Raw genomic sequence first — 112060 nt, forward strand, 5'->3', positions numbered from 1 at the left:
ACGAGGGCCCCGGCGGACTGGTCTCGGCGGTACGCGCGCCGCGCTGAGCACGACGACGGCAACGACGACCGACCCCCGCGTGCGGCGGGGGCCGGCCTCCGGCACAGCGCGCCGACCGGCGGTGACAGGGTGTTGACATTGCGTCAGAAACGAGGTTCGGTGTCCCGTTGACACGGGCGGCGGCTGCCATCATGTACGCGGTCGGGTACACGAATTCGGCGGCGGCGCCGGAATCGATCGCGAGGAGCGGGCGTGGGCGCAGCCGGGACGGGCACTGTTCAGCCGGAACGGCAACCGGTGGCGATGGCGGACGAACAGGTCGGCGTGAACGGCGCGTTCGCCGCCGCGCTGACCAGGGCGGTGGGCTCGATGCCCGCCCTGTACGTGACGCTGGCGGTGGTCGGCGGCTGGATGGCGCTCGCGGCCTGGGGGCCGCTGCGGTCGGTGGACCCGTACCCGTTCGGGTTCCTGCTGTTCCTGGACAACGTGGCCCAACTGGCGCTCTGCCTGGTGATCCTGGTCGGGCAGCGGGTGCTGGGCATGGCCGCGGACCGCCGGGCGGTGCAGACCTACGAGAACGCCGAGGCGATCTTCGCCCGGGTCGCGGACCTGCAGGCGCACCTGGACCGGCACGACCGGGCGCTCGGCCGCGGGGTGAGCCTGCTGGAGACGAGTCGGCATCCGTGGATCGCGCAGCACCGGGTGCAGCCGCCGCCGCAGGCGGTCGATCAGGTCACCGGGGTGAACGGCCGGATCGCCGCCTGGCTGACCCGGCGGCTGGGCAGCATGTGGGCGTTCTACGTCGCGGTGGGCACGCAGGTGGTGTGGATCGGCACGGCCCAGCTCGGTGTGCAGAGCTTCGACCCGTACCCGTTCGCCTTCATGAGCTTCCTGTCCACGCTGGCCCAGCTGATCTTCATGATCGTGATCATGGTGGGCCAGGACGTGCTGGGCCGGGCCGGCGACCGCCGGGCCGAGCAGACGCTGCTCGACGCCGAGGCCGTGCTGCACGAGTGCGGCCGGATGAAGGCGCGGCTGGAGGCGCAGAGCATCGTGATCGAGAGCCTGGCCGACTACACCAGCGCACAGGTCACCAAGCACCTGGCGCGGGCCATCCACCAGAGCTGGCTGGCGGCGGCGGTCGAGGACGGCGAGCGGCCGGGCAGCCGGCCGGGCCTGCTGCCCTGGGAGGAACTGCCCGAGGAACTGCGGGAGGCCAACCGGCGCCAGGCCCGCCAGCTCGGCGAGCGGCTGGCCGCGGTCGGCTGCCTGATGGTGCCGACCTCGGAGCGGACCGCCACCCCCGCGCACAGCGGCTTCGAGGAGTTCAGCGCGGAGGAGGCGGAGGTGCTGGCCCGGCTGGAGCACGAGCACTGGCAGCACGAGCAGCGCCTGACGGCCTACGGGCCGGGCGCGCCGGGCGCCTCGGTGCTGCTGCCCGTCCAGCGCGACGGCCGCGAGACCGACCGCCCCTGGGAGGAGCTGTCCGCTCCGGTGCGGGCCCGGACGGTGGCGTCGGTGCGCCGGATCCCCGTGGTGCTGGCCGACGTCGGCTTCCAGGTGCTGCGGATCGGGCAGGGCGCGGACGGCGCCGGGGAGTTGGACTTCACCCCCGAGGACTGGGCGGTCCTGGGCCGGGCGCTGCTGGCCTCGGGCGTGCTGGTCGCGCTCGCCGAGGGCACCGCCGACGCCGAGGAGATCATCGCGATGGTCAAGCTGCTGCGCGAGGCGAGCATCAACCACCCCCGGCGGTTCATCCGGGAGCTCGCGGCGGCCTCGACCTTCGACACCGGGCTGCACGCGCACACCCGCTACGCCGACTACCGGGGGCCCGCGCTGGACACGATCCGCGCGGCGGGCGCGATCCTCGCCGAGCACGCACCCGACGAACTCGCCGAATTCCGCGCCTTCCTGGCGGAGATCGCCACGGTCGTCGCCGACGCCAACGAGGAGGGCGGCTTCCTCGGCCTGGGCGCCCGGGCCCGGGTGCCCAACGAACTCGCGGCGATCGCGGCCGTCCGCGTCGCGATCGGCCTCGACGCTCCCGAGCCGCCCAAGCCGCCCAAGCCGGGCAGGAGCGGCAAGTCCGCCAAACCGGACAAGCCTGCCTAGCCCGCCGAGCCGTGGGCGCCGCGACGGACGGCCTGACCGTACGGGCGGTTGGGCCGGGCGTTCAGCGCCGGCGCCACCGTCCGCCCAGGCGCGGTGGGCGGGTGAGCAGGAGCCCGGCGAGGGCCGCGGCGGCACCGACCGCTTCGGCGACGGCGCTGGCGGTCTTCTTCGGGTACCAGACCGGGTCGTACATGTTCGGCAGCGGGCCGAGCGTGCCGACGTCAACGTGGCTGTAGAGGAGTACGGCGCCGAGGGCGGAGGCCGACACCAGGAAGGCGAACGCCCACACCGCGAACCGGCGGCCGGCGAGCAGGACCAGGAGTGCCGCCAGGCAGGCCGCGGCGGCCTCGACCCGGAACAGGGTGCCCTGGGTGAGGCCCGGGCCGAAGTCGTAGTCGGGCGCGAGGTCCGCATGGACGGCGGCGTCGATGGCGAGCGCGGCGGCGGTCACCGTCCGCAGGAGCCAGCGGGTGAGCAGCCTCGGGCCGAAGGCCGTGCCGCGGTGGAGGAGGTCGAGGGCCATGGTCGGCTCCGGTGGGGGGTGGTGCCCCGCCCGCGCGGCGGGGCCCTCAGTCACCGTTACGGACGGCGGCGACGGATCGCTCAACCCACCTGGCGGGAGGCCGGCGCGCGGACCGCGGTCCAGGAGCGCTTCGGGCCGGGCGCACGGCCGAGGCCGAGGCCCGGCCGGCCCGTGGGGGTGCGGAGCGACCCGGTGTGACCCCGCACGATCCGTCGCCAACGCTCAGCTCACGACTACTCACCGTATGTCGGGGGTGGCCGCGGCCAGCGCCGGGTAGTCGGTGCAGCCCTCCTCCCCGCCCGCGTACCGCGCCGCTCACTCCGCGGCGGGGACCCGGACGCCCTCCCAGACCAGCCGGCGTTCCCGCTGCGGGTCCACCTCGGTCCGCGCGGGGTGGTCGATGATCCGGGTGTTCCGCTGCTCCACCGTGTACGCCGGCCAGGAGTCCAGCGGCCGGCCGGTGCGGGCGAAGGCCAGCCAGTGCTCCTGGACCTCGTCCTGCACGGCCCGGAAGCCCTGCCGCCCCCCGGCCAGCGTCAGCAGCCGCACCGGCGCGCTGTCGACGCCGCCGAACACCGGCAGCAGTTCGATCCCGTGGATGGCCCCCAGCCCGGCCAGGTGCAGTGCGCGCGGTGCGAAGTCGAAGCGGTAGCAGTAGGTGGCGGCCCGGCCGCTGTGGCCTTCGAGTACGGCCTGCATCGGCCGCCAGAGGACGAAGTCGGTGCTGAGCCGGAGCGCGGCCGACCGCTTCGGGTAGCCGGGGTAGACGGCGGCGATCCGGTCCGGGTCGGCGCCGCAGCGTTCCAGCGCGGCGCGCAGGACGGGCTCGGTGGTCGGCACGGTCGGGTCGAACTGGCCGAGGGTGTTCTCGTCGCGGTTGGTGCCGACGATCAGCGGCAGCGGCTGCGCGCTGCCGTCGGTGAGGGCGTCCAGCGGGGCCCGCGGCAGCAGGTCTCCGTCGATCACCGGTCCGATCGGGTAGCCGCCGGGATTGGCCCGCACGGTGTCCCGCACGGCCCGCTCGGTGGCCTGGCAGAGGTCCTTGGCGGCCGCCGCGGTCAGGGCCTGCGCCGCGGCGTCCGGGGCGGCGCCGAGGTGGCCGAGGAGCCGGCGGGCGAAGCGCCGGGCCTCCTCGGCCGTCACCGCCGCCCAGTCCGCGGCCGGGCTCTGCGCGATCGCGCGGTGGAACAGCCCGGCCGCGGCCGGGGTGGACAGCAGGGTCAGTGCCGCGTCCGCGCCGGAGGACTCGCCGAAGAGGGTGACGTTGTCCGGGTCGCCGCCGAACGCGGCGATGTTGCGGCGCACCCAGCGCAGCGCCGCCAGCTGGTCACGCAGTCCGAGGTTCGACTCCAACGGCCGTTCATCGGTGGAGAATTCACTGAAGTCGACGTAACCGAGGCCACCCAGACGATAGTTGAGCGCGACGACCACCACATCGCCGCGGGCCGCCAGCGAGTCGCCGGGGTAGCGGTTCGCGGTGTCGAAGACGTAACTGCCGCCGTGGAGGAAGACCATGACGGGCCGTGGCCGCGTCGAGTCCTCCAGCGGCGCGGTCACGTTCAGGGTCAGGCAGTCCTCGCCGGTCGGGCGCAGGCCCACCATCGGATTGCGGCGCTGGACGGCCGCGTTCCCGAACCGGGTGGCGTCGCGCACGCCCGTCCACGGCCGCACCGGCTGGGGTGCCCGGAACCTCAACTCCCCGACCGGTGCGGCCGCGTAGGGGATCGATCGCCACTGCAGCGCGCGCGGGGCCCGTCGGCCGCGGACGACGCCGTCCGCGGTCTCCACGTCAGTCGTGAACATCGTGCCTCTCTCTTCCTCCGGGGATCCTACCGAGGGCCCCGCGCTCGACGGCAACGCGTCGTCGGATCAGGCCAGTTCGGCCGGCCCGGCGCGCAGGACGCGCTGGAGCGCGTCGGCGATCTCCTCCGCGAACTCCACGGGGTACCGGTCCGTCCACACCCACACCTTGAGCCGCACGCCGCCGTCGGCGGCGTACCAGACCTCGGTCTCCAGCTCGCTCATCGTGGTCGGGGCGTCCAGGCGGACGAACTCGGAGCGGCAGTGCGGCAGCGGCAGCTCCGGATCACTCAGGTTCTCCACCAGGAGCACCGGCAGCCGGCCCAGGGCCTCCTGGCCCATCCCGGCGAGCACCGGCATGGCCGCCTCCGCGAAGGAGACGTCCTGGGCGGCGAGCGCGGCGCCGACCGCCCGGCCGGCGCCCTCCCACACGTCGCTCCCGGCGGACGCGGGGCGCAGCCGCAGGCAGAACATGTCCATCCGGGTGGACATCGACCGGCCGGGGTCGCCGGCCCAGCTGGAGAACGGCACCAGCAGGCCGAGTTCGTCCTGACCGGAGAGCCGGCGCAGGATCGAGGCGTACGCGACGGCCAGCGCCGCGAGCCTGGTCGACCCGAGCCGGCGGACGGCGGCGTCCCAGGGCTCCATCTCCCGGGCGGAGACCTGCCGGGACACCGACACCCGGGGGCCGTCGGTGGCCGTCGAGGGCCGCCGCCCCGGCAGGGCGAGCTGCGGGAGGCCGTCGAGCTCCTGCGTCCAGTAGCCGATCTGGCCGTCCAGGTCGGCGGCCGCGCGCCGCCGCCGGTAGATGTCGGCGATCTCGGCCAGCGTGTGGGCCGGCTGGGCGAACTCCGGTGCGCGGCCGAGCAGTCGGGCCCGGTAGGCGGTGGCCAGGTCGGCGGCCATCGGCTCCTGGGACGCGCCGTCGAAGGCCACGTGGTGGACGATGAGGCCGAACAGCAGCCGTCCGCTGTCGGTGCTCCGGACCGTCGCGCAGCGCCAGATCCGCCCCTCGGCGAGCGACAGCGGCCGGTAGAGCGCGGCGTGCAGCGCGGCCACCGCGTCCTGCTCGGTCCGCTCGTCCGGCAGCTGCCGGAGCTCCGGTCCGGGCAGGTCGGCGGACGGCACGGCGGTGGGGCCGGGGTCCATCAGGTACCGCGAGTGCAGCGCCTGGTGCCGGCCGTGGACGTCGAGGATCGCCCGGGACAGCGCCCCGAGGTCCGGGGTGCCGTCGAGCCACCACGCCATCGAGCACAGGTAGGCGAGGTCCGAGGCCTCCGAGCGGCCCTCCCACAGGGCCAGCGCGTAGTGCACGGGCAGCGCGACCGGACCGGCGGCCTCCTCGGTCCCGGTGCCGGTCCCGGTCCCGGTCCCGGTCCCGGTCGCGGTGCCGGGCGCCGCGGTCGACGCTCCGGGCTCGGCGCGCTCGGCGTCCAGCAGCGGCTTCAGCGCGACCGCGAGGTCGCGCACGGTCGGGGTCACGAACACCTGCGAGGCCGGGATCGCCACCCCGAACTCCGCGGCCACCTTGGCGCAGAGCCGGGCCGCGTCGAGCGAGTTGGCGCCCAGCTCGAAGATCGAGCGGTCCGGCGGGACGGCGCCGCGGTCGAGGATCCGGCCGAACACGGCCGCCAGCCGTGTCTCGACGGCGTCCAGCGCGTGCTGCGGCTCCGGCGCGGCGTCGTCCGGCCGGTCGTCCTCGGCGGCGATCCGCCGGACCGCCTGCTGGTCGACCTTGCCGCTGGCCAGCAGCGGCATCGCCGCCAGCCGGCGGATCCGGTCGGGCACGAGGTAGCCGGGCAGCCGGGCGGCCAGTTCGGCGCGCACGGCCGACTCGTCGGGCACGTCCGCACCGCGGCCGGCGTAGCACAGGCACAGGCTCCGGCCGCGTCCCTCCGGGCCCTCGACCACCGCCACCGCGGCCGCCGTGACCCCGGGGAGGCGTGCGGCGGCCCGCTCGATCTCGGCCGGCTCGATCCGGTGTCCGCGGATCTTGACCTGCCGGTCGAGGCGGCCGTCGAAGTACAGCACGTGCTCGGCCGAGTAGTGCCCGAGGTCGCCGGTGCGGTACACCCGCCGGCACCGCCCGTCGACGGTGACCTCGGGGAACTTCGTCGCCGTCAGCTCCGGGTCGCCGAGGTAGCCCGCCGCGAGCCCGGCCCCGGCGATGCACAGTTCACCGGTCTCGCCCGGGCCGCAGGGCCGGTCGCCGTCCAGCACGAGGATCCGCGTCCCGTCGAGCACCCGGCCCAGCGGGACGCCGCCGGGATCGGCGCAGTCCTCGGCCGTGACCCGGCGTGCGGTCACCACCGCGGTGGTCTCGACGGGGCCGTACATGTTGTTCAGGACGACGTCCGGGAAGCGCGCGACGAAGCGCCCCATGTGGGCGGCGGACGCGCGCTCCCCGCCGGTGATCAGCCAGCGCAGGCCCTCGAACGCGTCGAGGTCCTCGTCGACGATCATGTTGAACAGCGTGGCCGTCAGGGACGCGCCGTCGACCCCGTGTTCGGCCACCAGCCGGCGGAGCGTGGCCGGCACCAGCACCGCGTCGTCGACGAACACCGAGGTGCCGCCGTTCATCAGGACGCCCCAGCCGTCGAGGCAGAACCCGTCCCAGGTCGCCGGCGCGAGCTGCGGGACGACGCTGCCGGGGCCGTAGTCGGCGAACTCGCAGTCCGCGAAGAGGCCGACCATGCCGCGGTGGGGAACGACGGTGGCCTTGGGCGTGCCGCTCGATCCCGAGGTGAAGAACACGGCGAACGGCTCGTCGCCGCGCACCTCGGTCCGCTGCGGCGCGCGGCCCGCGGTGGCGGCGCCGTGGGTGTCCCTGGCGTCCTGCGCGTCCCGGAGGCCGGGCGGCGCCACGACCGGGACGGGCCACTCGCCCGCCTCGGCGGTCACCAGCAGCTTCGCGTCCAGGGTCGCGATCAGCGTGGCGAGCCGCTCGCGCGGCCACCGGGCGTCGAGGGCGGAGTAGGCGGCGCCGCGTTCGAGCACCGCCAGCAGCGCGGCGACGAGCTCCGGACCGCGGTCCACGAGCACCGGCACCAGATCGCCCCGCCCGATGCCGTGCCCGGCGAGCTCGGCGGCGTAGTCGTCGGCGAGCGCCTGCAGTTCGCGGTACGTCACCCGCCGCTCGCCGGACACGATCGCCACGGCGGAGGGCCATTCCTCCGCGCACCACCGGACCAGCCCGTGCACGGTCTCGATGCCGTGCCGCTCCCCGGTGGTCTTCCCCGTGCGACTGCCATGTTCCATCGGAACCACGATGTCCCCCCGTGATTGTGGAATGTCGGTCTGCTGTTTTTCCGCGTGTTTTCCGTGCGGAGATCACCGCGCGGCCGTCCCGGCTCCGCCGTGCCCGAGCGGTCAGGAGGGCTCCCCCCACAGCCCTCCTGACCCGCCGTCATGCGCGAACCGGTCGTCATCTCCCCACGACGACGGCCCCGGCCTTCCGGCGCATGCCCCCCACGGCTGGACGCTACCCTTACGGTGTAAGTGTCGTCAACGCGAAGGAATCTCGTCCCGTGACACGCATGCGGTTGACCCGCGACCGGGTGCTGACGGCCGCGATCGGGCTTGCCGACCGGTCGGGCCTCGACGCGCTGACGATGCGCAAGCTCGCCGCCGAGCTCGACGTGGAGGCGATGTCGCTCTACCACCACGTCAGGAACAAGGAGGACCTGTTCGACGGCGTCGCCGATCTGGTGATGGCCGAGATGGTCGCGCCCGCCGCCGGGGGCGAGTGGCGCGCCGAGATGCACCGCCGGGCCGCCTCCGTGCACGACGTGCTGCGGCGCCACCGGTGGGCGGTCGGCCTGATCGCCTCCCGGCAGACCCCGGGCCCGGCGCACCTGGCGCACTACGACGCCACCATCGGCTGCCTGCACGCCGCCGGATTCCCCTACCCGCTGGCCGGCCACGCCTGCTCCGTGATCGACAGCCACATCTTCGGATTCACCATCCGCAGAAGGGACCTGGCGTTCGACCCGGACAAGCTGGCCGAGTGGGCGCAGCACAACCTGCCGCAGATCCCCGCCGACCGGTACCCGCACGTCCACGCCATCACCGAGCGGATCGTCGCGGACGAGTACCGGGACGTCAGCTTCGAGTTCGGCCTGGAGCTGATCCTCGACGGCCTGGAGAAGCTCCTCGCCCCCATGGACCGCGGGTGACCACGCCCCCGCCGGCCCGCTGAACACCCGGACCCGCCCCCGGTCGGGCGCTGCCGCCCGGCCGGCGGCGGCGTCAGGGCGCCGGGGGCCGCGGGGCCTTGAGCATCACGGGCGCCGTGGCTCGGGACGCTGCTGAGCGCGACCGCACAGGATCCGCCACAACCAGACAGAATCGAACAGCCCCAGAGTGTCGGAGATTCTCCCGAATCCACGTCAAGTACCCTGACGGACACTCCGAAGGATGCGTGCGATTCTGTTCAGAATTGTTGACTCACGCTCAACTCACCCCCATATTGGCCATGTTCACGCACAGGCTCGTTCCCCGCCCTCGGCCCCTCGGAGGCCGGCCCCCCTCTCAACCGGAGCTCCCCGTGCGCCTCTCCCCCGCCCGCCCGCTGTCCGCCGCCGCCCTCGGCCTCGCCACCGCGCTCGCCCTGACCGCCTGTTCCACCGGCCAGGAGTCCACCTCCGGGGCCGCCCCGGTCGCCCCGGTGAGCGGGAAGATCTCGATCACCTACCTGCAGAAGCAGGGCGACCAGGAGTACTTCGTCGGCGAGGCGGCCGGCGCCAGGGCCAGGGCCGCCGAACTCGGCGTCGACCTCAGGGTGGTGAACCTCGGCAACGACGCCAACCGGACGGTGAGCGAGGTCCAGTCCGCCATCGCCCAGAAGAGCAACGGCCTGATCGTCGTCGTCCCGGATCCCGCCGTCGGCCCGCAGGTCGTCCGGATGGCCAGGGACGCCAAAACCGCCCTGCTCACCTCGGACGACCAGGTCTGTGCCACCGGGCCCGACCCGGCGAAGTGCGCCGCGTCCGACCTGGTGCCGCGCGTCGGCTTCTCCGGCACCCAGATGGGCGGCGAGGTCGGCAAACGCGCCGCCGAGGAGTTCACGAAGGCCGGCTGGAGCCCGGCCGACACCCGGACCGTCTCGGCCTGGAAGCAGGACGTCACCGTCTGCGGGGACCGGGTCAAGGCCGCCAAGGAGGCGTTCGGCGCGGCGGTGAGCGGCGTGCAGAACATCGACGTGGCCACCGACAACACCCCGACCGGTGCGCAGGACAAGGTCGCGGCGACCGTCACCGCCAACCCGGGCGTCAAGCACTGGGTGGTGTGGGGCTGCAACGACGAGAACGTCCAGGGCGGCGTCACCGCACTGCAGAACGCCGGGGTCGCGCCCGCCGACATCGACGGCGTCGGCCTCGGCGCCTACCTGGCCTGCAAGGACTGGGGCAGCGGCAAGCCCTCCGGTATGAGGGCCGCGCTCTTCATCAACGGCAAGGACGTGGGCGCGCTCGCCGTCCAGACCGTCTACGACCGCCTGAAGAACGGCAAGGAGATGCCCGCCGAGGCGTTCGCCCCCACCAGGATGGTGGACGCCGCGAGCTGGCAGTCCGCCGGCGGGGCCTGCAGCTGACCGACCGTCCCCCGTTCCGTCAGTGAGGCCACCGCGATGACCGCCCCCGACCGCTCCCCCGACCCCAGCCGCGACCCCAGCCGCGACCCCGACCCCGACCTCACTCTCGCCCTCGCCCCCACCCCGCCGGCCGGCCTGGCCGCCGAGGGAGTCAGCAAACGCTTCGGCGGTGTCCGGGCGCTGGACGACGTAACCCTGCACTTCCCGCCCGGGCAGGTCACCGCGCTGATGGGCGAGAACGGCGCCGGAAAGTCCACCCTGCTGCGGATCCTGACGGGCGATCACACCCCGACCGCCGGTGTCGTCACGCTCGACGGCGCCCCGCTCGCGCTATCCTCCCCGATCGACGCCCGCCGGGCCGGCATCCGGATCATCCCGCAGGAACCGGAGATCATCCCGCACGTCTCCGTCGCCGAGAACGTGTACGCCGGCTCGCTGCCGCGCCGGGCCGGCCGGCGCCTCGACCGCGCCGAACTGCGGCGCCGCACGGCCGCCGACCTGGCCCGCACCGGCTTCGCCGACGTCCTCGACCCCGACCGGCTCGGCTCGGAACTCACCGCCGCGCAGCGCCAGTTGGTGGAAATCCTGCGCGCGCTCACCGGCCGGGTGCCGCCGCGCGCGATCGCCTTCGACGAGCCCACCTCCTCCCTGTCCGACCACGAAGCGGAGGCGCTGTTCGCACTGATCGGCCGGCTGCGGGCGGAGGGCGTCGCCGTCGTCTACGTCTCGCACCGGATGAGGGAGGTCTTCCGGCTCGCCGACCGGATCGCCGTCCTGCGCGACGGCGCGGTGGCGGGCGTCGTCGAGGCGGCCGAGGCCGACGAGGCCGGGATCGTCCGGCTGATGGTCGGCCGCGACCTGTCCGCCCTGTTCACCCGGGAGCGGGTCGCCACCGACCGCCCGGTCCTCGACGTACGGGACCTCACCACCGACGCCGTCCACGGCGTCAGCCTGCGCGTCCACGCCGGCGAGGTGGTCGCCCTCGCCGGGCTGATCGGCGCCGGACGCTCCGAGCTCGCCCTCGCCCTGGCCGGCGACGCGCCCGTCCGCTCCGGCACGGTCACCCTGAACGGCGAACCGCTGCGCCTGCGCGGCCCGCGCGACGCGATCGACGCCGGCATCGGTCTCGCCCCCGAGGAGCGCAAGGCGCAGGCCCTGCTCCTGCACCGGACCGTCCGCGACAACATCGCCCTGGTCAGCTACCCGTCGCTGCGCCGGCGGCGCTTCGTCCGGCGGACGCAGGAGCGCCGGCTCGCCGAGGACTACGCCGAGCGTCTGCGGGTCCGGGCGCCCTCCGTCGAGGCCGAGGTCCGCACCCTGTCCGGCGGCAACCAGCAGAAGGTGGTGCTCGCCCGCTGGCTGGCCCGCCGCCCGCGGCTGCTCATCCTCGACGAGCCCACCCGCGGCGTCGACATCGGCGCCAAGGCCGAGATCTACCGGATCATCGCCGACCTGGCCCGCGAGGGCGTCGCCGTCCTGGTGATCTCCTCCGAACTGCCCGAGGTGCTCGGTCTCGCCGACCGGATCGTCGTCATGCAGGACGGCCGGATCACCGGCGAACTCGACCGCGCCGAGGCCTCCGAGGAGGCCATCCTCGCCCTCGCGATGGCCGACGACCTCGCCGCCGCCCCCGGCTCGGACCCCAACTCCCCCACCGGAGCCGCCCGATGACCACCAGCGCCACCCCTGACACCCGGCCCGGGCGAGCCCGGCCGACGCGCCGCGCCCTCACCCTGCTCGCCTCCTTCGGCGGGCAGAACCTCAGCCTGCTGGGCGCGCTGACCGCCGTCCTCGTCCTCTTCGGCTGGCTCAACGACAACTTCCTGAGCTGGGGCAACGTCCAGGTCATCGCCGAGGCCGTCACCATCGCCGGGCTGCTCGCCGTCGTCCAGACCGTGGTCATCGTCTGCGGCGGCCTGGACATCTCGGTCGGCTCCCAGGCCGGCCTCGCCTCCGTGGTCAGCGCGATGGTCTTCACCTCCGCCGGATCGAGCGCCCCGCTCGCCATCGGCGCGGCCCTGCTCCTCGGCGCGGGCGTCGGCCTGCTCAACGGGGTCGTCATCGTCCACGGCCGGGTCAACCCGACGATCGCCACGCTGGCCGGGCTCGCCGCGTACAAGGGCGTGGCCCAGCTCGTCTCGGGCGGCCGCGCGCAGGGCTACGTCCTCGGCGACCCCGTGTTCGTCTTCCTCAGCCGCGGGAAGGTCGCCGGGCTGCCCACCATGGTGTGGCTGCTGATCCTGGTCGCCGCGGCCGTCCACGTCCTGCTCACCTACACCGACATCGGCCGGAACGTCTACGCGATCGGCGGCAATCCGACCGCCGCCCGGCTGGCCGGCATCGACCTCAACAAGTACCTCGTCTCGGCCTACGTGCTGACCGGTACCGTCGCCGCCCTCGCCGGCGTCCTGCTCACCGCCCGCACCGGGTCCGGCCAGCCGGTCTCCGGCAGCGAGGGCCTGGAGCTGCAGTCGATCACCGCCGCCGCGCTCGGCGGCTGCGCCCTCAAGGGCGGCAAGGGCGGGGTCGGCGGCACCCTGCTGGCCGTGGCGCTGCTCGGCGCGCTGCAGAACGGGCTCACCGTCGAGGGCATCAACTCCTTCTGGCAGAACGTCGCCCAGGGCTCGCTGCTGGTCGCCGCGGTCGTCGCCCAGCAGCGCCGCAACCGCGACCGCGCCGTCGGCCTGCCCGCCTGAGGCCGGCGGGCAGGAGCCCCGCGGGTCGGCCGGTCACGCCGCCGGGGTGCCGTCCGCGCGCTGCGCCCCGGCGGGTTCGACGGCGGTCCTCGGCACCGGGGCGCGGTGGAACAGGCTCATCGCGCCGCCCACCACGAGGGTGAGGACCACGCCGATCGGCACCAGCCACTGGGCCGCGATCGCGGACGGCACGGTGTGGCCGGCCACCACGGCGTCGATCTTCACGCCGCGGACGAGGTAGGTCATCACCGCGATCGTCACCACGAAGGCCACGATCGAGTCGGCCTCGTTGGCCCGCCCGACCAGGCGGCCGAGGAGGAAGGCGCCGAGCAGCGCGCCGTAGGTGTAGCCGGCGATGGTGAGGCCGGTGAGGTAGACGTTGCCGGTGCTGCTGCTGAAGGCGCAGGCGAAGACCGCCATCAGCACGGCCCACACCAGCGTCATCACCCGGGCCAGTTCGAGCTGCGCCGCGTCGGAGGGCTTGCGGCGGAGGCAGCCGGTGAGGACGTCGGCGACGGTGGAGTTGGACATCGAGTTCAGCGCCGAGGACAGCGAGCCCATGGCCGCGCCCAGAATGCCGGCCACCAGCAGGCCGGAGACGCCGACCGGCAGGCCGTGCAGGATGAACTGCGGGTACAGGTTGTCCGAGCTCTTCAGGCCCAGGTCGGTGAAGCTCCGGTGGCCGTTGCGGACCCACAGCAGCGCGCCGACCAGGGAGAAGGCGGCGAACTGGACGGCGACGAAGACGCCGGAGCCGATCATGGCCCGGCGGCTGTCGCTCAGCGTCCTGGTGGCCAGGATGCGCTGGACGATCAGCTGGTCGGAGCCGTGGCTGGCCATCGCGAAGATCGCACCGCCGATGATCGCGGTCGGCAGGGCGAACGGGCTGGTGAGGATGTGGGCGGGGCCGAAGTCGGTGTCGAACAGCGTGAAGCGGCCGCCGTCGAGGGCCTCGCCGAAGCCGTGGCCGCCGACGTGGCCGGAGAGCACCGCGATGGCGAGCAGCGCACCGCCGAGGTACAGGAGCATCTGGACGGCGTCCGTCCAGATGACCGCCTTGATGCCGCCCACGTAGGTGTAGGCCACGGTGGCCACGGTCAGCACGACGATGACGACCTTGAAGTCGGTGTGCACGCCGAGCTCGTCCAGCAGCAGCTTGATCGGGATCGCGGAGGCGAAGAGGCGCACGCCCTCCGCGAGCAGCCGGGTGAGGACGAAGGCCGCCGAGGCGAGGCCCTGCAGCTTGGGGCCGAAGCGGTCGCCGAGGTACTGGTAGGCGCTGACGAAGCCGCCGCGCTTGTAGAGCGGGATGAGGACGGTCGCGACGGCGACGCGGCCGACGATGTAGCCGAGCGCCAGCTCGACGTTGCCGAAACCGGCTCCGGCGTAGGCGCCACCGGGGACGCTGATCACCGTCAGCACGCTGGTCTCGGTCGCCACGACGGAGAAGCAGACGGTCCACCAGGGCAGCCGTCCCTCGCCGACGAAGTACTCCTCGGCCGTCCGCTGCCGTCCGGACAGGCGCAGTCCGAGCCAGGCGATCGCGACCAGATAGCCGATGATCACCGCGAGGTCCAGATGACGCACGGGCTCACTCCTTCCTGGGCCGCCGGTGGGCGGCACCGCGGGACGGGCGCGGCCGGGCCGAACCGCGGGGCGCCGCTCGGACTCCTGCCCGCCCCGCGTCGGACGTACCCCCGAGCCCCCGGAGCGAGGGCGCGGCCGGCTCCCCTGGCGCCCGTAGGATCCCTGCGGAGTAGGCTGACCAGGTCAAATGATCTTCAGGAGAGCCCATGCCCGCCGCCCGGCCCCGCGTCCTGCTCGTCACCGACCTCGCCTACCAGGCCCGAGGCCGCCGCTACTGCGACGAGGACATCCGGCTCTCCGCCCGGCTGCGCGAGGACTTCGACGTCGCCCTGTGCCACCCGCTCGACGCCGCCGCGCTGATGGACGGCTTCGACGTGGTCCTGGTCCGCAACAGCGGCCCGGTGCTCGACTACCGCGCCGGGTACGAGGACTTCCGCCGCCGCGCGCTCGAACGCGGCACCCGGGTGTACACCCAGCTGACCGGGCGCGCCGACATGGCCGGCAAGCAGTACCTGCTGGACCTGAGCGCCGCCGGGTACCCCGTCATCCCGACCGTCGACCGGGCCGAGGACCTCGCGCGCCTGCCCGTCGTCCCCGCGTACGTCGTCAAGCCGAAGCTCGGCGCCGACTCGATCGGCCTGCGGATCGTCCCGCGCGACGAGCTCGGCGCCGTGGCCCACGACGGCGTGCTGGTCCAGCCGCTGATCCCCTTCGCTTACGAGGTCTCGTTCTACTTCGTCGACGACGCCTTCCAGTACGCCCTGTACGCCCCCGACCCCGAGCAGCGCTGGCGCCTCGAACCGTACGAACCGACCGCCGCCGACCTCGACTTCGCCCGGCGCTTCATCGCGTGGAACACCGTCGAGCACGGCATCCAGCGCGTCGACGCCTGCCGCACCCCCGAGGGCGAACTCCTCCTCGTCGAGCTGGAGGACCTCAACCCGTACCTCTCCCTCGACCTCGTCGACGAGGCCACGCAGGAACGGTTCCTCGCCGCCCTCAAGGCCTCCCTGCACGCCCTCGCTACCGGCTCCTGACCCCCCGGGCGGCCTCGGTCAGCACCGCGCCCAGCGGCAGGCCGACCCGGGCCTCGGCCAGCTCGTCCGCGCGGGTCGCGCCCTGGTTGACGATCACCACGGGCGTGCCCGCGCGGGCGGCGCGGCGCACGAAGCGCAGGCCCGACATGACCGTGAGCGAGGAGCCGAGGACCACCAACGCCTGGGCGGCGTCGACGAGTTCGAAGCAGCGCTGGACCCTGGGCCGGGGCACGCTCTCGCCGAAGAAGACCACGTCCGGCTTCAGGACGCCCCCGCAGGCCGCACAGGCCGCGACCCGGAAGCCGTCCACCAGCTCCGGCGGCAGCTCGGCGTCGCCGTCCGGGTTGAGCCGGGCCGACCCCGCCCGGAACCCGGCGTTCAGCGCGTCCAGCCGGCCGTCCAGCTCGGCGCGCGAGGTGGTGCGCCGGCAGGCCAGGCACACCACCCGGCGCAGCGCGCCGTGCAGCTCGACGGCCGTACGGGTGCCGGCCGCGCGGTGCAGGCCGTCCACGTTCTGGGTGATCACCGCCGCCACGTGGCCCGAGCGGCGCAGCTGCTCCACGGCGTGGTGCCCGGCGTTCGGCTCGGCCCGCGCGATGGTGCGCCAGCCGGCGTGGCTGCGCGCCCAGTACCGGCGGCGGGCCGCCTCGCTGCCGGTGAACTCCTGGTAGGTCATCGGCGTGCCGCGCCGGCGGCTGCCGGTCTCGCCCCGGTAGTCGGGGATGCCCGACTCGGTCGACAGCCCCGCGCCGCTGAGCACCACGACGCCCCGCCCGGCCAGCAGCCGCACCAGCGCCTCCAGGCCGGCCGCGTCGTCCGCCGAAGCGCGGGGGTTCGTCGCGGGCACGCCCATGCCGTTCAGCCTAGGACGCGGCGTGGGGTGAGCGCGAGCGCTCGTCAGCCCGTGACCTCGACCGTCACGTCGTAGGTCCGCTGCTCCGGCCCGCAGGCCAGGGCCTCGCCGCAGGTGGTGCGGGTGGCGGTGAGGTGGGCGGTGCCGGGCGTGCGGGCGGTGAAGGTGGTGGCGACGGTGCCGCAGCCGCCGCCGGGGCGGCAGGAGGGGGACGGCGAGGTGGCCGGGCCGGCGGCCGGGGCGAGGACGTCGGTGGCGGAGCTGGTGGCGCCGGACCAGTAGGTGCTGTGCAGCTCGACGGTGACCGTCGCGCCCGCGGCGACCTTCAGGGTGGTGCGGTCGGCGTGCTCGTCGGCGGTGACGGCGGCCGGCGTGGTCGCGGGGGCCGGCGCGGAGCCGGGGGCGGCCGTCGACGTACCGGTCGAGCCGCAGCCGGTCAGGGCCAGCGCCAGGCCCAGCAGGACGGAGGCGCAGGTCAGGGCGGGGGCGACGGGTCTTCTCAGGTTCACAGTGGTTCCCTAGTGCCGAGGTGTGAGCGGTGTCGATTCGACGCACCGGAGTCCGGTTCGGATCCCCCCCCCCCGGATGAGAAAACCGGATGAGAAAAAGGTGCACCGGGGCGGGCACGAGGCCCACCCCGGTGACTCAGGCGATGACGGTCGTCAGGAGACGGTCACGTCGTCGTAGTAGGTGTAGGTCGGGTCACCCGGGTAGTTGTCGTCGTGGTTGCTCAGGGTGAGCGTGTACGAGTGGCCCGGGGTGACGGTCGCGCTCTGGTTGGTCCAGGTCGCGCTGGCGGCGCAGGTCTTGGCGAGGACCGTGGTGGTCGTGCCGGTGGTGTTGTCCTTCAGCGTGGCGGTGGCCCAGTCGTAGGTGACGGTGTCCGGGCAGGTGTTGCTGTACCAGAAGGACACCTTGCTGGAGCCGGCCGGCGCGGTGAAGGTCTGGGCGAGCGAGGAGTCACCGGTCGGGTTGGTGGAACCGACCATGGCGCCGTAGCTGCCGCTGTGCGCGGCGGCGGAGGTGGCGGAGGTGGAGCCCGCGGCCGTCCAGCCGGTGGTGTTGCCGTTCTCGAAGCCGCCGTTGGTGACGGCGTTGCCGCCGCCCGAGGTGGAGGACTCGGTCCAGGTGAAGCTGGTGCTGCCGGCGGCGCCGGTGGTGTCGGTCGCGGTGACCGTCACGCTGGAGGTGGCGGCGGCGGTCGGCGTGCCGGAGATCAGGCCGGTCGAGGAGTTGATCGACAGGCCGGCGGGCAGGCCGGTGGCCGAGTAGGTCAGGGTCTGGCCGGAGGCCGAGTCGCTGGCGCTGATCTGCAGGCTCGCCGCGGTGCCGACCGTGCCGGTCTGGTTGCCCGGGTTGGTGACGGTCACGGTGTTGCCGTGGGTCAGGATGGTGTGCGAGATCGCGCAGGAGTTGGTGTCGTTCGACCAGCTGGCCTGCTCGGCGTAGGAGCCGAAGGAGCCGAACGAGATGTTCGCGGCGCCGCCGGTGCTGCCGGGCTTGATCCAGGCGCACTCGTCGGAGTTCTCCTGGCCGTTGTACGAGCTGCCGGTGACGTGGTTGGTCCAGCCGCCGGCCGGGTTCTGGTCGGACATCATCTCGTGCCACTCGTGGCCGAGGGTCATCGTCCAACCGTCCAGGGTGCCGGGCGAGTTGACGAAGCCGACGCCGCAGTTGGAGCCCTGGTCGATGTTGTACGGCTGGTTCGAGAACGCGATGTCGCCGTACGGCGAGCTGGCCGCGCCACCGGTGAGGGTGGTGTCGCCGTTCCAGTCGTGCCAGGCGCAGTACCCGGTGGTGGGGTTCTGGTAGTCGTCCGGGTTGGTGCCGTGCGGCGACAGGATGATGTAGTACGCGTCGCGGTTGGCGGCGGCCGTGGTGTTGCCGAAGTGGCCGGCGGCCTTGACGGCCTCCTGCGCCAGCTGGTTGCCGGAGGCCTGGGAGGGCGAGGCGGCCGCGTTGTCGTACCAGACGCCGGACAGCACGCCGCCGCTCTGGTACGGGATGAAGTTGGCGTTGGACGGGCAGCTGACGGCGCCGGAGGCGACGTTCGGGCCGTCGCACCACTGGGTCAGGTCGGCCGACCAGGTCTCGCCGTTGGTGCCGATGCCCTTGAACATCTGCTGGGTGGCACCGGCGGCGCCGGCCGAGTCGCCGGAGAACTTGGCGTTGCCGTTGGCGTCGGTGGTCTGGGTACCCCACTGGGTGCCGTAGAAGACCAGGTAGACCTTGGAGTGGCCGCTCTGCACGCCGATGCCGTCGACGCCGCCGCCGTAGGACAGCGTCTGCTGGCCGGTGGCCGCCGCCTGGTTGTGGGCGGCGAGCCACTGCTTGTAGTTCTCGTGCTGCTGCTTGCCCGGCACCGCGCCGTGGCGGTACGGGTGCCCGGCCTGCGGGTTCCAGGGGTTGAACTCGTTGGCCGTGCTGGCACTCGGGGTGCCGGGGATGTCCTGCGCGGCGGCAGGCCCGGCCGCGCCGGCGAGGCCGGCGGCGGCGAGCGCCAGGGACGCCATTCCGGTGAGCGTCGCGTACTTCGCACGCCGCAGTCTGCGGGAGTGACCCATGGTGAGGGTGCCTCTCTCGTATCCGATCGCCCGGGCGGCTGGGGGCCGGCGGACGATCCCTTTGTGGGGAAGGGCAGGCGGCGAATTCCGCCGGGCCGTCAATCCGGTCGTCGAGCCCGCACACCCGGAATTGACCACCCGTCGGTGGGGGCCGCCTGCTGGGCATGAAGGAAAGCAGAGCTGATGAACACCGGTCAACGGAAAAGGGTAAGGACTCATTAAGAACGGCATCCGGGCAGGTGAGGCACCGTGAAGTTCGCCTTGGACGTCCAAGTTGACGCGCGTAACCATTCACTGAATGCCAATGGATGATTGTCTTCGCATTCCTCCGGCCGGCGTTTCCGCAAACGCCCGATGAAACACCTGACAACGAACCGCAGCCGTCCGCGTCGGACCGTGATGGGCTATCTCACCGAGTTCGTCGGGCAGTTGCTCGCCGGCACCGGGAACCTCACGGTGGCCGTGAAGCTCTCCGCGGGGCGACGACGGAGTCGGGGTCCCGATCAGCCGCGGCCGAGGACGCGGTCGACGCTGATCTCGATGACCACCCGGTCCGGGTTCTCCCGGGGCGTGCGGTAGCGCTGCTCGTAGCGGCGCTCGGCGTCGGCGACCTGCTCGGGCTCGGCGCGGACCACCGCGACGCCCTCCAGGGTGGCCCAGCGCGCCCGGTCCACCTGGCAGACCGCCACCCGCAGGCCCTGCGCCCCGGCCAGGGCCACGTTGCGCGCCTTGCGGCTGGTGCGGCTGGTGATGACCCGGGCCGTGGCGGTCTCCGGGTCGAAGGTGACACCGACCGGCACCACGTGCGGCGAGCCGTCCGGGCGGGTGGTGGTCAGGGTGGAGATGTGCCGCTCGCGCCAGAAGGCGAGCATGGCGTCGTCGAGGTCGTGCGGGTCATGGGCCATGATCGGGATGCTACGGCCCCCGGGAGGTCACCGGACTCCCGGGGGCCGTGGTCGCGCCGATGCGGCGTCAGTGCCCGCGGGCGATCCACTCCGGCAGGGCCGGGGCCTCGGCGCCGATGGTGGTCGGGTCGCCGTGGCCGGTGCGCACCACCGTGTCGGCCGGGAGCGACAGCAGCCGCTCGCGGATCGACTCGATGATGGTCGGGAAGTGCGAGAAGGAGCGGCCGGTCGCGCCGGGCCCGCCGTGGAACAGGGTGTCGCCGGTGAAGACGGTGCCCAGGTCGGGCGCGTGGAGGCAGACCGCGCCGGGGGCGTGGCCCGGGGTGTGCAGCACGGTCAGCTCCGTGCCGGCGACCTCGATCCGCTGCCCGTCCGCGAGTTCGCCGTCCGGGAGCCGCTCGGGGTGGGTGAGCTTCCACAGCGGCAGGTCGTCCGGGTGCAGCAGGATCGGCGCGCCGGTGCGGGCGGCGAGGGCCGGGGCGGCGTCGATGTGGTCGTTGTGGGCGTGGGTGGAGACGATCGCGAGCAGCCGGCGGCCGCCGAGCGCGGCCTCGATGGCGTCGGCGTCGTGCGCGGCGTCGATCACCACCGCCTCGGTGTCGTCGCCGACGATCCAGACGTTGTTCTCCACCTCCCAGCTGCCGCCGTCGAGTTCGAAGGTCCCGGCGGTCACCAGCCGGTCGATCCGCGCGGCCATCAGAGGACCACCACCGAGCGGAGCACGTCGCCGTGGTGCATGCGCTCGAACGCCTGCTCCACGCCGTCGAGTTCGATGGTCTCGGTGACGAACGCGGCGAGGTCCAGGCGGCCCTGGAGGTGGAGGTCGATGAGCATCGGGAAGTCCCGCGAGGGCAGGCAGTCGCCGTACCAGGAGGACTTGAGCGCGCCGCCGCGGCCGAACACGTCGAGCAGCGGGAGCTCCAGGGTCATCTCCGGGGTCGGCACGCCGACCAGGACGACGGTGCCGGCCAGGTCGCGGGCGTAGAAGGCCTGCTGGTAGGTCTCGGGCCGGCCGACCGCCTCGACCACCACGTCCGCGCCGTTGCCGTCGGTCAGCGCGCGGATCGCCTCGACCGGGTCGGTGGTACGGGAGTTGACGGTGTGGGTGGCGCCGAGCCGGACCGCCGTCTCCAGCTTGCGGTCGTCGATGTCCACCGCGATGATCTTCGACGCGCCGGCCAGCCGGGAGCCCATCACGGCCGCGCCGCCGACGCCGCCGCAGCCGATCACGGCGACGGTGTCGCCGCGGCCGACGTTGCCGGTGTTGATCGCGGCGCCGAGGCCCGCCATCACGCCGCAGCCCAGCAGGCCGGCCACGGCCGGCTCGGCGGCCCCGTCGACCTTGGTGCACTGCCCGGCCGCGACCAGGGTCTTCTCGGCGAACGCGCCGATGCCCAGCGCCGGGGACAGCTCGGTGCCGTCCAGCAGCGTCATCTTCTGCTCGGCGTTGTGGGTGGCGAAGCAGTACTGCGGGCGACCGCGCTTGCAGGCGCGGCACTGGCCGCACACCGCGCGCCAGTTGAGGATCACGAAGTCGCCGGGCTCGACCTCGGTCACGCCCTCGCCGACCGCCTCCACGATGCCCGCGGCCTCGTGGCCGAGCAGGAAGGGGAACTCGTCGTTGATGCCGCCCTCGCGGTAGTGGAGGTCGGTGTGGCAGACGCCGCAAGCCTGAATCCGGACCACCGCCTCCCCCGGGCCGGGGTCCGGCACGACGATCGTGGTCACCTCCACGGGCGCGCCCTTGGCACGCGCGATGACTGCCTTGACCTGCTGGGGCATCCGATCCCACCTCCGTCCGCCGGTGCGGCTCCGCACCGGCCCGTCCTGCCGCGTTCGGGGGCGGCGCCGCGGCGCGTGCCGCGGAACCACCGACCACGAAGCGTAGCGCCCGGCTCCGCGCACGCCGCCGGGGCGACGGCGGTGATCCGGCCCACCGCACATGCCAGTGGCATGCGCCGCCGGTCACGGGGCGTCCGGTCCACGCCCGACCGGCCGCCCGCCGGCGCACCCCGGCGACGGCGGCGCACGGGCGGAGCCGAGCGCCCGTCACCGCTCCCGGACCACCCCGGACCACCCGCCGCCCTAGCCGGAACCGCCGCGTAAACCACCGCCGTTGGCTGGAACTGCCGCAGACGGGCGGCCCGCCGCCCACGTACGGTCGTCGTAGCGGAAGCGGTTCACCCGACCACGCTCAGCGCACCCGCCCCACCTGACGGCGCGCCATCGCGCGCCACCCGCGTCGGGGGACCACCGGGGACGCTCCGGGCACGTACCGACCGTACCCGCCCGCACGTTTCGCGCCACCACCCCGACGAACCACCCCTGCCCCGGCACTCACGCACCGACGCCCTGACGCACCCGCACCCCGACGCGCGCCACGCACCGCGCGCCCCGGCCCGCAGCGCCGCCCGTCCCCCGCACCATCCCGGTTCCCCCCGAGGGCCGCCCCCGCGGCCCACCGCCCTGGAGTCTGGAGTACGGATGTCCGCCGAGAACAGTGCGACCGGTGCCGGCCCCGGCACCGCCCCGCTCACCCCGCTGCACTGCCTGCGCGGCCTGGAGCCCGGCCCGCCCCGGCTCGCCGCGCTGATGACCGGTACCCCCGTCTGGCTGGTCAGCCGGCACGCCGACGTCCGGCAGGTGCTGACCGACCCCCGCCTCAACCGCGCCGCGCTGCACGCCCCGGGCGCGCCGCCGCTCAAGCTGACCCCGAACATCCTGGACGACCCGGAGAGCCTGCTGAACATCGACGGCGCCGAGCACCAGCGGCTGCGCCGCACCGTGCAGCGGGCGTTCACCCCCCGGGCCATCGCCCGCTGGCGGCCCTGGGTGGCCTCGGTGGTCGAGTCCCTGATCGACGAGCTGATCGACCGCGGCTCCCCGGCCGACATCGTCGCCGGCTACACCCGCCCGCTGCCGGTCGCCGTGATCAGCCGGCTGATGGGCCTGGACCACCTGGACGGCAAGAAGCTCGCGCACTGGAGCGACCACGCGTTCTCCACCACGGCCTTCACCGCCGAGGAGATCCGCACCGCGCTGCGGGACTTCACCGCGTTCGGCACCGAGGTGATCGCCGAACGCCGGGCCGCCCCCGGCGAGGACCTGGTCAGCAGCCTGCTCGCGGCCGCCGCCGAGGACGGCACGATCACCGAGCCGCAGCTGGTCGCGCTGGTCATCGGCCTGGTCGTGGCCGGCCACGAGACCACCATGACCAGCCTCGGCAACGCCCTGGTCTACCTGCTGGAGGACGGCCGGGACGCCTGGCGCCGGCTCGCCTCCGACGAGGCCAGCGCGGCCGCCGCGACCGAGCAGCTGCTGCGCGCCGTCCCGCTCGGCGACGCCGCGGACCACAACCCCGGGCTGCTGCGCCGCGCCGTCGAGGACGTGGAGATCGGCGGGGTGGCGATCCCGTCCGGCAGCGTGGTGGCCGCCGTCACCAACGCCGCCAACCACGACCCGGAGGTCTTCACCGGCGACCTCGTCACCGAGCTGTTCTCCCCGCCGACCGCCCCGCTGCTGACCTTCGGCGCCGGGCCGCACCACTGCCTGGGCGCCTGGCTGGCCCGGATGGAGCTGGAGCTCGCCCTGCACCGGCTGGCCCGCCGGCTGCCCGCGCTGCGACTGGACGAACCGGTCGCGGGCATCGACTGGCGGCGCGGCCTGGTGACGCGCAGCCCCAACTCCCTCCGGGTCGCCTGGTGACGGCCGTGCCGCGCCGCGCCGGCGCCCGGGCGGAGGAGCGGACGGCGACGGACCCCGGGACGGACCCCGGCGAGGCCGTGGTCGTCCGGGTCGACCGGGACCGCTGCATCGGCTCCGGGATGTGTGCGATCGGCGCGCCCGCCGCGCTGGCCCTCGGGCCGGACGGGCTGGCCCGGCCGCTGGCCGGATACGCGGCCGGCGGGGGCGAGTTGACGGCGGAGCTGGCCGAGGCGGTGGAGTTCTGCCCGGTCGAGGCGCTGGTCCTGCACTCGGCGCGCGGCGGCCACCGGATCGCCCCGGCGGAGTGACGCCGCGTCACGCGGGGGGCCGGGCGGACCGCCCGGCCCCCCGCCCGCATCCCTCGGGATCCATGAGCCGGGCTAATCGGTCCATGAGCGGATCGATCTTGTTCGCCCCTCCGGCCGGCTGATGGGCTGGGCGTATGCCGAACCAGGAAACCCTCGCGCCGCCGGCCCCCGCCCCCGCCACCCACCGCTGGGCCCCGGTGCTCGCCGTCGCCCTCGCCACCTTCACCGTGGTCTCCTCCGAGATGATGCCGGTGGGCCTGCTCACCCCGATGTCCGACACCCTCGGCGTCAGCGACGGCACCGCCGGACTCTCCCTCACCATCACCGGCCTGATCGCCGCCGTCCTCTCGCCCTTCACCCCGGCCCTGATCGGGCTGCGCGACCGCCGCACCGTCCTGGTCGCCTTCATGGCCGTCCTCGCCCTCGCCGACGCGCTCACCGCCCTCGCCCCGAGCTTCCCCGCCCTGGCGGCCGCCCGCGTCCTGCTCGGCGTGGCCATGGGCGTCGTCTGGGGCCTGGCCGCCGGGCTCGGCCCACGCCTCGCCGGGGGCCCGCGGATCGCGCTCGCCATGACGCTGATCTTCTCCGGCGTCTCGATCGCCTCCGTCGTCGGCGTCCCGCTCGGCACCTACCTGGCCGCCCTGGCCGGCTGGCGCGCCGCGTTCTGGGCGCTCGCCCTGCTCGGGGCCGTCTCCGCCGCCGTCCTGGCCGCCACCCTGCCCGCGCTGCCGGTGGGCGAGCGCGCCCGGGCCGGCGGGATGACGGGCGTGCTCGCCCACCGGGGTGTCGCCGCCGGGCTCGCGATCACCGCCCTCGTCGTGCTCGGCCACTTCACCGGCTACACCTACGTCCGCCCGGTGCTGGAGGACGACGCGGGCCTGGGCAGCACCGTCATCGCGAGCTGCCTGCTCGCGTACGGACTCGCCGGCGTCGCCGGGAACTTCACCCTCGGCCCGCTGGCCGGCCGCCGCCCGAAGACCGCCGTGCTCACCGCGCTCGCCGGCGTCACCCTGGCCGCCGGGCTGCTGCCCTCCGCCACCGGGAGCCCGGCCGCCGTAATGCTGGTCCTGGTCGTCTGGGGCGCCGCGTACGGCGGGGTGTCGGTCTCCACCCAGACCTGGGTCCGGACGGCCGACCCGGCCCGGATCGAGGCGTCGGCGGCGCTGTGGGCGGGCGTGTTCAACGCCAGCATCGGGCTGGGCTCGCTGGCCGGCGGGCTGGTCGTCGACCAGGCCGGCCACCGGGCCGTGCTGCTCACCGCGGCGCTCTGCACGGCCGGCGGGCTGCTGCTCGCCGCGCTCTCCCGGCCCCGGGCCCGCATCTCCTGACGGCCCACGCCTCCTGACGGCGCGCACCTCCTGACGGCCCGCACCTCCTGACGGCCCGGCCGTCCGCTCAGCCCGCGTACCGGACCAGCTGCTCGACGAAGCCGGCGGCCAGCCGGTGCGGCCGGCCCTCCCGCTGCACCACCAGCAGCGAGGAGGGCGGCAGGTCCGGCACCGGCAGGTAGCGGATGTCCGGCCGCTGCACGTACCGGGTGCTCCCCTCGCACAGCAGCAGCCCGCGGCGGGTGCTGGCCACCATCGTCAGGCCCTCCTGCACGGTGGCCGCACCCACCGGGTAGCTGAGCTCCCGGCCGGCCGCGGTGCGCCTCGGGGCGTTGGCCAGCCGCCAGTACGCGGGCGCCGGGCCGCGCGGCTCGATCAGCTCCGGCTCGACGTCGCCGTCACCGCGCCCCGCCGCGACCGCCAGGTAGACCGGCTGCCGGGAGAACTCCAGCAGCACCTCGAACCCCGGCTCCCGGCACGGCCCCAGCACGATCGCCAGGTCCAGCTCACCCCGGGCGAGGTGCGAGAACGGGTCCGCCCAGGGCAGCTCGACCAGCCGCACCGCCCCCTCCGGCAGCGCGGCGATGGCCCGCGCCACCGGCTCGTAGACGGCGCACTGGAACCCGATCCGCAGCGGGCTCTCCGCCGCCGCCACCCGGGCCCGGGTCGCGGCGTAGCCCGCCCGCAGCCGCTCGAAGGCCGGCACCACCTGCTCGGCGAGCCCGCGCCCCAGCTCCGTCAACTCGACCCGGCGGCTGGTTCGTTCGAACACCGGGGCGCCGATCCGCCGCTCCAGCCGCTTGATCAGCTGGGAGACCCGGCCCTGGGAGAGGCCCAGCAGCTCGGCCGTCCGCCCGAAGTGCAGCTGGTGGACGAGCACCGAGAAGGCCTCCAGCTCCTGCAGGGGCAGCTCCGGCAGCAGGGGGCTCGGCGTCGTCGGTTCCACCTCGGCAGTCTACGGCCGCGCCCAGCGCAGGGCGGCGCGCAGCTCGGAGGCCGGATCGCCCTCGTGGTACGGGCGCTCGCTGCCCTCGATGTGGTCCAGGAACTCCTGGTACCGCAGCGCGTACGCCAGGTGGTACAGCGGTCGCGCCAGCGCCAGGGCCCGCTCCGGCTCGGCCCCGGGCACGTGCGCGCGCCAGGCCGCCGCCCACACCCCGGCGCAGTGGTGCCGGGCCTCCGGGCCGAGGAAGGCACCGGCCCGCAGCCCGTCCAGCGCCGGGTGGCCGAGGCAGGCGTCGGCGAAGTCGACCAGGACGGCCGGGCGGCCCGGCCCGGCCCGCCAGTTGCCGGGGTGGAAGTCGCCGTGCAGCAGCGTCTCCGGCAGCCCGCAGTCCGCCAACCGGCCGATCAGCCCGGGCAGTTCACCGACCAGCTCGGCCACCCCGGCGCGCTCCTCGCCGGTCAGGTCGGTCTCGTCGGGCAGCCGGTCGAGCAGCGCCTCCAGCTGTGCGAGCAGCGCCCGGGGCCTCCGGTCGCGCAGCCCGGCGGCGGCCGCCCGTCCGTCCGCCGCCAGCGCCGCCTGCGCGGCCACCAGCCGCGGCACGGTCCGCTCCACGGTCGCGGCGGACGGGCCCCAGCAGTCCTCGCCCGGCACGTGCTCCAGCAGCAGCCGCCCGGCCGCCGGATCGGCCCCGACCACCCGCGGCACGAGCGTGGGGTCGACGCCGCCGAGCAGCGCGATCACCTCGCCCTCCGCCGCGTTGAAGGCCGGCGTGATGGTCTTCAGCCAGGCGTCCGCGCCCTCGGCGGCGGGCAGCCGGAACAGCCCGGAGAGGTTCCAGGTGCGCACCTGCCGTATCCGCCGGACCGGCCCGGCGGGCGCCCCCAGCCGCTCCCCCGCCCACTCCAGCGCCGCCCGCAGCCCGTCCGCGTCCGCCCAGGCGGCCCGCCGCGCGGCCGGGCCGAGCAGCGCGGCCGTCGCGCCGTCCGCCGCCCGGGGGGCCGTGCGCGGCGGCTCCATCAGCTCGGCGTGGTAGCGCACCCGACCGCCGAACGCCCCGCCGTCCGCGCCCTCGCCGTCCAGCAGTCGCAGCACCAGCAGCGGCGCCCCGAGCGCCGCGGCGGCCGCGGCCGTCACCCCGCCGACCTCCTGCCACCACCCGCCGGCCACCTCGAAGGGCCCGGCCTGCCCGAAGTAGTCACCCCGGTACGTCAGCTCGACGGTCACGCTCCGGCTGTCGCTTCGCTCCATCCCGGCAGCTTCGCGTACCGACTCTCCGGCCGCGACCGCTTTTCCGCGCCGCGGGCTACTCCGCGGCGTAGTCCGCCCACGAGCGGCGGCCGGCGGCGTACTCGAAGACCCCCCGGAAGGTCGGGAAGAACGCCAGGTCGCCGTTGCCGAACCAGAGGAACCGCCCCGGGCCGGCCCCGGCCGGGATCATCAGGACGGCCACGGCGCCGTCCGGCTCCACCGAGACCGGCACGAGCGGCACGTCCGGTGCGAGCCCGAAGTCGACGCAGAGCTCGCCCTGCATCATCGCGACGAACCGGCGGCCGGCCTGCGGCGGGCGGCCGCCGGCCCAGTCCTGCCAGCCGTACACCGGCATCGAGCGGTCGAAGTTGGCCATGCCGTCGCCCTGGCGCAGGAATTCGGCGTACGTCGGCTCCAGCGCCTGCCCCGCCCAGCCTTCGAGCTCGGCGACCTGCTCCGGTGTCGCGGGCGGGCGCAGGCCCGGCGCGGGCGACATCCAGTCGGGGTCGGGATCGGCGAGGTGCTCGCGCGTCCGCTGCTCCACGACCTCGCGCACCCAGTCGCTCAGCACCGTTGTCCCGCCCCTCTGCTCGTCGCCCTGACCGTGATCATTGTCCGGCAGGCGCCGGCACCGGTCCGGCCTGGGCGAGCAGCCCGTCGAGGAGGGCGCGCAGGCCGGTGGGGTAGGTGTCCTCGGCGGTCAGCTCGGCCCATCGGGCGCCGAGCCGGGCGAGGCGGGGCAGGTCGGCCGGGTCGAGCGCGGCGAAGACCTGCTCGCGGTAGGTGGCCCGGTCGGAGTCGGCGCGGCGGCGGGCGGCGGTGGCCCGGACGACGATCTCGCCGGCGGTGTAGTACCAGAGCGAGCGGTAGCCGTGGACGGCCTGTTCGGGGGTCAGGCCGCAGGCGATCAGGCCGTCGACGACCTGTTCGACGTACCAGAGCGCCGAAGTGGCCATCAGGTCGTCGGCGGTCAGCACCTCGACGATCCAGGGGCAGTCGGCGAGCGCCCGGTGGATGGCCCCGGTGGCGGCGAGCACGCGCTCGCGGGGGTCGGCGGGCAGCTCGCGCCGCTGGAGGGTGCGCCCGGCGTAGTCGTCGAGCAGCAGGACGAGCAGTTCCTCCTTGTTGCGGACGTGGTGGTAGAGCGCCATCGGCGTGCTGCCGATCTCGGCGGCCAGCCGGCGCATGGTGAGCCGGTCGACGCCCTCCGCGTCGACGAGCCGGCGGGCGGTGTCGACGACCTCCTGGCGGGAGAAGCGGGGCGGGCGGCCGACGGTCTTGCGCGGGGCGGGCGGTTGCGACATGCCCCCATCCTCCCCCAGGCCCGCGGGGCCCGCGGCCGCCGGGTGTCGACAGCCGCGGCCCGCTGCGCTAGTTTCTTTACGCGTACAGAAACTGCTTTCTCCGAGAGGTTGCACACCATGACGACGACCGCCCCCATCGACCTGTTCGCCTCCGCCCTGCAGTTCCGCGCGGACGGCGCCGTCCGCGCCGCCGAGCGGCGGATGGCCGCCGGCGACCCCGGCACCTGGCAGATCGCCACCTTCCACGTGGAGAACGACGCCGACGTCCACGGCGACCACTGGGAGCAGCACCCCGGCGCGGACGAGGCGGTCTGCTGCCTCTCCGGCGCGCTGCGCCTCTACCTGCGCCCCACCGAGCCGGGCGGGGTGGAGGAGGAGTTCCCGCTGGGGCCGGGCAGCGCCGTGGTGGTGCCGCGCGGCCGCTGGCACCGGCTGGAGGTCGACGCCCCCGGCGACCTGATGTCCGTCACCCTGCGCGAGGGCACCCGGCTGGAGCGGCGCACGGACGCGTCCTGAACACCCCGGCCCGAAACGCACGGTGGCCCGGCGGCACCCACGCCGCCGGGCCACCGGCCGTCCTTCCCCGCCCGTCTACGGGATCGCCACCGCCGTGCCCGAGACCCGCACCCGCGCGTCGTCCACGCGCAGTTCCACCCGCAGCACGCCCGGGCGGCCCAGGTCCGCGCCCTGGTGGAGGGTCAGCACGGCCGGGGCCGTCACCGCGCCGCGCTCGCGCAGGTACGCGCCGAAGGCGGCCGCGGCGGCGCCGGTGGCCGGGTCCTCGACCACGCCGCCGACCGGGAACGGGTCGCGGACGTGGAACACCTCCGGCCCCTCCCGCCAGGCGAGTTGCAGGGTGGTCAGGTCGCGGGCCCGCATGTAGGCGGCGAGGCCGTCGAAGTCGTAGTCGAGCCGGGCCAGCCGCTCCCGGGTGCCCACCGCGAGCACCAGGTGCCGGGCACCCGCGTAGGCGATCCGCGGCGGCAGGGCCGGGTCCAGGTCCTCGGCCGACCAGCCGAGCAGCCCGAGCGCCCGCGCGACGTCCGGCGCCGACACCTCCTCGACGTGCGGCTCGACGCTGGTGAGCGTGGCGCGCAGCAGCCCGTCCGCGCCCCGGTCGACCTCGACCGGCACCGCCCCGGCCGCCGTGCCGAACACGTACCGCCCGGGGCCCACCCGCTCGGCCAGCGCGACGGCGGACGCCACCGTCGCGTGCCCGCAGAACGGCACCTCGGCGAGCGGGCTGAAGTACCGTACGCGGTAGGCGCCTTCGCCCTCCCCGGCGGTCAGGAAGGCGGTCTCGGAGTAGCCGAGTCCGGCGGCGACGGCGAGCATCCGCTCGGCGGTCAGGCCGCGCGCGTCGAGCACCACCCCGGCCGGGTTGCCGCCCTCCGGGCGGTCGGCGAAGGCGGTGTAGCGCAGGATCTCGGGGGCGTGGTCATCGCTCATGCCCGGGCCAACACCCCTGCGGCTCCCGCTGTTCCCGCCGGGCGGAGGACGCGGGACGGGCCCTACCCGGAGCGCGTAGACAATCCGTCAACGCGCTCGTCCACCGGATGTCCACGCCCCTGCGCGACAGTCCTCGTCGTGAGCCGGCGACAGGTCGGCGAAGCAGCTCCGAGAGAAGAGGACGGACCACTCATGAGGAATCCCGTGCGCAAGCGCCACGTGTGGGGCGCGCTGGCGGCCGCCGCGATCGCCGTCGCGGCCATGCCGGGGACGGCGAACGCCGACACCAGCAGCACCGTCAGCGTCAGCAACGGCGTGGTCAACAAGTGCCTGGACATCCCCGGCAGCAACAACGCCAACGGCACCCCGGTGCAGATCTACTCCTGCAACGGCTCGGGCGCCCAGTGGTGGACCTCGACCGCCGAGCCGAACGGGGTCGGCGTCTCCCTGTCCGCGCTGAACAAGTGTCTGGACGTCTCCGGGGGCGGCACGGCGGACGGCACCAAGGTCCAGGTGTGGGACTGCAACGGCAGCGAGGCCCAGCGCTGGGTCCGCTACGAGGGCAACGTCCTGATCAACCCGCAGTCCAACAAGTGCCTGGACGTCACCAACGGCAACTTCGTGGACGGCCAGCAGCTGCAGCTCTGGACCTGCAACTACACGGTGTCCCAGCAGTGGACGTTCTCCCCGCCGCGCATCCCGCTCGGCGGCTGACGCCCACCGAACGCCGAACGCGAGCGGCCCGCCACCCCTGTGCGGGCCGCTCCTCGCGTTCCCGGCCCGGAACCGCACGCCGGGTCAGCGCAGCACCGCCTCCAGGAAGTCCGAGCCGAGCCGGGCGCTGCCCGCGAGGTCGAGCTGGTAGAGCATGTACCGCCCGCGCCGCTCCGTGGTCAGCAGCCCGGCCTTCCGCAGCACCGCCAGGTGCCGGGACACCTCGGGGGAGCTGAGCTGCCAGGCGGCGGCGAGTTCGCCGGTGGTGTGCGGGCCGCGGGCGATCGTCCGGGCGAGGCGCAGCCGGACCGGGTGCGCGAGGGCCTCCAGCCGCTGCTGGACCACGGCGAGCGAGACGGGCTCGGCAGTGCCGGCCTCGGCGACGGGGTACTGCAGGACGGGCCGCCAGCCGTGGGCGTTCACGGAGAGCAGGTGCGGGCGGCCGAAGACGGTGGGGATGAAGGTGACGCCTCCGGCGGCGGTGCCGCTGGTGGTGCTGTCCTGGAGCTTGTCGATGACGATCCGCCGCCGCTCGCCGTCCTGGTCGAGGCTGACGGACGGCGAGAGGTCGTCGATCGCCCCGGCGAGGCCCCGGTGGGCGAGCAGGTCGATCTTGCGGCGGGCGTCGGCGGCGAGGTCGGGCAGGACGCGCCGCCAGGCGTCGGCGAAGAACGCGGACTCGCAGTCCTCCAGCATCCTGCGCACCAGGGCCCGGACGGTGGGCGGGTCGGCGAGCAGCCGGTCCGCGAAGGCGGCCTGCCGGGGGCCGCGCGCCAGCGCGAGGTCCCGGGCCCGCTCGTTGGCGGCCCGGTCGGCGAGCGGGGAGACCAGCGGGGCCCCGAACCGGGAGGAGCCGCAGGTGGTGACGAGGGCGCCGGCGACGTACGGCTCGTCGTCGATCCGGTCGATGGCGTCGAGCTCCTCGGCCAGGGTGGCGCCGGGATGGCCGGGGACGAGGAAGTCGGCGCGGGAGGAGCGCCAGAGGAAGTCGGCCTCCAGCAGCCGCTCGGACAGCTCGGGCGATATCGCGGCGGTGGTGCTGCTCGCCCAGCCCTGCAGGGCCGGGTGGTGCGCGGGCTCGGCGAGCACGTGCAGCATGGCGTTCAGCTCGGCCAGCGGCGACGGGGCGAAGAGCAGCCGGTCCTCGGGCAGACCGGTGATGTCGATGATCACACTCACGTTCCCGATCCTGCCATCCCCCGATCGCGCCCCCGCCGTCGATTGACGCGAACCGTCAATCGACGTGCCAGGCGCCCCCGTCAGGGCGGACCGTACCGGCCATGAGCCTGATCCAGGAGAAGTCCGTCCACGACCACGCCGCCGTCCGCACCGGCCAGCCGCCCGCCCCGCCGATCGGCACCGGCCGCGGCGGCCCGTCCGCCCTGCTGAGCCTGATCACCGCCGCCGGCGGCCCCCGGTACGCGGTGGCGCTCGCCGTGGACGCGATCGGCGGCGGCCTGCTGCGCCCGTTCCTGCTGCTGTACGGCGTCCAGGTGCTGCACCTGCACGCCGGGTCGGTCGGGCTGGCGCTGTCGGCCGGGATGGCCACCGGTCTGCTGACCCTGCCGCTGACCGGCCGCTGGATCGACCGCGGCGCCCGCACCCTCCCCGCCGCCGTCACCCTGCTGCTGCGCGCGGCCGGCGCGCTCACCCTGCTGACGGCTCACGGGCCGGCGCTGTTCACCGCCGCGGCCGTGCTGTTCGGCGTCGGCAGCCAGTCCTGGCCGACCACCCACGCCGCCGTGGTGAGCACCCTCACCGAGGGACGGCTGCGGGACGCGGCGCTCGCCGCCGGACGGGCGCTGCGCAACGCGGGCCTCGGCGCGGGCGCCCTGCTGGCGACCGTCGCGGCGGTCGGCGGCCCGGGCGCTTTCCGGTGGCTGGCCGGAGTGACGGGCACCGCCTGCCTGGTGGCCGCCGCGCTGGTCGGTTCGCTGCGGGTCCGAGCGCCGCAGCAGGTGATCGAGCGGGCGCGCGAAGCCGGGGCGGCGGGCGAGCCGCTGCGCCGGATCAGTCTGCTGAGCCTGGCGAACCTGCCGTACGCCTTCTGCTTCGACGTGCTGGAGGTGGCGCTGCCCGCGCTGCTGGTGCTGCACCTGCACGTCTCGGCGGCCTGGTCCTCGGGGGTGTTCGTGGGCAACACGGTGCTGGTGATCGCGCTGCAGCTGGCGCTGGTGCTCCGGCTGGCGAAGCGGCCCCGGCGGGCGGTGCTGGCGGCCGCGGGGGCGGCGCTGAGCGTCTCGTACCTGGGCTTCTGGGCGGCGGGCTCGCTGGGCGGCACGGCGGGTGCGGCGGGCGTCGCGGCGGTGGCCGTGCTGTACACGCTGGGCGAGATCCTCTACACCGGTTCGGGGACGGCCCTGGTCAGCGCCTCCGCCCCGCCGCACCTGCTCGGGCGGGCGCTGGCCCGCTGGGAGCTGTCCAGCGGGGTGGGCCGGGCGGCGGCTCCGGCGGTGCTGACGGCGCTGCTGGCCGCCGGCCCCGGGCTGCTGTGGGGCGCGCTGGCGGTGACCACGGCGGTCGGGGCGCTGGCGGTGCTGCGGCTGGGACCGGCGGAGTAGCGGGTGTCCCGGGCGGTGCGATGATCATCCGCATGGCCCTGACCCCGTACCAGCAGCAGATCCACGACCGTGTCGTCGCCGCCACCGAGGTGACGGGCCCGCCGACCCCCTGGCGCCCGGTCGGCCGGGGCCTGATCCCGGTCGGCGGGCTGCTCGGCATCGGCTTCGCCGTCCACCCCGACACCGGGCACGACCTGGTGCTGACCGTCTCCAGCAGCGGGCACGGCCTGTTCGACGCGGTCACGGGCGAGAAGCTGGAGCGCGAGTACGACCCCGAGGAGGACCCGGACGGCCCGGACCTCTCCTGCCCGGGCATCGGGCCGGTCGCGGACGTCCGGATCCCGGTGGCCGGGCTGTGGGGCGGCGGCCTGCACAGCGGCGCGGACGGCTGGCACGTCGAGGTGATCTCCCCGGAGTGGCCGCACCACCGCGTCCTGCTGACCTCCGGCGCCTGGACCGGCGCGCCGGGCACCGACCTGTACCACGTCTTCCACTCCTCCTGGTCGACCTTCCGCGCGGCCGGCTTCTCCCCCACCGGCCGGACCCTCGCCGTCGCCACCAGCAGCGACCTCACGCTCTGGACCCGCGCGTAGCCCTTCCGGATGCGGCCCCCGCCGCCAGCACCGATGCTGGCGGCGAGGCGTGCCGAACCCAGGAAGGACCGAAGATCCGATGAGTGCCCTCGACTTCGAGATCGTCGACAGCCCGGACAGCTCGCTCAACAAGACCTCCGTCCTGGTCACCGGCCCGAACGACGCGCTGCTGGTGGACGCCGGTTTCACCCGCTCCGACGGCCGGCGGCTGGTCGAGCGGGTGCGCGCCACCGGCCGCCGGCTGACCACCGTCTTCGTCAGCCACGGCGACCCGGACTTCTACTTCGGCGCCCAGGAGGTCCAGGACGCCTTCCCGCAGGCCCGGTTCCTGGCCACGGCCGCGACCGTGGAGCACATCCAGGAGACGTACGAGGCGAAGCTGCGCGCCTGGTCGCACCTCGGCCCGGAGCTGCCCACCCGCCTGGTACGGCCGGAGGTGCTGCACGGCGACGAGATCGTCTTCGAGGGCCACCGGTTCGAGCTGCGCGGCGCCGACTTCCACCTGCCCGACCGGCACTACCTGTGGCAGCACCACCACGCGGCGGTGCTCGGCGGGGTGCTGCTCTTCCAGGGCCTGCACGTGTGGACCGCCGACACCCCGACCGAGGCCCAACGGGCCGCCTGGATCGACCTGTTGGACGGCATCGAGGCCCTGCAGCCACTGTGGGTGGCGGCCGGCCACCGCACCGCCGACGCGCCCACCGACCTGACCGCCGTCCACCAGACCCGGGACTACCTGCGCGCCTTCGAGACCGAGATCGGCCGGGCCCCGGACGCGGCCGCCGCCAAGGAGGCGCTGGAGCGGCGCTACCCCGACCACGGCCTGCGGATCGCCGTCGACCTCGGCACCAAGGTCGCCAAGGGCGAGCTGGCCTGGGGGTGAGCGCGCGATGATCGAGATCCCCCGGGACGTCGCCGCCTTCGCCGAGTCCCCCGCCCCCGCCGACGTGGTGCGCCGCCAGTACCTGGCCTCGGCCCGGGGCGACCTGGCCGCCCTGCGCGCCACCCTCGCCGACGACGTCGAGTGGACGGAGATGGCGGGCTTCCCGCTGGCCGGCACCTACCGCACCCCGAAGGGCGTCACCGCGAACGTGATGGAACGGCTGGCCGCCGAGTGGGAGAACTGGACGGCGCACGACGACACCTACGTGACGGACGGCGAGCAGGTGGTGGTCCTGGCCCGCTACACGGCCGTGCACAGGGCCACCCGCAAACCGCTCGCCGTCCGGGTCGCCCACCACTTCACGGTGCGCGGCGGCCGGATCGTCCGCTTCGAGCAGTTCACCGACACCGCGCTGGTCCGGGACGCGATGACGCCCTGACCGCGCCGATCCCCTCGTTCACCCGATGGGGCGAGCCTCGTGCGGCGCGCCCGACGCGGTCTCGACACACCCCTCGGACAGCGGCAGGCTGACCCCTGAATCTTCAACGGAGAGCAAGGAGTTGGGCATGGCGGGCAGCGAGCGTCCGATCGTCGTCGTCGGAGCCTCCCTGGGCGGTGCGAAGGCCGCACAGGCCCTGCGCGAGGCCGGGTACGAGGGCGGCATCGTGCTGATCGGCGAGGAGCACGAACGCCCCTACGAGCGGCCGCCGCTGTCCAAGGGCTACCTGATGGGCAAGGAGCCACGGGAGAAGATCTACGTCCACCCGCCGCAGTGGTACGCCGAGCACGACGTCACGCTGCGCCTGGGCACGCCCGTCGTCTCGATCGACCCGGCCGCGCACACCGTCACCCTCGCCGACGACGGCGAAGTGGCGTACAGCAAGCTGCTGTTGACCACCGGCTCGGTGCCGCGCCGGCTGCCGGTGCCGGGCGCGGAGCAGGACGGCGTGCTGTACCTGCGCCGGGTGGAGGACAGCGAGCGGATCACGACCGTGCTGCGCCCCGGCGCCCGGATCGCGGTGGTCGGCGCCGGCTGGATCGGCCTGGAGGTGGCCGCCGCCGCCCGGGCCGCCGGGGCCGAGGTGACGGTGCTGGAGGCCGCCGAGCTGCCCCTGCTGCGGGTGCTCGGCCGGGAGGTCGCCCAGGTCTTCGCCGACCTGCACCGCGACCACGGCGTGGACCTGCGCTTCGGCGTGCAGGTGGCCGAACTGACTGGCACCGGCGGCACGGTGAGCGGCGTACGACTCGGCGACGGGACGGTCGTCGAGGCGGACGCGGTGGTGGTCGGCATCGGCATCTCCCCCGCCACCGCCCTGGCCGAGGCCGCCGGGCTGACCGTCGACAACGGCATCAAGACCGACCAGCACCTGCGCACCTCGGACCCGGACATCTACGCGGCCGGCGACGTCGCCAACGCCTTCCACCCGCTCTTCGGCACCCACCTACGGGTCGAGCACTGGGCCAACGCCCTCAACCAGCCGCAGACCGCCGCCCGCGCCATGCTCGGCCGGCCGGACGCCGTCTACGACCGCGTCCCGTACTTCTTCTCGGACCAGTACGACCTCGGCCTGGAGTACCTCGGCCACGTCGCCCCGGGCGACTACGACCAGGTGGTGTTCCGCGGCGACCGGGCCGGCCGGGAGTTCATCGCCTTCTGGCTCTCCGGCGGCCGGGTACTCGCCGGGATGAACGTCAACGTCTGGGACGTCACCGACCCGATCCGCGACCTGATCCGGTCGAAGCGGGTGGTGGACCCGGCCCACCTGGCCGACCCGGCCGTCCCGCTCGACAAGGTCTGAGAATGCCCGGCCCCGGTCGGCGGATCCCGCCGACCGGGACCGACCCCGCACCCCCGCCGAGGGTGCGGGACGATGGGCCCTCAGGGGTTTCGCAGGCTGGGAGGCGCGGTGGGCGGGACGGCCGGGTTCGCCGTGGTGGTGTTCGGGGTGCTGGGCGGCGTGGTCGCCTACCTCGCCGGGGTGGTGGGGCTGCGCGAGCTGCGGCGGCTGCGCCGGGTCGGGGTGCCGGTGCGCGCGCTGGTGCGGGCCCGGGCGGCCGGGCCGGAGGACCGGGCGCTGCCGCCGCGGCCGCTGCTGCAGTTCGAGACCGAGGACGGCCGGGTGGTCGAGGTGTTCTCCCCCGTCCCGTCGACCCCGCGCCACCCGCTGCCGGACGGCGGCCACGTCCCCGTCCGCTACGACCCGGCGGACCCCCGGCAGGTGCTGGTGGACGGGCGGGAGCGGCGGCCGCTGGAGTACGGCTTCGTGGCGCTGGGGCTGCTGATGGTGCTGGTCTCGATCACCCTCGGCGTCGTCGTGCTGTGAGCTACCGCCCCGCGCGGAGGGCGGCCGGGGTGAGGCCGGTGTGCAGGCGCATGGTGCGGGTGAGGTGGCTCTGGTCGGCGAAGCCGCTCAGCTGGGCGACGACGGCGATCGGGGTGTCGGTGGTGAGCAGCGCGCGGCGGGCCCGCTCCAGCCGCAGCCGGACCAGGTACTGGTGCGGGGACTGGCCGGTGGAGGCGCGGAAGGCCCGGGTGAAGTGCGACGGGCTGACGCCCGCCACGGCGGCGAGTTCGGCGAGCGGGAGCCGGCCGTCCAGGGCACCGTTCATGTGGTCGATGACCTGGTCGAGCCGCTTCGGCGCGAGCCCGCCCTCGCGGCCGACCGCGGGCCCGGCCGGGCGGCGGGTGGCGGCGATCCGGATCAGGTGCGCGGCGAGCGCCTGCAGCATGGACTGGGCGTACAGCGGGTCGGCCGGCCGCAGGCCCTCGTACTCGGTGACCAGGCGCTCGACCAGCATGCCGAGGAACGGGTCGGTCAGGTGGAAGCGCGGGGCGAGTTCCAGCGGGCCGGGCAGGTCGCTCTCGGTGGCGAGCTTCTCCAGCCAGGCCGGTTCGAGGGCGACCAGCAGCAGTTCGGCGTCCTGCTCCCAGCGTGGCCGGGACGCCCAGCCGGCCGGGTTGACCAGCGCCTGGCCGCGGTGGAAGCGCTCCCGGCGGGGGCGGCCGTCCACCGACCACCTGAGGTCGGCGGAGCGGCCGGTGTGGACCACCACGACGTGCCGGGACGGCCCGTCCGCCGCCTCGCCGATGCCGCCCGCGCGCTCCAGGCCGCGCTCGACCACGCCCTCGTCGAGGTCGGCGCCGCTGCCGGAGAGCCGGACCAGGTGCGACTTGATCGCGGAGACGCCGGTGGGGGTCGTGGGAGTCGCCATACCGTCGATTCTGGCCCGCCCGGGCGAAGAACGACGAACGGGCGGGGCGGCCGGGCGGCCGGGCCCGTGAGGTCGTGAGCGGTTCGTTCCAGGCTCCGCAGGATCGTTCAAGCCCCCAAGGGCCGGTGCGCCGGACAGTGGTCGGGCAACGATCCCTTCGGCGGCGAGGAGCCGTACACCATGAGCAAGAACCACTCCCTGGCGGGCAAGGTCGTCCTGGTCGGCGCGGGCGCGAAGAACCTGGGCGGGCTGATCAGCCGCACGGCGGGCGCGGACGGCGCCAAGGTCGTCGTGCACTACCACTCCGACGCCACCGCACCGGACGCCGAGGCGACGGTCGCGGCGGTGAAGGAGGCCGGCGGCGAGGCGGTGGCCGTCCAGGGCGACCTGACGAAGGTCGCCGACGTGGAGCGCGTCTTCGCGGTCGCGAAGGAGACCTTCGGCGGCGTCGACGTCGCGGTGAACACGGCCGGCACGGTGCTGCGCAAGCCGATCGTGGAGACCACCGAGGAGGAGTACGACGTCATGCACGCGGTGAACGCCAAGGCCGCGTACTTCTTCATCCGCGAGGCGGGCCGGCAGCTGAACGACGGCGGCAGGGTGATCACCGTCCTCACCTCGCTGCTGGCCGCGTTCACCGACGGCTACGCCACCTACGCCGGGGCCAAGGCGCCGGTCGAGCACTACACCCGGGCGGCGGCCAAGGAGTTCGCCGCGCGCGGGATCTCGGTGAACAACGTGGCCCCGGGCCCGATGGACACCCCGTTCTTCTACGGCCAGGAGACCCCGGAGCGGGTGGCCTTCCACCGGTCGCAGGCGATGGGGAACCGGCTGACCCGGATCGAGGACATCGCCCCGATCGTGACCTTCCTGGCCACCGAGGGCGGGTGGATCACCGGCCAGACCCTGTTCGCCAACGGCGGCTACACCACCCGCTGACGCCCGCTCCCCGGGGCCCTGCCCCGGCCCGGGCAGGGCCCCGGGGACGGGTTCCGCTCACGCCAGCGCGTCCACCAGACGCCTGGCCCGGGTGTCCTCCTGCAGCAGGGCTTCCAGCAGCTGCTCGGCGCCGCCGATGGACAGGTACTCCTCCACGGAGCGCGGGTCGGAGGGCAGGGCGACCTCGCCCGCGTCCAGCGCCGCGCGGGCCCGGGCGTAGTCGACGCCGAGCCGGTCGAACAGCTCCCCCTCGGCCGCCTCGGGCGCCAACTTCGGCTCCCGTACGGCCACTTCGTGGACGGCCAGGACGGCGAGCAGGACGTGCTCGGTGCCGGGCGTCCGCCGGCCCAGGCGCTCGGCCTGGGCGTCCGTCTCCGGCCGCAGCCACGCCGCGCGCCCGGCCGCGCCCGGCTGCAGCAGCCGCTTCCAGCGCGGCAGACGGTAGCCGCCGCGGCCGAGCAGCGCGTCCCGGGTGGGGCGCAGCTGCGGGTCCAGGTCGTCCCGCCGGTCGTGGCCCTGCGCGTCCGGTTCGAGCGCGGTCTCCATCGTGCCCCTCCCACCGATGCCGATTTGCTTGAACCATACGCCAGCTTTGCTCCCCCTTTGCTGTTTCCCGCTCGTCAAGGCCTCGTCAAGACCACATCAGGACAGCGCGGAAGCAACGGTTCCCCGCCGTTGTTCCTACCGGGAGACCGCCGGGGGTACCCGAGAGGGGTGAACACCATGGCCGACACGCTCCCCGGGCCGGGCCGCCCCGAGGCGGAGGCGCCGCTGGACTCCTACTCGCGCATCGTGACCACCGTGGCCGCCGCCGTGACGCCCCGCGTCGCGGCGCTGCAGGTCGCCCGGCGCGGCCGGGGCGGCTGGTTCAGCACCGCGCTCGGCTCGGCGGTGGTGTTCACCGAGGACGGCTTCCTGCTGACCAACGCGCACGTCGTCGGCCACGCCGACGCCGGGACGCTGGCCTTCGCGGACGGCACCACCTCCCCGTTCCACACCATCGGCGCCGACCCGCTCTCCGACCTGGCCGTCCTGCGCGCGGACGGCCCGACCCCGGCGCCGGTGACGCTCGGCGAGGCGACGGCGCTGCGGGTCGGGCAGCTGGTGGTCGCGGTCGGCAACCCGCTGGGGCTGGCCGGCACCGTCACGGCGGGGGTGGTGAGCGCGCTCGGCCGCTCCCTGCCGACCCGCGCGGGCAGCGCGGTGCGCGTCATCGACGACGTGATCCAGACCGACGCCGCTCTCAACCCCGGCAACTCGGGCGGCGCCCTGGCCACGGCGGACGGCGCGATGGTCGGCATCACCACGGCGGTGGCCGGAAACGGGCTGGGGCTGGCCGTCCCGATCAACCCGACCAGCCGGCAGATCATCGCCGCCCTGCTCACCGAGGGCCGGATCCGGCGGGCCTACCTGGGCCTGGCCGGGGTGCCGGCGCCGCTGCCGCCGCCCCTGCGCCACCGCACCGGGCAGCTCGCCGGCCTGCGGATCGTGGAGGTGGTGGCCGACTCCCCGGCCGCCCGGGCCGGCCTGCACGAGGGCGACCTGCTGCTGACGGCCGGCGGCGAGCCGATGGGCAGCGCGCGGGCGCTGCAGGGGCTGATGCTCGCCGACGCGATCGGCCGCCCGCTGCCGCTGACCGTGCTGCGTGGCGAGGCGCTGGTGGACGTCATCGCCGTCCCGGACGAACTCCCCGCCGAGGACTGACCGTTCGGGCCCGATCGCCGCTGACCGGGGCGGCCGGGTCCCGGGTGGCGACCTGCTGACGGGGCGCGCGGGGCGGTCGCGGCGGGCCCTCGGACGGGCCCGCCGTCCGAAGCTGCGACCGGCGTCCCGCGCGCCCCCGGTGTGCCACCGGCGGCCGGGGCTCCGGAGTACCGGCCGGGGCCCTGCGCGCCGGTGCGGCCCGCCCCGGGGAGGCGGGCCGTCCGTGGGTGCCGCGTCAGACCGTGCCGTCCGGGCGCAGCAGCGCCACCCGTACCGTCCGGCGCGGCAGGGCCGCGGGCAGGGCGGCCAGCAGGGCGGCGGCGGTGAACATCGCGAAGTGCGCGAGCTCCCGGCCGGGCCCCGACCAGCCGAGCGCGGCGTGCCGGTGCTCGGCGAAGGCGTTGCAGCACAGCCAGGCGGCCAGCCCGATCAGCGGGGCGGCGCGCGGCCGGGCGCAGCCGCCGAGCAGCCCGCACAGGACGAGGTAGGCGAGGTACGGGGCCCGGCCCGCGTGCAGTTCGCCGAGGGCGCCGAGGCCGAGCGCGAGGGCGCCGCCGGCGAGCAGGGCGGCGGTGCCGGAGGTGCCGGTGGCCGGCCGCGTGCGCACCGGGTGGAAGCACCGCGCGCCGGGCCGGGCCCGGTACATCGGCGGCCGCCCGACGGCCGGAGCGCGGAACGTCCGCACCGCGGACTACCGCTTCGCCACGGCGAGTTCGCCTGCGGCGGCGAGCGGCAGGTGCAGGCGGGCGCGGCGGTGCAGCGCCGTCAGGTCGTGCAGCAGCTCGGGCGCCGGGACGGTCAGCACCGGGCAGCCGGCCCGCCGGGCGCAGTACCCGGGCACCGAGCGTCGCAGCCGGCGGCGCAGCGGGCCGCCGGCGTGGCCGAGGACGAGCAGGTCGTCGGGCCGGTCGGCGAGGTGCACCAGCGCGGGCCCGGCCTCGCCGCGGATCACCACCGGGCGCAGCCGCGGGCCCGGGTCGGTGCCGCCGAACGCGGCGTCCAGCGCCTCGTGCAGCCGGTGCTCGGCGGCCTCCCGGACGGCGGCGAGCAGCGGCGGGCAGGGCGAGCGGCGGTAGCCGAGCTCGCCGCCGGGCGGCTCCCAGGCGAGCACCGGCCACAGCTCGGCGTCGCACCGGCGCGCCTCGGCGAGGCCGCGGTGCAGGGCGGCCAGGCTGCCCAGTGAGCCGCTGACCCCGACCACCACCCGGGGTGTCGCGCCGTCCTGGTGCCGCCCGCTGCCGTGCATGGTCCGTCCTCGTCGTGTGGTTCGGTGCCCTTCCGTCTCCACCCAAGCGCCCCGGGGACGGTCGACCGCCGCTTCTTGACGGCTTCCTGACGCCTCGAACGGCGTTCCGAACGCACTCCTTACGCGGCTGCGCCCCGGGCCGGCGCAGCCCGCCGGCCCCCGCGTCCGGCCGGGCCGCTACGCCTGCTCGAAGTGGAAGGAGCGGATGAAGCAGTCGCGCGGCTGGCCGATGGCGAACAGGACGCAGTCGAGGACGGACTGGGCGGTCAGCGGGTCGCCCGCGGTCCGGGAGGCCTGCTCCCAGGACGGGTCGAGCGGGTCGCCATCCGTGAAGTCCGGCGGGTAGAGCGAGATGACCCGGATGCCCTCGGGGCGCAGCCGGTGGGCGAGCACGTCCGCGAAGCCGGCCTGGGCGGCCTTGGCGGCGTAGAACGCGGGGTGAGCCTCGGACCGGTGGTTCCTGGTCTCCGCGGCGGCGGAGACCAGGTTGACCACGTCCGCGCCGGCCGAGGCGCGCAGCAGCGGCAGGAAGTGCTTGGTGGTCAGCAGCGTGCCGGTGGCTCCGGAGGCGACGGTGTCGGCGATCGCGTCGTCGTCGGCGTCCCACAGGTCGGGGCCCGGCAGGTAGCGGGCACCGTTGTTGACCAGGACGTCCACCCGCTCGGCGCGGGCGGCGACCCCGGCCGCGAAGTCCTTGACGGTGGCCGGGTCGGCCAGATCGCAGGCGAACGCGTCCACCTGCGCGCCGCTGTCGGCCGCCACCTCCTCGGCCACGTGCCGGGCCCCGGCCGGCGAACGCGCGGACAGGAACAGCCGCGCCCCCGACCGGCCCGCCCGCAGCGCCAGGGCCCGCCCGAATCCGCGCCCGGCCCCGGTGACCACCATCGTGCGCCCGGTGAGGTCCATGCGCACACCCCCTTCTCCGTGGTGTCGATCTTCGTTCCCGGAGACCCTAGCGCCGCTCCCCGGTCCGTGCCCGACCGCGATCGCCGGGAGGCATCAGATGTGGATGGTGCTATCGTCACTAGCACCATGTTGCTGAAGCTGGACCTTGGCGACGCCCGCCCCCTGCACGAGCAGGTCGCGGGCGCGATCCGGCGGGCCGTCGCCGAGGGCGAGTGCGCGCCCGGGGACAAGCTGCCGCCCGCCCGGGAGCTGGCGCGGGCGCTCGGGGTGAACACCAACACCGTGCTGCGCGGGCTGCGCACCCTGCGCGACGAGGGAGTGCTGGAGTTCCGCCGGGGCCGGGGCATCACGATCGCCACGGCCGCCGACGAGCGCGCGGAACTCATCGCCCGGGTAAGGCAGTTGGTCGCAGACGCGGCCAGGGCCGGCTACAGCACGGACGAACTCGTGGAACTGATCAGGGGGATGGCGTGACGGACGACAAGCCGGAGCGCGGCGGATTCGGGGCCCCGTTCTGGGGCGCGGCGGTGTGGTCGGCGGGGGTGACGGCGCTGCTGGTCGCGCTGCCGCTGGCCGCCCGGCACCGGCTGCCGGAGCGGGTGGCCACCCACTGGGACGGGCGGGACCCGGACGACTCGATGCCCCTGCTCGGCGCCGCGCTGTTCCCGGCGGCGGTCTGGCTGGTCGTCGCGCTCGCCGTCGGCCTCACCCGGCGGTTCCGGCCCCGCCAGTCGCGCGGCTGGGCCGGGCCGGTGCTGGCCGGCACCGGGGTACTGCTCACCGGCGCGCAGACCTCGATCGTGCACGCCAACCTCGACCGCGCCCGCTGGCAGGACGCCGCCCCGATGGGCGTCGAGGTGGTCGCGATCGGCGCGGCGGCGGGCCTCGCCGTGCTGCTCACCGTGCTGGCCACCCGCCGGCACCCCGGGGAGCGGGCCGAGCCGCCGGCCGGGGCGCCGGTGCTGCCGCTGCGGCCCGGCGAGCGGGTCGCCTGGCTCTCCCGCGCCGCCAACCCCTGGCTGAACCTGGCCGCCGTCCTCTGCGGCCTGGGCGCGCTGGGGTCGGCGCTCGCGGCACTGAGCGGACTGACCGGAATCCGTTGGCAGTTGGTCACGCCGTTCGCGACCGTCGCGGTGGCGCTGTGGCTGTTCGCCTCGGTCCGGGTCCGGGTGAGCGCCGAGGGCCTGCACGTCGGCTTCGGCCCGTTCGGCCGGCCGGGCCGGCACTGGAAGCTCGCCGAGCTCGTCTCGGCACGGGCCGAGCGGCGCACCGCGCTCCAGGCCGGTGGCTGGGGGTACCGGGTCAACGGACTGGGCACCACGGTGATGGTGCGCGGCGGCGTGTGCCTGGTGGTGCGCACCCGGCGCGGCGCGGACTTCGCGGTGAGCGTGGACGACGCCGAGCGCGGCGCCGCGCTGCTCAACTCGCTGCTCGCCCAGGCGAAGGCCGCGGGGGCCGCGGGGGCCGGTACCCACCGCTGACGGCCGGCGGACCCTGCGTCAAGACGGAAAACCGCCCGATCCGGTGGTGACGCTACGGCGTCAAGCGGGTACACCAGGTGGCAGAAGTCCGGTGCAGGGAGGCCGCCATGACCCGTCGTCCCCAGGAATCAAGAGCCCTTCGAGACAATGCCGTCGACACCGCCGTCGACACCGCCGACGGCACACCCGCCGCTGCCGCCGAGAGCGCGCAGGACGAACGGACCATCACCCTCCTGCGCGTGGGCGTCGGCCTGATCGGCATCCTGCTGCCGCTCGTCCTGCCGGTGGGGAACTGGCTGTTCGCCGAGCTGCGCGGGCAGAGCACGGCCGGCTGGTGGCCGCCGTCCATGAGCGGCTCGTACTACACCAGCACCCGGAACCTCTTCGTCGGCGGGCTGTGCGCGCTCGGGGTGTTCCTGATCTGCTACCGCTTCGACCGGCGGGACGACCGCTGGAGCAGCGCCGCCGGCCTGTCCGCCCTCGGCGTCGCGCTCTGCCCGACCATGCCCGACCACCCGTCCGCCTTCCAGGCCACGATCGGCGTGCTGCACGTGGTCTTCGCGACGCTGCTGCTGTCCCTGCTGGCGCTGTTCTGCCTGTACTCCTTCCGCAACCCGCGCTCCGTGCAGCCCCGCTGGGTCGACCGGGCGTACCTGGCGGCCGGGGTGGTGATCCTGGCGCTGCTGGTGTTCGCCGTGCTCGCCGGGCTGACGGGCGTCGGCAGGGGCTGGCCGGTCCGCCCGCTGTACCTGTGCGAGTGGTTCTGCACCTGGGCGTTCGGCGCCGCCTGGATCGGCGCGGCGATCGAACTCGCGGGCGCCTCCGGGCGGTTCACCCGCCGCGCCGCCCTCCCCCGCCAGTCGGCGGCTCCGACGTCCTGAGGAGCCGCCGCATCAGTCCTGCCAATAGAACAGCAGGGTGTCGACCTTCAGCGGCACCCGCTCGCCGAAGTAGTAGACGCACAGCCCGGTGACCACCGTCCCCGTGACGGCGTCGTCGATCCAGCGCAGGCCCGCCCGCTCCAGCGGGCCGCGCAGGAACTCCTCGCCCTCGTCGCCGTGCACGAAGGGGCCGAGGGTACTGACGAAGAGGCTGACGTCCTCGTGGTGGTAGATGACGTGATAGCAGCCCTGGCCCGTCCCGTTGTCCTCGTCGGCCGACAGCGGCGCCTTCGGCTCGGCCTCGACGGCGGTCAGCACCTCGACGGCGCGGCGCAGCTGGCCGTCCACGTCGACGGGCGCGGGCGGCTCGGTGCACAGCGCCTCGACGCGCCAGCGCGGGTCGGTGTCGCGCTCGCACTTCGGGGCGTACTCGTGCAGCACCGCGCGGCGGACGTCCTCGGGCAGCCCGGGGACCTCCACCCGGGGGCTGCCGAGCCGCCGGTAGCCGGCCCGGGCCTCGGCGGCGTCGCCGGTCAGGCGGTGCAGAGCCCACAGTGCCCACAGCGCGGTGTCCACGGCCGGCTCCCCGGCCAGCAGGGCGCGCAACGCGGCAGGGTCGTCGGCCAGTTCGGCGGCCCGGTGGGCGACGGCGTGGTCCGGGTCGGCGAGCGAGTCGGTGACGTCCTGGCCGGCCGCGTGCCGCAGCCGCACCCGGGCCAGCCGGTCCTCGAAGCGGCTCCCGCCGCCTTCGCCCAACTCCGCAAGGACGTCGGCGAGCCCGTACCGGGCGACCAGCGCGTCCAGGCCCGCCTCCCCCGCCTCGGAGCGGTACGGCCAGGTGCTGGCGGCGATGGCCGACAGCCCGGGCAGGGCCTCACGGTCACCGAGCGTCCCCCGGGCCTTCAGGAAGGCCTCGCGCATCCCGAACCCGCCCTCCCGTTCGCGGTCCTCGTGCCGCAGCCAGGGCAGCAGTTCGGCCCGGTCGCCGAGCAGGTCGAGCAGCGCGATCCGGACCTCGCTCGTCTCGCCCGGGTCCTGCGCCCGGGCGATCAACTCGGCCGTCCACGGCTGCGGTAGCCGCCCGGTCAGCGCCTGCGCACAGGCCCGGCGCTGCCACCACGGGCGGGCGGGATCGGCGGCGCAGCGCGCCAGTTCGTCGGCGTCCAGGCGGCGCAGGGCGGCCAGTTCGTCCGGTCCGCAGAGCGGGGTCAGGTCGGCTATCGCGGTCACCCGTCGGATGCTACGCGCCCGGCCCATTCGGCGGGCGGGCTTTTTCGGCCCCGGCCGTCCGCACGTCGGTCAGGGCCACCAGCAGCGCCGCGAGGACCAGGCCCGCCGCGACGGAGGCGCCCAGCTGGAAGGCGTGCGCCCAGTCCGGGTGCGGACCGGCGGCGTGGGCGAAGAACACCGAGCCGACCACCGCGATGCCGACCGCCGAGCCGACCCGCTGGGCGGTCTGCAGCACCCCGCCCGCGCTGCCCGCCCTGGTCAGCGGCACGTGCTGGAGCGTCAACGTCTGGTTCGGCGAGATCACCAGCCCGCTGCCCGCCCCCGCGACCAGCAGCGGCAGCGCCGTCGTCCAGCCCACCGAGGGCCCCGACCACAGCTGCACCGCCAGCGCCGAGGCCAGCAGCCCGAGCAGCACCATCAGCAGCCCGAACACCACCAGCCGCCGGCCCAGCCGGCTCACCAGCCGCCCGCCCACCGCCGCCGCGACGCCCGAGCCGACCGCGAACGGGGTGATCGCCAGGCCCGCCTTCAGCGCCGAGTAGTGCAGGCCCGCCTGGAGGTACAGCGTGAAGATGAAGAAGATCGCGGTGAACCCGGCGAAGTACACCAGCGACAGCAGCACCCCCGCCGCGTACGGGCGCACCGCGAACAGCGCGAGGCTGACCAGCGGCTCCCGGCGCCGCCCGTACCAGCGCTCCCAGCCGACGAAGGCGGCCAGCAGCGCCGCGGCCAGCGGCAGCAGCAGCCAGCGCTCCGGGCCGTGCCACTGCCGCTCCTGGACGAACGGCAGCAGCAGCGCGACCGTCCCGGCGCCGAGCAGCAGCACCCCGACCGGGTCGAAGTCGCGGTGCCCGGCCCGCTCGGCGGCCGGCGGGGGCGGCGGCAGCAGCCGGTGGGCGAGCGGCAGCGCGGCCACGCCGATCGGCAGGTTGACCAGGAACACCCAGCGCCAGCCGTCCTGCGGCCCGGCCAGGTGGATCAGCAGCCCGCCGAGCAGCGGCCCGACCGCCGTGGACAGCCCGATGGTCGCGCCGAGCGCGCCGAACGCCCGGCCGCGCTCGGCCCCCTGGAACAGCGTCTGGATGAAGCCGGACACCTGCGGCACCAGCACCCCGCCGGCCGCGCCCTGGAACAGCCGGGCCAGCACCAGCCACTCCTGGTTCCGGGCCGCCCCGGCCAGCGCGCTGGCGGCGGTGAACAGGGCGAGCCCGGTGAGGAAGACGGCCCGCCGGCTGCGCGCGTCACCGAGGCGCCCGGCCGGGACGAGCACCAGGCCGAAGGCGAGCGCGTAGCCGCTGAGCACCCACTGCAGGCCGCTCTCCGACATGTGCAGCCCGACCCGGACGGTGGGCAGGGCGACGTTCACGATGCTGACGTCCAGCAGGGTCATGAACCCGGCGACCAGGCAGACCGCGAGCGCCTCCCAGCGCCGCCGACCGGCCCGGCCGCCACCCACTGCGGTGGCGCCGGGCGGCGGCCTGCGGGTCGGATGGGCGGGCACGACAGCCTCCTCCCGTCCGGTTCCGGGCGGTGTCGGTGCTGGTCGGCCCATCCTCGCCCGGCCCGTCCCGGGCCGCCAGGCAGGCCCCGGGGCGCTCACCCGGACGGCCGAACCCGGTCGCGACCGGATCGCGACCGGCCCGTGCGCCGCAGAGGCTGAGCCCATGACAGTCGCCACCGAGCCCCAGCCGTCCGCGCCGCCGGTGCTGGACGTCCGGCAGCGCAACGTCGTCTTCGGCACCATCGTGCTCGGCATGCTGCTGGCCGCCCTCGACCAGACCATCGTCGGCACCGCGCTGCCCACCATCGTCTCGGACCTCGGCGGGGCCGCCCACATGTCCTGGGTGGTGACGGCCTACCTGCTGGCCGAGACCGTCGCCACCGTGCTGGCCGGCAAGTTCGGCGACCTGTACGGGCGCAAGCTGCTGTTCCAGGTGTCGGCGATCGTCTTCATCTCCGGCTCCTTCCTGTGCGGCCTGGCCACCGACATGACGCTGCTGATCGCCTGGCGGGCCGTCCAGGGCATCGGCGCGGGCGGCCTGATGGTCACCGCGATGGCGCTGATCGCCGACGTCATCCCGCTGCGCGAGCGCGGCAAGTACCAGGGCGCGATCGGCGCGGTGTTCGGCGTCGCCACGGTGATCGGGCCGCTGCTGGGCGGGCTGTTCACCGACCACCTGTCCTGGCGCTGGGCGTTCTACGTCAACGTGCCGATCGCGGTCGTGGTGGTCGCGGCCGCCGCCCGGACCATCCCCTCGGTCCGCTCGGCGATGCGGCCGGTGATCGACTACCTGGGCATCGCGCTCGTCTCGGTCGGCGCCAGCGCCCTGATCCTGGCGACCAGTTGGGGCGGCAACCAGTACGCCTGGGGCTCCGGCATGATCGTCGGCCTGTTCGTCGGCGGCGCGGTGGCGCTCGCGCTGTTCTGCTGGGCGGAGACCCGGGCGGCCGAACCCATGCTGCCGATGCGGCTGTTCCGCAACCCGGTGTTCGCGGTCTGCTCGGTGCTCAGCTTCATCGTCGGCTTCGCGATGCTCGGCGCGCTGACCTTCCTGCCGACCTTCCTGCAGTACGTGGACGGCGACTCGGCGACCGTCTCCGGCGTGCGGATGCTGCCGATGGTGATCGGCCTGCTGATCGCCTCGATCGCCAGCGGCAACGTGGTCAGCAAGACGGGCAAGTACCGGCTGTTCCCGATCGCCGGCACGCTCGTGATGGGCCTCGGCCTCTACCTGCTCTCCCGGCTGGAGCCCGGCACCGGTACGGCGCTCGCCTCGCTGTACATGTTCGTGCTCGGCGTCGGCATCGGGCTGAGCATGCAGGTGCTCACCATCGCCGTGCAGAACACCGTCGACTACGCCGACCTGGGCACCGCCACCTCCGGCGTGACCTTCTTCCGCACCATCGGAAGCTCCTTCGGCACCGCCGTGTTCGGCACCATCTACGCCAACAGCCTCAAGACCGAGCTCGGCAAGGGCGTCGGCACCGCCGCCCGCCTCACCGGCGCCGACCCGGCCGTCCTCGCCAAGGCCGCCGAGAGCCCGCAGGGGCTGCACAGGCTGCCCGCCGAGCAGGCCGCGCCGATCGTCCAGGCGTACTCCGACGCCCTGCACACCGTGTACCTGTGGACGATCCCGGTGGCGGCGGTCGGCCTGGTGGTCGCGCTGTTCCTCAAGCAGGTGCCGCTGCGCGACACCGCCCGGGCCGGCTCCACCGACATGGGCGAGGGCTTCGGGCAGCCGACCACCAGCGACTCCGACCCGCACCTGGAGTACGCCGTCTGCAAGATCGTGCGCGGCGTCGACCTGAGCACCGTCCGCTCGATCGTCGGCACCGCCGACACCGGCCTCGACCTCGCCGGCGCCTGGGCGCTGATGGAGGTCGCCGGGCACACCAAGGCGGTCGGCCACGCCTCCCTGGACCTCATCGCCGCCCGCAAACGCGTCCCGCCCGAGGTGCTGGAACCGGTCTTCGACCGGATGGCCATCGAGGGCTACCTCACCCGCGACGGCGACCGCCTCGCCCCCACCGAGGCCGGCAGCCGCGAGGTCCGCACCCTCGCCGGCGCCTGGTCGGACTGGCTCAACGCCCGTCTCGACGCCGACGCCGGCCGCCCCCGCAGCCCCCAGCTGCGCACCGCCGCCACCGCCATCGCCTGGCGCCTCCTCGTCGAGGACCTCACCAACGGCCTCCCGGGCCACGCCCGCCCCAAGGACGGCGCCCGGGTGTAGGGCCGCGTCAACTGTGCTCTGACGCAAGGTTGTTGCCGTTCGCGTACGCTACCGGACCGCCCCTGCGGGAACGCTCCGGGAGAGCGGAACCGGACGGGGAGGCACGGTGGGACGGACGGCGCGGGTGGCGGGGCGTGCGGCGGTGGAGGGGGTGATGGTGCTGGTGCTGGCGCTGGGGGTCTCGACCTGTACGGGGCGGGGTGGCGGTGGCGGAAGCGTCTGGAGTGACGGCGGGGCGTCCCTGCCGACGATCGTCGCACGGCCGGCGTCCACGGGGAGCGGGGTGGTGCTCTCGGAGCCGGCCACCAGGTCGGCGCAGTGGATCGTGGACGCGCTGGCCCAGCCCGACGCGAGCCCGGAGTCCTGCCCGGCACTCTCCCGGCAGGACATGATCGTGTTCGACGACGGAGCCGAGAGCCACCGCGCGGTCGTGGCGTGGCTGGGGGACGGCACGGTGGCGTGGCTGGGCGTGGTCGTGAGGGGTGACCATCCTGACAGCACGGTCATCGCCGTCGACTCGATCGACGCCGAGGCGGCCCGAGAATCCTCGGTGGGGGTCGGAAACGGAAGGCTCGTCACCTTCTTCGCCTTCCTCCCCGGCGCCCCGGGGAGGGTCGTGCTCCAGGACGACGACCACCGCTTCGGGCCGCCGCACCAGCGGACGGTGGACTTCGGCGGCGGCCGGGAGTTCACGATCGCCGCGTACGACCAGGTCCGCTAGGCGCGGGCCCGGCTACAGGCGGGTGGTGTCGAGGTCCAGGTCGAAGGGCGCCGGGAGGTGGACGGGCGTGCCGAAGGGGTGCGGGCCGCTCTCGGTCGCGTAGCCGAGGCGGCTCGGCTCGCTGTACAGCGTGCAGCTGCGGTTCTGCCGGTCGACGAGGAGGTAGAGCGGAGCGCCGTACTGGCCGTAACGGCGGCGCTTGACGACACGGTCGGTCTCCGCGTTGGACGGGGAGCTGACCTCGACGACCAAGAGGGTCTGGTCGGGCAGCAGCGCGCCCTCGGTCTTCGCGGCGAGGTCTGCGGGAACGACGGCCAGGTCGGGGACGTACCAGTTCTCGCTGCCGGGCAGGTCGAGATTGCCCGAGCCGGACACCAGGTCGAGCTGTTCGAGCCGGACGCTGAGCTGGCGACGGACGACCTCGGCGGCCGACTCGTGCGCCCACGACGGCGACATAGGGGTGATGACTCCCTCGACGATCTCGGTGCGGTTGCCCGCGACGTGCTGGATCGCATACTTCAAGGCCCGCTCAGGGTTGCTGACGGTGCTGTAGTCGTCAGGGATATGGGGTGCTGTACTCACGACGTCTCCTTCCCATCCGCGATTCTCCACCAGGCCGTGCGATCTCGCGGCCAGTCGGCAGGTTCAACGACCGGGGCCGATGAAGGTCACGCACCGGGTGCCCCCCGTGTCGTCCGGCGGGAGACTGGCCATAGGGGGCGTTGCACGGTTGGAGCGCAGCGATGGGCGGTGGGCGGACCCTCGCCGAGGTGATCGCCGCGGACGGGCCGCTGCCGCCGCGGGAGGCGGCGCGGGTCGGCGGTGAGGTGCTGGCCGCGCTGGTGCGGGGGCACGGGGCGGGGCTGGTGCACGGGGCCGTCGAGCCGTCGCGGGTGGTGCTGGAGGGGGGACGGGCGGTGCTCGGCGCGTTCGGCGCCGGGCCGTTCGAGGGCTCCCCCGGGTACGTGGCGCCGGAGCGGGCCGCGGGCCGGCCGCCCGGGCCCGAGGCGGACCTGTGGTCGCTGGGCGCGACGCTGTACGCGGCGGTGGAGGGCCACCCGCCGGGGGCCGGGCTGCCGCCCGCGCCGCACCGTGCCGGTCCGCTCGCGCCGGTCATCGCCTCGCTGCTGCGCGCCGATCCGGCGCAGCGGCCGGGCGCCGAGTGGACGGGGCACATGCTGGACCGGGTGGCCGCGGGCTTCACGGTCGGCGAGGCGACGGCCGAGGCATTGCCGAGCCGGGAGCCGGGCGGCGGGCCGACCGGGCCGGGGGTTGCCCCGCCTCCGGGTGGGCGTCCGGCGGCGGCGCGGCGGCCGGGGGCGGTGGTCACGGTGGTGGTGCTCGCGTTGGCGCTGATCGGCGGGGTGGTCTTCGCCCTGGTCGGCCGCGGTTCGCATCACCCGGCGGCCACCACGGCCCCGCCCACGCCGCCCGCGGCCACCGCACCGTCGACGCCCACGCCGCCCGCGGCCACCGCGCCGTCGACGCCCACGACGCCCGCGACCCCCACGACCCCCACGACCCCCGAAACGCCCTCCCTCGGGACGCCCTCCACCCCGGAGCCCACGACTCCGACGCCCGCCCCCGAGACGCCGTCGCCCCAAGCCCCGTCGACCGCCCCGCCGCAGACCCCCGGGCCCGCGGTGCCGCCCGGCTACGTCGAGACCAAGGACCCGGCGGGCTTCAGCTTCGCCGCCCCCACCGGCTGGACGCGCACCGACAACGGCATGGGCGCGGGTGACTACTCGCCGGACAGCGGCGGCCACGTGCTGCGCTTCGTCGTCGCCGCCAACCCGTCCGGCCAAACCCCCCTCGACGGCTTCCGCCAGACCGAGCGCTCGCTCGCCCAGCAGGGCGGCTACACCCCGATCGACCTGCGCGCCAACACCTTCCAGGGCAACCCGGGCGCCTACTGGGAGTTCACCTTCGGCCAGGCCCACCTGGGCGCGCAGTCCTTCCTCGCGCCGAACGGCACCGAGTACACCGTCTACCTGTCCGTCCCGGACTCCGACTGGGCCTCCTACCAGCCGGTCCTCGCCACCGCGCTGAGCACCTTCACGATCCCGTAGCGGCCCGGTTCAGGGCCCGATCTCCTCGATCCGGCGGCCGTCGACCCAGGCCGACCAGCCGTTGGAACAGACGATGTGCGCCCAGTCCCCGGCGCGCTCCAGCACCTGCAGCTCCACCCGGCCGTCGATCCGGGTGACGGCCGTGAGCGACGGGTCGGGGGCCGTCCAGGCGGACATCCCGCCGGACGGGACGCGGTGCGTGGGGCGGAAGGCGGGGGCGCCGGGCGGGCCGGACGGCGGGAGCCCGGGCGCGCGACTGAACGCCCCCGACGCCGCCCCCGACGCCGCCACCGCCACCGCCACCGGCTCCGCCTTCGGCCGGTAGACCTCCTCGGGCAGCCTCAGGTCCGGGATCGGGCGCAGGAACGCGTCGGCCAGGTTGCAGGCCTCCACCACGCCGAGCGCCCGCAGCCCGAAGCGGACGGTCGACCAGTCCTCGCGGGCCCGGGTGAGGCCCTGGCTGACCAGCGCCCAGACGGTCGGTTCGGTCACCACGAAGAGGACCACGTCCTCCTGGGCGACGGGCCGGCCCGCCTCGTGGCCGACCACCTGGACGTCGTGCAGCGAGAGCAGGCTGATCCAGGTGAACAGGGTGCCCGCGAAGGTCGCCAGGGTGAGGCCGAGCTCGTACGCCGCCGGCTCGCCCGTCCCGGCCCGTTCGAGGTACCCGGCCTCCTGGTACCGGCGCAGTTCCCGTTCGGCGAGGGCCGCGGTGACCGGCGGCAGGGTCGCGCCGGTCCGTCCGCCGGGGTGCAGCTGGGAGGCGAAGAGCTCCGCGACGGCGTGGCTGATCCACCGCCGGTCGGCGACGCGCTGGGCGTCCTGCTGGGCCTCCAGGAGGTCCGACAGGGAGAGGGTGACCGGCGCGGGATCCGGCCGCCGCCCGGCGAAGGAGCGGAAGAAGGCGGTCTTGTAGGCGTCCACGAGCACCAGCAGGAAGGCCAGTTGCTCGGCGGTCAGCTCCTCCTCCGGCAGCGGCATCGGCTGCCCGCCGGAGAACTGGACCTGGAGCTGCACCCACCAGGCGAGGTCCTGCGGCGCGAACGGGGCGAGCAGCTCGTACCCGCCGTCGAGCCCGGGCCGCAGGCCGGCGAAGGTGCCCTCGCAGCGGCGGGACGCGTACAGCCGGCACTGGGTGGGCGCGCTGTCGAACAGGGCGCTGCGGGCGTCCACCACCCGGTCGGGGACGGCGAGCGGGAGCAGTGCCATCCGGACGACGGCGGCGGGCAGCTCGGTGAACTCCCTGAGCAGTTCGGCGACTTCGCGCACCGGTCCGGGGTCACCGGGTTCCGGGGCGGTCAGGTCGGCCAGCGGCGACAGCGGGCCGGGCGCGGGCAGGTCCAAGTGACGGGCCAGCGGCCCGAATTCGGCCCGCCGCAGCCGGATGGTGCGGGCCAGGCCGCCCGGTGAGGAGAGGTCGCCGGGTGCCGCGCCACCGGCGACTGCGGTACCAACGGCTTCGGTGTCCATGGCTCAACTTCCTTCCGCCGGTTCGCCTCCGCGCGCCGGTCCGTCCCCGCGCGCCGGCCCGGAGGCGATGCCCTTGGCCACGTTCCCGGCCTGTCCGCCGGCCGCCTGCGCGAGGTGTCCGCCGAGGTCGCCCAGGCCGGGGCCGGGCAGGGCGTGGAAGGCGGGGGCCATCGGGCCGGTCTGCTGGACGATGGCCGTCAGGTTGGAATCGACCTGCTCGGCCAGGCCGGTGATCGAGGTGCCGAACTTCTGCGCCGACAGGGCCTCCATCTGGGTCGGGGTGTAGACGCCCTTGCCGCAGTCGCTCAGGAACGCCTTCATGTCGAGGACCCGCTGGTAGGCGGCGGGGTCGGCGCCCTTGTAGTACATGAGCGGTTCCAGCTTGGTGGTGATGTCCTTGGCCACGCCCCGGGCGGTCTCCTGCAGCGCGCTGCCCGGGCTGAGTTCGACCGGGGTCATGTACGCCTTGTAGCTGGTCACCGAGCCGGTCTGGGCGGCCCACTTGGGGTCGGGCGGGTAGTCGAGGGCGTTGTTCTTGAGCACCGGGAGGTCCTGGTACGCCTCCGGGTGCTTGCTCTGGGTCACGGCCTGCAGGGCCTTGTCCGCGTCCTCGATCGTGCCGCCGGTGGCGGTGGCGTACGCCTGGTTGTACGCCTTCTGGAACGCCGCGTTGGCCTTCGGGGCGCTCACCGGCACGCCGTTGAGCTCCAGTTGGGAGGTGGCCTTGAACTGCTTGAGCTCCTCCAGCAGGTCGTCGGCCCGCAGCGAGGTGGGCGGGACCTTCTCCAGGTCCGCCAGGGTGCGGCGGTAGGCCATCTGGTTGAGGGCCAGGTCGCGGTCCATGCCGACGGTGCCCAGGCTCTTGGCGTTGCGCATGTCGATCAGGTCGCCGGTGGTCAGCGGCCGTCCGCCCCTGGTGAAGCCCTGCGCGTTCAGGGCGGCGACGGTGTCCTCCTGGGCCTTCGTCAGTACCGGGTTGAGGACCTCGGCGTACTGGCCCTGGACCTCCAGGGGGACGGTCTTGAGGGTGGCCTTGCCCTGGTACAGGAGGTTGATGTCGACGGCCTTCTGCGTGAGGGCCTGCTGGGCGGCGGCGATCTCGGCCGCGCTCGCGCCCTGCGCCTTCAGGGTGTTGAGGTTCTGCGCCATCTGCTGGAACTCGTCCGCCGCCTTGCGCCCGGCGGCCTGTTCGGTGAGGTAGGCGGCGTCGACGGCGGGCGTGGCGGTCGGGACCGGGCCGGGCGGCGGCCGGCCGCCGGGCAGCTTGCTCAGCGCGGAGGCCTCGGTGGCCGCGTCCGTCGCCGCCGGGCCGATGTTGCGGATGCCGAGCCCGTGCAGCCCGACGGCGTTGCCGAGGTCCTGGACGAAGGCGAGCGCGATCCCGAGCCGACTGCCCTGCGGGGCCGGGCTGTTGGGGTCGACGACCTGGCCGATGGTGGCCTGGTAGGCGGCCTGCAGGGTGTTGATCGGCAGCACCGCGTTCGCCGTGCCGAGCAGGGCGTGGCCGATCCCGCCCTCCTGGTAGCCGACGCCGAAGCCCTGGACGGCGTTGCGGCCGACCATGAACGCCCCGAGCTGGGCGGCGCCGGCGGCGGTCAGCGGCACCGCGAACGGGGCCAGCAGCAACTCCCCGGCGATGGCGACGTGCTGCCAGCCGACCGCGGCGGCCTCGTGCTCCTGGGCCGCGATCGACTCCAGCTCGGCGGCGGCCGCCTCGCTCTCGGCGCGGCCCTGGGCCTGGGTGAGCAGGGCGGTGCTCAGCTGCCGCAGCCCGCCATCGGTGTCGGTGCCCGGGGCTCCGCTCTCGATCTGCCGCAGCACCCGGTTGGCCATCTCGAACTGGCCGGGCGGCAGGTGGTCGATGAGGTTGCTGAGGTAGTTCTCGCGGGCCTCGACGCCGTCGAGCCGGTGCAGGTAGTCGGTGTAGTCGCGGTCGGTGGCCGCGGCGGCGGCCTGCATCTTGACCATGCCGTCGTCCCGGATCCGCTCCCGCTCCGCGTCGCCGGCCACGTCGGCGGCCGGGACCATCGCCTCCAGGCTCTGGAGGGCCTGCAGCTGGTCGGGGGTGAGGCCCTGGGCGGGGTCGAGACCCGCTTTGAGGGTCTGCAGCTGCTGCCAGTACGAGGGGTCGTACATGTTGGCGCCGTCGAGCGCGGCGAGCCGGTTCCGGATCGCCTGGGCGGGGTCGGGTGCGGGCGGCGCGGCGGCGGGTGCGGGTGCCGGGGCGGGGGGCCGGCCGGGCAGGGGCTGGGCGTCCCCGCTGGGCCCTTCGTCCAGGGGCTCGGGGCCGGGTGGCAGGTCGGGGAGCAGCGGTGCCGGCTCGTCGGGTGGCAGTGCCGGGAGCGGGCCGGCGTCCACCGGGAGGTCCGCCCGCGTGCCGGGCAGCGTCAGCGCCGGATCCGCCAACCCTTGTGCGTGGCGCCAGTTGAGGTACTGGTTGAACTCGGCGTCGGTGGGCGGATCGGGGTAGCCGGGGTGGGTGGCGCGCCAGCGCTGGAAGGCCGGGTCGTCCAGCAGGCCCTGGATCCAGTTGTTGATCGCCTGGCGGTCGCCGGGCGGCAGGCCCGGCTGCGGCTGCCACGGCGCGCCACCGCCGCCGTCCGGGCCCTTCGTGTCCGGGCCCTCCGTGTCCGAGCCGCCCGCCAGGGACCCGGCGAGGTGGCCGAGGAACGAGCCCAGGATGCCGCCCGCGCCGGCCGCGACCGCCCCGACCGCGGAGTACCTCAGTACCGTGCTGCTGCCGGTGCAGCCCAGCCAGGACTGGCCCCGGAGCTTGCATTCGAGCTCTCCGCCGTCGTCGGCGTGGGCCGGGACGGCGTCGGTGATCCCGTGCAGGACCAGGACGGTGCCGACGAGCAGCAGGAGGCAGGCGGTGGCGGGCGGGCCGGTTCGGGTGGTGGCGAGCAGGGCGGCGGCCGCCGCGAGGACTCCGGCCAGGACGAACTTGGCGGCGGTGTCGGTGACGAACGTGGCGACGATCAGCGACGCGGCGGAGCCGAGCATGCCGACCGTCATTCCGGTGGCCCCGGTGATCCGGTGGTGGCGGGTCGGGGCGACCTGTTTGACCAGCGCCGACCAGATCCGTCGCAGGAAGGTCGACACGATGCTCCCGAGCACGGTCGGCGCGCCGGCCAGCACGCCGACGGCCAGCACCGCGCCGGCCGCCGGCGGGACGACCTGGGCGGCCAGCAGCGCGACCGCCGCACCCCACAGCAGGTGGACACCGGACGCCCGGTCGCCCCGGACCAGCCCGGCGAGGGTGCGTGGCAGAGCCCGCAGGTCGGCGAGGAAGCGGGCGGTGCCGACCGCGTGCCAGTAGCCGAGGACGCCGAACAGGACGGTGGTGACCAGCCCCCAGAAGAGCGCTCCCTGGAAGAAGTTGCCGTGGCTGGTGGCCGGCGCCCCGTGCGGCACCTTCCGCCAGCCGCCGTAGCGGACGGCGATCAGGAAGACGTTCACGACGTAGCCGACCACGCCGCCGACCACCGCCCCGGTCACGGCGGACCAGACGTGCTCGCGCAGCCACCGGGGCAGCTGCCGGGCGACGTCGCCGAGGGTGGGGACGGTCCGCGGGGCCGTGACCGTGGTCATCTCAGCGCTCCGTCCGGTCGACGATGACGAACCCGCCCGCGTACGGCTGGTCGGAGGTGCGCACCCGCAGCACGGCGTTGCCCGCCGAGGCGAAGCAGGCCGTGGTGGTGCTCCCGGGCTCCAGCCGCGGCGATCCGACGGCGGCGGCGGGCAGCGTGTACGGCACCGGGTCACCGTTGCGCAGGGTCACGCAGCCGTGCGCGGGGACCCGCAGGTACTGCGGGTGGAACCGGCCGTCCAGCACCAGGGCGCTCGGGCCGGGCGCCACCCGCTCGCCGGCCCGCACCGGCGCCGGGGTGCCGAACGGCCGCTGCCAGACCACCAAGGCGAGCAGGACGGCCAGCAGCGCGTAGGCGGTGGGGTGCGGCCCGATCTCGCGCAGCCGGCGGACGGTGCGTTCGGGGTCGGCGACCAGCAGGCCCAGCGGCGCGCCGTAGGCCAGGTGCCCGGCGTAGGCGATGGAGATCAGGCCCGCGCCGCGGAGGTCGTAGACGCCGGCGACGGGCGAGGCCACCGCCAGGGTCTCGATCATCAGTCCCCAGACGAGGGCCCACTGCCAGCGCCGGCCGGAGGCGAGGACGGCGTAGGCGATCCCGAAGCCGATGCCGTTGGAGAAGTGGAACGCCCAGCCGAGCAGCCCGGTGCGCGGGCTGGAGGAGGCCGTGCCCAGGGCCAGCACGCCGTAGGTGTCGACGGGGGCGAAGAGCCGGACCCCGGCCAGCGCGAACGGCACCCGGAAGAGGTCGTAGCCGAAGGTGCCGATCAGGCCGCCGACCGTCCCGACCACGAGCGCCCGGTGCACCCGGGCCAGGTGCGTCCGGCGGGCGCTCCACACGCCGATGGCGGCGAGCAGCGCCAGGCCCGGCACGGTGACCGACCAGAACCAGACGGCGAACGGCGCCGGCCCGTACGCCCAGGCCAGCAGGGGGGTGACGGGGAGCAGGCCGAGCAGCGCGCAGAGGGCCCCGACACCTCGCCCACCGGGCCCGGCGGGGGCCCGGACCATCGGACTGTCCACGGTCGAGGTGTGCTGTTCTCCTCGTGCCCGTTCGGCCATACCGGGGTTCCGATCCGACCTTCTCCTGCCACGATTCCACCGGCGGGTGACCCACGGCAACCGGTGACCGAGGGCTACTGCTCACCCAGGGCCATCGGGTGACCGAGGGTTACAGCTGCCAGACCCGGATCGTGCCGTCCCGGCTCGCCGAGACCGCGCGGCGGCCGTCCGGGGTGAAGGCCACGGCGTCGACGTTCCCCGTGTGGCCCTCGTAGCGGCCCAGCTCCCGGCCGTCCCCCGGGTCGACCAGCCGGACGCGGTTGTCGACGCCGAGGGTGGTGAGCAGGTCGGCGTCGTAGTGGTCGGTGCCGCTCCCGGTCAGCAGCCGCCGGCCGTCCGGGGACACCGCCAGGCAGAGCAGGTTCCCCGCTCCGACCTCGAAGCGGCCGGTCTGCGCGCCCGTGACCGGGTCCCACACGTGCAGCAGGTTGTCCATGGTGGTGGCCACGAGGAGCTCGCCCCGGACGGCGAAGCCGACGCCGGTGACCGCGAACAGCCCCTCGCCGAACCGGCGCAGCTCCCGCCCGCCCTCCACGTCCCACAGCCGGACCTGGTCGGCGCCGAACTCGTACTGGGCGCAGCCGGTCAGCAGGTGCCGGCGGTCCGGGGAGAACGCGACGGCGGTGACGTCCGCGGTGTGCCCCGGGAGGCGCCGCAGCTCCTGCCCGGTCGCCGGGTCCCAGCAGCGCACGGTGTGGTCCCCGCAGCCGGTCGCCACCAGCCGGCCTTCCGGGGAGAAGGTGGCGGCCAGGCAGCCCTGCTCCTGCCCGTGGAGGCGGCGCAGCTCCGTCCCGGTGTCGGTCTCCCACACCACCGCCGGGCCCCAGACGCCGCCGGACACCGCGAGTCGGCCGTCCGGGGACAGCGCCGCGCACTGCACGCCGTCCTCGTGCGCCGCCCAGTGCCGGAGCTCCGCGCCGGTTTCGAGGTCCCAGAGCCGGAGGGTGCGGTCCTCGCTGCCGGAGAGGAGCCGGTGCCCGTCGCGGGAGACGGCGAGGCAGGTGACGGCCGCCGTGTGGCCGGTCAGGACGGACGGCCCGGACGGCGGGCTCGGGGGCGCCGGGCTCGCCGGAGGCGGGCTCGGGGGCGGCTCCGGCGGCGGGCCGGGCGGGGGTCCCGGGGGTGGGCCGGGCGGTGGGCCCGGGGGTGGGCCCGGCGGCGGGCCGGTGGGGGGTGTCGCGTCAGCCGGCATGTCGCGCTCCAGCACGAGGAGGGAACCCGCCCGCGACCACTGTCGACGCTACGCCTCCCCGGGCCCGCGCGCTCCACCCGTTCAGCGGCGGTGGCAGCGGGCCCGGCTGGGTACACATGGCCAGCTCGTACCCAGACGACCGAGGGAGCAGCACCACCATGGACAAGGACCAGCTGGCCCACCTGGAGCAGCGGATCAGCCACCTCATCACGGTGACGAAGTCCGTCACCACCGACGATTACGAGGACCTGCGCAAGATCATCCACCGGCCGGGGTACACCACCCCGGCCGAGTGGGCGCTCCTCCTCAGCACCGTCGACGGGCTGATCCGGCAGACCGAGATCGTGGCCGAGGCCCGCAAGGGCCTGATGGACGGCGCCAGGGCGGTCGAGACCGGCTGATCCCCGGCCGGGCGGAGGCCCGCAGGGCCCTCGCGAGTGGAGGACCGCCGACCGGCGGAACCGATGGCCTCGGTTCCGCCGGTCGGCGTTTCGGCGTTTCGGCGTTTCGGCGTTTCGGCGTTTCGGCGTTTCGGCGTTTCGGCGTTTCGGCGTTTCGGCGTTTCCGGCCGGCCTCCGCCCGTCGGCGTTCCGCCGGTCAGCCCGCGAGCGGCGGGTTGAGCCGGGCGAAGCCCTCCTGGCGGCGGTACGGGAAGTACGGGTACGGCGCGGTGCGGGCGCTCGCCGCGTCCAGGCGGGCCACCTGGTCGTCCGTCAGCGACCAGCCGATGGCGCCGAGGTTCTGCCGCAGCTGCTCCTCGTTGCGGGCGCCGATGATGACCGAGGAGACGGTGGGCCGGCGCAGCAGCCAGTTGATCGCGACCTGCGGGACGGTCCGGCCGGTCTCGGCGGCGACCTCGTCGAGCGCGTCGACCACCCGGTACAGCAGCTCGTCCTCGACCGGCGGGCCGTAGTCGGCGGTGTCGTGCAGCCGGCTGCCGGCCGGGAGCGGGTGGCCGCGCCGGATGCGGCCGGTGAGGCGGCCCCAGCCGAGCGGGCTCCAGACCAGGGCGCCGACGCCCTCCTCCTGGGCGAGCGGCATGAGCTCCCATTCGTAGTCGCGGCCGATCAGGGAGTAGTAGACCTGGTGGGCGGCGTAGCGGGGGCGGCCGTGCCGGTCGGCGAGGGCGAGGGACTTCATCAGCTGCCAGCCGGAGAAGTTGGAGACGCCGGTGTAGCGGATCTTGCCGGCCCGGACCAGGTCCTCCAGGGTGGCGAGCACCTCCTCGATCGGGGTGGCGGCGTCGTAGGCGTGCAGCTGGAAGAGGTCGAGGTGGCCGGTGCCGAGGCGGCGCAGCGCGTCGTCGACGGTGCGGATCAGCCGGGCCCGGGAGGTGCCGGCGTCCTGCGGGCCGTCGCCGGTCGGGAGGCCGGCCTTGGTGGAGATGAGCACCTGGTCGCGGCGGCCGCGCACGGCCTGGCCGAGGACCTCCTCGGAGGCTCCGTCCGAGTAGACGTCGGCGGTGTCGAAGAGGGTGACCCCGGCGTCGATGGCGATGTCGAGCAGGCGGCGGGCCTCCTGGACGTCGGTGGTGCCCCAGGCGCCGAACAGCGGGCCGCTGCCGCCGAAGGTGCCGGTGCCGAGGCTGAGCGCGGGGACCTTGAGTCCGGAGGCGCCGAGGCTGCGGTATTCCATGGTGGTGGCGTCGCTGGTCATGCGTGTGCTCCCCTCGAAGCCCCTAATGGGACTCCAGTTCCGTTAGGATGTCTCGAAGCTAGCAGACTCCGCCCGACTAATGGAACAGGAATCCCGTTAATGGCCGTCGAGCCCCCCACCCCCGGCACCGCCCGCCCCGGCGGACGGACCGCCCGGGTCCGCGCCGCCGTCCTGCGGGCCGCCGAGGACGCCCTGGTCGAGCACGGCTTCGCCGGGCTGGACCTCGGCGACCTCGCCCAGCGGGCCGGGGTCGGCCGCACCACCGTCTACCGCCGCTGGGGCAGCACCACCGCCCTGGTCGCCGACCTGCTGACGGACATGGCCGAGCAGTCGCTGCCGCGCGCCCGCACCGGCTCGCTCGCCGGGGACCTGCGGGCCAACGCGCAGCTCGTCCGGCGCACCCTCGCCGACCCCCGGCAGGGCGCACTGTTCCGCGCCGTCCTCGCCGCCGCGAACGGCGCCCCGGGCACCGCCGACCCGGGCACCGCCGAGGCGCTGCGGCGCTTCTACCTGCGCCGGGTCGAGGAATGGGCGCCGTGCGTCACGGAGGCCGTCGAGCGCGGCGAACTCCCGCCGGGCACCGACGCGTTCGAGGTGATCCGGGCCGTCTCCGCGCCGCTCTACTACCGGATGCTCACCACCGGCGAACCGCTCGACGAGGCCGCCGCCGACCGCGCGGCCGCCGCCGCCGAGGCCGCCGCCCGGGCGGGGGCGTACGTGCGGCGCTGAAACGCGGACGGCCGGACGACGCGGGTGCGTCGTCCGGCCGTCCGGTGCGGCGATCGGTCAGTCCTCGTCGGACTCCTCGTCCAACTCCTCGTACTCCTCGCGCAGTTGCTCCAGCAGGCTCGACCAGAGGTCCGACCTGTCCGGGCCCTGGCCCAACTGCCCGACCAGCGCCTCGAATTCGTCCAGCGCGGCCGCGGCATCACCGCCGGTGATCCGCTCCCCGAAGCTCGCCAGCAGACCGAGGGCGCCGATCACCTCGGGCAGCGAGTCGGCGGCCCAGCCGCCCAGGCCCTGCCCGGTGGTCCAGCCGTCCGAGTTGTAGATCTGCACGACGCCGCACTCGCCGTCCACCATCAGGTGCCATTCGTCGAACGCGCCGACGCAGTACGCCACGCCCGCCGGCTCGTCGTCCTCGGGATCGCGGGCGTACAGCTCGTCCTGGTCCGCCTCCCACAGGCCGCGCTCGGGCAGGCTCGTCGAGTCGTAGCCGGCGAAGTCGAGCTCGACGGCCGGCACACCGACCTCCGCCAGGAACGCCCGGGCCCGCTCCGACTCCAGCTTCTCCGGCAGCACCTCGGGCCGCCACAGCGTGCCCGGCCCGAAGCAGGACTCCAGCCAGGCGGCGGTGGGATTGCGCGCGGCGGCCAGCAGTTCGGCGTGCGCGGTCACGGCCTCGGTCTCGGTCATCGATACATCTCCCCCGGTCAGAGCGGTGCGGCAGGGATCATCCAAGCGCACCGCACCGACAGCGGACGCCACCGGGTGGCCGCCCGACACGCCACCGCGCCCTGCCGGACGGATCCGGCAGGGCGCGGTGGTGCGTGGTCGTCCACGTCGTACGGTCTAGAACCAGTCGTCGTCGTTCTCGTAGTAGTTGTTGACGACCACCTCGGGCCCGTCGTCGCTCAGCGCCTCGCCGATCAGCATGCCGCCGACCAGGCCGGCCGCGCCGGCGCCGATCATGGCGCCGGTGCCGAAGCGGCGGCCCTCCGGCTGGCCCTGGCCGGGCACCTGCGGGTGGCCCTGCTGGACCGGCTGCGGGTAGCCGGCCTGCGGCGGGGTGTAGAACGGCGGGACGGTGGTCTGCACCCGCTGGGCGCAGGCGGCGCAGGCCTCGATCTGGCGCGGCACGCCCCACTGCGGCGACCACAGCACCGCCGTGGAGCCGAGGCCGTGCGAGGGGTCGAAGAAACACGTCACGGGAGAGCTCCCTGTTGCTGCGGGCTGGGTCTGCGGGGCGACGGCGGGCACGGCCGCCGCCGCAGGCGCGGCGGGCGCGGCTACGGGCGCGGCCGCAGCGGCGGGCGCGGCCGGCTGGAGGACGTCGACGCCGAAGTCGGTGGCGATCCCGGCCAGGCCGGAGGCGTAGCCCTGCCCGACCGCGCGGAACTTCCAGTCCGCGCCGTGCCGGTACAGCTCGCCGAAGACCATCGCGGTCTCGCTGCCGGTCTCGGGCGTCACCTCGTAGCGGGCCAGCTCCGGTCCGCCGTCCGCGTCGGTGAGCCGGACGTACGCGCCGCGGACCTGCCGGAAGGTCTGCCGGCGGGCCGTCGCGTCGTAGATCGCGACCGCGAAGACGATCTTCTCGACCCCGGCGCCGACGTCGGCCAGCCGGACCTCGATGCCCTCCCGGTCCCCGCCGACCGCGCCGGCCCCGCCCTGGTGGCGCACCGAACCGTCCGGGCTCTGCAGGTTGTTGAAGAACACGAAGTGCAGGTCCGAGAGCACCTTGCCGCCCGGCCCGCACAGCAGCGCGCTGGCGTCCGGGTCGCAGCCGGCGTCCGCCGTCCAGCCGAGGCCGATCCGGACCGCGCGCAACCCGGGGGCCAGTTTGCTCAGCGAAACGTTGCCGCCCTTCGTCAGGGCCACACCCATGGGACTTCCTCCGTGCCGGTTACCGCCGTATCTCCGTTCGAGGACGACAACGCTGTCGAGCCCGGGCCGGTTCCCGGCAAGGACGCGTCAGTACCGGACGGGCAGTTCCAGCAGGCCGCGGGCCCGCAGGGTGGGCCGGTGGCGCAGCCGTTCGACCGGCACGTCGAGGGCGAGGGCGGGGAAGCGGCGCAGCAGCGCGGTGAGCGCGAGGGCGGTCTCCATCCGGGCCAGCGGCGCGCCCAGGCAGTAGTGGATGCCGTGCCCGAGGGCGAGGTGGCCGTTCTCGCGGCGGCGCAGGTCGAGCCGGTCGGGGTCGGTGAACTGCTCGGGGTCGCGGTTGGCGGAGGCCAGGGCGAGCAGCACGGTCTCCCCCTTCGGGACGGTGACGCCGCCTATGGTGACGTCCTCGCGGGCGAAGCGCCGGATGGCGAGCGGGGCGGGGCCGTCGAAGCGGGCGAACTCCTCGACGGCGCCGTCGATCAGCCCGGGTTCGGCGCGCAGCGCGGCGAGCTGGTCGGGGTGGGCGAGCAGGGCGAGGACGGCGTTGCCGATCAGGTGGACGGTGTTCTCGTAGCCGCCGAAGAGGATCAGGAACGCGAGCGAGGTCAGCTCGTCCTCGCCGAGCCGGTCGCCGCCGCCGTCCTCGTCGCGGACGGCGATCAGGTCGGAGAGCAGGTCGTCGCCGGGGTGGGTGCGCTTGCGCTCGATCAGGCCGGTGAAGAAGCCGAGCATGGCCTTGACGGCGCCGCGGGCCTGTTCGGGGCGGGCCGGGTCCGGGGTGATCAGGGCGTCGGTCCAGGCGCGGAAGTCCTGGCGGGCGTCCTCGGGGACGCCGAGCAGGTCGCAGATGACGGTGATCGGCAGCGGGGCGGCGTAGTCGGCGATCAGGTCGGCGCGGCCCAACGGCTCGATCTTGTCGAGCAGTTGGTCGGCGATGCGCTCGACCGGGGCGTGCAGGGCGGCGACCCGGCGCGGGGTGAAGGCCTGGGAGACGAGGCGGCGGATCCGGGTGTGGTCCGGCGGGTCCATGTTGAGCAGGTTGGCGTCGAGCGCGGGCGGCAGCGCGAAGCCGCGGTAGTTGCCGGGCGCGGCGTGCGCCTTGTCGAGGGCGAGCCGGGGGTCGGCGAGGGCCTGGCGGACGTCCGGGTAACGGGTGACCAGCCAGACCGGCAGGCCGTCCGCGCCGAGGACGCGGTGCGCGGGGGCTTCGGCGCGCAGCCGGGTGTAGCCGCCGTAGGGGTCGGCGATCAGGGCCTTGACGGTGGGATCGAGGGGTGTCACCCGCTCAGCCTACGGGCAGGGCGGGGAGGTCCGGCGGGGCACCCTGGCGGGGCGTCAGGCCCGGACTTATTGTCAGGGAACATGACATGTCTTCGCCGCGCCGCCGGACTGGCCGCCGCCCTCACCGGTACGCTCGCCGCCCTGCTGACCCCGGCCGTCGCCCAGGCCGCCCCCGCCTCCTGCCCGCCCGCCACTGCCGGAGCTGTCGCGCCGGACGCCGAACAGGCCCGGCTCCAGGACGGCCGCACCGCCGCCTTCACCGAACGCTCCGGCCTGGACGGGCTGCTGCACGCCTTCCCCGCCGCCCTCTGCGCCGCCCGCGACGCCGACCAGGCCGCACAGCTCGCCGCCGACTGGGGCCACGCGCTCTGGCAGGCCGGCGTGGACCGCGCCCAGGGCCGCCGCCCCGGCGGCGAGCTGCCCGCCCTCGACGACCGCCCGCTGTACTGGACCAGGCTCGCCATGACCCTCCGACTGGCCGACTGGCAGCCGGACTTCACCATCGACCACGACGCGCTCCGGGCCCGCTTCGAGGACGCCTCGCGCGGCCTCGACGACGGCTTCACCACCACCCCCGGCATCAACGGGATCAACGGGATCAGGCGGATCTTCGTCAGCGGCTTCGACCCGTTCGGCCTGGACACCGAACCCCGCCGCGCCAACCCGTCGGGCGCCGCCGTCCTGCAGCTGCACGGGCAGCGGATCACCCTCGCCGACGGCAGCACCGCCGAGGTCCGGGCCGTCCTGCTGCCCGTCCGCTACGCCGACTTCGACGCGGGCATCGTCGAACGCGCCTACCGCCCGCACCTGGAGCCCGGCCCGCAGGCCGCCGACCTGATCACCAGCATCAGCCAGGGCTACCCCGGCGTGTTCACCCTGGAGGCCTGGGCCGGCCGGGCCCGCTCCGCCGACCCGGCCACCGACAACCTCGGCGCGCTCTCCGGCGGCACCCGCCAGCACCCGGTGGACGCCCCCGGCCTGGACGCCGGGCCCGAGTTCATCCGCACCAGCCTGCCCACCGACGCCATGACGGCCGTCCAGCAGCCGTACCCGGTGTACCTCAACACCTCCGTCACCGAGATCCCCGCAGGCGGCGGCGACGCCGTCGACCGCGAGGACGGCCCGACCCCGGACTCCCGCGCCGTCGCCGGGGGCGGCGGCGGCTACCTCTCCAACGAAGTCGCCTACCGCTCCAACCGCCTGCGCCTCGACCTCGCCCCCGACCTCCCCGGCGGCCACCTGCACACCCCCGTCCTCACCGGCCTGCCGGCGCGCCAGGACCTCGTCACCGCCCCCGAGTTCGAGCACAACGAGGCAGCCGTCGCGGCCCAGGTCCGGGCGATCCTGAGCAGCGCGATCCGCTGACGAGTGCTGTTCACGGTTTCGCGAGGACGTGGTGCGCCACGAAAAGAGAAAGGAGCGGCCCGCAGGTGGGGGTTCCGAGCGCCTTCGACAGCGGTCGGGGTGCGGGCAGCGGGAGGCGAGGCCGAGGTCGGTGATCCGGCTACGCGGGCCCGGCGAAGGGGGTGCCGGCCGCGCGGGCGCGGGAGGCCGCGATCTCGGCGTAGGCGGCGTCGCGGTCCGCCCAGTGCGAGCCCTCGACGGACTTGCCGCGCTCCAGGTCCTTGTACACCTGGAAGAAGTGGGTGATCTCCAGCAGGTCGAACTCGCGCAGGTCGCCGACGTCCTGCAGGTCCCGGTAGCGCGGGTCGCGGGCCGGCACGCAGAGCACCTTGTGGTCCGGTCCGCGCTCGTCGCGCATCACCCACACGCCGACCGCGCGGCAGGTCCGCACGCAGCCGGGGACGGCCGGCTCGCCGCCCAGCACCAGGGCGTCCAGCGGCTCGCCGTCGCCGCCGAGGGTGCCCTCGACGTAGCCGTAGTCGGCCGGGTAGGCGGTGGCTGTGAAGAGGGTGCGGTCGAGCCGGATGCGGCCCGCCGAGAAGTCCATCACGTACTTGTTCCGCGACCCCTGCGGGATCTCGATCATCACCTCGAACTCCACCGCGACCTCCTCCTCGGCGCCCGGGGACGGCTCCTGGGGAGATTGTCCGCCGTTCGGGGCCACCCGGCACCCGCCCGGCACGGCCGTTTCACCGCCTCCCGCCGTTCAGGGACGTCCACCACCGTCCCCGCCCATGGGGAGCCGGCGGGTCACCGCGCTGGACCACCACCGCGCGGAGGCGGACAGCCGCAGGGCCGCCCACCGGGAGCCGGGTGGTGCGACTGCTGCCCGGCGGCCGGTTCGAACGCGGCTCGCTGCTCTCCGACCCGCGGGCCCCCGCGCCGTGAGCGAGTGCCGCTATCCGACGACCGGCAGCTCCAGGAAGGACGGCCGGGCGCCGCCGTGGCCGATCAGGTAGCTCGCCCGGCCGTCCGCAGGCAGCAGTTCGAAAGAGTCGGGGTTGGCGGCCGCGACGGTGAGGCGGATGCGGTCGCCGGCCCGGAACAGAGCCGCGACCGGCTGCAGGTCGAGGACCACCCGCTCGGGCCGGCCCTGCGGGAACGGCCGGGCGTCCTCGGCCGCGTAGCTGCGCGGGGTGCGCAGGCGGCGCCAGTCGGGATTGTCGTCGCCGGCCAGCGCACGGTCGTCCAGGGCCAGTTGGCCTTCCGTCAGATAGGTGACCCGGCCGTCCGGGGCGACGTGCTCCAGGTAGACGTGCAGCGCGCCGTGCGCGGAGCCGGCCAGCCCGGTGACGTCGAGGGCGACCCGGCCGTTGCCGGTGACCCGGGTGTCGGCGGTCAGCGGCTCGGTGGTGTAGCTGAGCAGCTTGCCGTCCACGGCGGCGCGATCGTCGTAACTGACGGGCGCGGCCGAGAGGTTGGTGTTCCAGCGGTCGAGCGGGCCGGTCCCGGCGGTCGGGTCGAGGCGCAGCTGGTCGGTGCCGGCGGGGCGGCCGCCGTCCGGGTCGGGCCGCCGTCGACTGAGTGCGCCGGCTTCGCCGAGGTAGAGCCGGCGGGGGCGGGTGCCGGGCAGCGGCCAGTGCGAAGTGGTGCGCCAGGCACCCTCGTTGAAGGTGTAGTAGTGCAACTGCCGCTGCCCGTCCGGCCGGTCGCCGTCGCGGACGTAGCGGTCGAAGAACGCGTATGCCTGCTGGTTGAGTTGGGCGCGCTCCTGGTCGGTGAGGCGGCGTTCGGGCAGGAACGGGTCGGCGAGCCGGGAGGCGCCGTGGTTCCACGGGCCGAGCCAGGCCTCCTGGGTGTTGGCGAGGCCGGTGAACTGGGAGAGCGCGCCGTTGGCGGTGCCGGCGTCCAGCCAGCCGGTGAGGGTCAGCACGGGTACGCCGCCGTCCTCGACGGCCTCGGCCCGCTCGCCGACGCTGCCGGCCGTCCAACTCTTGGGCCCGTCCCGGTAGTCGCGGTACACGCCGGCGTGCGCCATCTCGACCAGGTTGGCGTTCCCGGCGTGCTCGGCGCGGGCCGCGGCGAGCAGGGCCGGCCCGTCCGGCCCGTCCACCGGGCGGGGCGTGGTGCCGATGAGACCGGTCTGCTCACAGACCTGCCGGGTCTGCTCGCTGGTCTCGCAGGTGGTGCCGGCGCGGCCGTCGAGGATGCTGAGCAGCAGCGCGTACGGGGCGATCCGGGGCTCGATGAGCAGGCCGCCGGGGCGCACCAGGTCCTCGTACGGGTCGAAGTCGTAGGAGATCGGGGCGGCGGCGGTGATGTGGTGGTCGCCGAGGCCGGTGGCGAGCATGGCGGTGTCGCCGCCGTAGGAGACGCCGGTGGTGCCGACCCGGCCGTTGGACCAGGGCTGGGCGGCGATCCAGTCGCCGAGCGGGCCGCTGTCGGCGGTGACCTGCTCGCCGAGCTCGGAGTCCAGGGTGCCGAAGGAGGCGCCGGTGCCGCGCAGGTCGGCGACGACATAGGCGTAGCCGCGGGCGTTCCAGGCCTCGGCGGTGCCGTTGCGGCCCTCGTCGGGCATGCCCGGGGCGACCCGGGCACGCCAGTAGCGCTGGGTGACCAGGACGGTGGGCAGCCGGGCGCCGGCCCGGGTGCCCTCGGGCAGGTAGACGTCGACGGCGAGGCGGACGCCGTCCGGCATCGCGACGTAGCGTGACCGCAGGTGCGGTTCGGCGGCGGGCGCGGCAGCCGCGGGCGCGGCGGCGAGGCCGAGCACGCCGGCGGTGGCGAGCAGCGCCGCCAGCGGGCGGCGGGACCGGCTCACCGGGCGGTCGCCTTCCGGGAGTCCCGCTCGGTGGCCCCGGTTTCCCGGGGATGACGCAACGACAGTTCGCTCATTCGACGACCCGGCCTCTCGCACGACGGAGTTCCTGGGCTCGTCCCCCGTCGCCGATGAGACCACGGCCGACCGGCGGCCCGCCATACCTCCGAGGGCCGATCCGCCCCCGAGCTGACCCTGAACCACCCCGCGCCCTGACTACCCCGCGACGCCGCCGAACTCGCGGACGGCGTCGGTGACGATCCCCTCCAGCCGGGCGTGGTGGGCGCCGCGCCAGTAGGCCTGCCCGCAGTCGCCGCACTGGGCGAAGGCGTCGTAGGAGCGCTCCGTCCCGTCGTGCAGCTGCTCGCGCACGGTCGTCTTGGCGACGCTGCGGAGCGTGCCGTTGCAGGTGGTGCAGCGGCTCCACGGCGCGAGCGGGGGCGCGAACCGGGAGAGCACGTCGCGCAGTTGCTCGGCGGGGCGGTGGCTGTAGACGTACGCGCCGGCGAACAGTTCGCGGCGGCGCAGCAGGCCGCGGTCCCGCGAGAGCATGACGCGCCGCTCGGCGGCCGAGCGGGCGGCGAGCGCGGCGTCGCCGATGTCCGGGTTCTCGTAGGCGGCGTCGATGCCGAGCAGGCGCAGCCGGCGGGCGAGGGTGCCGAGGTGGACGTCCAGCAGGAAGCGCGGCGCCTCGCCCGCCGGCTGCGGCCGGGCGACGGCCGCGACCGTGATCTCCTCGCCGTCCGCCGGCACGTGCCCGCCCGCCACCGGCCGGCCGTCCACCAGCAGCGCGCCGACCTCGGTCAGCGGCACGCCCAGCGACTCGACGACGTGTCCGAGCGTGGAGGTGCCGTCGGTACGCAGCTCGGAGCGCCCGGCCCGCCGGGGCGCGGAGACGAAGAGGTGCAGCTCAGGGGCGAAGTCGAGCCAGATCTGGGGTCGGTCCACACCGCCAGCATGCCAGCGGCGGCCGGGCGGTGGCCACCGGTTTCCGGCCGTCGCGCCCTCGGTCGGCCGGGTTCGACGGTGGCGAGCCGCGCGCATCCGCGAAGCCGGCCCCGGTGGAGCGTCGTCGGGAGACGGCCGGCCGGGCCGGCCGTCTCCCGGATCGGCACCGGCGGCTCAGTAGCCGATGGTGAATCGGCGTTGGACGAAGCGGGGCAGTTCGGCTTCGTCGACGAGGGCGACCGCGGCGTCCTCCGCCGAGATCCGGCTCAGGCCGTCCGCGTCCAGGACGGGCTGGTCGCCGCCGACCCGGAACCGGCCGGTGCGCTCTCCCGGGCCGATCTGCTCGGCGGGGCTGAAGTACGTCCAGAGCCGGTTCGAGGCGCGCAGGACGTTCAGCGCCTCGCGGTGGCCGCGCACGGCGGCGGCGTACTCACGGGGCAGGCCGAGTTCGTCGAGCGAGGCGCGCAGGAGCTCGTCGTGGTCGGCCCGGACGACGCCCGGTTCGATCTCCAGGCTGCCGGCGCCGCCGATGACGATCAACCGGGTGCGCGGGTGGCTCTCCAGGGCCTTGAGCAGGGCCCGGGCGGCGGTCGCGTAGACGGTCGGGTCGGCGATCGAGCGCCGGACGGTGTCGGCGAAGTCCCTCGCGGCGTTCCCGGGCTGGAAGCCGCTGATCAGGACGTCCAGGCCGGGCAGGACGGCGGCGATGCTCGCGGCGTCCAGGACGTCGACGCTCGCCCAGCCGAGGTTCTCGCGCCGGTCGGTGATCGCGGAGGCGTTCCGGCTGAACGCCGTGACGCGGTGTCCGCGCCCGAGGGCCTCGGTGACGACGCGGCTCCCGATGGTGCCGGTGGCTCCGATGACTCCGATGTGCATGGTTCTCCCCTTGGTTCATGCCGTGGTCATGGCGGATGGACGGCGCGAGGCCTCCCTCGCCGCACGCCGCTCAAAAACTATACGGCGTGAAGTTTCCACACGGCAATCAGCGAGGTGACGCTGTAGAGTTCCCTCGTGGCAGCCACCCGAAGCACCGGACGACGTGAGCGACTGCGGGCCGAGACGACCGCCGAAATCAAGCGCACCGCAATGGAGTTGATGCGGTCGGGCGGCCCCGACGCGATCACCCTGCGGGCGATCGCCCGCGAGATGGGCATGACCGCCAACGCCATCTACGGCTACTTCGCCACCCGCGACGACCTGGTCACCACCCTCATCGCGGACGTCTACACCGCGCTCGCCGACGCCGTCGACACCGCCTGGGCCACCTCCGCACCGGACACCCCGGCGCACCGGATCCAGGCCTGGGCGCACGCCTTCCGCGGCTGGGCGCTGGCCGACCCCGAGGGCTTCCGGCTGATCTACGGCGACCCCGTGCCCGGCTACCGCCCCCCGGACGGCGGCGCCGCGCCGGACGCCGCCCGGCGGGTCTGCGTCGGCATCGCCGCGCTGGCGAACGCCGCCTGGGGCGGAGCCGAACCGACCCACGGGGCCGGCGACTTCGACTGGGACGACTTCGACCCCGGCCTGCTCGACAAGGTCCGCCCGGCGTTCCCCGCACTACCGCCGGCCGGAGTAGCCCTGGCACTGCGGATCTGGGGGCACCTGCACGGCCTGGTCGCACTGGAGGTCTACGGCCACCTGCGCGCCCAGACGCTCTCGCCGGACAAGCTCTTCCGCGCCGAACTCACCCAGCTGATCCGCTCGTTGGGGATCGACGCCGCCTGAGGCCGGCCGGACCGGCGCCGTCCGACTCGAAGCCCTGCGGCCCGCCCGCGCGCCCGCGCCGACCGCGCCGACCGCGCCGACCGCGCCGACCGCGCCGACCGCCGAGGCGATCATTTGACCTTCAGGTCAAGAACTTCGTCCGGAGGCCCCCGGCAGGCCGGGTCAGTTGCCCGGGTGGGCGGCCGCCCAGCCGCGTTCGAGCAGCGCGAAGACCTCGTCGGCCGCTCGGCGCGGTTCGGGGTGGCGCAGGATCAGACCGCGGGCCTCCAGGGCGAACCGGGCCAGGGCGGCGCAGCCGACGTCGCCCTCGGGCGCACCCACGGCCTCCGCCACGGCCCCGGCGAGGGCGGCTTCGTGGCGCGTCCACATGCGGTGGGCGTAGTCGCGCAGCGCGGGGGTCTCCTGCACCAGGCGGGTGAAGTCGGCGAATCGCGGGTCGGCGGCATGCACGGCCAGCTGGGTCTGCTTCAGCAGGAGGTGCTCGCGCAGCGCCTGCGGGATCGACTGGCCCGGGGCGCGCTCACGCACGGCGGCGACGAGCGCCGCCTCCAGGTCGTCGTCCTGATCGAAGACCAGGGCCTCCTTGCCGGAGAAGTGCTTGAACAGGGTGGTCACCGAGACGTCGGCGGCGTCGGCGACGTCCTTGACGCCGACCTGGTCGTAGCCGCGCTCCAGGAAGAGTTCGAGTGCGGCATCGGCCAGGGCCTGGCGGGTCTGGGCCTTCTTGCGCTCACGGCGCCCGGTCGGTTCGGTCACCCGCACATCCTACCGCCAGGTGGATCCGCTACGAAAGTGTAGTCATTGCACTTATTGAGCGAGTGTGCTTTCTTGGAAATGCCGGACCTCCCGGCGACCCATCCACCTCCCGAGGGACCCACCATGAACCCTGTCCGTGACCCCCGCATCGCGATCGTCGGCGCCGGCCTCGGCGGCCTCACCTGCGCCCGCGTCCTCCAGCAACGCGGCCGCGCCGTCACCGTCTTCGAACGCGAAGCCTCCGCCGACGCCCGCCCGCAGGGCGGCACCCTCGACATGCACGCCGACACCGGCCAGGCCGCCCTGCGCTCGGCCGGGCTCCTCGACCGGTTCCACGACCTCGCCCGCCCCGAAGGAGACGAATGGCGCGTGCTCGACCCCGCCACCGCCGCCGTCCTGACGCACCAAGGACCTTCCGCCGACGGCGGGCGGCCGGAGATCGACCGGGGCCAACTGCGCGGCCTGCTCCTGGACTCGCTCACCGAGGGCACCGTGCGGTGGGGCCACGCCGTCAGCAGGGCCGTCCCCCAGGCGGACGGCGGCTGCCGGCTGCTCTTCGACGACGGCACCGCCGAGGACTTCGACCTGGTGGTCGGCGCCGACGGCGCCTGGTCACGCGTCCGCCCCGCCCTGTCGCCCGCCACACCCGCCTACACCGGTGTCAGCTTCGTCGAGACCGGCTTCGACCACTGCGACACCCGCCACCCCGACCTCGCGCGCCTGGTCGGCAACGGATCGATGCTGGCGAAGGGCGCCGGCCGCTCCCTGGTCGCCCAGCGCAACAGCAACGGCCACATCCGCGCCTACATCGCGCTCCGCGCGCCACAGGACTGGCACGTGGCCGCCGGAATCGACCTCCGCGACCCGCAGGCCGTCCGGACGCACCTGCTGAGGACGTTCGACGGCTGGGACGAGAGCCTGCGCCACCTCCTGCGCGACAGCGACAGCGGGTTCGTCAACCGGCCCCTGTTCGTCCTGCCCGCCCCGCACACCTGGGAGCACGTACCCGGCGTCACGCTGCTCGGCGACGCCGCGCACCTGATGCCCCCGGTCGGGCTCGGCGCCAACCTCGCCATGCTCGAAGGCTCCGACCTCGCCCACGCCCTCGTCACCGAATCCGGCATCGGCGACGCCGTCCGCGCCTACGAGAGCATCATGCTGCCGCGCTCGATCGAGGCGGCGACGGCGAGTGCGCAGGGACTCGACCACCTCGTGCCCGCCACGGCCTCCTGAGCCGGTACGGAACCGACCACTGCCCCTACCCCAGCAGGAAGTCGTACACCGCCTGCCGTCCGGCCGGGTTCGCCGCCCGGTTCTGCACCGAGTGCGCCGCCCCGGGCACGATCACGATCTCCGGATCGTGCGCCGACTCTGCCTGCTCGTAGAGCAGTTCGTACGGCGTGGCCAGGTCGCTGGGCGCTGTGGTATTGCCGGAGACGGCCACTTGGAGGTCGAGGGTGCCGGGGGCGGCACCACTGCGGTCGAGCGGGACGGCGAGGGTCCCACAGCTGAACTCCGGCGCCTCCGGGCAAGGCGCCCACCCGGTGATCCCCGCCCCCGGCGCCGCGCCGGCGGGGGCGGCGGGTGTGGCCAGCGTGGTGCCGGCGACCACCGCCACGGCCCCCAGCAGAGCGGCGATGCGGCCACGCATGCTCGTCATGTCCGTCCTCCCGGTCGCACCGCGCCCGTGCTGACGCGGGCACGGCCTGCGCCCCGGGACAGTCGGATGGCGAGCGTTTCGGCCAACAACGAACCGTCACAACCCGGATGGCCCCGGGAGCAGGCACAGGCCCGATCGGGCCTGTGCCTGCTCCCTAGCCTGTGCCAGTGGCTCAGATCTCGCCGAACTCGCCATGTTGGACGGCGGTGACGAACGACTTCCAGGCCTCGGCCGGGAGGACGAGAGCCGGGCCTTCCTCTCACGCCTTGCGAACTGCGGACTCACCGAGCAGGTGGCGACCGTCGTGCGTTCGAATCGCCGGTGCGGCCCCGGGCCTGAGCGCGTCCAGCATCCTTACTGCGTAGACCTCGGCCATGCGCTCGGAGATCTCGGTGGGGGTGAGCCAGTCGACAGCCGTCGACTCCTCCGACAGCCGCTCGCCACCTCCCTCCGGATGGCAGCGAAAAACCATGGCGACGATCCCACGCGTCACATTCTTGTACACGCCCGTCAGCCGGTCCACGGCGACTTTGAGCCCGGTCTCCTCGTAGATCTCGCGCCGCACTCCGTCCTCGACGGCCTCGCTAAGCTCCAACACGCCACCTGGGGGTTCCCAAGTACCGTTGTCGGCCCTACGGATCGCGAGCACCCGACCGTCCTCGCGCACCACCACGCCGGCGACGGACACCGAGTGGAGCGACGTTGACTGGGACTCTCGGGCCTTGTTACTCATGTGCGGGAGAATAGGCGAAGTACGTGCAGATCGCGGATGACCTCGCTGCACAAATCAGGTCAGGACTGCTCGTCCCCGGCGCAGCCGTTCCGAGCGAGGCCGAACTCATGCACCGGTACGGAGTCGCCTCCGGCACGGTCCGGAAAGCTGTCGCCGAACTTCGGACCGCCCAGCCGATCGAGACGCACCATGGTCGCGGCTCGTCTCCAGTGGTCCCCCTGAAGCCGGCATTCCACGCATAGGATCCACAGGGCGGTGGCCTCACCTCGACTGCAGCACCGGGCGGAGCAGGTCGAGGACCTGAGTCCAGTTGTAAGCGTCGCGGCCGCCACCGGACTTGGGCTTGTGGGGCACGTAGTCACCGACGAGGACGCCCATCGACCGGAGCCGGACCAGGCTCTCCGCGTAGGCGGGGTGGGCGGCCTGGGCGGAGTTGAGGTAGGGCTGGACGGCAGTCGGGATACCGAGCCCGTAGGCCTCCGAGAGGATGCCGAGCGCGAGCGTGTCGGAGATGCCGGCGGCCCATTTGTTGATGGTGTTGAACGTGGCCGGAGCCACCGCGATGGCATCGGCCTGCGGCGCCCGCCGCGATTCGCTCGGCGTGCGCCACGCCGAGCGAATCGCGTAGCCGGTCTGGGCTTCGATGGCTTCCTGGTCCAGGAATCCAAGGCCGTCCGGCGTGGCGATCACACCCACCTTCCAGCCCTCCGCGTGGGCAGCGGTGATCAGCTCCCCGACACCATCGGCGATGCCCGCAGCGCAGACAACGACGGAGAGGAACGGCTCACGGTGCTCGGTCAAATCGAAACCCCCAACTCCTCGCAGAAACGACGAAGTTCCGGAACGCTACCGCGCCTGTCACGCGCGGCCATGTCTCCCGCCAGTTCCAACACACTGGGGCGTCGGCGGATGTCCTCCGACGCACAGCTCTCCGCGATCCTCAGCGCTTGGAATCCTTCAGCCAGTCTGCCCTGCTGACTGTAGGCGCGAGCCGCGTCCACCCAGAGCGCGGCCTTCCGCTCCGGGACCGGGATGCGGCGACGCATCAGAGGTTGGGCGTCCGCCAGCGCAGCGCCGGCATCACCGAGAACCACGGAAGAGCTGACCGCATGGAGGGCAACATTCGTAGGGCTGAAGTTCGCCCAGGAATCCGGACCATCGAGGTCTACGTTCCGCGCGACATCTCGGGCCTCGGCAAGGAACTCCGCAGCCCTCGCACGGTCCCCGCCCGCGCTCGCAGCGGTCACACCGCGAAGAAGCATGAGCCCGACCGCTGCGAGATATCGGGGTGACTTCCGATCGTAGCCACCGGCGAGTTGATCAGCGGTGTGGGAGATCAGACTGATGGCGGGGGCGGTGTGCCGATCACGGGCCAGGACGTGCGCCTGGACGCGAACGCTGGACGCCATGACGACCGGATCACCACTCCGCTCCGCCTCGGTCATGGCCCGGCCGACCGCGAGCCAGGCGTTTCCCTGATCGCCGAGTTTGAGCAGCAGGCTCACCGCGGTCTGGTAGGCCGTCGCAAGCATCCCGGAGAGGGCCTGATCGTCACCTCGGGCTGCGTGCTGTGCGGCGCGCAGGTCCGCGATCAGCTGGGGCAGGGTTGCCTCAAGTTCCGCGTAGCGACAGCTGTAGAAGTGCCTCCGGGCCTCGGACAGCCGGCCAGAGAGCACCGTTGCCGACCCCGGCGGCTGGTCGGACCGCACCGGCCCAGGCAGAAGCGCGCGGACGAGTTCCTTCGCCACACGCGGATCGCGTGTCGGGGCCGCGAGCGCAAGGGCGCTCGCGGCCAGGAAGTTTCGGCGATGCATGCCGTCCGTCCTACTGTCCGTGTGGGCCTGGGACGCAAGTCCGAAGCTCGTCAGGGGGATGCCGAGCACAGCCGCGACAGCCCGCAGGACACCGATGTCCTGCGTCCCCGTGCCGTTCTCCAAGCGGCTGATCTTCGACTGGTGATACCCCAGTTCCGAGGCCACATCCGCCTGGGACCGACCGCTGAGCACCCTCGCCCGGCGAATCACCTCGCCGGGCGAGAGAGCGGTGGAGTCTCCCCTGGCCGTCCGTGACATGGCTTCTCCCGCTTGCGTGATCACACTCGATATGCCGAGCGTAGCCAACCCAGAACAATCTGTGATGCGGAATCTGCATAGAGCATGCGCGGAGGGCTTGCGGCGCAGCTTCACGGCGCTGAATTGCAGTTGTCTGTTCGTCAGCATCCTCGCCCCAGCCGCTAAGGAGAAGCGCTGATGAACCTCCTCTCTAACACCGTGAGAGGCACTGCCGCGCCGCAGCCGGACCTGGGTGCCAAGGTCGAGCAGCACTCCAAGCCGGCGACCGTATGCCTGCCGTACCAGCCCGAGTCGGTTCCTGCCGCGCGGCGGTTCGTATGCGCGAAGCTTCGGGAGTGGGGGCTGGACGAACTCGTGGACGACGCCGCCTTGATCGTCAGTGAGTTGGCGACCAACGCCGTCAAGACCGGGTGCCAGACGCGCATGATCGTCGCGGTGCGCCGCCCGTCCGCGCGGATCGTCCGCATCCTCGTCGGTGACGGCTCCCGTGCGATGCCCGTGATGATCCAGGCATCACGGGACTCCACCTCGGGCCGGGGACTTGCGATGGTGCACCGACTGACGCGCGGGCAGTGGGGCGTCACGCCGCTGCCGCTCGGGAAGATAGTCCACGCCGACCTCTCGATCGGCGAGTCCTCGACCGTGCGGTGAAGCCTGTCCCGCCGGAGGACTCCGAGGACGCATCCGCGCCCGATCCCGTTCGGGTCTGGACCGCCTACGGAGTGTCCGCTGCTGCCGCGTTGCACGTGGTCGCCGCCGCCCTCCTGCTGATCAACCGCTCCCGCTGAGCCCCCGGCCGCGCCGCCGAGCCGGCGGCGCGGCCGGGAACGTCAACTCCCCTCCCCCGCAGCACGAAAGGAGGTGCACAGCCATGTCCACGCCCGACCCGAAGCCGCTCCCGCGGAAGCCGGTGGGACAGCCCACGCCCCGGCCGCCGGACTGCTAATCGCGGCCAACTCAACGACCGATACCACGAATCAGGAGGACTCATGGCCTGGGACACCAACAAGGACAGCGGCGGCAAACACGGAGGCAAGAAGGACCCCGGCACCGCCAAGCCGAACCCGGACAGTGCGCGGCCCGCGCCGGAGCCGAAGCACAGGAAGGACGACGGCAAGAAGTGACGAACCCCGTGCATCGACCGGAGCAGGCCGCCGTGCGCGGCCTGCTCCGGGCCGTCGAGGAAGCCCTCGACGGCCCGGTCCCCCGCGAATGGCGGGACGCGATCCTCGCCGTCCCCCGGCACCGCTTCCTCCCGGAGCGCATCTGGCTGGAGGACGGGCTCGGCGGCTACGAGCCGTGCGACCTCGCCGCCGACCACCAGCGGTGGTTCGAGGAGGCGTACTCCGACGTCCCGATCATCACCCAGGTCAACGACGGCGAAGAGCCCGCCGATGACGCCTGGCCGTCCTCGGCCGCCTCCGCGCCCTCGATCGTCGTCCGGATGCTGCGTGACCTCGACGTCCAGCCCGGCACAAAGGCGTTGGAGATCGGCACCGGGACCGGGTGGAACGCCGCCCTCCTCGCCCACCGGCTCGGCCCCGGGCAGGTCGCCTCGATCGAGGTCGACTCGTCCGTCGCCCGCCAGGCCTGGGCCAACCTCAACGCGGCCGGGCTCGACGCCGAGGTGATCTGCCGGGACGGCGCGCTCGGCTGGGGTCGCCGCGCGCCGTACGACCGGATCGTGTCCACCTGTTCCGTCCGGCGGGTTCCATGGGCCTGGGTCGAGCAGACAACCCCCGGTGGCATCATCCTCACGCCGTGGGACAGCCCGATGATCTGCTGGGGGTCTGCTCAAGCTCACCGTCCAACACGACCGCGCCGAAGGGAAGTTCAGCCCCCACTCCGCCTTCATGCTGATGCGCGCCCAACGCCGCGATCTGCGCATCTTCCGGGACGTCGTCCGAGACGACCACCGCCCCGACGAGTCCTCCACCGTCCTCTCCCCGCACCGGATCACCGGCACCGGCTGGCACGCCCGCTTCGCCCTGGGCCTCCTCCTCCCCGACGTCTGGACGGCCTGGGACACCGACGCCGACCGCCTCTGGGTGGCCACCACCGACGCCCTCTCCTGGGCAGCCGTCGACCGCGACGACGACCGCTTCACCGTCCACCAGTACGGCCCGCGCCGGCTCTGGGACCAGATCGAGGCCGCCTACCTCTGGTGGGAGGAATACGGCAGGCCCGGGCCCGAACGCTTCGGGCTCACCGTCACCGAGCACAGCCAGTGGGCCTGGCTCGACCACCCCGCCCACGCCGCACGGGCAGCCTGAAGGAGCAGGAAGTCGGCCCGGCCGACTTCCTGCTCCCAAAAAACCAGCTTCACCGCTGCGGCAGCTCGCAGCCGTCCGGCCCGCAGGCCTCACCGTCGCCGCCACCGACCGGGATCAGCGGCACCGGCGCCCGACTCTCCCAGGCCTGCTCCAGCGCCCGCGTGAACGTTTCCGCAGGCTGCGCGCCCGAGACGCCGAGCCGCCGGTCCAGCACGAAGAACGGCACCCCCGTCGCGCCCATCGCGCTCGCCGTCGCCTCGTCCTCGCGCACCGCCTCCGCGTACGCCGCCGGGTCGGCCAGCACGGCGGCCGCCGCCTCGCCGTCCAGCCCCGCTTCGACGGCCAGCTCGACCAGCCGCCCCGCCTCGAACGCCGAGCGCTCCTCGGCGAAGTTGGCCCGGTACAGCGCTTCCAGCAGTTCGCCCTGCCGGCCGCGCTCCTTCGCGAAGTGCAGCAGGCGGTGCATGTCGAAGGTGTTCGCCGCGTCGCGCCCGCCCGCGTAGGGCAGGCCCTCGCCGCGCGCGTTCTCGGCGATCCGCGCCTCCGTCGCCTCGGCCTGCTCCAGGCTCATGCCGTACTTGGCGGCGAGCAGCGGGATCACCGGGCGGGCCTCGCGGGGTGCGCGCGGGTCCAGCTCGAAGGAGCGGTGGACGACCTCCACCTCGTCGCGGTGCGGGAAGCCCTCCAGCGCCCGTTCGAACCGCGCCTTGCCGATGTAGCACCACGGGCAGTTGATGTCGCTCCACACTTCGACACGCACAGCTACAGCCTTCCGTCCTGCGGACGCGGACCTCCCGCGCCGGCATCGCCCCACAACACGCTCGCGCACTTAAATATTTCAGGACGGGAAATATTCACGTGCGCGCAGCCCGGTGCCGCCGCACCGCGTCCCGGTTCGCGCACCGCTGCGAGCAGTAGCGCTGCCGGCCCGTACGGCTGGTGTCGGCGAAGACCAGCGCGCACTCCGGCACCGCGCACCGCCCGAGCCGGTGCATCCCGCGCCCGACCAGGTGCAGCGCCGTGCCGACCGCGATCAGCGCGGACAGCATCTCGCCGACCGGCGGGCCGTCCTCCCGGTAGTGCAGGTGCCAGCCCTCGCCGCCGTGCTCGGTCAGCCGGGGGTGCGAGGCGGAGGCCGCGAGCATGGCATTGAGCAGGGCGGCCCGGGCCCGCTCGTCGGGGGCGTCCACCACCCGCCCCCAGGCGTCCAGGGCCTCACCGACCACCGCCAAGTCCGCTTCGGCGACCGGACGTTCGAGGACCAGGCCGGCCGACGAGCACCGTTCGGCCAGCTCCGCCGCGCTCGCGGGGCGCCGATTGGCCAGCGCGGCGGCCAGGTTGACGGCGTCGACGCCGTAAGGGTTGAGCTGCACAAGACCATTACAGCAGCCTGGTGATCGACCAACCACCCCTCCGCGCGATGGAGTTCACCGTGCTGTCCACCACCGCCCCGCCGCGCTACCGCTGGGCCGTCCTCGGCATCGCCACCTTCGCCCAGGCCGCGACCTGCTTCTTCGTCCAGGGCATCGGCCCACTCGGCCCGGCCCTGCAGAGCGGCCTCTCGCTCTCCGCCGGGCAGCTCGGCCTGCTCCTCTCCGCCGCCCAACTGATGCCCATGGTCGGCCTGTTGGTCGTCGGACGGCTGCTCGACCGCTACGACGAACGCTGGATCGTCGGCGCGGGCGCCCTGGTGGTCGCCGCCGGGCTGGCCCTGGGCGCCGCCGCGCCCGGGTACGGCACGCTGTTGCTCGCACTGCTGGTCGTCGGCGCCGGGTACAGCAGCGCGCAGCCGGGCGGCAGCAAGTCGGTGGCCTCCTGGTTCGCCTCCTCCCAGCGGGGCCTCGCGATGGGCATCCGCCAGGCCGGCCTGCCGCTGGGCGGCGCGCTCGCCGCGGCCGTCCAACCGGTGCTCGCGCAGGCGTACGGCTGGCGGGCCACCCTGGTCTCCGGCGCCCTGGTCGCGCTCGCGGGGGCCGCCGTCTTCACCGGCTGCTACCGCCGGCCGCCGACGCTGCCGCATGCCGCCCCGACGCCGCCGCCCACGCCGAGTCCGCCCGCGCCGCTGCTGCGCCTGCTCCGCGAGCCCGCCATGGTGCGGATCGTGCTGTCCGGCACCAGCCTGGTCGCGGCCCAAACCGGCATCCTCCTCTTCGCCGCGCTGCACCTGCACGACACCGCCGGCCTGAGCGCCGGCACCGCCGCGCTCGTCCTGGTGGCCGCCCAGGGCGCGGGCGTCGCCGGCCGGATCTGCCTCGCGGCCTGGAGCGACCGGGCGCGGTCCGGTCGCTACGCCACCGTGCGGGCCTGCCTCGCCGCCGTCACCCTCGGCTGCCTCGCCCTCGCGTCCCCGCTCGGCGGGCACCCGGCGACCGCCTGCCCGCTGTTCACGCTGCTCGGCTTCGCCGGCCTCGGCTGGTACGGCCCCTGGGTCGCCCACGTCGCCGAGTCCGCGCCGCCCGACCGCACCGGCTCCGCCCTCGGGCTCGCGATGGCCGCCAACCAGGTCGCCATCGTCCTCGCCCCGCCGCTCCTCGGCCTCCTGCACGACGCGGCCCACGGCTTCACCCCGGTCTGGCTCCTGCTGGCCGGCCTCACCGCCGCCGCGCTGGCCGCGACGGGCACCTGGCCGCGACGAACACCCGACCGCTCCTCACGGACCGTCACCACACCCGAACCGTCCGCCGTTGCGACGCCCGGAGCAGCGGCGTAGTTTGGCCAAAAGGGGGCGCGACACGAGGAGTTGGGGGGACGAAGTCAGTCGTCCTCTGATCCCCCGGCTCCGACCGTCCGCCGCGCCGTGAGCCCCTCGGACCGCATCCACCTGCTCGGCCACAGCATGGGGGCAGGGTGGCGCCCCGGATCGCCGCCGCCGACCCGTCGATCGCCGGGCTGGTGCTGCTCGCCGCAGATGCCCAGCCGATGCACGGGGCGGTCGTCCGGGTGGCGCGCTACCTCGCGGCGCTCGCGCCCACTCCGGCCGAGTACATGCGACCGGGACACGTCGGGCCCGCGGTGGTGGACGAGATCGCGACCTGGCCGGCGCGGCACTGGAACGAACACCCTCACTGCCGCCCGGGCCACCGCCCGGAGCAGGAAGTCGGCCGGGCCGACTTCCTGCTCCGACTCCCCCAAGGCTCCCCGACAGTCCGGTGCCTGCCGCGTGCGGGTAGCCGTGGGCCGCCCCGACCGGGGTGGTGCCGACCTGCGCCAAGTGGAGCCCACGTGTGGTGGGCGTCACCCCACGGACGCAGGCTGACGTGTGCAGTGCCCGAACGAACCGCGTGACGGCGCGCGGCGCCGTCCCCGCGCGGACGTGAGAGACGAGATCACATGATGGAACAGGGCATCAGCCCGAATCACCCACCTGCCGTTCGAAGCATCCGCAGGTCCGAACGAAGACGGCCGCGCCCCCGGGGCGCACGCGCCGGGGCGGCGTTCGCGGCGGCCGGCATGGTCCTCCTGGGCGCGGTCGGCCCGACCCCGAGCAGTGCGGCGGCGTCACCCGTCCGGGCGGCCCGGTCGGGAACGCCGGCGCACTTCGTGCCCGCCCCCTGCCCGCCGGCGCCCGAGCCGGTCCCCGGGCGGTGCGGGTTCCTGGAGGTGCCCGAGAACCGCGCCCGACCCGGCGGGCGGACCATCCGGCTGGCCGTCGCGATCATCCCGGCCGTGTCGACGACGCCGGCCGCGGAACCGGTGGTGTTCATGGAGGGTGGCCCCGGCGGCGACGCGTTCGGGAACATCCCGTTCCTGATCGGCGCCGGCGTGAACCGGGACCACGACCTGATCGTCATGTCCCAGCGCGGGAACCTCCATTCGGAGCCGAACCTCGCCTGCCCGGAGGTCGACCGGTTCAACGCGCACGCCGTGGGCCTGCCCTACGACGCGCCGGAGACCGGTGAGGGCCTGGTGCGGGCGACGAAGGAGTGCCGGGACCGTCTGACGGCCGAGGGCATCGACCTGAGTGCCTACAACACCACCGAGAACGCCGCCGACTTCGCCGACCTGCGCCAGGCGCTGGACGTCGACCAGTGGAACGTCTACGGGTACTCCTACGGCTCCGACCTCGCCCTCACCTACCTGCGCCTGCACCCCCAGGGGATCCGCTCGTTCGCGATCGACTCGATCACACCCCCGCAGATCGTGAGCCTGCCGTGGACCTGGGACAGCGCCCGCGAGGGGCTCGACGCGGTCTTCGCGGCGTGCGAGGCCCAGCCCGCCTGCAAGGCCCGCTACCCGGACCTCCCGCGCACGCTGACGGAGCAGGTCCGGCGGCTGGAGGAGCACCCCCTGACGGTGATGGCGCAGCCGCCGGCCGGCGGGAACCCGGTGACGGTCGTCCTCGACGGGGGCGCGCTGGTGAACCTGCTGGTCGCCAAGGCCGTCCCGTTCGCGGACTTCCCCGCCGCGCTCGACGAACTCGCCCACGGAGATCCGACGCGCTTCGCCCGGGCCAAGGCCGCCGACGCGACGCCCAACATCGGTGAGTTCTCCCAGGGCGTGAAGGAGTCCATCGCCTGCAGCGAGTGGACGCCGGGCTTCACGGAGTCCGACGTGCTGGCGGCCGGACGGCGGGCCTTCCCCGAGTGGCCGGACACCGTCCTGGCCCAGGCCCCGCAGCTGCCGTTCCAGTACGACGTGTGCCGGGTCTGGAACGTCCCGGACCGCACGCCCGTCCAGCGGGTGACCACTGTCAGCGACGTGGCGTCGCTCGTCATCTCCGGGACCTTCGACTCGAAGACCGGGGCCAAGTGGGGTCAGGTCACGGCCCAAACCCTGTCCCGTTCGACCGTCGTGCGGATCCCCGGGATCGGCCACTGGGTGGTCCCGCAGTCGTGCTGCGCGCAGGACGTCCTGGCCTCCTTCCTCAAGAACCCGACCGCACCGGACACCTCCTGTGTGGCGGACCTCGCGCCCCCGCCGTTCACCATCACCCCCGAAACGGAAACCGCATGATGCCCCTGCGCCCACCCCAGCGCCGCCGCACCGCGCGATGGCTCCGGGCCGCCCTGTCCGGATCCACGGCCGGTGTCCTCCTCGTCGGCCTCGCCGTGCTGCCCGCCCGGGCCGAGTCCGGCGGGTCCGCTCCCCGGGAGCCGCTCGGCACGGTCGCCCGGACGGTGGGCCACGCCCACTTCGAGCCGGGCGCCTGCCCCCGGATGGCGGACCCGATCCCCCTCCCGGACGGGACGCGCTGCGGAACGCTCACCGTGCCCGAGAACCGGTCCCGCCCCGAAGGGCGGACGATCGCCCTCGCCGTCGCGATCGTGCCGGCCGCCACCGAGAAACCGGCCCCCGACCCGATCGTGTGGCTCGCCGGCGGGCCCGGCGACGACTCGAACTCCGAGATCAAGCTGGCGCTCGACGGCGGCCTGAACCACGACCGGGACGTGGTCTTCATGTCCCAGCGGGGCACCTACTCCGCCGACCCGCAGCTCACCTGCCCGAACATCGACGAGTTCAACGCGCGCTCCCTCGGCCTCGTCTACGGCGCGCCGTCCACCGGGCGCCTGCACGTCGACGCGACCCGGGCCTGCCGCGAGGAACTGGTCGACCGCGGGGCCGAGCTCGGCACGTACAACGGCATCGAGAGCGCCGCCGACTACGCCGACCTGCGCGAAGCGCTGTGCATCGAGCAGTGGAACGTGTTCGGCATCTCCTACGGCACCGACCTGGCCCTCCTGTACGCGCGCCTGCACCCGGAAGGCCTCCGGTCGTTCGGCATCGACGGCGTCCTGCCGCCGTCCCTCGCCGGCGGAGCCGTCACCTGGAAGGCCGCCCGTGAGGGCTTCGACAGCATGTTCAAGACCTGCGCCGACCAGCCCGCCTGCAACGCCCGCTATCCGGACCTGAAGGGCACCTTCGAGCGCCTGGTCGGCGAACTCGAAGCCAATCCGGTCACCACCACCGTCAGCGTCCCGGGCCAGCCGGCGCCGGTGGAGGTCACGCTGGACGGCGGGGTCCTCGTGAACTGGCTGACCTTCGCCAGCCACCTGGCGACCGGGGTGCCCCGGTCCATCGACGAACTGGCCCACGGCAACCCGCAGCGGATCGCCGAGCAGTGGGCGGGCGGCAAGCTCAGCCCGCAGGCCATGGGGAGGACGTCGTACGGGATCGCCAACGGCGTCTTCTGCAGCGAGTGGACCCCGTTCGAGAGCGAGGCCGACATCATCGAGGGCGGGCGGCGCGCGTTCCCGACGTTCCCCGAGTCGGTGCTGGCCAACGCCCCGCTGCTGGCCTGGCTGCACGCGGACTGCCGGGTCTGGGACGTCCCCGCGGCGCCGCGCTCGGTCCGGGACGTGACGCGCAGCGACATCCCGGCGCTCGTCCTGTCGGGCGGGTTCGACTCACAGACCGCGCCGAGCAGCGGGCCGTACGCGGCCAGCACGCTGAGCCGGTCCACCGAGGTCACCGTCCCGTACGTCGCCCACGTGGTCTTCGCCGACTCGAAGTGCGCGCAGTCGATCACCCGCTCGTTCTTCGACACGCCGACCGCGCCGGACACGGGATGCCTGGCAGGTCTCCAGCCGCCCGAGTTCGACCTCGCGCCGTAAGGCGTCGGGTCCGGCCCCACCGGGTGGCTGGTGGGGCCGGATCATCGCGACCTGCCTGGCCTTCGCCGTGATCACCGGTACTCGCGTCGAGCGCCGAAAACGCGCCGAGGCCGCCCGCGCCGAACTGGGCTGAATCGGACGGGGATGAATCGGCCGGCTCCCCCGCCGCGCCTACCCGCCGGCGGTGGCGACCGCCGGGGCCGCCGCCACGGCCTCCCGGTCGCGGGCCGCCCAGCGGGCGACCGGGCCCATCGCCCAGCCGGCCGCCAGGAACACCCCGCCGAAGACCAGCCAGCCCGCGAGCCCGCCGTCCAGCAGCAGGCTGGTGAGCAGCAGCGGCCCGAGGGTGCGGGCGACGGCGACGCCGGTGCCGAAGAAGCCCTGGTACTGGCCGATGCGCTCCGGCGGCGCGAGGTCGAAGCCGAGCTGCCAGGAGCCGGCCGACTGCCGCATCTCGCCGACCACCTGCAGCGTGGCCCCGGCCGCCAGCAGGGCGCCGACCGCCCACACCGGGACGTCCAGCGCGGACAGTCCGCAGACCACGCAGGACAGGAGCAGCAGCACGCCGGCCGAGCGGACGGCCCGGACCGCCGAGTCCAGCCCGGTGACGTCGCTCGCCGCGCGGACCTGGAAGAGCAGCACGGCCACGGTGTTGAGCACGAACAGCGCCGAGCCGAGCCAGCCGAGCCCGGGGGCGCGCTGGGCGATCCACAGCGGGAAGATCAGGCTGAGCAGCGGCATCCGCAGCAGCAGCACGGTGTTGACCGCGGTGACGGCGGCGTAGCGGCGGTCGCGCAGCACGGCCAGCCGCGGGCCGGTGCCCGACTCCGTTTCCGCGGGCGGGACTTCGGGCAGCCGGCGGAGCAGCAGCGCGCCGGCGAGGAGGCCGAGGGCGGTGATGACGAAGGCGCCGAGGTAGGCGCTCCGGGTGCCGAGGGTGAGCGCGATGCCGCCGATGGCGGCGCCGACGGCCAGGCCGCCGTTGAGGGTGGACTGGAGGTGGGCGAGCAGCCCGGTGCGTTCGGCGCGCGGCACCAGGCCGGCGACCAGGGCCTGCCGGGCGGCGGTGAGGCCGGACTGCGCGGTGGCGTACAGGCAGATGGCGAGCAGGAACGGCAGGAAGGAGCGGATGACCAGGAAGGCGGCGACCACGGCGGCCGCGCCGAGCGCGAGCGCCACGGCGGTGCGGCGCGGGCCCCGGCGGTCGGCGAGGTGGCCGAGCGGGACGCCGGCCACCGAGCCGATCGCCCAGCCGACGGCGAGGCCGGCGCCGAGCGAGGTGGCCGACATGCCGACGACGCGGGTGAAGTAGAGCGCGGAGCAGGTGTAGTAGGCGCCGTCGCCCACCGCGCTCGCCAACTGGGCGGCGGCGAGCGTGCGCTGGGGTCCGGCGGGCGGCAGCAGGGTGAACCGGGTGGTGCTGTGGTTCGGCACTTCGTTCCTGTTCTCCGGCTTCTCCGACCCGTCCCGCCGGACGGGGCGGCTCGGGCGGATCGGCAAACGGGCGAGCGGTCGGGTGAGCGGGCGGACGGGCGGACGGCGCGCGGGCCGGGCGTGCGCAACCGTTCGCGTCGGCCCCCGACGACGTGGGACCCACCCTAGGGCGCGAATGGACCGCAGGACAGGTCCAGTGATCTTGGATTTCCCTGGTCCACTTGCGGCCTTCCGCCGCACGGCCGAGCGATCGGTGAACTCCCGTACAGCAGCGCGACATTGACCGGAACCGCCGGCTCCGACCGGCCGTGCCCGTACGGCCGAAGCGCCGTCCGTACCCGCTCCGAACCACCCGCCGGGCGCGGGCCCGACCCGCCCGCCATCCCGCCACGGGGCCAAAATATGCCGGTTTTGACCCGTCTGTGGTGCCCTCCTATGCTCGACGGCGTTCGCGATCCGGCACCGGGGCCGGGGCCGCCCGCACGCCCACCCTCGCTCCCGCCCGCGCCGGCGCCGCCACCCGCGCGAAGGGCCCCTCCCATCAGCACCTTCACCGCCCCCACGGACGACACCGGCCGGCCGGCCGAGGCCCCCGCACCGGCCGCAGCCCCCGGCCGAGCACCCGCCACCCCCACACCCGGCCGCCGCCGCTTCCTCACCTACCTGCTGGCCGCACCCACCCTCACCGTCGCCGCCCGGCTCGACTCCGACACCGGCCCGCCCGCGCGAGCCCTCGCCGCCGTCCGGGCCGCGGCCGCGGCCGCCGCCACCGCCACCGCCACCGCCACCGCCACCGCCACCGCCCGCGACGCCACCCCGCCCCCGCAACTGCTCGGCCTGCCCGGCATCCCCGACGTGGTCGACCTCGGCGACGCCATCACACTGGCCTGCCTGCCCACCTCCCACCTGCTGCTGCTCGAAGTCACCGCCACCGGACGGGCCGTGCTGACCCTGCCCCGGGTGGAGGTCGGCCAGGGCCTCACCACCGCGATGGCCGTGCTGGTCGCCGAGGAGCTGGACGCCCGGCTCACCGACGTGGACGTGCCGCTCTCGGACGGCCGCCCCGAGCTGCTGTTCAACCAGATGACCGGCGGCTCCACCTCGGTGCGCACGCTGTACGAGCCGGTCCGCGCCGCGGCCGCCGCCGCCCGCGCCCGGCTGGTCACCGCCGCCGCCCGGCACTGGAACCTCCCCGCCGCCACCCTGCGCACCGCCGACTCCGCCGTCCTCGCCCCGGACGGCCGGCGGGTCGGCTTCGGCCAACTCGCCGCGGCGGCCGCCGCCGTGGCCGTGCCGGCCGTGCCCGTCACCCCCAAACCCCCCGACCGGCTGCGCCTGGTGGGCACGCCGACCGGCCGGATCGACGCCCGCGACATCGTCACCGGCCGCGCCACGTACGCCGGGGACCTCAGGATCCCGGGCGCGGTGCCCACCGTCGTCGCCCGCCCCACCACCATCAACGGCACCCTCGCGAGCCTCGACGCCACCGCCGCCCGCGCCATGCCCGGGGTGCTCGGCGTGGTGCGGATCCCCAGCGGCGTCGCCGTCCTCGCCGAGACCTTCGACCAGGCGCTCAAGGCCCGGAGCGCGCTGCGCACCACCTGGCACCCCGGCCCGGTCGCGCACCTCTCCACCGCCGACATCCGGGCCCGACTGCGGGACGCCCACGCGCCGTTCCTGCTGCCGCCGCTGCTCACCCCGTGCCTGGACGGCGAGTTCGACTTCGCGTTCGTCAACCACGCCCCGATGGAGGTGCTGACGGCCGTCGCCGACGTCCGGCCCGGCCGCGCCGACCTGTGGTTCGCCGCGCAGGCGCCGCTCGTCGCCCAGCACGCGATCGCCGCCGAACTCGGCCTGCCGCAGGACGCGGTGACCGTCCACGTGGTGCGCGGCGGCGGCTCTTTCGGCCGCCGGCTGTTCTTCGACGCCGCACTGGAGGCCGCCCAGGTCTCCCGGGCCGCCGGCCGCCCGGTCAAGCTGATGTGGACCCGCGAGGACGACATGCGGCACGGCCGGATGCGCCCCGCCAGCCACCACCGCATCCGGGCCTCGCACGGTCCGCTCGGCCAGGTCGTCGGCTGGGAGCACCGCGTCGCCACCGTCCGGACCGACCTCGGGCACGGCCTCGGCGAGGCCCTCACCGGCGCCGGGTTCGACCTCTCGCTCGCCGGGCTCAGCCTCGCCCAGGGCCTCTTCCTGCTCACCGAGAAGAACCCGTACGACGTCGGCGTCCCCACCCAGCTGCTCACCGAGGTGCCGCTCGACCTGCACACCGGCAGCTGGCGCTCCGTCTACTCCGGCACCGTCCGGGTCGCCGACGAGATCATGATGGACGAGCTCGCCCGCCGGCTGGGCCGGGACGAGGTCGCCTTCCGCCGCGCCCTGCTGCGCGGCACGCTCGGCCGGGCCGTCCTCGACACCGTGGCGAAGAAAGGGAGTTGGGGGCGACCGATGCCCCCCGGGCAGGCCCAGGGGATCGGCTACCACGAGGAGAACGGCGGCCGGGTCGCCTACCTCGTCGAGCTCGACGCCACCGACCGGGCCGACCCCCGGGTGACCAGGGCCGTGTGCGCCGTCGACGTCGGCCGGGCGATCGACCCCCGGGGCCTCGAAGCCCAGCTGATCGGCACCCTGGTCGACGGCATCTCGGTGATCCTGCGGGCCGGCAACCACATCGACAACGGCGCGGTACGGGAGGGGAGTTACGCCGACTTCCACTACGCCCGGCAGCGGCACACCCCGCCCGAGGTCGAGTTCCACCTGCTGCCGCCGAGCGGACCGCCCGGCGGCGCGGGCGAGTTGGGCGTCGCGGCCGCCTGCGCCGCCGTCGCCAACGCCTACGCGCGGGCCACCGGCACCAGCCCCCGCTCCTTCCCGATCGCCTTCTAGCCCCCGAGGACACCGACCCCCATGCCGAGCCACACCTTCGTCCTCAACGGGCGGCCCGTCACCGTCGAGGCCCCCGACGACATGCCGCTGCTCTGGGTGCTGCGCGACAAGCTCGGCGTCACCGGCCCCAAGTACGGCTGCGGCGTGGGCGTCTGCCGCGCCTGCACCAGCCACCTCGACGGCGAGGAGTTCCAGCCCTGCACCCGCGCGGTCAAGGACTGCGCGGGTCACAGCGTCACCACCATCGAGGGCCTGGCCGCCGGCGACACCCTCCACCCCGTCCAACAGGCCTGGCTCGTCTGCGACGTCGCCCAGTGCGGCTTCTGCCAGCCCGGCCAGATCATGACCGCCGTCGCCCTGCTGTGCCGCACCCCGCACCCGACCGACGCGGACATCGACCGGATCCAGAACATCTGCCGCTGCGGCACCTACCCCCGCATCCGCGAGGCCATCAAGCTCGCCGCCGCCCGGCGGTCCTAGGCCCTCCTTCCTAGGGCGTGCCGTGCGGGTCGCGGCCGAAGAACGCGGCGAGCCGGTCGTAGGGCGGGGCGTCCTCGGGTGCCGGGACCTCGGGGCCGAAGGCGTGGTGGGACGCCTCGTCGCCCCGGTACTCGGGCTTGAGGGCGCCGTGCGCCCAGGCCAGGGCGGTGGCCGCGACCTGGTGGTCCAGGCCGGCCGTGGACTGGCCGCTGGCCCGGGCCAGGTCCCAGCCGTGGACGGCGAACTCGGCGATCTGCTGGTCCACCGGGAAGCGCTTGGGCAGGGTGCCGCCGCCGGGCACCGCCAGCGTGCCGGTGAGGTCCCCGGCGGCGCGCCAGGCCTCGACGAGCTCGGCCGCGCCGGCCTCGAAGGCGTGCAGCCAGTCCTCCTCCACCCGCTCGAAGGGCTGCGACCAGTCCGGCTGCCCGCCGCCCGCCCGGACGGTGAACTGCCGCAGGTCGAACAGCAGATGGCTGACCAGGTCGCCGACGTCCCAGGAGCGGCAGGGCGTCGGATGGGCGGCCAGCTCGACGCCGGTGCCGTCGATCAGCCCGGCGGTCTGCGCGAGCGCCCGGGCGAGCAGGTCGATCGGGTCGTCCACTGCGGTCATGGGGGGCACACCTCTCGATCGGGGGACGGGCCGTGCCGGGCGATCGTAAGCGCGAGCACCGACGACCGCCCGGCACGACACCGCACCCCGCCGGTCAGGCGGCGAACCCGCCGTCCACCGCGAGCTCCGCGCCGGTGACGTACCGGCCGTCCTCGCCGACCAGGTACGCGACGGCGCCCGCGACCTCCGCCGCCGCGCCGTAGCGGCCGAGGGCGACGAAGCCGCGCTGGAAGTCGGCGGAGTCGCCGGCCGCCGGGTTCATGTCGGTGTCGGTCGGGCCGGGGTGGACGAGGTTGGCGGTGATCCCGCGCGGGCCGAGCTCCCGGGCCAGCGCCTTGGTCAGGCCGATCATCGCCGCCTTGCTGGTCGCGTACAGCACGGCGCCGGGGAAGGCGACGCGCTGCGCGAGGCAGCTGCCGATGGTGACGATCCGCCCGCCCTCGGCCAGGTGCGGCGCGGCCGCCCGGGCGTACAGGTACGGCGCCCGGACATTCACCGCCAGCACGGTGTCGATCTCCTCGACCGTCGTCTCCCCGATCGGCCCGACCGCGCCGACGCCCGCGTTGTTCACCAGGACGTCCAGCCGGCCGAACCGCTCGACCACGGCCGCCACCGCGCCGTGCACCGCCGCCTCGTCGGCGCCGTCCGCACGCACCGCCAGGGCGGTCCGGCCCATCGCGGTGATCTTCGCGGCCACCTCCTCGGCGCGCTCGGCCTCGCCCCGGTAGGTGAGCGCCACGTCGGCGCCGTCCTCGGCCAGCCGCAGGGCGACCGCCGCCCCGATCCCCCGGCTGCCGCCGGTCACCAGGGCCACCTTGCCGTTCATCGTCGTCATCTCTGCAGAACTCCTCGTTCCGTTCGCGGATCTGACTCGATCCTCGATCGGGGCGGACGGAAGTTCCGGCGGCATTCGGACGTCGCGTTCAACCTTCAACCACCTGCCGGCGCGCGCACCACCGCGCACGCGCTCCCGCGCACGCCGAAGCGGCCGCCCGGGCAGGGGCGGCCGCGCGGCGTCCGATGCCGGGGCGGCGTCAGACGGTCAGGTTCTGGCCCGGGAAGATCAGGTCCGGGTCGGCGCCGATCGTGGCGGCGTTCCTGCTGTACAGGCTGACGGTGTCGACGCCGAACTTGGCGGCGATGTCGCTCAGCGTGTCACCGCTCCTGACGGTGTAGCCGCCGGTGGCGGCTCCGTTCGTCGGCGCCGGGGCCTTCGGCGCGGCGCTCCTGGGCGCGTCGTGCTTGGCCGCGCCGCTCCGGGGCTCCTGCGCCTGCGGCTTCGTCTTGGCCCTGGCCTTCGGCGCGGCCTTGCCGGTCGGCTTCGCGGCCGGCTCGGCCGGGGCGTCGCCCGAGCCGTCCGAGGCGCTGCTCGACGCGTCGACGGCGGCCGGGTCGCCGCCCTTGGCGAGGCCGGCCTTCCGGGAGCAGACGGGCCAGGCGCCCGGGCCCTGCGACGCGAGGACCTTCTCCGCGACGGCGATCTGCTGCTCCCTGCTGGCCTGGTTGGCCTGGGGGGCGTACGCGGTTCCGCCGTACGCGGCCCAGGTGGAGGGGGTGAACTGCAGTCCGCCGTGGAAGCCGTTTCCGGTGCTGATGCTCCAGTTGCCGCCGCTCTCGCACTGGGCGACGGAGTCCCAGGTGGAGGTGGTCGCGGCGGAGGCCGAGGTGGCCGTGACGAGGCCGGCCACCGGCAGAGCCGCGACGGCGGCGCCTGCGACGACCGCCATCCGCACGCGGTTGCGCTTGGTGACGGTGGCGGGGGTGGCAGCGGCGGTCTCGTGACGGGAAGTCATGTAAGTCCTCTCGGCAAGCCCCGGGCGGGCAGGCGGAACCAGGCCCGGGACATGGGCCGGTCGTTTCCGCTCACCTCACTCGACGGGCGGCCGGACACGTGTCGGACGTGCCGTGCCGCCCCGGCCACCTCCGCTCGCCGACGACCCGTTCGAGCCGGTCGTGTCGGCGGGCACGGCCCTCGCGCCGGGTGCTAGTCGGCGGGCCGTGCGTCGGGGTGAACCCGGGTGGCGCTCGTTGCGCCGCTGAAGAAGCTACGGGCCGCCCCCGGAGGCGGCAAGCAATTCTTCAAGCTCGCAGGTCAGTTGACTGTTACCGGCGGTATCGATCAAGAAAATGCGCCCGACTTGACCATATTTGACCGCTTCCACAAGACCATATGGTCATTTCCCGTGCCTTCGCTCACACCTGACCACCCGTGAAGCCGGCCGAACCGTCCACCCATCGTGATCGGGAACTGACGGACCGTCATGAACGCACCGGAGTTCCCGGCTCCGCGGGGCGGCCGAGTGGGGTGCGCCACACCCGATACCCTCCGTGACCGCACGACTCCGTACGGATCGCTGCGGATCGCGACGCGGATCGCGGCGCGGATCCGTGCGGATGCGCTCAGCCGCGCGCGCCGAGTTCGGCGTCCCGGGCCAGCAACGCCGCCTGCACCCGGTTGTCGCAGCCCAGCTTGGCCAGGATCCGGCTGACGTACGTCTTCACCGTCGCCTCGCTCATGTGGATGCGCGCCCCCGCGTCCGCGTTGGACAGCCCCTCCCCGAGCAGCTCCAGCACCTCCAGCTCACGCCCGGTCAGCACCTCCAGCCGCTGCCGGGCCCGCGCCGCCCGCGCCGCCGCCGTCCCGCCGCGCCCGGCGGCCAGCGAGTCGACGATGTGCCGGGTCGCGGCCGGGGAGAGGAAGGCGTTGCCGCCCGCCGCCGCCCGAACGGCCTGGATCAGCTCGCCGGGCGCGGTGTCCTTGAGCAGGAAGCCGGCCCCGCCCTCGGTCACGGCGCGCAGGACGTTCTCGCGCTCCCCGAAGGTGGTGAGGATGAGCGCCCGCGCGCCGGGCGCGACCCTCGCCAGCTCCCCGAGCGCCGTCAGCCCGTCCATCACCGGCATCTGGATGTCCAGCAGCACCACGTCCACCCGGTGCGCCCGGGCCAGCTCCAGCGCCTCCCGGCCGTCCGCGGCCTCCGCGACCACCTCGATGTCGTCGGCGGAGCCGAGGATCATCCTGATCCCGGCGCGGATGAGCGGCTCGTCGTCGGCGACGAGGACTCGGATCACGACTGGTCGTTCCCCTCGAACGGAAATTCGGCTGGTGCCCCCCATCCTCACATCCCCGGCCCGCTCGCCCGACCGCCCGGGGCCCACCGCGCGGGCCGACCGCCCGGGCCGCCCGCCGGCTCACCCTCGGGCCTTCACCGCACGACGTAGTCCTGCTTCTCCACCAGCACGCCGTCCTTGAAGCAGAACCGCATCACGTCGTCCTCGCCGAAGCTCGCGCTCTGGTCGCCGGACAGGAACCAGCGGCACTGCGCGCCCTCCGGCGGGGTCGGCCCGCTGTGGTGGAAGTCGCCGGTGAAGAAGTCGTTGCCCTTCGGCAAGCGCTTCAGCACCTCGCCCGCCGGTTCGCCGACCTGCAGCTCGTCGTACAGCGACTTGCGGACCGTCGCGTCGCTCGTCCCCTGCAGGAACGCCACCACGCCCCAGACCAGCAGCGCCAGCACGGTGATCACCACGCCCACCACGCCGACCGCGCAGCCGAGCGCGGGGCTGCGCCGGCCGCCCTCCTCCTCGTCGACCTCCGGCAGGCCGGAGTACAGCCAGTCGTCCGGGTCCGCACCCGCCGGGCCGGCCCCGCCGTCGCCCTCGGCCCCCTCGTACGGGAGGACGGCGGCCAGCCGGAAGCCCTGCTCGGGCGTCGCGCCGGCGTGCACCATGCCACCGGCCAGCCGGGCGCGTTCCCGCAGCCCGGCCAGCCCCTGCCCGCCGCTCACCGCCGCGCCCGCGCCGGCGCGCGCGCCCACCAGCTCCGGCGCGCGCGGATTCGTCACCTCCACCACCAGCGCGTCCGGCTCGTACCGGAGCGCGACCGCGATCGGCGCGCCGGGGGCGTGCTTGTGCGCGTTGGTGAGCGCCTCCTGCACGATCCGGTACGCCGCCTGGTCCACCGACGCCGCCAGCGGGCGCCGCTCGCCCTCGGTCGCGAAGCCCACCGCCGCCCCGGCCGCCCGGGAGGCGTCCACCAGGCCCGCGACGCCGTCCACCCCGCCCCGGCCGGCCGCCGGCCCCACCGCCGGGGGCGGGGTCGTCGACTCGTCGTGCAGCACCCCGACCACCTCGCGCAGCTCGCGCATCGCCGAGACCGCCGCCTGCCGCAGCACGCCGACCGCCTCGCGCTGCCGGTCGCTCAGCGTGCGGTCCACCTCCAGCGCGCCCGAGTGCACCGAGATCAGCGCCAGCTGGTGGCCCAGGCTGTCGTGCATGTCCTGGGCGATCCGGTGCCGCTCGCGCAACCGCGCCTGGTGCACCACCATCACCCGCTCGCGCGACAGCTGCTCCCGGCGCTCGCGCAGGGCGTCCAGCAGGGCCCGGCGCTGCGCCCGGTAGCGGCCCCACAGTGCGGGCAGCACGGCGACCAGCAGGAAGAAGCCCAGCGACAGTCCGATGATCAGCTTCGGCGCGGCCGAGGCGGCGTCCTTCACCGCGCCCGTCACCGTGAACAGCAGCCACCCGAGCACGAAGGTGCCCACCAGCCGCCACACCGCCTGGATCCCCGCCCCCGCCGCCCACCCGGCGAACACCAGCAGCGGGAACGGCCCCGCCGAACAGCCCGTCGCGGCGGCGGTGAGCAGCAGCACCGTCGCCGGGAAGGCCCGGCGCAGCACGAACAGCACCGCCGTCGCCAGGGCGAACGGCACCGCCAGCCCGGACTCGGCGGCCACCTCCAGCAGCGCGGCGGCCCCGGCCAGCAGCACCGCGAGCAGCACCTCGGCCACCACCCGCCGGGGCCGCCAGGGGCCCGGCAGCGCCTTCCGTACGGCTGTCTTCCAGGACCGCGCGATCGCATTCACCCGTCGAGGCTACTGGGCCCGTCCACAGGACGGCCGTCCCCCTTCGTCGCCGCCCGCACCGACGAAAGTCGCACCGCACGAAGCCGCGCTCCGCTACCCGCGACCGGCTCGGTCCACCGCCGTGAGCAGCAGCGCCACGTCGTCCACCCGGTGCACCGGGCCGACCTCCCGCAGCAGCCGCCCCGCCAGCGCCTCCAGCCCGGCCGCGCCCTCGCCCGGGCCGCCGCCGCGTGCCAGGGCGGCCCGCAGCCGGTCGACGCCCTGGTCGATCGCCTCGGCCGGGTCCTCCACCAGCCCGTCGGTGTACAGCGCGAGCAGCCCGCCCGGCGGCAGGCGCCGTTCGGTGACGGGGTACTCGGCCCGTTCGTCGACCCCGAGCAGCGGCCCGCCGGCCACGTCCAGCACCTCCGCCCGCCCGTCCGGGTGGCGCAGCACCGGGGGGAGGTGTCCGGCGCGGGCGATCCGCAGGGTGCCGTCGGCCGGGGTGAGGCGGGCCAGGCAGCAGCTGGCGAGCAGGCCGGGGTCGAGGTCGAGCAGCAGCCGGTTGGTGCGGGCGAGCACCTGCCCGGTGGGTTCGCCGCCGCTGGCGAACGCCCGTACGGCGCTGCGGAGTTGGCCCATCGCGGCGGCGGCGCCGACGCTGTGCCCCTCGACGTCGCCGATCACCAGGGTGAGGTCGCCGCCGGTGGTGATGGCGTCGTACCAGTCGCCGCCGATCTCCATGCCCTGGGTGCCCGGCAGGTAGCGGGCGGTGATCCGGACGCCGGGCACCTCGGGCAGCCGGTGCGGCAGCAGGCCCTGCTGGAGTCCGCGGGCGAGCGCGAACTCGGCGTCGTAGAGGCGGGCCCGCTCCAGCGCCTGGGCGATGAAGCCGCCGAGCGCGGTGAGCAGGCCGCGGTCCTCGGCGGTGAAGGCGCGCGGCCGGTCGAAGCCGAGGATGCAGCTGCCGACCGGGTGGCCGGAGGCGATGAGCGGCAGGAACGCCCAGGCGCCCATCTGGTCGAGCGCCAACCCGGGGTAGGCGGCGGCGAGTTCGCGCACCGACTCGAAGAAGATCGGGGTGCCGGCGCTGAGCGCCTCCGCGCCGGGGACGCGGGCGCCGGTCGGGGTGGCTTCGAAGCCGTCCAGGAAGCCGTCCGGGTAGCCGCTCTGCGAGACCAGGTGCAGCCGGTTGTCGCGCACGGCGTAGATGGCGAGTTCCTGGCCGCCGAAGGCCGGCAGGATCTGCTCGGCGACCGCCCGGCAGACGTCGCGCGCGGTGACGGCCTCGGTGAGCGCGCTGGCCAGCTGCAGCAGGTGGTGGGTGCCGGCGAGGCCGGTCGAGGCGGGGACGGCGGGCGGCGGGGCGGCGGGCGGTTCGGCGGCGCCGGGCGGGGCCTCGGCGGCGACGACCCGGCCGGTGACGCCGTGCGCGTCGGGGTAGAGCGAGAAGGCGAGCCAGCCGGCCGGCGGGCGGACGGCCAGGAAGGCGGTGGGCCGCTGGGAGAGCAGGGCGGCGCGGTAGCGGCTCTCGTAGAAGGGGTCGGCGAGCCAGGGCAGCGCGTCCCAGGGGTGCCGGCCGACCAGGTCCTCGCGGCGGACGCCGAGCAACGGCTCGATGCCCCGGTTGGCGTAGCCGATCCGGCCGTCCGGGTCGAGCGAGAAGACGCCTTCGCGCAGCCGTTCGACGGCGGCCGCGGCGGCGGTGAGGGTGCGGACGTCCAGGACGGCGCCGACCAGGTGGGTCCGGCCGTCCGAGAGGGCGGAGGGCACCCGGGCCCACAGCTCCACCGGGTACGGGTGGCCGTCCGGCCCGAGCACCCGGACCCGGGCGGCCAGCACCTCGCCCTCGGCCAGCGCGGTGCGGGCGGCGGCCCGGAAGCCGGCCAGGTCGCCGGGGGCGATCCGGGCGGAGAGGCCGGCCATCGTCCCGTCGAACTCGCCGGGCCCGAAGCCGAAGATCTCCCGGAACCGGGCGTCGGCGGCGAGCGCGCCGGTGGCCACGTTCCACTCGAAGAGGCCGACCCGGGTGGCCGGTGCGGACGACGGCGCCAGCTCCACCACGGGCGTGTCCGCGGCCGGCTCCACGGGCCGCCCGGCAGCCTGCAGCCCGGCCAGCCCGTCCGCGAGCTCGGCGGCGACGGCGGCCAGCCGGCGGCGCGCCCGGGCCGACACGCCCTCCTCGGCGGCCGGCCACAGCACGCTGAGCACCCCGAACGGCTCGGCGCCGGCCCCGACCGGCACGCAGGCGGTCGCGTAGTCGTAGGGCAGGCCGACCGCCAGCTGCGGGAAGCGCCGCATGGTGTCCTCGGTGTCGGCCAGCGCGACGGTGCGGCCGGTGCGGAAGCAGACCGCGACGGGCAGCGGCCCGGCGGCGGCGATCCGCCGGAACGGGCTCATGATCGACAGCGGCACGCCGGCGATGGTGCAGAGCAGCAGCGAGCGGCGGTCCGGCGAGCGCAGGTACACCATCGCGCCGTACGCCCCGGTGCGGCCGAGCGCGCGCCGGGCGGCGTCCGCGAGCAGCTCGTCTCGCTCGGGGGCGGCGTCCCCGGCCGCCCCGGCGGGCTCCCCGGTCCCGCCGGTCGGATGCGGATGGCGCATGCTCTTTTGCTACGCCGGGCCCGGAACGGTGTCAAGACGAGCCCCTCCCGCCCCACCGGCCCCGGACCGCCCCACGCGCCCCGGCGCGGAACTCGGACGGACCGCCGCCCGGCCGGGCCCGGGCTCAGATCGAGGTGAGGTCGACCTCGACCGGGTACGGCGCCACGGCCGTCACCCGCCCGGCGAACAGCTCACCCGCCCGGTACTCCCGGCTCGCCTCGTCCAGCACGTACGTGTGGACGACCGGCACCCGGCCGGCCGCCTGCTCGATCCGCCAGTGGAAGGGGATGCCGGCCTTGGCGTACTGGGCGAGCTTGACCACCCGGTCGGTGGTCTCCGAGCCCGGCGAGACGACCTCGACCAGCAGCAGCGCGTCCTCCGGTCTGGTCGGAGTCCTGTCGATGGTGTCCGCGCGGTAGACCCCGGCGTCGGGACGGCGGTTGTTGAGCGGCACGTCCTGCAGGCGGACGTCGAAGTCCGTGTCGGCGTTCCACTCCGCGCCGCCGGCTTCGTCCAGGGCGTTCGCCAAGAAGCGCGCAAGCCGGTTGTGGCGCTTCGACGCGCCAGGGCTCACGACCACCATCCCGTCGACGATCTCGATGCCCGCGCACTGCTCCGCGGTCCAGGAGTCGTATTCCTCGCTGGTGATCTGCCGGTGCATCCACTCGGGTGCGATCATCTCGGCCATCACTGCGTACCTCCCCTGCGCTGGTGGGCGGGCCGGTGCTGTGACCCCTCAATGTAGTGCACATCAGAGGGGCCGAGGTTTCGGGTGGTTCGCGGCCGTTCGATATCCTCGGGCGGTGAGGGGCGGCGTTCGGGTCGCCCGTGGGGGAAGCGAGAACCGGTATGCAGTCGCCGTCGTCCGAGGGGCCCGCGCAGGAGGCGGCGTGGGAGTGGGAGGCGGGCGCGGACGGTGCCGGCGTCGAACCCCGGGACGTGATCGACGGCGGCGGCGACGGGCCGCGGCCGACCCGCCGCAGGCTGCTGCTCGGGGCCGGGGCACTGGCGGCCGGCGCGGCGGTGTGGGCCGTCGCCCGCGCGGCCGGCGAGCAGGACGCCCCCGCGCCCGCCCCGACGAAGCCGCAGCCGACCGCGCTGTCCGGCCCCACCCCGCTGTGGACCTACCGGGGCCCCGAACCGATGACCCCCGAGCGGCTGCCCCGCCCGCCGGAGCGCCCGCTCTACCTGTCCAACGCCGGCCTGCGGGTACTCGACCCGGCCACCGGCGACGCCACCCGGCTGGTGGTCTTCGACCCGCCGCCGCAGCCGGACTGGCCGAGCGACTTCACGCCGCGCCCCAAGGTCGTGCTCGGCCCGCAGCACCTCTTCACGCTCACCTCCCCCGGCCACCTCGACGCCCGCCACCTCACCGACCCGGCCGGCGACTGGAGCCTGCCGCTGCCAGACGAGCTGACCGACGGGCGGAGCGGCGGCCCGGCCGGCGGCCCCGGCCTGTCGGTCTGCGCGGGTGGCGTCCTGTACGGCTACGCCTGGGGCCGCTACCGCCCCGGCAACGAACCGACCGTCGACCACCTCTTCGCACTGCGGGCCGCCGACCGCGCCCTGCTGTGGACCGTCCGCGCCGAGGGCGACGAGCAGGTCGTCGCCGTCAGCCCCGCCGAGGGCGGCCGGGTGGCCTGCGCGCGCGGCCTCGGCGACAGGGCCCGGCTGGTGGTCCGGGACGCCGCGGACGGCCGGGAGCTGTGGACCACCCCGGCCTCGGGCTGGTGCGTCGCCGGGCCGAAGCACCTCCTCGTCCAGGACGGCACCGGCGGGATGCGCGCGCTGCGCCCGACCGGCGAGCAGGCCTGGGTGTTCGGCCCGGCCCGGGGCGAGTCCTGGCAGGCGATGCCGCCCGTCCCGGACGGCGACCAGGTCTACCTGCCGCGCGACAACGGCGTGGTCACCGGGCACGACGCGGCCACCGGCGCGCTGCGCTGGAGCTGCCGGATGCCGTTCCTGCTGGACCACCGCAGCCACCCGGTGGTCGTCGGCGACACCCTGTTCGTCCCCGGCACGGCGGCCGGCGGGGTCTGCGCGGTGGACACCGCGAACGGCCGACTGCGGTGGAACTTCCGCGACTCCGGCCCCGGCCGGGACGTCTGGACGCTCGCCGCCGACGCCGACCGCCTCTACGCGGGCCACGACGACGTGCTGCACGCCCTCCCCGTGCACGAGGGCACGCCCGGCGCGGGCCGGGCGGCCTGATGAAGGTGCGCCCGATCTCCCCCGACCGGCTGGTCGAGCTGCTCGCCGAGCGGATCGGCGGACTCCCCGGCGCCGGGCAGCGGTGGCTGCGGGTGGCGGTGGACGGCGCCGGGCCCGCCCGGCCCGACGCGCTGGCCGACGCCCTGGTGGAACCGCTGCGGCTGCGCGGCCGCCCCTCCCTCCGGGTGTCGGCGGCCGACTTCCTGCGCCCGGCCTCGATCCGGCTGGAGTACGGCCACCACGACGCGGACGCCTTCCACGACCTGTGGCTCGACGACGGCGCCCTGCTGCGCGAGGTGCTGGACCCGCTGGAGCCCGGCGGCACCGGCCGGGTGCTGCCCACACTGCGCGACCCGGTCACCGACCGCTCCACCCGCGCCGCGTACCGGCAACTCCCGCCCGGCGGCGTGCTGTTGCTCGACGGCCCGCTGCTGCTCGGCCGCTGGCTGCCGCTGGAGCTGACCGTCCACCTGGCGCTCACCCCGGCTGCGCTGGCCCGCCGCACCCCCGCCGACCAGCAGTGGACGCTGCCCGCCTTCGCCCGCTACGAGGCGGAGACCGCACCGGCGGAGGCCGCCGACCTCACCGTCCGGATGGACGACCCGCGCCACCCGGCCCTGGTCGAGCGGTCGTAGCGCCGCTTCCGGGGAGCCCGCCACCCCGCTACGGTGAGCCGGTGAACGACTACGCGGTGCCCGTCCTGCCGAGCCGGGACCTGGCCGAGACGCTCGACTTCTACGGCCGCCTGGGCTTCGAGCCCCGCGGCGACTGGATCGCGGACCACGGTTACCTGATCGTGGCCCGCGGGTCCGTGGAACTGCACTTCCGGTACGACCCGCAGGTGGATCCGCTGGCCACGGCCGGCAGTTGCTACGTCCACGTGGCGGACGCGGACGCCCTCCACCGGGCGTGGGCCGAGATCGGCGTACCCGGCGACGAGGCCACCGGCAGCCGCCTCACGGAGCCGGCCGAGACCCCTTACCGCATGCGGGAGTTCGCCCTCGTGGACCGCAGCGGGAACCTGCTGCGGATCGGCAGTCCGGCACCGTCGCGGCCGTGATCACGACCGCGGTCCGTCAGGGGCGGCGCCCGGCACCGCCCCGCGGCGGCCGGCCGGCCCCGGCGGCCGCCGGGGCCGGCCCGCGCTGGCAGTACGGGCACCAGAAAACGGCCCGGTCGCGCGGGGCCACGCCCTGGCGGCCCGTCAGGATCGGGGTGACGCAGCGCGGGCAGGGCCGCCCGGCGCGGCCGTAGACCCAGTGCTGGTAGCCGGGCCGGGTGTCCCCGGTGGTGACGTGCCCGGGGCGCAGCCTGTTCGCCTCCAGCATCGCCCGGGCACGCTCCACCAGCCGGTCGGGGTGCGGGAGTTCGCCGACCTCGGTCCACGGCGTGACGCCCGCGACGAAGCACAGTTCGTTGGCGTAGACGTTGCCGATCCCGGCGAGGTTGCGCTGGTCGAGCAGGGCTTCGACGAGCGGGCGCCCCGGGCGGGAGAGCAGGCGGCGGACGGCCTCGACCGGATCCCAGTCGGGGCCGAGCAGGTCGGGGCCGAGGTGGCCGGTGATCCGCCGCTCGTCGGCGGTGCGCAGCAGCTCGACGACGGGCATCCGGTAGCCGATCGCGGTGCCCCGGTCGGTGCCGAGGACGACGCGGATCTGGTGGGCGGGGCCGCCGGTCCAGCGCTCGCCGGGGCGGTAGACCTCCCAGCGGCCGTCCATCCGCAGGTGGGTGTGCAGGGTGAGCCCGCCTTCGAGGCGGGTCAGCAGGTGCTTGCCGCGCGGGGTGACGTCGAGCACCCGGCGGCCGGCGAGGGCGGCGGTGGCGTGCGCGGGGACGCGGAGTTCGGCGTGGGTCAGCGGCTGCCCGGCGAGGGCTTCGCGCAGCCGGGCCGCCTCGCGGTAGACGGAGTCACCTTCTGGCATGTCTCCATCCTCCACCGCGCGGCGGCCCGGCGGCGCAGCGGGGCACCGCCGTTCGGCGGGCCCGGCCGCCCTACTCGGCCGAGGCCGGGGGCTGGTCCCGGACGACGGTGACCGGGCAGGGCGCGTGCTCGGTGAGGTGGCGGCTGACGGAGCCGAGCAGCACGCCGGAGAAGCCGCCGAGGCCGCGGCTGCCGACGACGACCAGGGCGGCACCCCGGGCGGCCTCCAGCAGGGCCTGGACGGCGTTGCCGGGCACGACGTTCCGGGTGATGTGCACGCCCGGGGCCTCGTCGGCGGCCCTGGTGACGGTCTCGTCGAGGGTCCGGCGGGCCAGTTCCTCGGGGTTGAAGGCCTCGGCGGGCGGGACGGCCTGCCCGCCCCAGCCGTAGAAGGCCGGGTACTCCCAGGCGGTGACCGCGTGGACGGTGCCGTGGACGGCCCGCGCGTAGTCGATCGCCCAGCGCAGTGCCTGCTCCGAGGCGGGCGAGCTGTCCACGCCGACGACGATCCGGGGGGCGGTGCTCATTCCGTGTCTCCTTCGGTTGGTCCTGCCCGGTGGGAAGGGGGCGTCCCGGGGTCAGCTGCTGCGGTACGCCGCCCAGGAGTTCGCCATCCGCTGCGCCTGGCCCGGGGTGAACTGGGTCATGCAGGAGTCGTAGCTGTAGTCCATGAAGTTGTGGATCGGGTCGAGGCCCGGCCCGGCGCAGGTGTGGCGGCCCTCGGGGCAGCCGTAGGCGGCGCTGCGCTCGGGCGGGGTGTCGTCGACGTAGTCGCCCGGGGCCAGGCAGCCGCCCTGGAAGGTGTGGAAGAGGCCGAGCCAGTGGCCGGTCTCGTGGGTGGCGGTGTTGCCCTCGTTGTAGTGGGTGGCGGAGCCGCCGGGCAGCGAGGCGTCGAGCACGACGACGCCGTCGTCGGCCGGGTCGGAGCGGTAGGCGTTCGGGAAGGTCGCCCAGCCGAGCAGGGACTGGCCGAGGTGGGCGGTGTAGAGGTTGAGGGTGCCCTGGTCGCCCCGGCGCAGGGCCCGCTTCATCGCCTTCTCGGCGGCCGAGCCGGGGGTGACGCCGTTGTACCAGCCGGCGTTGTCGGTCCAGTCGGTGCCGGCCAGCTCGAAGTGGAACCGGGTGTCGGTGTTGCCCGCGCCCTGGCCGCCGTAGGTGGCGTTGAGGTGGTCGAGCTGGGCGTCGACGGCGCCCTGGCCGAGCCGGCCGGTGTCCCCGTCGTGGATCACGTGGACGTACACCGGGACGGTGGTGGGCACGGCGGCGAGCGGGACGTGGGTGGAGCCGAGCCGGGCCAGCCGGTCGTCGAGGTCGGCCTGCATGGCCCCGGCCTGGGCCGCGTCCACCGCGTTCGGGTCCTTCCCGGACGGCCCGCCGGCCGGCTTCCGCGCGGCGGCGTCCACGGCGTCCACGGCGGCGCCGGTGCCGTCGCAGACCGCCGAGGCGGACGCGGCCGCGTCCGCGTGGTGCGCGACCGGCGCGGCGAACTGGCTCAGGCCGGCCGCGGCGACCAGCGCGGCGGCGCAGGGGAACAGGCGGGTGGCACGCGGGCGCACCCGGGGAGTACGGCGCATCTGCGCTCCTGACGAGGAGACGAGGAATCCGACGGAGGACCGGCCGCACCCCGGTCCCGCCCGGCGGCACGCGGCGGCGCTCGGCGCGGGCTCACGGGGCCGCGGACCCGCCGAGACTACGACGCCGCGAAGTCGATCTCCCGCAGGGCGCGCGCGGCGGGCCGGTCGAGTACCACCACCGACGCACAGCCGGCCGGCGGCTCCCCCGCCGCCGCCCGCAGCAGCCGGGCCACCGCGGCCCGGTGCCGGGCGAAGGCGTAGCGGGAGACGCCGCGCCCGCGCCGGCGCTGCCCGTCCCGTGCCTCGGCGGGCCCGACGTCGATCACCAGCAGGTGCACCCGGCGGCCCTGCCGGGCGGCGGCGCGGGCGAGCCAGGCCCGGACGAACGGCAGCGTGCCGCAGTCGTGCACGGCGAGCGGCCCGCCGTCCAGCACGGCCCGGCGCAGCCGCCGGTAGTGCGCGAGCCGGGCGAGCGGGCGGTAGAGCCCGTACGGGAGGCGGGCGGGCAGGCGCGCCGCGTACTCCTCGCGGACCAGCTGGGAGTCGACCAGCGGGGCGCGCACGCAGCGGCTCATCAGGGTGCTCTTGCCGCTGCCGGGCAGTCCGGTGACGACCAGCAGGTCGCCCGCCGGGTAGTGCAGGGCGGCCGGGCCGGGGCCGCGCAGCTCGTGCCGGCCGGCCCGGACGGCCTTGGCCCCGGCGGTGCGGGGCCGCGGCACCCGGGGCACCGCCGCCCGCACCGCCGTTCGCGCCGTTCCCGCCCCGGTCACCGTCACTCCCCCTGCCGTTCTCCCTCCCGGGAGCATCGCGCATTCCCAAGGCCGAGTAAAGGCCCGAGGTCAGACGGCGGGGCCGGCCCGGGGCGGCCCCGAGGGCCTACGGCAGCTGCGGCGCGACCTGCGCGGCGATCAGCTCCAGGTGGTCGAGGTCGTGCAGGTCGAGGATCTGCAGGTAGATCCGCTCGGTGCCGACCGCCGCGTACCGGGCGATCTTCTCCGCGACCTCGGCCGGGGTGCCGGCCAGGCCGTTGGCCTTCAGTTCGTCCACGTCGCGGCCGATGGCGGCGGCCCGGCGGGCCACCTCGGCGTCGTCGCGGCCGACGCAGGCGACCAGCGCGTTGGAGTAGACCAGGTCGTCGGCCCGGCGGCCGGCCCGCTCGGCGGCGGCCTTCACCCGGCCGAACTGGACGGCGCTGCCCTCCGGGGAGACGAACGGCAGGTTGAACTCGTCGGCGAAGCGGGCGGCCAGCGCCGGGGTGCGCTTGGCGCCGAGGCCGCCGACCAGCACCGGGATGCGGTCCTGGGCGGGCTTGGGCAGCGCGGGCGAGTCGGTCAGCGTGTAGTACTCGCCGGCGAAGTCGAAAGTGTCGCCGAGCTTGGTGTTCCACAGGCCGGTGATGATCGCCAGCTGCTCCTCCAGCCGGCCGAACCGCGCCGCCGGGAAGGGGATGCCGTACGCGGTGTGCTCGTCCCCGTACCAGCCGGCGCCGAGGCCGAACTCGACCCGGCCGCCGCTCATCGCGTCCACCTGGGCGACCTGGATCGCGGTGACGCCGGGCAGCCGGAAGGTGGCGGCGGTCATCAGGGTGCCGAGCCGGATGGTGCTGGTCTCGCGGGCGAGCCCGGCCAGGGTGATCCAGGCGTCGGTGGGGCCGGGCAGGCCGTCGACGTCGCCCATCTTCAGGTAGTGGTCGGAGCGGAAGAAGGCGCTGAAGGCGCCGAGCTCCTCGGCGGTGCGGGCCACCTTGAGGAGGGTGTCGTAGCTCGCGCCCTGCTGGGGTTCGGTGAAGACTCGAAGATCCATACGGACCATTCTGGTACGGACCGCCCGCCGATCCCCGCCCGGATCCGGCTGAACCGGCGAACCCGCCCGGGACACACCCCGGGGTGGCCAAGGTCTCAGCACGGAACCGTCACGACCCTGCGGTCCGCGGGCCCGGCTCGCCTACCGTGGACGGATGTTCGCGATCCCCGACGAGTCCTTCCGGCGCTCCCCCGACGAGCCGTCCGGCTGCCCGCTGCCCGGCATCGTGGCCGCCTTCACGCCCCGGCTGGCCGAGTTCGCCTTCGAGCCCGGCTTCGTCGCGGCCGTCGACCAGCACGTCGCGATGCTGCGCGAGCTGCTGTACGCGCAGGGGCCGGAGCTCGCGCCCCGGCCCCTGGACCGTGAGGAACTGTCGGACTACGCGCTGGGTTTCCTGGACGCGCTCGCCGAGATCGGCTGGCGGGAACCGGTCGGTCACGACTACGCCGTGCTCCGGCTGACCGCGATCTGCTGGCTGGTGCGCGAGCAGGGCCTGCCGGCCGTCTGAGGCCGATGTGACCGGCGGCCGCCGGTCACATCGGCCGGGCGCCGGCGGGGTGCCGGGGCCGGTCTGGGCGGTCGGGCGGACCGGCTGTCCGGGATGGTTCCCTCGGGTGAACGCCGCGGGCCTTGGGCCCGCGTAGAGTGGCAGTTCCGGCAAGTCCGGCCACACGGCGACCGGGCGGAGGGGACGACCGAGGGTGAGCATCAGCGAGGCGGACAGCGGCACGGCGCGCGGCGGAGCCGGCGGCCACCGGCCGTTGGTGTGGCGGACCCTGCCCGAGCAGCCGGTGGCCGCCGTCCTGCTGCTGCACGGCGGCGAGGAGCACAGCCTCGCCCGGCCCGGCCCGGTCAACCTGCCGCTGCTGCGGATGCGCGGTTTCCTGCGTCCGCTCGCCCGCGAGGCGGCCGCCGCGGGCATCGCCGTGGGCACCGTCCGCTACCGGCACCGCGGCTGGAACGGGGAGCGGGCCGACGCCGCCCGCGACACCCTCGCCGCGCTCGACGAGCTCGCCGAACAGCTCGGCCCGGTGCCGACCGTCCTGATCGGGCACTCGATGGGCGGCCGCGCCGCGCTGCGGGCCGGCGGGCACGAGACCGTCACCGGCCTGGTCGCCCTCGCCCCCTGGTGCCCGCCGGGGGACCCGTGCGAGCAGCTCGCCGGACGCGACGTCCTGCTGCTGCACGGCGACCGCGACAGCGTCACCCCGCCCGCCGACACCCGGGCCTTCGCCGCCCGCAGCCGGGCCGCCGGCGCCCGGGTCTGCGGCTACACCGTCACCGGCAGCGGCCACGCCATGCTCCAGCGCATCCCCGACTGGCACCGCGCCACCGCCCGCCTCACCACCGCGCTCCTCGGCCTCCGCCCGTTCCCCGCCGAGACGGCCTCCGCGCTGGCCCTGCCGGCCGGCTCCCCCGAGGCGCTCACGCTGGCCCTCCCCCGCCAGCCCCGCCCGGCTGCGGGCCGGTAGCGGCCCGGTAGCGGGGCGGCGGCCCGAGGTCCGTTCGAACCCCGGACCGCCGGTCTCACGGCATCGGCAGCACCAGGGTGAAGTGCGCGCCCTGCAGCACCGGGTGGACGCCGCGGCGGGCCGCGAGCAGCAGGTCGCCGTCCGCCTGCTGGGCCAGGGTGCGGGCGCGGTGCAGGCCGTCGCCGCGGCCGGGGCCGCGGGTGGAGAAGCCGCGCCGGAAGATCCGGTGGTCACCGGCGGTGTCGGCGATTCCGGGGCCGCTGTCCTGCACCTCGACGGTGACGTCCCCGTGGGCCGACTCGGCCCGCAGGCGGATCGAGCCGCCGCTGGCGCCCAGCGCCTCGGCGGCGTTGCCGAGCAGTTCGTACAGCAGCACCTGGAGCACGTCGGCGCGCACGGCGGCGACCGTCCCGGCCGGCACGGCGATGGTCAACTCGACGCCGGGGTGGGCGGTTTCGAAGTCCGGCCGGATCCGGCCGAGCACGCCGAGCAGGTCGGCCTCGCCGCCGAGCGGCAGGTCGGCGAGCGGGAGTGCGGCGGTCTCCTCGGCGAGGGCACGGGCGCGCTCGGGGCCGGGGTCGGCGCGGTAGCCGGCCAGGCCGGGGGTGAGCAGGTGCCGGTGCAGCGCCCACGCGTCGAGCGCCGGCCGGTCCGGCCCGGGGGTCTCGGCGGCCAGGCGCTCCAGGGCTTCGGCGAGGTGCTTCCCGGCGTCGGCGGCGAGCCCGGTCAGGACGCCGTTGTCGTCGAGCAGCACGCCGCCGGGGGTGACCTCCCGGACCACCGGCAGGGCCGCGAGCCGGGCGGCGCCGGCCCACAGGGCGTCCTCCCCCACCGGGTCGACGCGGGCGCAGACCAGGGCGATCTCCCGCATCATCTCGTTGACGCCGACCGGCGCGTCGCCGGTGCGCAGCGACAGCGCCGCCCAGAACGCGGCCTCGGCGGCCGGGTTGCCCCGGACCGGGGCGAGGACGGCCGCGCGCAGGGCCGCGGCGAGCTGCGCGTCGTCCGTCCAGCGGGGCAGCGCGCCGGCCCCGGCGGGCAGCCGGCGGGGCGAGCGCAGCAGGTGGTCGAGGAAGAGCCGGATCAGGTCGGGATGCAGCCCGGTCTCGTAGGCGAGCGAGGCGGCGGTGCCGAGGTCGCCGAGGCCGCTGAGGTCGACGATCCAGGACAGCGTGCGCCAGGACGACTTCGGCTCGGCGAACACCCGGCCGCCGGTGAACGCGGCCAGCGGCCACCGCGGGCCGGCCACGCGCAGCAGCCCGACCGCCCGGCGCCGGCGCGCGGCGGCCAGCCGCAGCAGCGAGCGCAGGTCGAGGACGGCCGCCTGGGAGCGCCCGGCGTAGCCGCGCCCGTCGAGGCCCCAGCCGACCGCCAGGAAGGGGGCGAGGCCGGGCAGGGCGGGGATGGCCCGGGTGCCGGGGTCGGCGACGAACAGGTCCACGTCCCCGGCCGGGCGGAACGCGGCCAGGTCCTCGTCCGCGAAGACGCCGAACAGCCGGGTGAGGTGGCCGCCCTCGACCGGGTGGGCGGTGCGCGGGCGCGGCCCCTCGCCCAGGAACTCGTCCAGGGCGGTGGCGAAGTCGACGGCCGGGCGGGCGCCGCCGGCCAGTTGCAGCGACTGGTAGGCGTCCAGCAGCCGGTGCTCGGCCGAGCCCTGGCGGACCGCCCAGCCGGCGAAGGACGGCGCCCGGCGGGTCGCCGGGTCGAGATGCCAGCGCAGGATCTCCGCCGGCTCCTCCTTCCAGCACCACTCGGGCAGCGGCGGCACGGCGGCCGGGCCGCCGGAGTGGTCGTCGGAGCGGTCCAGCAGGGCCTTCGCCGCCCGGAGCGAGCCGGCCTCGATCAGCGCGCGGCAGGCGGCGGCCCAGCCCTCCTCGGCGTCGGGCAGCGCCGCCAGCCGGGCGTCGAGCGCGGCCCGGCCCGCCGCGACGCCCGCGGCCAGCTCGTCCTCCAGTGCCGTGAGCGCGGCGGCCGCCTCGGGCCAGGACTCCCGGCAGCGGGCGGCGAGTTCGTCCCGGTCGGCGGCCGGGGCCTCGATCCCGGCGAGGTCGGCGCGCCGGGCGGTCTCCTCCAGCCGGGCGCGGAGCTGGGCGTGGCGGCGCTCCCGGACGGTCTCCAGCCGGCGGCTCAGATCGTCCAGCCGGGCGCGGTCCAGCGCGGCGCAGTCGGTGAGCACGGTCTCGGCGAGGGCGAAGTGCCCCTCGGCGAGCAGGCTCTCGTACACCTGGTGCTCGTCGTCCTCGGCCGCGATGCCCTCGACCAGGGCGCGGGCGAGCTGCTGCGGCCCGGCCGGGTCGGGCGCGTGCAGGGCGACGAGCAGCGCGCGGTGGCGGAAGCGGCCCGGCCAGAGCCGCAGGAGTTCGCCCAGGTGCGGGTCGAGCGATTCGATCACGACGGCTCCTCGGTGGTCATGACCGCCGCCCCGCTCACGACTGCTCCCGCGACCAGTCGTAGAGCGGCCGCAGCCGTTCCAGGAAGGCGATCATCGGCAGGCCGTAGGGCTTGCCGACGCCGCCAGCCTCGCTGAACAACTCGTCCCAGGAGGCGGACAGTTCGGCTCCGAGCCGGCGGCAGTACAGGAGTTCCTGGGGCGCGCTGAGCGAGACCTCGGACTCGGCCCCGGTGGAGGCGAGCTCGCGGGCGGTGCGGACGATCGACTCGATCCGCCGCTGGAAGGTGAGCTGGCTGCGCCAGGCGATCGGCGCCTTGCCGGCGGCCGCGACCAGGTCGTCCAGGTGCCGGCGGACGTTGCGCGGCAGCAGCGGCTCCACCGAGGGGCGCAGCTCCGCGTCCAGGGCGGCGGCGCGGATCTCGGCGAGCAGGCCGCGCGCCCCGAACAGGCCGTCGTGCATGGCCTGCCCGGCGTCGAAGTCGAAGCGGCCGCGCAGCCGTTCGATGTGGTCGATCTGCCCGGTGAGTTCGACCCAGGCGGCCTCGGCGGCGGCCCGGTCGGCGGCGTGCGCCATGGCCGCGGTGAAGGCCTTCATCGGCAGCGGGCGGCCGGGCTCGCGTTCGGCGGCGAGCACGGCGAGGCGGCGCCAGCGGTCGGGCAGGGCGCCCGCGAGCATGCAGATCACCTCGCCGCCCTCGGCGCCGCCCCACAGCAGGGTCTCCGCCATCCCGGCGACGGCCCCCACCGTGCGGGCCGGCGACCCGCCCTCGGCGAGGATCAGCGCGGAGTCGACCAACAGCTCCTTCAGCGGGCCGACTTCGAGCCCGGTGGCGGCGGCGCAGGCGGCCGCCGCGGCCGGGTCGGCGAGCAGCCGGCCGACGACCGCGGCCTCGACGAAGGCGCGCCGGCGCCAGGCGTCGGCGACCAGCCAGCCGGTCCAGCGCTCCCGGGGCGTGACGGCGGGGTCGGGCTCGGGCCCGGGCCCGGGCTCGGGCTCGTGGTCGGACTTGTGGTCGGACTCGTGGTCGCACCCGCCGTCGTCGCCCCGGCCGAGCACGATGGCCACGCCCCGGCGCAGCTCCTCGGCCGGGACGCGCGCGCTCTCCCAGCTGTCGAGGACCGCCCACGGGTCGTCGAGTTCCCCGATCCGCTCGCCGATCACACTGGTGAAGCCGTTCGGGCCGGTCGCCCGGCGGGCCTGTTCCAGCAGCGGCAGGGCGACGCTGCGCGCGGCCCGGGACCGGCCCGGGGAGGCGGGGGCGCCCGGGCGGGGC

Annotated in this window: 103 protein-coding genes and 2 pseudogenes (1 of these 105 cut by a window edge); 47 read left to right on the forward strand and 58 right to left on the reverse strand. The window is 75.0% G+C overall.

Annotated features, from left to right (window positions below; all coding sequences use genetic code 11):
• The first annotated feature begins 303 nt into the window (after positions 1-303).
• Positions 304-2112: a DUF1003 domain-containing protein gene (locus ACPC54_RS28075; protein ID WP_498968706.1), complete on the forward strand. Its 1809-nt coding sequence runs from the start codon at positions 304-306 to the stop codon at positions 2110-2112.
• Positions 2113-2173: 61 nt separating this feature from the next.
• Here the strand turns inward: ACPC54_RS28075 and ACPC54_RS28080 are convergent, their stop codons facing one another.
• The 3 genes from ACPC54_RS28080 to ACPC54_RS28090 form a co-directional block, all read right to left on the reverse strand.
• A complete protein-coding gene (locus tag ACPC54_RS28080) occupies positions 2174-2635 on the reverse strand; it encodes a hypothetical protein (RefSeq protein ID WP_498968708.1) in 462 nt (153 codons plus the stop codon).
• Between the two features lie 315 nt (positions 2636-2950).
• Positions 2951-4438, reverse strand: coding sequence for a carboxylesterase/lipase family protein (locus ACPC54_RS28085; RefSeq protein WP_498968709.1), 1488 nt, complete (start codon positions 4436-4438; stop codon positions 2951-2953).
• A gap of 66 nt (positions 4439-4504) precedes the next feature.
• Positions 4505-7693, reverse strand: a complete 3189-nt coding sequence (locus ACPC54_RS28090; RefSeq protein ID WP_498968711.1) for an amino acid adenylation domain-containing protein — start codon at positions 7691-7693, stop codon at positions 4505-4507.
• 278 nt (positions 7694-7971) lie between these two features.
• Here ACPC54_RS28090 and ACPC54_RS28095 point away from each other — a divergent pair, with 278 nt between their 5' ends.
• The 4 genes from ACPC54_RS28095 (at position 7972) to ACPC54_RS28110 (ending at position 12721) form a co-directional block, all read left to right on the forward strand.
• Positions 7972-8610 carry a TetR/AcrR family transcriptional regulator gene (locus tag ACPC54_RS28095; protein WP_498968712.1) on the forward strand — a complete coding sequence of 213 codons (639 nt, stop codon included), beginning with the start codon at positions 7972-7974 and terminating at the stop codon, positions 8608-8610.
• Between the two features lie 371 nt (positions 8611-8981).
• Positions 8982-10025 (forward strand): substrate-binding domain-containing protein, encoded by a 1044-nt coding sequence (locus ACPC54_RS28100; RefSeq protein ID WP_498968714.1) that lies wholly within the window; start codon positions 8982-8984, stop codon positions 10023-10025.
• Between the two features lie 36 nt (positions 10026-10061).
• A complete protein-coding gene (locus ACPC54_RS28105) occupies positions 10062-11696 on the forward strand; it encodes a sugar ABC transporter ATP-binding protein (RefSeq protein ID WP_498968716.1) in 1635 nt (544 codons plus the stop codon).
• Positions 11693-12721, forward strand: a complete 1029-nt coding sequence (locus tag ACPC54_RS28110; protein WP_498968718.1) for an ABC transporter permease — start codon at positions 11693-11695, stop codon at positions 12719-12721. The genes ACPC54_RS28105 and ACPC54_RS28110 overlap by 4 nt, the downstream gene beginning before the upstream one ends.
• Before the next feature lie 33 nt (positions 12722-12754).
• On the opposite strand, the gene ACPC54_RS28115 is transcribed toward ACPC54_RS28110, so the two are convergent.
• Complete coding sequence (locus tag ACPC54_RS28115) at positions 12755-14308, reverse strand: sodium:solute symporter (protein WP_498968719.1); 1554 nt, start codon at positions 14306-14308, stop codon at positions 12755-12757.
• A 206-nt stretch (positions 14309-14514) separates the two neighbouring features.
• Here ACPC54_RS28115 and ACPC54_RS28120 point away from each other — a divergent pair, with 206 nt between their 5' ends.
• Positions 14515-15345: an ATP-grasp domain-containing protein gene (locus ACPC54_RS28120; RefSeq protein ID WP_498968721.1), complete on the forward strand. Its 831-nt coding sequence runs from the start codon at positions 14515-14517 to the stop codon at positions 15343-15345.
• Here the strand turns inward: ACPC54_RS28120 and ACPC54_RS28125 are convergent.
• The 6 genes from ACPC54_RS28125 to ACPC54_RS28150 form a co-directional block, all read right to left on the reverse strand.
• A complete protein-coding gene (locus ACPC54_RS28125) occupies positions 15332-16198 on the reverse strand; it encodes an NAD-dependent protein deacetylase (protein ID WP_498968723.1) in 867 nt (288 codons plus the stop codon). The two genes, ACPC54_RS28120 and ACPC54_RS28125, sit on opposite strands and share 14 nt — an antisense overlap.
• Before the next feature lie 44 nt (positions 16199-16242).
• The gene (locus tag ACPC54_RS28130) at positions 16243-16707 is read right to left on the reverse strand and encodes a hypothetical protein (protein ID WP_498968725.1); all 465 of its coding nucleotides are present in this window, start codon (positions 16705-16707) and stop codon (positions 16243-16245) included.
• A 153-nt stretch (positions 16708-16860) separates the two neighbouring features.
• Positions 16861-18711 carry a putative Ig domain-containing protein gene (locus ACPC54_RS28135; RefSeq protein WP_498968726.1) on the reverse strand — a complete coding sequence of 617 codons (1851 nt, stop codon included), beginning with the start codon at positions 18709-18711 and terminating at the stop codon, positions 16861-16863.
• A 554-nt stretch (positions 18712-19265) separates the two neighbouring features.
• Positions 19266-19667, reverse strand: coding sequence for a pyridoxamine 5'-phosphate oxidase family protein (locus ACPC54_RS28140; protein ID WP_498968727.1), 402 nt, complete (start codon positions 19665-19667; stop codon positions 19266-19268).
• A 67-nt stretch (positions 19668-19734) separates the two neighbouring features.
• The gene (locus ACPC54_RS28145) at positions 19735-20364 is read right to left on the reverse strand and encodes an MBL fold metallo-hydrolase (RefSeq protein ID WP_498968729.1); all 630 of its coding nucleotides are present in this window, start codon (positions 20362-20364) and stop codon (positions 19735-19737) included.
• Positions 20364-21449 carry an S-(hydroxymethyl)mycothiol dehydrogenase gene (locus tag ACPC54_RS28150; protein ID WP_498968730.1) on the reverse strand — a complete coding sequence of 362 codons (1086 nt, stop codon included), beginning with the start codon at positions 21447-21449 and terminating at the stop codon, positions 20364-20366. Before ACPC54_RS28150 ends, ACPC54_RS28145 begins: the two co-directional genes overlap by 1 nt.
• Before the next feature lie 702 nt (positions 21450-22151).
• Between ACPC54_RS28150 and ACPC54_RS28155 the strand changes: the two genes are divergently transcribed.
• The 3 genes from ACPC54_RS28155 (at position 22152) to ACPC54_RS28165 (ending at position 25008) form a co-directional block, all read left to right on the forward strand.
• Positions 22152-23372, forward strand: a complete 1221-nt coding sequence (locus tag ACPC54_RS28155) for a cytochrome P450 (RefSeq protein WP_498968732.1) — start codon at positions 22152-22154, stop codon at positions 23370-23372.
• Positions 23369-23680, forward strand: a complete 312-nt coding sequence (locus tag ACPC54_RS28160) for a ferredoxin (protein ID WP_498968734.1) — start codon at positions 23369-23371, stop codon at positions 23678-23680. Before ACPC54_RS28155 ends, ACPC54_RS28160 begins: the two co-directional genes overlap by 4 nt.
• 134 nt (positions 23681-23814) lie before the next feature.
• Complete coding sequence (locus ACPC54_RS28165; protein ID WP_498968735.1) at positions 23815-25008, forward strand: MFS transporter; 1194 nt, start codon at positions 23815-23817, stop codon at positions 25006-25008.
• Positions 25009-25075: 67 nt separating this feature from the next.
• Here ACPC54_RS28165 and ACPC54_RS28170 read toward each other — a convergent pair whose 3' ends face one another.
• Genes ACPC54_RS28170 through ACPC54_RS28185 form a run of 4 tightly spaced genes read right to left on the reverse strand, consistent with a single transcriptional unit; the run spans position 25076 to position 28506 of the window.
• Complete coding sequence (locus ACPC54_RS28170; RefSeq protein WP_498968736.1) at positions 25076-25954, reverse strand: LysR family transcriptional regulator; 879 nt, start codon at positions 25952-25954, stop codon at positions 25076-25078.
• A 9-nt stretch (positions 25955-25963) separates the two neighbouring features.
• Positions 25964-27202 (reverse strand): phosphotransferase, encoded by a 1239-nt coding sequence (locus tag ACPC54_RS28175; protein WP_498968737.1) that lies wholly within the window; start codon positions 27200-27202, stop codon positions 25964-25966.
• Between the two features lie 55 nt (positions 27203-27257).
• The gene (locus ACPC54_RS28180; RefSeq protein WP_498968739.1) at positions 27258-27773 is read right to left on the reverse strand and encodes a hypothetical protein; all 516 of its coding nucleotides are present in this window, start codon (positions 27771-27773) and stop codon (positions 27258-27260) included.
• A gap of 37 nt (positions 27774-27810) precedes the next feature.
• Entirely contained in the window at positions 27811-28506 is a 696-nt protein-coding gene (locus ACPC54_RS28185) for a TetR/AcrR family transcriptional regulator (protein ID WP_498968741.1), read from the reverse strand.
• A gap of 117 nt (positions 28507-28623) precedes the next feature.
• Between ACPC54_RS28185 and ACPC54_RS28190 the strand changes: the two genes are divergently transcribed.
• Complete coding sequence (locus ACPC54_RS28190) at positions 28624-29022, forward strand: cupin domain-containing protein (protein WP_498968743.1); 399 nt, start codon at positions 28624-28626, stop codon at positions 29020-29022.
• 75 nt (positions 29023-29097) lie between these two features.
• Here ACPC54_RS28190 and ACPC54_RS28195 read toward each other — a convergent pair whose 3' ends face one another.
• Positions 29098-29955, reverse strand: a complete 858-nt coding sequence (locus tag ACPC54_RS28195) for a PhzF family phenazine biosynthesis protein (protein ID WP_498968745.1) — start codon at positions 29953-29955, stop codon at positions 29098-29100.
• A 192-nt stretch (positions 29956-30147) separates the two neighbouring features.
• Here ACPC54_RS28195 and ACPC54_RS28200 point away from each other — a divergent pair, with 192 nt between their 5' ends.
• Positions 30148-30669, forward strand: a complete 522-nt coding sequence (locus ACPC54_RS28200; RefSeq protein WP_498968747.1) for a ricin-type beta-trefoil lectin domain protein — start codon at positions 30148-30150, stop codon at positions 30667-30669.
• An 84-nt stretch (positions 30670-30753) separates the two neighbouring features.
• Here the strand turns inward: ACPC54_RS28200 and ACPC54_RS28205 are convergent, their stop codons facing one another.
• Positions 30754-31848 (reverse strand): DUF5937 family protein, encoded by a 1095-nt coding sequence (locus ACPC54_RS28205; protein WP_498968749.1) that lies wholly within the window; start codon positions 31846-31848, stop codon positions 30754-30756.
• A 101-nt stretch (positions 31849-31949) separates the two neighbouring features.
• Between ACPC54_RS28205 and ACPC54_RS28210 the strand changes: the two genes are divergently transcribed.
• From ACPC54_RS28210 to ACPC54_RS28235, 6 genes are all read left to right on the forward strand, one after another.
• Positions 31950-33230 carry an MFS transporter gene (locus tag ACPC54_RS28210; protein WP_498968750.1) on the forward strand — a complete coding sequence of 427 codons (1281 nt, stop codon included), beginning with the start codon at positions 31950-31952 and terminating at the stop codon, positions 33228-33230.
• A gap of 32 nt (positions 33231-33262) precedes the next feature.
• Positions 33263-33823: a hypothetical protein gene (locus tag ACPC54_RS28215; RefSeq protein WP_498968752.1), complete on the forward strand. Its 561-nt coding sequence runs from the start codon at positions 33263-33265 to the stop codon at positions 33821-33823.
• A 79-nt stretch (positions 33824-33902) separates the two neighbouring features.
• On the forward strand, positions 33903-34706 hold the full coding sequence (locus tag ACPC54_RS28220) for an MBL fold metallo-hydrolase (protein WP_498968753.1): 804 nt from the start codon (positions 33903-33905) through the stop codon (positions 34704-34706).
• A gap of 7 nt (positions 34707-34713) precedes the next feature.
• Positions 34714-35145, forward strand: coding sequence for a nuclear transport factor 2 family protein (locus tag ACPC54_RS28225; protein ID WP_498968755.1), 432 nt, complete (start codon positions 34714-34716; stop codon positions 35143-35145).
• Positions 35146-35272: 127 nt separating this feature from the next.
• Entirely contained in the window at positions 35273-36505 is a 1233-nt protein-coding gene (locus tag ACPC54_RS28230) for an NAD(P)/FAD-dependent oxidoreductase (RefSeq protein ID WP_498968756.1), read from the forward strand.
• A gap of 108 nt (positions 36506-36613) precedes the next feature.
• Positions 36614-37030 carry a DUF3592 domain-containing protein gene (locus tag ACPC54_RS28235; RefSeq protein ID WP_498968757.1) on the forward strand — a complete coding sequence of 139 codons (417 nt, stop codon included), beginning with the start codon at positions 36614-36616 and terminating at the stop codon, positions 37028-37030.
• A 1-nt stretch (position 37031) separates the two neighbouring features.
• Here the strand turns inward: ACPC54_RS28235 and ACPC54_RS28240 are convergent, their stop codons facing one another.
• Positions 37032-37919 (reverse strand): helix-turn-helix domain-containing protein, encoded by an 888-nt coding sequence (locus ACPC54_RS28240; RefSeq protein ID WP_498968758.1) that lies wholly within the window; start codon positions 37917-37919, stop codon positions 37032-37034.
• 180 nt (positions 37920-38099) lie between these two features.
• Here ACPC54_RS28240 and ACPC54_RS28245 point away from each other — a divergent pair, with 180 nt between their 5' ends.
• Complete coding sequence (locus ACPC54_RS28245; RefSeq protein ID WP_498968759.1) at positions 38100-38858, forward strand: SDR family oxidoreductase; 759 nt, start codon at positions 38100-38102, stop codon at positions 38856-38858.
• A 57-nt stretch (positions 38859-38915) separates the two neighbouring features.
• Here the strand turns inward: ACPC54_RS28245 and ACPC54_RS28250 are convergent, their stop codons facing one another.
• The gene (locus tag ACPC54_RS28250; RefSeq protein ID WP_498968760.1) at positions 38916-39404 is read right to left on the reverse strand and encodes a hypothetical protein; all 489 of its coding nucleotides are present in this window, start codon (positions 39402-39404) and stop codon (positions 38916-38918) included.
• A gap of 177 nt (positions 39405-39581) precedes the next feature.
• On the opposite strand from ACPC54_RS28250, the gene ACPC54_RS28255 reads away from it, so the two are divergent.
• A complete protein-coding gene (locus ACPC54_RS28255; RefSeq protein WP_498968761.1) occupies positions 39582-40562 on the forward strand; it encodes a S1C family serine protease in 981 nt (326 codons plus the stop codon).
• A 235-nt stretch (positions 40563-40797) separates the two neighbouring features.
• Here the strand turns inward: ACPC54_RS28255 and ACPC54_RS28260 are convergent, their stop codons facing one another.
• The 3 genes from ACPC54_RS28260 to ACPC54_RS28270 all read right to left on the reverse strand — a co-directional run bounded on the left by ACPC54_RS28260 (position 40798) and on the right by ACPC54_RS28270 (position 42714).
• Positions 40798-41169: a hypothetical protein gene (locus ACPC54_RS28260; RefSeq protein WP_498968762.1), complete on the reverse strand. Its 372-nt coding sequence runs from the start codon at positions 41167-41169 to the stop codon at positions 40798-40800.
• An 84-nt stretch (positions 41170-41253) separates the two neighbouring features.
• A complete protein-coding gene (locus ACPC54_RS28265) occupies positions 41254-41808 on the reverse strand; it encodes a universal stress protein (protein ID WP_498968763.1) in 555 nt (184 codons plus the stop codon).
• 177 nt (positions 41809-41985) lie between these two features.
• Entirely contained in the window at positions 41986-42714 is a 729-nt protein-coding gene (locus ACPC54_RS28270) for an SDR family oxidoreductase (protein ID WP_498968765.1), read from the reverse strand.
• Between the two features lie 126 nt (positions 42715-42840).
• Between ACPC54_RS28270 and ACPC54_RS28275 the strand changes: the two genes are divergently transcribed.
• The 3 genes from ACPC54_RS28275 to ACPC54_RS28285 all read left to right on the forward strand — a co-directional run bounded on the left by ACPC54_RS28275 (position 42841) and on the right by ACPC54_RS28285 (position 45076).
• Positions 42841-43188: a GntR family transcriptional regulator gene (locus ACPC54_RS28275; RefSeq protein WP_498968767.1), complete on the forward strand. Its 348-nt coding sequence runs from the start codon at positions 42841-42843 to the stop codon at positions 43186-43188.
• Positions 43185-44195, forward strand: coding sequence for a DUF1648 domain-containing protein (locus ACPC54_RS28280; RefSeq protein ID WP_498968769.1), 1011 nt, complete (start codon positions 43185-43187; stop codon positions 44193-44195). Before ACPC54_RS28275 ends, ACPC54_RS28280 begins: the two co-directional genes overlap by 4 nt.
• Positions 44196-44302: 107 nt before the next feature.
• Positions 44303-45076: a hypothetical protein gene (locus tag ACPC54_RS28285; protein ID WP_498968770.1), complete on the forward strand. Its 774-nt coding sequence runs from the start codon at positions 44303-44305 to the stop codon at positions 45074-45076.
• A 12-nt stretch (positions 45077-45088) separates the two neighbouring features.
• On the opposite strand, the gene ACPC54_RS28290 is transcribed toward ACPC54_RS28285, so the two are convergent.
• Positions 45089-46306: a hypothetical protein gene (locus ACPC54_RS28290; RefSeq protein ID WP_498968771.1), complete on the reverse strand. Its 1218-nt coding sequence runs from the start codon at positions 46304-46306 to the stop codon at positions 45089-45091.
• A gap of 10 nt (positions 46307-46316) precedes the next feature.
• Complete coding sequence (locus ACPC54_RS28295) at positions 46317-47858, reverse strand: MFS transporter (RefSeq protein WP_498968772.1); 1542 nt, start codon at positions 47856-47858, stop codon at positions 46317-46319.
• Positions 47859-47970: 112 nt separating this feature from the next.
• Here ACPC54_RS28295 and ACPC54_RS28300 point away from each other — a divergent pair, with 112 nt between their 5' ends.
• Together ACPC54_RS28300 and ACPC54_RS28305 are read left to right on the forward strand one after the other, a co-directional pair.
• A complete protein-coding gene (locus ACPC54_RS28300) occupies positions 47971-50037 on the forward strand; it encodes an MDR family MFS transporter (protein WP_498968774.1) in 2067 nt (688 codons plus the stop codon).
• 286 nt (positions 50038-50323) lie between these two features.
• A complete protein-coding gene (locus ACPC54_RS28305) occupies positions 50324-50758 on the forward strand; it encodes a hypothetical protein (protein ID WP_498968776.1) in 435 nt (144 codons plus the stop codon).
• 12 nt (positions 50759-50770) lie between these two features.
• Here ACPC54_RS28305 and ACPC54_RS28310 read toward each other — a convergent pair whose 3' ends face one another.
• Entirely contained in the window at positions 50771-51340 is a 570-nt protein-coding gene (locus tag ACPC54_RS28310; protein WP_498968778.1) for a Uma2 family endonuclease, read from the reverse strand.
• A 161-nt stretch (positions 51341-51501) separates the two neighbouring features.
• Here ACPC54_RS28310 and ACPC54_RS28315 point away from each other — a divergent pair, with 161 nt between their 5' ends.
• Complete coding sequence (locus ACPC54_RS28315) at positions 51502-52827, forward strand: serine/threonine kinase C-terminal domain-containing protein (RefSeq protein ID WP_498968780.1); 1326 nt, start codon at positions 51502-51504, stop codon at positions 52825-52827.
• A gap of 9 nt (positions 52828-52836) precedes the next feature.
• Here the strand turns inward: ACPC54_RS28315 and ACPC54_RS28320 are convergent, their stop codons facing one another.
• The 4 genes from ACPC54_RS28320 to ACPC54_RS28335 all read right to left on the reverse strand — a co-directional run bounded on the left by ACPC54_RS28320 (position 52837) and on the right by ACPC54_RS28335 (position 60137).
• On the reverse strand, positions 52837-54297 hold the full coding sequence (locus ACPC54_RS28320; protein WP_498968782.1) for a hypothetical protein: 1461 nt from the start codon (positions 54295-54297) through the stop codon (positions 52837-52839).
• Between the two features lie 3 nt (positions 54298-54300).
• Positions 54301-57888: a hypothetical protein gene (locus tag ACPC54_RS28325; protein ID WP_498968784.1), complete on the reverse strand. Its 3588-nt coding sequence runs from the start codon at positions 57886-57888 to the stop codon at positions 54301-54303.
• 1 nt (position 57889) lies between these two features.
• A complete protein-coding gene (locus ACPC54_RS28330; RefSeq protein WP_498968785.1) occupies positions 57890-58906 on the reverse strand; it encodes a hypothetical protein in 1017 nt (338 codons plus the stop codon).
• 148 nt (positions 58907-59054) lie between these two features.
• Entirely contained in the window at positions 59055-60137 is a 1083-nt protein-coding gene (locus tag ACPC54_RS28335) for a WD40 repeat domain-containing protein (protein WP_498968786.1), read from the reverse strand.
• A 158-nt stretch (positions 60138-60295) separates the two neighbouring features.
• On the opposite strand from ACPC54_RS28335, the gene ACPC54_RS28340 reads away from it, so the two are divergent.
• The gene (locus ACPC54_RS28340) at positions 60296-60538 is read left to right on the forward strand and encodes a hypothetical protein (RefSeq protein WP_498968788.1); all 243 of its coding nucleotides are present in this window, start codon (positions 60296-60298) and stop codon (positions 60536-60538) included.
• Between the two features lie 196 nt (positions 60539-60734).
• Here ACPC54_RS28340 and ACPC54_RS28345 read toward each other — a convergent pair whose 3' ends face one another.
• Positions 60735-61772, reverse strand: a complete 1038-nt coding sequence (locus tag ACPC54_RS28345; protein ID WP_498968875.1) for an aldo/keto reductase — start codon at positions 61770-61772, stop codon at positions 60735-60737.
• 120 nt (positions 61773-61892) lie between these two features.
• Between ACPC54_RS28345 and ACPC54_RS28350 the strand changes: the two genes are divergently transcribed.
• Complete coding sequence (locus ACPC54_RS28350; protein ID WP_498968789.1) at positions 61893-62522, forward strand: TetR/AcrR family transcriptional regulator; 630 nt, start codon at positions 61893-61895, stop codon at positions 62520-62522.
• Between the two features lie 57 nt (positions 62523-62579).
• Here the strand turns inward: ACPC54_RS28350 and ACPC54_RS28355 are convergent, their stop codons facing one another.
• The 3 genes and pseudogenes from ACPC54_RS28355 to ACPC54_RS28365 form a co-directional block, all read right to left on the reverse strand.
• Positions 62580-63209: an SUKH-4 family immunity protein gene (locus ACPC54_RS28355; RefSeq protein ID WP_498968791.1), complete on the reverse strand. Its 630-nt coding sequence runs from the start codon at positions 63207-63209 to the stop codon at positions 62580-62582.
• Between the two features lie 633 nt (positions 63210-63842).
• A pseudogene (locus ACPC54_RS28360) lies at positions 63843-64397 on the reverse strand (TerD family protein); the annotation flags it as partial.
• 87 nt (positions 64398-64484) lie between these two features.
• The gene (locus tag ACPC54_RS28365; protein ID WP_498968793.1) at positions 64485-65678 is read right to left on the reverse strand and encodes a cytochrome P450 family protein; all 1194 of its coding nucleotides are present in this window, start codon (positions 65676-65678) and stop codon (positions 64485-64487) included.
• A gap of 81 nt (positions 65679-65759) precedes the next feature.
• Here ACPC54_RS28365 and ACPC54_RS28370 point away from each other — a divergent pair, with 81 nt between their 5' ends.
• The gene (locus ACPC54_RS28370; RefSeq protein WP_498968795.1) at positions 65760-67043 is read left to right on the forward strand and encodes a pyroglutamyl-peptidase I; all 1284 of its coding nucleotides are present in this window, start codon (positions 65760-65762) and stop codon (positions 67041-67043) included.
• A gap of 139 nt (positions 67044-67182) precedes the next feature.
• Here ACPC54_RS28370 and ACPC54_RS28375 read toward each other — a convergent pair whose 3' ends face one another.
• The 4 genes from ACPC54_RS28375 to ACPC54_RS28390 form a co-directional block, all read right to left on the reverse strand.
• Positions 67183-67683, reverse strand: a complete 501-nt coding sequence (locus tag ACPC54_RS28375) for an inorganic diphosphatase (protein WP_498968796.1) — start codon at positions 67681-67683, stop codon at positions 67183-67185.
• Between the two features lie 297 nt (positions 67684-67980).
• Positions 67981-69843, reverse strand: coding sequence for a CocE/NonD family hydrolase (locus tag ACPC54_RS28380; RefSeq protein ID WP_498968798.1), 1863 nt, complete (start codon positions 69841-69843; stop codon positions 67981-67983).
• 213 nt (positions 69844-70056) lie between these two features.
• Positions 70057-70788 (reverse strand): Mut7-C RNAse domain-containing protein, encoded by a 732-nt coding sequence (locus ACPC54_RS28385; RefSeq protein WP_498968799.1) that lies wholly within the window; start codon positions 70786-70788, stop codon positions 70057-70059.
• A 174-nt stretch (positions 70789-70962) separates the two neighbouring features.
• Positions 70963-71664, reverse strand: a complete 702-nt coding sequence (locus ACPC54_RS28390) for an NAD(P)-dependent oxidoreductase (protein ID WP_498968801.1) — start codon at positions 71662-71664, stop codon at positions 70963-70965.
• Positions 71665-71799: 135 nt separating this feature from the next.
• Between ACPC54_RS28390 and ACPC54_RS28395 the strand changes: the two genes are divergently transcribed.
• A complete protein-coding gene (locus ACPC54_RS28395; RefSeq protein ID WP_498968802.1) occupies positions 71800-72513 on the forward strand; it encodes a TetR/AcrR family transcriptional regulator in 714 nt (237 codons plus the stop codon).
• 162 nt (positions 72514-72675) lie between these two features.
• Here ACPC54_RS28395 and ACPC54_RS28400 read toward each other — a convergent pair whose 3' ends face one another.
• Complete coding sequence (locus ACPC54_RS28400) at positions 72676-73269, reverse strand: TetR/AcrR family transcriptional regulator (RefSeq protein WP_498968804.1); 594 nt, start codon at positions 73267-73269, stop codon at positions 72676-72678.
• A 123-nt stretch (positions 73270-73392) separates the two neighbouring features.
• On the opposite strand from ACPC54_RS28400, the gene ACPC54_RS28405 reads away from it, so the two are divergent.
• Positions 73393-74502 carry an FAD-dependent oxidoreductase gene (locus ACPC54_RS28405; RefSeq protein ID WP_498968806.1) on the forward strand — a complete coding sequence of 370 codons (1110 nt, stop codon included), beginning with the start codon at positions 73393-73395 and terminating at the stop codon, positions 74500-74502.
• Between the two features lie 25 nt (positions 74503-74527).
• On the opposite strand, the gene ACPC54_RS28410 is transcribed toward ACPC54_RS28405, so the two are convergent.
• Together ACPC54_RS28410 and ACPC54_RS28415 are read right to left on the reverse strand one after the other, a co-directional pair.
• Positions 74528-74929, reverse strand: coding sequence for a hypothetical protein (locus ACPC54_RS28410; RefSeq protein ID WP_498968807.1), 402 nt, complete (start codon positions 74927-74929; stop codon positions 74528-74530).
• Positions 74930-75188: 259 nt separating this feature from the next.
• Positions 75189-75674 (reverse strand): NUDIX hydrolase, encoded by a 486-nt coding sequence (locus ACPC54_RS28415; RefSeq protein ID WP_498968876.1) that lies wholly within the window; start codon positions 75672-75674, stop codon positions 75189-75191.
• An 11-nt stretch (positions 75675-75685) separates the two neighbouring features.
• Between ACPC54_RS28415 and ACPC54_RS28420 the strand changes: the two genes are divergently transcribed.
• Positions 75686-75904: a GntR family transcriptional regulator gene (locus ACPC54_RS28420; RefSeq protein WP_498968808.1), complete on the forward strand. Its 219-nt coding sequence runs from the start codon at positions 75686-75688 to the stop codon at positions 75902-75904.
• A 19-nt stretch (positions 75905-75923) separates the two neighbouring features.
• Here the strand turns inward: ACPC54_RS28420 and ACPC54_RS28425 are convergent, their stop codons facing one another.
• Both ACPC54_RS28425 and ACPC54_RS28430 read right to left on the reverse strand, forming a co-directional pair.
• Complete coding sequence (locus ACPC54_RS28425) at positions 75924-76463, reverse strand: flavoprotein (protein WP_498968809.1); 540 nt, start codon at positions 76461-76463, stop codon at positions 75924-75926.
• Entirely contained in the window at positions 76460-77734 is a 1275-nt protein-coding gene (locus ACPC54_RS28430; protein WP_498968878.1) for a helix-turn-helix domain-containing protein, read from the reverse strand. The genes ACPC54_RS28425 and ACPC54_RS28430 overlap by 4 nt, the downstream gene beginning before the upstream one ends.
• A gap of 177 nt (positions 77735-77911) precedes the next feature.
• Between ACPC54_RS28430 and ACPC54_RS28435 the strand changes: the two genes are divergently transcribed.
• The 5 genes and pseudogenes from ACPC54_RS28435 (at position 77912) to ACPC54_RS28455 (ending at position 80007) form a co-directional block, all read left to right on the forward strand.
• The gene (locus tag ACPC54_RS28435) at positions 77912-78385 is read left to right on the forward strand and encodes an ATP-binding protein (RefSeq protein ID WP_498968811.1); all 474 of its coding nucleotides are present in this window, start codon (positions 77912-77914) and stop codon (positions 78383-78385) included.
• Positions 78382-78522, forward strand: a complete 141-nt coding sequence (locus tag ACPC54_RS28440) for a hypothetical protein (protein ID WP_498968813.1) — start codon at positions 78382-78384, stop codon at positions 78520-78522. The genes ACPC54_RS28435 and ACPC54_RS28440 overlap by 4 nt, the downstream gene beginning before the upstream one ends.
• A 201-nt stretch (positions 78523-78723) precedes the next feature.
• Positions 78724-78858 (forward strand): hypothetical protein, encoded by a 135-nt coding sequence (locus ACPC54_RS28445; protein WP_498968815.1) that lies wholly within the window; start codon positions 78724-78726, stop codon positions 78856-78858.
• Positions 78859-78890: 32 nt separating this feature from the next.
• Positions 78891-79439 (forward strand): annotated as a pseudogene (locus ACPC54_RS28450) (methyltransferase domain-containing protein); the annotation flags it as partial.
• 148 nt (positions 79440-79587) lie between these two features.
• Positions 79588-80007 (forward strand): hypothetical protein, encoded by a 420-nt coding sequence (locus ACPC54_RS28455; RefSeq protein ID WP_498968816.1) that lies wholly within the window; start codon positions 79588-79590, stop codon positions 80005-80007.
• A gap of 49 nt (positions 80008-80056) precedes the next feature.
• Here ACPC54_RS28455 and ACPC54_RS28460 read toward each other — a convergent pair whose 3' ends face one another.
• Entirely contained in the window at positions 80057-80767 is a 711-nt protein-coding gene (locus ACPC54_RS28460; protein ID WP_498968818.1) for a DsbA family oxidoreductase, read from the reverse strand.
• A gap of 94 nt (positions 80768-80861) precedes the next feature.
• A complete protein-coding gene (locus tag ACPC54_RS28465; protein WP_498968820.1) occupies positions 80862-81380 on the reverse strand; it encodes a CGNR zinc finger domain-containing protein in 519 nt (172 codons plus the stop codon).
• A 20-nt stretch (positions 81381-81400) separates the two neighbouring features.
• Here ACPC54_RS28465 and ACPC54_RS28470 point away from each other — a divergent pair, with 20 nt between their 5' ends.
• The 3 genes from ACPC54_RS28470 to ACPC54_RS28480 all read left to right on the forward strand — a co-directional run bounded on the left by ACPC54_RS28470 (position 81401) and on the right by ACPC54_RS28480 (position 86558).
• The gene (locus tag ACPC54_RS28470; protein ID WP_498968822.1) at positions 81401-82717 is read left to right on the forward strand and encodes an MFS transporter; all 1317 of its coding nucleotides are present in this window, start codon (positions 81401-81403) and stop codon (positions 82715-82717) included.
• Positions 82718-83607: 890 nt separating this feature from the next.
• Positions 83608-84960 carry an alpha/beta fold hydrolase gene (locus ACPC54_RS28475; RefSeq protein WP_498968824.1) on the forward strand — a complete coding sequence of 451 codons (1353 nt, stop codon included), beginning with the start codon at positions 83608-83610 and terminating at the stop codon, positions 84958-84960.
• Positions 84957-86558, forward strand: a complete 1602-nt coding sequence (locus ACPC54_RS28480) for an alpha/beta fold hydrolase (RefSeq protein WP_498968826.1) — start codon at positions 84957-84959, stop codon at positions 86556-86558. Before ACPC54_RS28475 ends, ACPC54_RS28480 begins: the two co-directional genes overlap by 4 nt.
• A gap of 171 nt (positions 86559-86729) precedes the next feature.
• Here the strand turns inward: ACPC54_RS28480 and ACPC54_RS28485 are convergent, their stop codons facing one another.
• Positions 86730-87992: an MFS transporter gene (locus ACPC54_RS28485; protein WP_498968827.1), complete on the reverse strand. Its 1263-nt coding sequence runs from the start codon at positions 87990-87992 to the stop codon at positions 86730-86732.
• A gap of 435 nt (positions 87993-88427) precedes the next feature.
• Between ACPC54_RS28485 and ACPC54_RS28490 the strand changes: the two genes are divergently transcribed.
• On the forward strand, positions 88428-90881 hold the full coding sequence (locus tag ACPC54_RS28490) for a molybdopterin cofactor-binding domain-containing protein (RefSeq protein WP_498968828.1): 2454 nt from the start codon (positions 88428-88430) through the stop codon (positions 90879-90881).
• A 21-nt stretch (positions 90882-90902) separates the two neighbouring features.
• Positions 90903-91361, forward strand: a complete 459-nt coding sequence (locus ACPC54_RS28495; RefSeq protein ID WP_498968830.1) for a (2Fe-2S)-binding protein — start codon at positions 90903-90905, stop codon at positions 91359-91361.
• A 10-nt stretch (positions 91362-91371) separates the two neighbouring features.
• Here ACPC54_RS28495 and ACPC54_RS28500 read toward each other — a convergent pair whose 3' ends face one another.
• The 3 genes from ACPC54_RS28500 to ACPC54_RS28510 all read right to left on the reverse strand — a co-directional run bounded on the left by ACPC54_RS28500 (position 91372) and on the right by ACPC54_RS28510 (position 93764).
• Entirely contained in the window at positions 91372-91971 is a 600-nt protein-coding gene (locus ACPC54_RS28500) for a TIGR03086 family metal-binding protein (protein WP_498968832.1), read from the reverse strand.
• 94 nt (positions 91972-92065) lie between these two features.
• Positions 92066-92806, reverse strand: coding sequence for an SDR family NAD(P)-dependent oxidoreductase (locus ACPC54_RS28505; RefSeq protein WP_498968833.1), 741 nt, complete (start codon positions 92804-92806; stop codon positions 92066-92068).
• A 199-nt stretch (positions 92807-93005) separates the two neighbouring features.
• Positions 93006-93764, reverse strand: coding sequence for a transglycosylase family protein (locus ACPC54_RS28510; protein ID WP_498968834.1), 759 nt, complete (start codon positions 93762-93764; stop codon positions 93006-93008).
• Between the two features lie 225 nt (positions 93765-93989).
• Between ACPC54_RS28510 and ACPC54_RS28515 the strand changes: the two genes are divergently transcribed.
• On the forward strand, positions 93990-94184 hold the full coding sequence (locus ACPC54_RS28515) for a hypothetical protein (RefSeq protein WP_498968836.1): 195 nt from the start codon (positions 93990-93992) through the stop codon (positions 94182-94184).
• Positions 94185-94371: 187 nt separating this feature from the next.
• Here ACPC54_RS28515 and ACPC54_RS28520 read toward each other — a convergent pair whose 3' ends face one another.
• From ACPC54_RS28520 to ACPC54_RS28535, 4 genes are all read right to left on the reverse strand, one after another.
• On the reverse strand, positions 94372-95040 hold the full coding sequence (locus tag ACPC54_RS28520; RefSeq protein ID WP_498968837.1) for a response regulator: 669 nt from the start codon (positions 95038-95040) through the stop codon (positions 94372-94374).
• A gap of 134 nt (positions 95041-95174) precedes the next feature.
• Positions 95175-96830, reverse strand: coding sequence for a sensor histidine kinase (locus tag ACPC54_RS28525; RefSeq protein WP_498968838.1), 1656 nt, complete (start codon positions 96828-96830; stop codon positions 95175-95177).
• 93 nt (positions 96831-96923) lie between these two features.
• A complete protein-coding gene (locus tag ACPC54_RS28530) occupies positions 96924-99413 on the reverse strand; it encodes a SpoIIE family protein phosphatase (protein ID WP_498968840.1) in 2490 nt (829 codons plus the stop codon).
• A 124-nt stretch (positions 99414-99537) separates the two neighbouring features.
• Positions 99538-100104, reverse strand: a complete 567-nt coding sequence (locus ACPC54_RS28535; RefSeq protein ID WP_498968842.1) for a Uma2 family endonuclease — start codon at positions 100102-100104, stop codon at positions 99538-99540.
• Positions 100105-100262: 158 nt separating this feature from the next.
• Here ACPC54_RS28535 and ACPC54_RS28540 point away from each other — a divergent pair, with 158 nt between their 5' ends.
• Genes ACPC54_RS28540 through ACPC54_RS28550 form a run of 3 tightly spaced genes read left to right on the forward strand, consistent with a single transcriptional unit; the run spans position 100263 to position 102684 of the window.
• The gene (locus ACPC54_RS28540) at positions 100263-101624 is read left to right on the forward strand and encodes a PQQ-binding-like beta-propeller repeat protein (protein WP_498968843.1); all 1362 of its coding nucleotides are present in this window, start codon (positions 100263-100265) and stop codon (positions 101622-101624) included.
• Positions 101624-102259: a nucleoside/nucleotide kinase family protein gene (locus ACPC54_RS28545; RefSeq protein ID WP_498968845.1), complete on the forward strand. Its 636-nt coding sequence runs from the start codon at positions 101624-101626 to the stop codon at positions 102257-102259. The genes ACPC54_RS28540 and ACPC54_RS28545 overlap by 1 nt, the downstream gene beginning before the upstream one ends.
• Before the next feature lie 41 nt (positions 102260-102300).
• Positions 102301-102684, forward strand: coding sequence for a bleomycin resistance protein (locus ACPC54_RS28550; protein ID WP_498968847.1), 384 nt, complete (start codon positions 102301-102303; stop codon positions 102682-102684).
• Positions 102685-102700: 16 nt separating this feature from the next.
• Here ACPC54_RS28550 and ACPC54_RS28555 read toward each other — a convergent pair whose 3' ends face one another.
• The 5 genes from ACPC54_RS28555 to ACPC54_RS28575 all read right to left on the reverse strand — a co-directional run bounded on the left by ACPC54_RS28555 (position 102701) and on the right by ACPC54_RS28575 (position 106922).
• On the reverse strand, positions 102701-103546 hold the full coding sequence (locus ACPC54_RS28555) for a DNA-formamidopyrimidine glycosylase family protein (RefSeq protein WP_498968848.1): 846 nt from the start codon (positions 103544-103546) through the stop codon (positions 102701-102703).
• A gap of 70 nt (positions 103547-103616) precedes the next feature.
• The gene (locus ACPC54_RS28560) at positions 103617-104072 is read right to left on the reverse strand and encodes a universal stress protein (protein WP_498968850.1); all 456 of its coding nucleotides are present in this window, start codon (positions 104070-104072) and stop codon (positions 103617-103619) included.
• A gap of 51 nt (positions 104073-104123) precedes the next feature.
• Positions 104124-105119: a zinc metalloprotease gene (locus ACPC54_RS28565; RefSeq protein ID WP_498968851.1), complete on the reverse strand. Its 996-nt coding sequence runs from the start codon at positions 105117-105119 to the stop codon at positions 104124-104126.
• 116 nt (positions 105120-105235) lie between these two features.
• Complete coding sequence (locus ACPC54_RS28570; RefSeq protein WP_498968853.1) at positions 105236-105925, reverse strand: AAA family ATPase; 690 nt, start codon at positions 105923-105925, stop codon at positions 105236-105238.
• A 70-nt stretch (positions 105926-105995) separates the two neighbouring features.
• Positions 105996-106922: an LLM class F420-dependent oxidoreductase gene (locus ACPC54_RS28575; protein ID WP_498968855.1), complete on the reverse strand. Its 927-nt coding sequence runs from the start codon at positions 106920-106922 to the stop codon at positions 105996-105998.
• Between the two features lie 154 nt (positions 106923-107076).
• Between ACPC54_RS28575 and ACPC54_RS28580 the strand changes: the two genes are divergently transcribed.
• Together ACPC54_RS28580 and ACPC54_RS28585 are read left to right on the forward strand one after the other, a co-directional pair.
• Complete coding sequence (locus ACPC54_RS28580; protein ID WP_498968857.1) at positions 107077-107430, forward strand: DUF6401 family natural product biosynthesis protein; 354 nt, start codon at positions 107077-107079, stop codon at positions 107428-107430.
• Positions 107431-107623: 193 nt separating this feature from the next.
• The gene (locus tag ACPC54_RS28585) at positions 107624-108394 is read left to right on the forward strand and encodes an alpha/beta hydrolase (protein WP_498968859.1); all 771 of its coding nucleotides are present in this window, start codon (positions 107624-107626) and stop codon (positions 108392-108394) included.
• 55 nt (positions 108395-108449) lie between these two features.
• Here ACPC54_RS28585 and ACPC54_RS28590 read toward each other — a convergent pair whose 3' ends face one another.
• Positions 108450-110786, reverse strand: a complete 2337-nt coding sequence (locus ACPC54_RS28590) for an ATP-binding protein (RefSeq protein ID WP_498968861.1) — start codon at positions 110784-110786, stop codon at positions 108450-108452.
• A gap of 34 nt (positions 110787-110820) precedes the next feature.
• Positions 110821-112060 carry the final stretch of a phospholipase D-like domain-containing protein gene (locus ACPC54_RS28595; RefSeq protein ID WP_498968863.1) on the reverse strand. The gene runs 2060 nt beyond the window's last position, so 1240 of the gene's 3300 nt are visible here — the last part of the coding sequence; its start codon lies beyond the right edge, outside the window; it ends in the stop codon at positions 110821-110823.

The organism is Kitasatospora sp. NPDC094028 (assembly GCF_049543595.1).
Taxonomy (GTDB): Bacteria; Actinomycetota; Actinomycetes; order Streptomycetales; family Streptomycetaceae; genus Kitasatospora.

Coding starts and splice junctions, on each gene's coding strand:
- ACPC54_RS28075 (WP_498968706.1), top strand. CDS start 304: ATGGCGGACGAACAGGTCGGCGTGAACGGCGCGTTCGCCGCCGCGCTG.
- ACPC54_RS28080 (WP_498968708.1), bottom strand. CDS start 2,635: ATGGCCCTCGACCTCCTCCACCGCGGCACGGCCTTCGGCCCGAGGCTG.
- ACPC54_RS28085 (WP_498968709.1), bottom strand. CDS start 4,438: ATGTTCACGACTGACGTGGAGACCGCGGACGGCGTCGTCCGCGGCCGA.
- ACPC54_RS28090 (WP_498968711.1), bottom strand. CDS start 7,693: ATGGAACATGGCAGTCGCACGGGGAAGACCACCGGGGAGCGGCACGGC.
- ACPC54_RS28095 (WP_498968712.1), top strand. CDS start 7,972: ATGCGGTTGACCCGCGACCGGGTGCTGACGGCCGCGATCGGGCTTGCC.
- ACPC54_RS28105 (WP_498968716.1), top strand. CDS start 10,062: ATGACCGCCCCCGACCGCTCCCCCGACCCCAGCCGCGACCCCAGCCGC.
- ACPC54_RS28110 (WP_498968718.1), top strand. CDS start 11,693: ATGACCACCAGCGCCACCCCTGACACCCGGCCCGGGCGAGCCCGGCCG.
- ACPC54_RS28120 (WP_498968721.1), top strand. CDS start 14,515: ATGCCCGCCGCCCGGCCCCGCGTCCTGCTCGTCACCGACCTCGCCTAC.
- ACPC54_RS28125 (WP_498968723.1), bottom strand. CDS start 16,198: ATGGGCGTGCCCGCGACGAACCCCCGCGCTTCGGCGGACGACGCGGCC.
- ACPC54_RS28135 (WP_498968726.1), bottom strand. CDS start 18,711: ATGGCGTCCCTGGCGCTCGCCGCCGCCGGCCTCGCCGGCGCGGCCGGG.
- ACPC54_RS28140 (WP_498968727.1), bottom strand. CDS start 19,667: ATGGCCCATGACCCGCACGACCTCGACGACGCCATGCTCGCCTTCTGG.
- ACPC54_RS28145 (WP_498968729.1), bottom strand. CDS start 20,364: ATGGCCGCGCGGATCGACCGGCTGGTGACCGCCGGGACCTTCGAACTC.
- ACPC54_RS28150 (WP_498968730.1), bottom strand. CDS start 21,449: ATGCCCCAGCAGGTCAAGGCAGTCATCGCGCGTGCCAAGGGCGCGCCC.
- ACPC54_RS28155 (WP_498968732.1), top strand. CDS start 22,152: ATGTCCGCCGAGAACAGTGCGACCGGTGCCGGCCCCGGCACCGCCCCG.
- ACPC54_RS28165 (WP_498968735.1), top strand. CDS start 23,815: ATGCCGAACCAGGAAACCCTCGCGCCGCCGGCCCCCGCCCCCGCCACC.
- ACPC54_RS28175 (WP_498968737.1), bottom strand. CDS start 27,202: ATGGAGCGAAGCGACAGCCGGAGCGTGACCGTCGAGCTGACGTACCGG.
- ACPC54_RS28185 (WP_498968741.1), bottom strand. CDS start 28,506: ATGTCGCAACCGCCCGCCCCGCGCAAGACCGTCGGCCGCCCGCCCCGC.
- ACPC54_RS28190 (WP_498968743.1), top strand. CDS start 28,624: ATGACGACGACCGCCCCCATCGACCTGTTCGCCTCCGCCCTGCAGTTC.
- ACPC54_RS28195 (WP_498968745.1), bottom strand. CDS start 29,955: ATGAGCGATGACCACGCCCCCGAGATCCTGCGCTACACCGCCTTCGCC.
- ACPC54_RS28200 (WP_498968747.1), top strand. CDS start 30,148: ATGAGGAATCCCGTGCGCAAGCGCCACGTGTGGGGCGCGCTGGCGGCC.
- ACPC54_RS28210 (WP_498968750.1), top strand. CDS start 31,950: ATGAGCCTGATCCAGGAGAAGTCCGTCCACGACCACGCCGCCGTCCGC.
- ACPC54_RS28215 (WP_498968752.1), top strand. CDS start 33,263: ATGGCCCTGACCCCGTACCAGCAGCAGATCCACGACCGTGTCGTCGCC.
- ACPC54_RS28220 (WP_498968753.1), top strand. CDS start 33,903: ATGAGTGCCCTCGACTTCGAGATCGTCGACAGCCCGGACAGCTCGCTC.
- ACPC54_RS28225 (WP_498968755.1), top strand. CDS start 34,714: ATGATCGAGATCCCCCGGGACGTCGCCGCCTTCGCCGAGTCCCCCGCC.
- ACPC54_RS28230 (WP_498968756.1), top strand. CDS start 35,273: ATGGCGGGCAGCGAGCGTCCGATCGTCGTCGTCGGAGCCTCCCTGGGC.
- ACPC54_RS28240 (WP_498968758.1), bottom strand. CDS start 37,919: ATGGCGACTCCCACGACCCCCACCGGCGTCTCCGCGATCAAGTCGCAC.
- ACPC54_RS28245 (WP_498968759.1), top strand. CDS start 38,100: ATGAGCAAGAACCACTCCCTGGCGGGCAAGGTCGTCCTGGTCGGCGCG.
- ACPC54_RS28250 (WP_498968760.1), bottom strand. CDS start 39,404: ATGGAGACCGCGCTCGAACCGGACGCGCAGGGCCACGACCGGCGGGAC.
- ACPC54_RS28255 (WP_498968761.1), top strand. CDS start 39,582: ATGGCCGACACGCTCCCCGGGCCGGGCCGCCCCGAGGCGGAGGCGCCG.
- ACPC54_RS28265 (WP_498968763.1), bottom strand. CDS start 41,808: ATGCACGGCAGCGGGCGGCACCAGGACGGCGCGACACCCCGGGTGGTG.
- ACPC54_RS28270 (WP_498968765.1), bottom strand. CDS start 42,714: ATGGACCTCACCGGGCGCACGATGGTGGTCACCGGGGCCGGGCGCGGA.
- ACPC54_RS28275 (WP_498968767.1), top strand. CDS start 42,841: ATGTTGCTGAAGCTGGACCTTGGCGACGCCCGCCCCCTGCACGAGCAG.
- ACPC54_RS28285 (WP_498968770.1), top strand. CDS start 44,303: ATGACCCGTCGTCCCCAGGAATCAAGAGCCCTTCGAGACAATGCCGTC.
- ACPC54_RS28295 (WP_498968772.1), bottom strand. CDS start 47,858: ATGGGCCGACCAGCACCGACACCGCCCGGAACCGGACGGGAGGAGGCT.
- ACPC54_RS28300 (WP_498968774.1), top strand. CDS start 47,971: ATGACAGTCGCCACCGAGCCCCAGCCGTCCGCGCCGCCGGTGCTGGAC.
- ACPC54_RS28315 (WP_498968780.1), top strand. CDS start 51,502: ATGGGCGGTGGGCGGACCCTCGCCGAGGTGATCGCCGCGGACGGGCCG.
- ACPC54_RS28320 (WP_498968782.1), bottom strand. CDS start 54,297: ATGGACACCGAAGCCGTTGGTACCGCAGTCGCCGGTGGCGCGGCACCC.
- ACPC54_RS28325 (WP_498968784.1), bottom strand. CDS start 57,888: ATGACCACGGTCACGGCCCCGCGGACCGTCCCCACCCTCGGCGACGTC.
- ACPC54_RS28335 (WP_498968786.1), bottom strand. CDS start 60,137: ATGCCGGCTGACGCGACACCCCCCACCGGCCCGCCGCCGGGCCCACCC.
- ACPC54_RS28340 (WP_498968788.1), top strand. CDS start 60,296: ATGGACAAGGACCAGCTGGCCCACCTGGAGCAGCGGATCAGCCACCTC.
- ACPC54_RS28345 (WP_498968875.1), bottom strand. CDS start 61,772: ATGGAATACCGCAGCCTCGGCGCCTCCGGACTCAAGGTCCCCGCGCTC.
- ACPC54_RS28350 (WP_498968789.1), top strand. CDS start 61,893: ATGGCCGTCGAGCCCCCCACCCCCGGCACCGCCCGCCCCGGCGGACGG.
- ACPC54_RS28355 (WP_498968791.1), bottom strand. CDS start 63,209: ATGACCGAGACCGAGGCCGTGACCGCGCACGCCGAACTGCTGGCCGCC.
- ACPC54_RS28370 (WP_498968795.1), top strand. CDS start 65,760: ATGACATGTCTTCGCCGCGCCGCCGGACTGGCCGCCGCCCTCACCGGT.
- ACPC54_RS28390 (WP_498968801.1), bottom strand. CDS start 71,664: ATGCACATCGGAGTCATCGGAGCCACCGGCACCATCGGGAGCCGCGTC.
- ACPC54_RS28405 (WP_498968806.1), top strand. CDS start 73,393: ATGAACCCTGTCCGTGACCCCCGCATCGCGATCGTCGGCGCCGGCCTC.
- ACPC54_RS28410 (WP_498968807.1), bottom strand. CDS start 74,929: ATGACGAGCATGCGTGGCCGCATCGCCGCTCTGCTGGGGGCCGTGGCG.
- ACPC54_RS28430 (WP_498968878.1), bottom strand. CDS start 77,734: ATGTCACGGACGGCCAGGGGAGACTCCACCGCTCTCTCGCCCGGCGAG.
- ACPC54_RS28435 (WP_498968811.1), top strand. CDS start 77,912: ATGAACCTCCTCTCTAACACCGTGAGAGGCACTGCCGCGCCGCAGCCG.
- ACPC54_RS28445 (WP_498968815.1), top strand. CDS start 78,724: ATGGCCTGGGACACCAACAAGGACAGCGGCGGCAAACACGGAGGCAAG.
- ACPC54_RS28455 (WP_498968816.1), top strand. CDS start 79,588: ATGCTGATGCGCGCCCAACGCCGCGATCTGCGCATCTTCCGGGACGTC.
- ACPC54_RS28480 (WP_498968826.1), top strand. CDS start 84,957: ATGATGCCCCTGCGCCCACCCCAGCGCCGCCGCACCGCGCGATGGCTC.
- ACPC54_RS28490 (WP_498968828.1), top strand. CDS start 88,428: ATGCTCGACGGCGTTCGCGATCCGGCACCGGGGCCGGGGCCGCCCGCA.
- ACPC54_RS28495 (WP_498968830.1), top strand. CDS start 90,903: ATGCCGAGCCACACCTTCGTCCTCAACGGGCGGCCCGTCACCGTCGAG.
- ACPC54_RS28500 (WP_498968832.1), bottom strand. CDS start 91,971: ATGACCGCAGTGGACGACCCGATCGACCTGCTCGCCCGGGCGCTCGCG.
- ACPC54_RS28505 (WP_498968833.1), bottom strand. CDS start 92,806: ATGACGACGATGAACGGCAAGGTGGCCCTGGTGACCGGCGGCAGCCGG.
- ACPC54_RS28510 (WP_498968834.1), bottom strand. CDS start 93,764: ATGACTTCCCGTCACGAGACCGCCGCTGCCACCCCCGCCACCGTCACC.
- ACPC54_RS28530 (WP_498968840.1), bottom strand. CDS start 99,413: ATGCGCCATCCGCATCCGACCGGCGGGACCGGGGAGCCCGCCGGGGCG.
- ACPC54_RS28540 (WP_498968843.1), top strand. CDS start 100,263: ATGCAGTCGCCGTCGTCCGAGGGGCCCGCGCAGGAGGCGGCGTGGGAG.
- ACPC54_RS28545 (WP_498968845.1), top strand. CDS start 101,624: ATGAAGGTGCGCCCGATCTCCCCCGACCGGCTGGTCGAGCTGCTCGCC.
- ACPC54_RS28555 (WP_498968848.1), bottom strand. CDS start 103,546: ATGCCAGAAGGTGACTCCGTCTACCGCGAGGCGGCCCGGCTGCGCGAA.
- ACPC54_RS28560 (WP_498968850.1), bottom strand. CDS start 104,072: ATGAGCACCGCCCCCCGGATCGTCGTCGGCGTGGACAGCTCGCCCGCC.
- ACPC54_RS28565 (WP_498968851.1), bottom strand. CDS start 105,119: ATGCGCCGTACTCCCCGGGTGCGCCCGCGTGCCACCCGCCTGTTCCCC.
- ACPC54_RS28570 (WP_498968853.1), bottom strand. CDS start 105,925: ATGCTCCCGGGAGGGAGAACGGCAGGGGGAGTGACGGTGACCGGGGCG.
- ACPC54_RS28575 (WP_498968855.1), bottom strand. CDS start 106,922: ATGGATCTTCGAGTCTTCACCGAACCCCAGCAGGGCGCGAGCTACGAC.
- ACPC54_RS28580 (WP_498968857.1), top strand. CDS start 107,077: ATGTTCGCGATCCCCGACGAGTCCTTCCGGCGCTCCCCCGACGAGCCG.